At 37.6% G+C, this 115,343-nt stretch carries 94 protein-coding genes, 4 tRNA genes, 2 pseudogenes and 1 riboswitch (2 of these 101 running past the window's edge); of the genes and pseudogenes, 61 read left to right on the forward strand and 39 right to left on the reverse strand.

Annotation, left to right across the window (positions count from 1 at the left end):
• A protein-coding gene (locus HSM_RS03630; protein WP_012341537.1) for a YadA-like family protein crosses the window boundary here: on the reverse strand, positions 1-8,994 show its 5' portion. 2,031 nt of this gene lie to the left of the window's left edge; only the first 8,994 of its 11,025 coding nucleotides appear in the window; the start codon lies at positions 8,992-8,994; its stop codon lies off the left edge, out of view.
• A gap of 667 nt (positions 8,995-9,661) precedes the next feature.
• Between HSM_RS03630 and prfC the strand changes: the two genes are divergently transcribed.
• Entirely contained in the window at positions 9,662-11,242 is a 1,581-nt protein-coding gene (gene prfC / locus HSM_RS03635; RefSeq protein ID WP_012341538.1) for a peptide chain release factor 3, read from the forward strand.
• 116 nt (positions 11,243-11,358) lie between these two features.
• Here prfC and plsB read toward each other — a convergent pair whose 3' ends face one another.
• Complete coding sequence (gene plsB / locus HSM_RS03640; RefSeq protein WP_041605031.1) at positions 11,359-13,794, reverse strand: glycerol-3-phosphate 1-O-acyltransferase PlsB; 2,436 nt, start codon at positions 13,792-13,794, stop codon at positions 11,359-11,361.
• A gap of 161 nt (positions 13,795-13,955) precedes the next feature.
• On the opposite strand from plsB, the gene lexA reads away from it, so the two are divergent.
• Positions 13,956-14,588, forward strand: a complete 633-nt coding sequence (gene lexA / locus HSM_RS03645; RefSeq protein WP_011608542.1) for a transcriptional repressor LexA — start codon at positions 13,956-13,958, stop codon at positions 14,586-14,588.
• Positions 14,589-14,674: 86 nt separating this feature from the next.
• Here lexA and ndk read toward each other — a convergent pair whose 3' ends face one another.
• The 6 genes from ndk to leuA all read right to left on the reverse strand — a co-directional run bounded on the left by ndk (position 14,675) and on the right by leuA (position 21,294).
• Positions 14,675-15,100 carry a nucleoside-diphosphate kinase gene (gene ndk, locus HSM_RS03650; protein WP_012341541.1) on the reverse strand — a complete coding sequence of 142 codons (426 nt, stop codon included), beginning with the start codon at positions 15,098-15,100 and terminating at the stop codon, positions 14,675-14,677.
• A gap of 11 nt (positions 15,101-15,111) precedes the next feature.
• The gene (gene pepB, locus HSM_RS03655) at positions 15,112-16,410 is read right to left on the reverse strand and encodes an aminopeptidase PepB (protein WP_012341542.1); all 1,299 of its coding nucleotides are present in this window, start codon (positions 16,408-16,410) and stop codon (positions 15,112-15,114) included.
• Positions 16,411-16,519: 109 nt separating this feature from the next.
• Positions 16,520-17,122, reverse strand: coding sequence for a 3-isopropylmalate dehydratase small subunit (gene leuD / locus HSM_RS03660; protein WP_011608545.1), 603 nt, complete (start codon positions 17,120-17,122; stop codon positions 16,520-16,522).
• 9 nt (positions 17,123-17,131) lie between these two features.
• Positions 17,132-18,541, reverse strand: coding sequence for a 3-isopropylmalate dehydratase large subunit (gene leuC / locus HSM_RS03665; protein WP_011608546.1), 1,410 nt, complete (start codon positions 18,539-18,541; stop codon positions 17,132-17,134).
• A 99-nt stretch (positions 18,542-18,640) separates the two neighbouring features.
• Complete coding sequence (leuB, locus tag HSM_RS03670) at positions 18,641-19,717, reverse strand: 3-isopropylmalate dehydrogenase (protein ID WP_012341543.1); 1,077 nt, start codon at positions 19,715-19,717, stop codon at positions 18,641-18,643.
• A 23-nt stretch (positions 19,718-19,740) separates the two neighbouring features.
• Positions 19,741-21,294 (reverse strand): 2-isopropylmalate synthase, encoded by a 1,554-nt coding sequence (leuA, locus tag HSM_RS03675; protein WP_012341544.1) that lies wholly within the window; start codon positions 21,292-21,294, stop codon positions 19,741-19,743.
• A gap of 596 nt (positions 21,295-21,890) precedes the next feature.
• Between leuA and ccmA the strand changes: the two genes are divergently transcribed.
• The 15 genes from ccmA (at position 21,891) to HSM_RS03750 (ending at position 36,020) form a co-directional block, all read left to right on the forward strand.
• On the forward strand, positions 21,891-22,544 hold the full coding sequence (ccmA, locus tag HSM_RS03680; RefSeq protein ID WP_011608549.1) for a cytochrome c biogenesis heme-transporting ATPase CcmA: 654 nt from the start codon (positions 21,891-21,893) through the stop codon (positions 22,542-22,544).
• Entirely contained in the window at positions 22,541-23,206 is a 666-nt protein-coding gene (ccmB, locus tag HSM_RS03685; RefSeq protein WP_011608550.1) for a heme exporter protein CcmB, read from the forward strand. Before ccmA ends, ccmB begins: the two co-directional genes overlap by 4 nt.
• Before the next feature lie 49 nt (positions 23,207-23,255).
• Entirely contained in the window at positions 23,256-23,987 is a 732-nt protein-coding gene (locus tag HSM_RS03690) for a heme ABC transporter permease (RefSeq protein WP_041605032.1), read from the forward strand.
• A gap of 9 nt (positions 23,988-23,996) precedes the next feature.
• A complete protein-coding gene (ccmD, locus tag HSM_RS03695; protein WP_012341547.1) occupies positions 23,997-24,209 on the forward strand; it encodes a heme exporter protein CcmD in 213 nt (70 codons plus the stop codon).
• Positions 24,206-24,730, forward strand: a complete 525-nt coding sequence (gene ccmE / locus HSM_RS03700; protein WP_012341548.1) for a cytochrome c maturation protein CcmE — start codon at positions 24,206-24,208, stop codon at positions 24,728-24,730. The genes ccmD and ccmE overlap by 4 nt, the downstream gene beginning before the upstream one ends.
• Positions 24,727-26,676 (forward strand): heme lyase CcmF/NrfE family subunit, encoded by a 1,950-nt coding sequence (locus HSM_RS03705; protein ID WP_012341549.1) that lies wholly within the window; start codon positions 24,727-24,729, stop codon positions 26,674-26,676. The genes ccmE and HSM_RS03705 overlap by 4 nt, the downstream gene beginning before the upstream one ends.
• 3 nt (positions 26,677-26,679) lie before the next feature.
• A complete protein-coding gene (locus HSM_RS03710) occupies positions 26,680-27,225 on the forward strand; it encodes a DsbE family thiol:disulfide interchange protein (RefSeq protein WP_012341550.1) in 546 nt (181 codons plus the stop codon).
• Positions 27,225-27,692 carry a cytochrome c-type biogenesis protein gene (locus HSM_RS03715; RefSeq protein WP_178384339.1) on the forward strand — a complete coding sequence of 156 codons (468 nt, stop codon included), beginning with the start codon at positions 27,225-27,227 and terminating at the stop codon, positions 27,690-27,692. Before HSM_RS03710 ends, HSM_RS03715 begins: the two co-directional genes overlap by 1 nt.
• Before the next feature lie 3 nt (positions 27,693-27,695).
• Complete coding sequence (ccmI, locus tag HSM_RS03720) at positions 27,696-28,580, forward strand: c-type cytochrome biogenesis protein CcmI (RefSeq protein WP_012341552.1); 885 nt, start codon at positions 27,696-27,698, stop codon at positions 28,578-28,580.
• A 12-nt stretch (positions 28,581-28,592) separates the two neighbouring features.
• Positions 28,593-30,449, forward strand: a complete 1,857-nt coding sequence (locus tag HSM_RS03725) for an ATP-binding protein (protein ID WP_012341553.1) — start codon at positions 28,593-28,595, stop codon at positions 30,447-30,449.
• 86 nt (positions 30,450-30,535) lie between these two features.
• Complete coding sequence (locus HSM_RS03730; protein WP_012341554.1) at positions 30,536-31,492, forward strand: RodZ domain-containing protein; 957 nt, start codon at positions 30,536-30,538, stop codon at positions 31,490-31,492.
• Between the two features lie 6 nt (positions 31,493-31,498).
• Positions 31,499-32,605 carry a flavodoxin-dependent (E)-4-hydroxy-3-methylbut-2-enyl-diphosphate synthase gene (gene ispG / locus HSM_RS03735; protein ID WP_011608560.1) on the forward strand — a complete coding sequence of 369 codons (1,107 nt, stop codon included), beginning with the start codon at positions 31,499-31,501 and terminating at the stop codon, positions 32,603-32,605.
• A 12-nt stretch (positions 32,606-32,617) separates the two neighbouring features.
• Positions 32,618-33,895 carry a histidine--tRNA ligase gene (gene hisS, locus HSM_RS03740; RefSeq protein ID WP_012341556.1) on the forward strand — a complete coding sequence of 426 codons (1,278 nt, stop codon included), beginning with the start codon at positions 32,618-32,620 and terminating at the stop codon, positions 33,893-33,895.
• 10 nt (positions 33,896-33,905) lie between these two features.
• Positions 33,906-34,517, forward strand: a complete 612-nt coding sequence (locus HSM_RS03745; RefSeq protein ID WP_012341557.1) for a YfgM family protein — start codon at positions 33,906-33,908, stop codon at positions 34,515-34,517.
• Between the two features lie 57 nt (positions 34,518-34,574).
• Entirely contained in the window at positions 34,575-36,020 is a 1,446-nt protein-coding gene (locus tag HSM_RS03750) for an NAD-dependent succinate-semialdehyde dehydrogenase (protein ID WP_012341558.1), read from the forward strand.
• A gap of 155 nt (positions 36,021-36,175) precedes the next feature.
• Here the strand turns inward: HSM_RS03750 and proA are convergent, their stop codons facing one another.
• The 4 genes from proA to tsaD all read right to left on the reverse strand — a co-directional run bounded on the left by proA (position 36,176) and on the right by tsaD (position 39,951).
• Positions 36,176-37,432: a glutamate-5-semialdehyde dehydrogenase gene (gene proA, locus HSM_RS03755; RefSeq protein ID WP_012341559.1), complete on the reverse strand. Its 1,257-nt coding sequence runs from the start codon at positions 37,430-37,432 to the stop codon at positions 36,176-36,178.
• A 9-nt stretch (positions 37,433-37,441) separates the two neighbouring features.
• Positions 37,442-38,113, reverse strand: a complete 672-nt coding sequence (locus HSM_RS03760) for a trimeric intracellular cation channel family protein (RefSeq protein ID WP_012341560.1) — start codon at positions 38,111-38,113, stop codon at positions 37,442-37,444.
• A 160-nt stretch (positions 38,114-38,273) separates the two neighbouring features.
• Positions 38,274-38,861: a thymidine kinase gene (locus tag HSM_RS03765; RefSeq protein ID WP_012341561.1), complete on the reverse strand. Its 588-nt coding sequence runs from the start codon at positions 38,859-38,861 to the stop codon at positions 38,274-38,276.
• 61 nt (positions 38,862-38,922) lie between these two features.
• Positions 38,923-39,951 (reverse strand): tRNA (adenosine(37)-N6)-threonylcarbamoyltransferase complex transferase subunit TsaD, encoded by a 1,029-nt coding sequence (gene tsaD / locus HSM_RS03770; protein ID WP_012341562.1) that lies wholly within the window; start codon positions 39,949-39,951, stop codon positions 38,923-38,925.
• A gap of 234 nt (positions 39,952-40,185) precedes the next feature.
• Here tsaD and dprA point away from each other — a divergent pair, with 234 nt between their 5' ends.
• Positions 40,186-41,292, forward strand: a complete 1,107-nt coding sequence (dprA, locus tag HSM_RS03775) for a DNA-processing protein DprA (RefSeq protein WP_012341563.1) — start codon at positions 40,186-40,188, stop codon at positions 41,290-41,292.
• Here the strand turns inward: dprA and rsmD are convergent.
• Complete coding sequence (rsmD, locus tag HSM_RS03780; RefSeq protein ID WP_012341564.1) at positions 41,275-41,877, reverse strand: 16S rRNA (guanine(966)-N(2))-methyltransferase RsmD; 603 nt, start codon at positions 41,875-41,877, stop codon at positions 41,275-41,277. The genes dprA and rsmD overlap by 18 nt on opposite strands.
• A 63-nt stretch (positions 41,878-41,940) precedes the next feature.
• Here rsmD and ftsY point away from each other — a divergent pair, with 63 nt between their 5' ends.
• Positions 41,941-43,284 carry a signal recognition particle-docking protein FtsY gene (gene ftsY, locus HSM_RS03785; RefSeq protein ID WP_012341565.1) on the forward strand — a complete coding sequence of 448 codons (1,344 nt, stop codon included), beginning with the start codon at positions 41,941-41,943 and terminating at the stop codon, positions 43,282-43,284.
• 161 nt (positions 43,285-43,445) lie between these two features.
• Here the strand turns inward: ftsY and murJ are convergent, their stop codons facing one another.
• The gene (gene murJ, locus HSM_RS03790) at positions 43,446-45,017 is read right to left on the reverse strand and encodes a murein biosynthesis integral membrane protein MurJ (RefSeq protein ID WP_012341567.1); all 1,572 of its coding nucleotides are present in this window, start codon (positions 45,015-45,017) and stop codon (positions 43,446-43,448) included.
• Positions 45,018-45,294: 277 nt separating this feature from the next.
• Here murJ and rpsT point away from each other — a divergent pair, with 277 nt between their 5' ends.
• A complete protein-coding gene (gene rpsT / locus HSM_RS03795) occupies positions 45,295-45,558 on the forward strand; it encodes a 30S ribosomal protein S20 (RefSeq protein WP_011608572.1) in 264 nt (87 codons plus the stop codon).
• Positions 45,559-45,619: 61 nt separating this feature from the next.
• Here rpsT and typA read toward each other — a convergent pair whose 3' ends face one another.
• Positions 45,620-47,470 (reverse strand): translational GTPase TypA, encoded by a 1,851-nt coding sequence (typA, locus tag HSM_RS03800; protein WP_012341568.1) that lies wholly within the window; start codon positions 47,468-47,470, stop codon positions 45,620-45,622.
• Positions 47,471-47,712: 242 nt separating this feature from the next.
• Between typA and glnA the strand changes: the two genes are divergently transcribed.
• A complete protein-coding gene (gene glnA / locus HSM_RS03805; RefSeq protein ID WP_012341569.1) occupies positions 47,713-49,131 on the forward strand; it encodes a type I glutamate--ammonia ligase in 1,419 nt (472 codons plus the stop codon).
• 224 nt (positions 49,132-49,355) lie between these two features.
• Here the strand turns inward: glnA and birA are convergent, their stop codons facing one another.
• Entirely contained in the window at positions 49,356-50,288 is a 933-nt protein-coding gene (birA, locus tag HSM_RS03810) for a bifunctional biotin--[acetyl-CoA-carboxylase] ligase/biotin operon repressor BirA (protein WP_011608575.1), read from the reverse strand.
• Positions 50,289-50,456: 168 nt separating this feature from the next.
• Between birA and guaB the strand changes: the two genes are divergently transcribed.
• The 3 genes from guaB to guaA all read left to right on the forward strand — a co-directional run bounded on the left by guaB (position 50,457) and on the right by guaA (position 53,892).
• Positions 50,457-51,920: an IMP dehydrogenase gene (gene guaB, locus HSM_RS03815; protein ID WP_012341570.1), complete on the forward strand. Its 1,464-nt coding sequence runs from the start codon at positions 50,457-50,459 to the stop codon at positions 51,918-51,920.
• A gap of 70 nt (positions 51,921-51,990) precedes the next feature.
• Complete coding sequence (locus HSM_RS03820; RefSeq protein ID WP_041605033.1) at positions 51,991-52,299, forward strand: hypothetical protein; 309 nt, start codon at positions 51,991-51,993, stop codon at positions 52,297-52,299.
• 21 nt (positions 52,300-52,320) lie between these two features.
• The gene (gene guaA, locus HSM_RS03825; protein ID WP_012341571.1) at positions 52,321-53,892 is read left to right on the forward strand and encodes a glutamine-hydrolyzing GMP synthase; all 1,572 of its coding nucleotides are present in this window, start codon (positions 52,321-52,323) and stop codon (positions 53,890-53,892) included.
• 306 nt (positions 53,893-54,198) lie between these two features.
• Here the strand turns inward: guaA and HSM_RS11260 are convergent.
• A pseudogene (locus tag HSM_RS11260) lies at positions 54,199-54,399 on the reverse strand (IS1595 family transposase); the annotation flags it as partial.
• Between the two features lie 374 nt (positions 54,400-54,773).
• On the opposite strand from HSM_RS11260, the gene HSM_RS03830 reads away from it, so the two are divergent.
• From HSM_RS03830 to HSM_RS03855, 6 genes are all read left to right on the forward strand, one after another.
• Positions 54,774-55,928 carry an alpha-L-fucosidase gene (locus HSM_RS03830; protein ID WP_080514388.1) on the forward strand — a complete coding sequence of 385 codons (1,155 nt, stop codon included), beginning with the start codon at positions 54,774-54,776 and terminating at the stop codon, positions 55,926-55,928.
• 158 nt (positions 55,929-56,086) lie between these two features.
• Positions 56,087-58,075: a transferrin-binding protein-like solute binding protein gene (locus tag HSM_RS03835; RefSeq protein WP_012341574.1), complete on the forward strand. Its 1,989-nt coding sequence runs from the start codon at positions 56,087-56,089 to the stop codon at positions 58,073-58,075.
• A 194-nt stretch (positions 58,076-58,269) separates the two neighbouring features.
• Positions 58,270-61,176 carry a lactoferrin/transferrin family TonB-dependent receptor gene (locus HSM_RS03840; RefSeq protein ID WP_041605034.1) on the forward strand — a complete coding sequence of 969 codons (2,907 nt, stop codon included), beginning with the start codon at positions 58,270-58,272 and terminating at the stop codon, positions 61,174-61,176.
• A 309-nt stretch (positions 61,177-61,485) separates the two neighbouring features.
• A complete protein-coding gene (gene htpG, locus HSM_RS03845; protein WP_012341577.1) occupies positions 61,486-63,366 on the forward strand; it encodes a molecular chaperone HtpG in 1,881 nt (626 codons plus the stop codon).
• A 193-nt stretch (positions 63,367-63,559) separates the two neighbouring features.
• Positions 63,560-63,802 (forward strand): hypothetical protein, encoded by a 243-nt coding sequence (locus tag HSM_RS03850; RefSeq protein ID WP_011608610.1) that lies wholly within the window; start codon positions 63,560-63,562, stop codon positions 63,800-63,802.
• A 38-nt stretch (positions 63,803-63,840) separates the two neighbouring features.
• Positions 63,841-64,575, forward strand: a complete 735-nt coding sequence (locus tag HSM_RS03855) for a 4'-phosphopantetheinyl transferase family protein (RefSeq protein ID WP_012341579.1) — start codon at positions 63,841-63,843, stop codon at positions 64,573-64,575.
• A gap of 176 nt (positions 64,576-64,751) precedes the next feature.
• Here the strand turns inward: HSM_RS03855 and HSM_RS03860 are convergent.
• Both HSM_RS03860 and gltX read right to left on the reverse strand, forming a co-directional pair.
• Positions 64,752-64,827, reverse strand: a tRNA-Ala gene (locus tag HSM_RS03860).
• 86 nt (positions 64,828-64,913) lie between these two features.
• The gene (gene gltX, locus HSM_RS03865; RefSeq protein ID WP_012341580.1) at positions 64,914-66,356 is read right to left on the reverse strand and encodes a glutamate--tRNA ligase; all 1,443 of its coding nucleotides are present in this window, start codon (positions 66,354-66,356) and stop codon (positions 64,914-64,916) included.
• Positions 66,357-66,529: 173 nt separating this feature from the next.
• On the opposite strand from gltX, the gene HSM_RS03870 reads away from it, so the two are divergent.
• The 10 genes from HSM_RS03870 (at position 66,530) to hpt (ending at position 72,911) form a co-directional block, all read left to right on the forward strand.
• Positions 66,530-66,605, forward strand: a tRNA-Val gene (locus HSM_RS03870).
• 40 nt (positions 66,606-66,645) lie between these two features.
• A tRNA-Val gene (locus tag HSM_RS03875) sits at positions 66,646-66,721 on the forward strand.
• A 66-nt stretch (positions 66,722-66,787) separates the two neighbouring features.
• Positions 66,788-66,863: transfer RNA gene (locus HSM_RS03880), tRNA-Val, on the forward strand.
• A gap of 189 nt (positions 66,864-67,052) precedes the next feature.
• Positions 67,053-68,273, forward strand: coding sequence for a type II secretion system F family protein (locus HSM_RS03885; protein ID WP_012341581.1), 1,221 nt, complete (start codon positions 67,053-67,055; stop codon positions 68,271-68,273).
• Positions 68,270-68,977 carry a prepilin peptidase gene (locus tag HSM_RS03890; protein WP_011608614.1) on the forward strand — a complete coding sequence of 236 codons (708 nt, stop codon included), beginning with the start codon at positions 68,270-68,272 and terminating at the stop codon, positions 68,975-68,977. Before HSM_RS03885 ends, HSM_RS03890 begins: the two co-directional genes overlap by 4 nt.
• A gap of 19 nt (positions 68,978-68,996) precedes the next feature.
• Positions 68,997-69,644 carry a dephospho-CoA kinase gene (gene coaE / locus HSM_RS03895; RefSeq protein ID WP_012341582.1) on the forward strand — a complete coding sequence of 216 codons (648 nt, stop codon included), beginning with the start codon at positions 68,997-68,999 and terminating at the stop codon, positions 69,642-69,644.
• Complete coding sequence (gene yacG, locus HSM_RS03900; RefSeq protein WP_011608616.1) at positions 69,641-69,835, forward strand: DNA gyrase inhibitor YacG; 195 nt, start codon at positions 69,641-69,643, stop codon at positions 69,833-69,835. Before coaE ends, yacG begins: the two co-directional genes overlap by 4 nt.
• A 190-nt stretch (positions 69,836-70,025) precedes the next feature.
• Positions 70,026-70,141, forward strand: a riboswitch (glycine riboswitch).
• Positions 70,142-70,238: 97 nt separating this feature from the next.
• The gene (locus HSM_RS03905; protein WP_012341585.1) at positions 70,239-71,615 is read left to right on the forward strand and encodes an alanine/glycine:cation symporter family protein; all 1,377 of its coding nucleotides are present in this window, start codon (positions 70,239-70,241) and stop codon (positions 71,613-71,615) included.
• A 235-nt stretch (positions 71,616-71,850) separates the two neighbouring features.
• On the forward strand, positions 71,851-72,168 hold the full coding sequence (gene raiA, locus HSM_RS03910) for a ribosome-associated translation inhibitor RaiA (RefSeq protein ID WP_012341586.1): 318 nt from the start codon (positions 71,851-71,853) through the stop codon (positions 72,166-72,168).
• A 203-nt stretch (positions 72,169-72,371) separates the two neighbouring features.
• The gene (gene hpt, locus HSM_RS03915) at positions 72,372-72,911 is read left to right on the forward strand and encodes a hypoxanthine phosphoribosyltransferase (RefSeq protein ID WP_011608620.1); all 540 of its coding nucleotides are present in this window, start codon (positions 72,372-72,374) and stop codon (positions 72,909-72,911) included.
• 127 nt (positions 72,912-73,038) lie between these two features.
• Here the strand turns inward: hpt and sodA are convergent, their stop codons facing one another.
• The 3 genes from sodA to aspA all read right to left on the reverse strand — a co-directional run bounded on the left by sodA (position 73,039) and on the right by aspA (position 77,682).
• The gene (sodA, locus tag HSM_RS03920; protein ID WP_012341587.1) at positions 73,039-73,668 is read right to left on the reverse strand and encodes a superoxide dismutase [Mn]; all 630 of its coding nucleotides are present in this window, start codon (positions 73,666-73,668) and stop codon (positions 73,039-73,041) included.
• 136 nt (positions 73,669-73,804) lie between these two features.
• Positions 73,805-76,072, reverse strand: a complete 2,268-nt coding sequence (locus HSM_RS03925) for an NADP-dependent malic enzyme (RefSeq protein ID WP_012341588.1) — start codon at positions 76,070-76,072, stop codon at positions 73,805-73,807.
• A 194-nt stretch (positions 76,073-76,266) separates the two neighbouring features.
• The gene (aspA, locus tag HSM_RS03930; RefSeq protein ID WP_011608623.1) at positions 76,267-77,682 is read right to left on the reverse strand and encodes an aspartate ammonia-lyase; all 1,416 of its coding nucleotides are present in this window, start codon (positions 77,680-77,682) and stop codon (positions 76,267-76,269) included.
• Between the two features lie 237 nt (positions 77,683-77,919).
• Here aspA and HSM_RS03935 point away from each other — a divergent pair, with 237 nt between their 5' ends.
• The 6 genes from HSM_RS03935 to hemN all read left to right on the forward strand — a co-directional run bounded on the left by HSM_RS03935 (position 77,920) and on the right by hemN (position 82,873).
• Complete coding sequence (locus tag HSM_RS03935) at positions 77,920-78,210, forward strand: co-chaperone GroES (RefSeq protein WP_011608624.1); 291 nt, start codon at positions 77,920-77,922, stop codon at positions 78,208-78,210.
• Between the two features lie 30 nt (positions 78,211-78,240).
• The gene (gene groL, locus HSM_RS03940) at positions 78,241-79,884 is read left to right on the forward strand and encodes a chaperonin GroEL (protein WP_011608625.1); all 1,644 of its coding nucleotides are present in this window, start codon (positions 78,241-78,243) and stop codon (positions 79,882-79,884) included.
• Between the two features lie 170 nt (positions 79,885-80,054).
• Positions 80,055-80,372, forward strand: coding sequence for a met regulon transcriptional regulator MetJ (gene metJ, locus HSM_RS03945; RefSeq protein ID WP_011608626.1), 318 nt, complete (start codon positions 80,055-80,057; stop codon positions 80,370-80,372).
• Positions 80,373-80,497: 125 nt separating this feature from the next.
• A complete protein-coding gene (gene yihI, locus HSM_RS03950; RefSeq protein WP_041604064.1) occupies positions 80,498-81,058 on the forward strand; it encodes a Der GTPase-activating protein YihI in 561 nt (186 codons plus the stop codon).
• Positions 81,059-81,061: 3 nt separating this feature from the next.
• Positions 81,062-81,505, forward strand: a complete 444-nt coding sequence (locus tag HSM_RS03955) for a DUF2489 domain-containing protein (RefSeq protein WP_012341591.1) — start codon at positions 81,062-81,064, stop codon at positions 81,503-81,505.
• Positions 81,506-82,873: an oxygen-independent coproporphyrinogen III oxidase gene (hemN, locus tag HSM_RS03960; RefSeq protein WP_012341592.1), complete on the forward strand. Its 1,368-nt coding sequence runs from the start codon at positions 81,506-81,508 to the stop codon at positions 82,871-82,873.
• Positions 82,874-82,906: 33 nt separating this feature from the next.
• Here the strand turns inward: hemN and smpB are convergent, their stop codons facing one another.
• Positions 82,907-83,389: an SsrA-binding protein SmpB gene (gene smpB, locus HSM_RS03965; protein ID WP_011608630.1), complete on the reverse strand. Its 483-nt coding sequence runs from the start codon at positions 83,387-83,389 to the stop codon at positions 82,907-82,909.
• Positions 83,390-83,516: 127 nt separating this feature from the next.
• Between smpB and ubiD the strand changes: the two genes are divergently transcribed.
• Positions 83,517-84,992: a 4-hydroxy-3-polyprenylbenzoate decarboxylase gene (gene ubiD, locus HSM_RS03970; protein ID WP_012341593.1), complete on the forward strand. Its 1,476-nt coding sequence runs from the start codon at positions 83,517-83,519 to the stop codon at positions 84,990-84,992.
• 39 nt (positions 84,993-85,031) lie between these two features.
• Here ubiD and metC read toward each other — a convergent pair whose 3' ends face one another.
• Positions 85,032-86,222 carry a cystathionine beta-lyase gene (metC, locus tag HSM_RS03975; RefSeq protein ID WP_041605035.1) on the reverse strand — a complete coding sequence of 397 codons (1,191 nt, stop codon included), beginning with the start codon at positions 86,220-86,222 and terminating at the stop codon, positions 85,032-85,034.
• A 152-nt stretch (positions 86,223-86,374) separates the two neighbouring features.
• On the opposite strand from metC, the gene HSM_RS03980 reads away from it, so the two are divergent.
• Positions 86,375-86,977, forward strand: a complete 603-nt coding sequence (locus HSM_RS03980; RefSeq protein WP_012341595.1) for a peroxiredoxin C — start codon at positions 86,375-86,377, stop codon at positions 86,975-86,977.
• Between the two features lie 184 nt (positions 86,978-87,161).
• Here the strand turns inward: HSM_RS03980 and rpsO are convergent, their stop codons facing one another.
• Entirely contained in the window at positions 87,162-87,431 is a 270-nt protein-coding gene (gene rpsO, locus HSM_RS03985) for a 30S ribosomal protein S15 (protein WP_011608634.1), read from the reverse strand.
• Between the two features lie 365 nt (positions 87,432-87,796).
• Here rpsO and HSM_RS03990 point away from each other — a divergent pair, with 365 nt between their 5' ends.
• On the forward strand, positions 87,797-89,272 hold the full coding sequence (locus tag HSM_RS03990) for an MFS transporter (RefSeq protein ID WP_012341596.1): 1,476 nt from the start codon (positions 87,797-87,799) through the stop codon (positions 89,270-89,272).
• A gap of 308 nt (positions 89,273-89,580) precedes the next feature.
• On the forward strand, positions 89,581-90,390 hold the full coding sequence (locus HSM_RS03995; protein ID WP_012341597.1) for a hypothetical protein: 810 nt from the start codon (positions 89,581-89,583) through the stop codon (positions 90,388-90,390).
• 118 nt (positions 90,391-90,508) lie between these two features.
• Here the strand turns inward: HSM_RS03995 and frdD are convergent, their stop codons facing one another.
• Genes frdD through frdA form a run of 4 tightly spaced genes read right to left on the reverse strand, consistent with a single transcriptional unit; the run spans position 90,509 to position 93,844 of the window.
• Positions 90,509-90,856 carry a fumarate reductase subunit FrdD gene (frdD, locus tag HSM_RS04000; RefSeq protein WP_011609434.1) on the reverse strand — a complete coding sequence of 116 codons (348 nt, stop codon included), beginning with the start codon at positions 90,854-90,856 and terminating at the stop codon, positions 90,509-90,511.
• A 10-nt stretch (positions 90,857-90,866) separates the two neighbouring features.
• Positions 90,867-91,271 carry a fumarate reductase subunit FrdC gene (frdC, locus tag HSM_RS04005; protein WP_011609433.1) on the reverse strand — a complete coding sequence of 135 codons (405 nt, stop codon included), beginning with the start codon at positions 91,269-91,271 and terminating at the stop codon, positions 90,867-90,869.
• Positions 91,272-91,281: 10 nt separating this feature from the next.
• Positions 91,282-92,052, reverse strand: a complete 771-nt coding sequence (locus HSM_RS04010; protein ID WP_011609432.1) for a succinate dehydrogenase/fumarate reductase iron-sulfur subunit — start codon at positions 92,050-92,052, stop codon at positions 91,282-91,284.
• The gene (gene frdA, locus HSM_RS04015; RefSeq protein ID WP_012341599.1) at positions 92,045-93,844 is read right to left on the reverse strand and encodes a fumarate reductase (quinol) flavoprotein subunit; all 1,800 of its coding nucleotides are present in this window, start codon (positions 93,842-93,844) and stop codon (positions 92,045-92,047) included. The genes HSM_RS04010 and frdA overlap by 8 nt, the downstream gene beginning before the upstream one ends.
• Before the next feature lie 312 nt (positions 93,845-94,156).
• On the opposite strand from frdA, the gene epmA reads away from it, so the two are divergent.
• Entirely contained in the window at positions 94,157-95,128 is a 972-nt protein-coding gene (gene epmA / locus HSM_RS04020; RefSeq protein WP_011609430.1) for an elongation factor P--(R)-beta-lysine ligase, read from the forward strand.
• A 53-nt stretch (positions 95,129-95,181) separates the two neighbouring features.
• On the opposite strand, the gene HSM_RS04025 is transcribed toward epmA, so the two are convergent.
• The 10 genes from HSM_RS04025 to HSM_RS04070 form a co-directional block, all read right to left on the reverse strand.
• Entirely contained in the window at positions 95,182-96,768 is a 1,587-nt protein-coding gene (locus tag HSM_RS04025) for an FAD-binding protein (protein WP_012341600.1), read from the reverse strand.
• An 80-nt stretch (positions 96,769-96,848) separates the two neighbouring features.
• Positions 96,849-97,655, reverse strand: coding sequence for an ABC transporter ATP-binding protein (locus HSM_RS04030; protein WP_012341601.1), 807 nt, complete (start codon positions 97,653-97,655; stop codon positions 96,849-96,851).
• Between the two features lie 3 nt (positions 97,656-97,658).
• Positions 97,659-99,611 carry a dipeptide/oligopeptide/nickel ABC transporter permease/ATP-binding protein gene (locus HSM_RS04035; RefSeq protein ID WP_012341602.1) on the reverse strand — a complete coding sequence of 651 codons (1,953 nt, stop codon included), beginning with the start codon at positions 99,609-99,611 and terminating at the stop codon, positions 97,659-97,661.
• Positions 99,611-100,564 carry an ABC transporter permease gene (locus HSM_RS04040; RefSeq protein WP_012341603.1) on the reverse strand — a complete coding sequence of 318 codons (954 nt, stop codon included), beginning with the start codon at positions 100,562-100,564 and terminating at the stop codon, positions 99,611-99,613. The genes HSM_RS04035 and HSM_RS04040 overlap by 1 nt, the downstream gene beginning before the upstream one ends.
• 137 nt (positions 100,565-100,701) lie before the next feature.
• Positions 100,702-102,249, reverse strand: a complete 1,548-nt coding sequence (locus HSM_RS04045; protein ID WP_370483362.1) for an ABC transporter substrate-binding protein — start codon at positions 102,247-102,249, stop codon at positions 100,702-100,704.
• Between the two features lie 361 nt (positions 102,250-102,610).
• Positions 102,611-105,217, reverse strand: a complete 2,607-nt coding sequence (acnB, locus tag HSM_RS04050) for a bifunctional aconitate hydratase 2/2-methylisocitrate dehydratase (RefSeq protein WP_041605036.1) — start codon at positions 105,215-105,217, stop codon at positions 102,611-102,613.
• Positions 105,218-105,391: 174 nt separating this feature from the next.
• On the reverse strand, positions 105,392-105,688 hold the full coding sequence (locus tag HSM_RS04055) for a YciI family protein (protein WP_011609423.1): 297 nt from the start codon (positions 105,686-105,688) through the stop codon (positions 105,392-105,394).
• A 22-nt stretch (positions 105,689-105,710) separates the two neighbouring features.
• Positions 105,711-106,175, reverse strand: a complete 465-nt coding sequence (yciA, locus tag HSM_RS04060) for an acyl-CoA thioester hydrolase YciA (RefSeq protein WP_011609422.1) — start codon at positions 106,173-106,175, stop codon at positions 105,711-105,713.
• Positions 106,176-106,184: 9 nt separating this feature from the next.
• A complete protein-coding gene (locus HSM_RS04065) occupies positions 106,185-106,724 on the reverse strand; it encodes a septation protein A (protein ID WP_011609421.1) in 540 nt (179 codons plus the stop codon).
• Positions 106,724-107,464, reverse strand: coding sequence for a hypothetical protein (locus HSM_RS04070; RefSeq protein ID WP_012341608.1), 741 nt, complete (start codon positions 107,462-107,464; stop codon positions 106,724-106,726). Before HSM_RS04070 ends, HSM_RS04065 begins: the two co-directional genes overlap by 1 nt.
• 274 nt (positions 107,465-107,738) lie before the next feature.
• Between HSM_RS04070 and HSM_RS04075 the strand changes: the two are divergent.
• The 10 genes and pseudogenes from HSM_RS04075 to HSM_RS04120 form a co-directional block, all read left to right on the forward strand.
• Positions 107,739-108,379: pseudogene (locus HSM_RS04075) on the forward strand (OmpW family outer membrane protein).
• A gap of 169 nt (positions 108,380-108,548) precedes the next feature.
• Positions 108,549-108,992: a DNA polymerase III subunit chi gene (locus HSM_RS04080; protein WP_012341609.1), complete on the forward strand. Its 444-nt coding sequence runs from the start codon at positions 108,549-108,551 to the stop codon at positions 108,990-108,992.
• A gap of 21 nt (positions 108,993-109,013) precedes the next feature.
• Positions 109,014-109,469 (forward strand): hypothetical protein, encoded by a 456-nt coding sequence (locus tag HSM_RS04085; protein ID WP_012341610.1) that lies wholly within the window; start codon positions 109,014-109,016, stop codon positions 109,467-109,469.
• Between the two features lie 163 nt (positions 109,470-109,632).
• Entirely contained in the window at positions 109,633-110,382 is a 750-nt protein-coding gene (locus tag HSM_RS04090; RefSeq protein ID WP_041605251.1) for a Fic family protein, read from the forward strand.
• A gap of 1 nt (position 110,383) precedes the next feature.
• The gene (locus HSM_RS04095; protein WP_012341612.1) at positions 110,384-110,578 is read left to right on the forward strand and encodes a hypothetical protein; all 195 of its coding nucleotides are present in this window, start codon (positions 110,384-110,386) and stop codon (positions 110,576-110,578) included.
• 54 nt (positions 110,579-110,632) lie between these two features.
• Positions 110,633-110,815, forward strand: coding sequence for a hypothetical protein (locus HSM_RS04100; protein ID WP_041605037.1), 183 nt, complete (start codon positions 110,633-110,635; stop codon positions 110,813-110,815).
• On the forward strand, positions 110,781-111,227 hold the full coding sequence (locus HSM_RS04105; RefSeq protein WP_012341615.1) for a hypothetical protein: 447 nt from the start codon (positions 110,781-110,783) through the stop codon (positions 111,225-111,227). The genes HSM_RS04100 and HSM_RS04105 overlap by 35 nt, the downstream gene beginning before the upstream one ends.
• A 162-nt stretch (positions 111,228-111,389) precedes the next feature.
• Positions 111,390-112,361 (forward strand): DNA (cytosine-5-)-methyltransferase, encoded by a 972-nt coding sequence (gene dcm, locus HSM_RS04110; RefSeq protein WP_012341616.1) that lies wholly within the window; start codon positions 111,390-111,392, stop codon positions 112,359-112,361.
• Positions 112,362-112,371: 10 nt separating this feature from the next.
• Positions 112,372-113,115, forward strand: coding sequence for a PDDEXK family nuclease (locus HSM_RS04115; protein WP_012341617.1), 744 nt, complete (start codon positions 112,372-112,374; stop codon positions 113,113-113,115).
• A gap of 46 nt (positions 113,116-113,161) precedes the next feature.
• Positions 113,162-115,343, forward strand: the 5' portion of a protein-coding gene (locus HSM_RS04120; protein ID WP_012341618.1) for a valine--tRNA ligase. It continues 683 nt past the right edge of the window; only the first 2,182 of its 2,865 coding nucleotides appear in the window; its start codon is at positions 113,162-113,164; its stop codon lies beyond the right edge, outside the window.

The following is a 115,343-nucleotide window of genomic DNA, read 5'->3' on the forward strand; positions in this document are numbered from 1 at the left end:
GGTTTTGCTTGGTGTACTGCTTGCTGTGCCGGCTGTTGTCGTACTTGGAGCAGAACTTGTTGAAGATGTACTGCTTGTACCACTTCCTCCATCTGTACCTGCACCATTTGACGAAGTCGTACTTGAAGCGAACGTACTATCTGCCCCTACACTGCTATTTGATACAGTGTTTGTCGGTGCGGTTGTCGGAGTTGTACTGCTTCCGACAGTTGCACCTGCACCTTGTGCAGCCACTCCTGACGAACCAGACGTACCTACCGTAGCTGTACCATTTCCACCGCCAGCGGTACCTGCACCACTTGCAAGTGCAGAACTACCCGCACTTGGCTGTGTAGTACCATTTTGAGCTAACTCTACTTTAATATTCAAGCCAGCGTTAAATTTCAAGGTGTCGTTGCGACCAATTTGATAAGTTGTACCATCACTATTCGCCACATTGAATTTAAAGCTATCTAACGCTTGTTCAAGGTAGGACTTGGTGATTAAGTCGTTATCTTCCACCCCTTTATTACCATATGTTTGCGGTGCAGACAAAGTCACTTTGTTAAATGTCGGTGCGTCTTTAAAGCCGATTTCGATTTTGGCGTTGCCCTTATCATAAGTGTATTGCGTGATTAAGTTGCTACCGCTGTAACCATCGGTTGATGTTGGATCTACCGCACCTGTCCCTGTCGGCGTACCCAAACGCACAATATTAATGCTTGAGCCGAGATAATGGGTGCCGTTATTTTTACCTGTTGTAACATCACCACCGAACTTTAAGCCCTCGTTTAACTTCGCTCTTGTTTCGTCAATAGCCTCTTTCAATGTGGTTGGGTTCTTCTCTTTGAATGAGCCATCCACATTAGACAGATATTCAAAAATTAGCTCGTTAAATTTCGTTTTATCCTTATCAACCGCAACACCCAACTTACTCGCTAAATCCGCCAGTTGTTTACCTGTAACAGCTTCTTTTGAATCCTTATCAATTTCACCGTCTGCAAGGTTTGTGAGTTTTGAATCATTAAAGCTGATTTCTTTTTTAGCTTTGTCTAACGTGATTTTCGCCCCTTTTTCGTCTGTACCGCCCCAAATACTCGTTATATCTTTAAGGTTGTTCGCAAGGTTATGCTGGATTGAACCATTCTTATCTACAACGACTTCTATATTGTCATTTGTAGCTTTCTTAAAGTCCAAGCCGTCCGTTAGTTTGACGGTTTGCTTATTTGTGCTATTAGATTTATATGTCAATTTTAATTCATCAACATATTTTTTATTGACGGCATCATATTTATCAGTTGGATCTGCTACGAAAACTATTTTTCTTCTGTTTACTGCATTCCCTACCGATACAGCATTGGATACGCCTATTGATCTGTCTCCTAATACTATCGCATTTTTTATAGTATCATCTGTTTCTATGTGAGAACCTAATAATATGTTTTCATTTCCATCTACTTTGTTGCCCAGTCCTATAGAAATATTTTTATATCCTTTTATCTCATTATTTGAACCTATTACATAGCTTGATGTTGAATTTAAACCTATTTTATTTTCATCACCTAATACAAACGAGAAATTACCTTTGACATCATTTTCTTTACCTACAGCGACAGAACTTGTTCCTAATACGGTTGAACCCTGACCGATAGAGATTGCACCGCTATTAGACGCCTCAGAGTTATAACCCATGGCAATAGAACCCTCATTTCTTGACACGGCATTATGACCGATAGAAATAGAACCCTCGCCTATCGCTTGTGTTTTTGCGGAATCAGAAAGTTTAACGGATTTCTCCCCAGTGCCTTTTAGGTAGTCGACTAGGGCTTTGGCTTGTACTAATTCGCTTGTGCCTTCTGTTTCCTCTTTCTCAAGAGCAATTTCAGCAATACCGACATTTTCACCAAATGTAGCTTGATTTTTCCCTATATTCTCTCCTGTTACTTTTAAGAACTCTTTTCCTAAAGTTTCAGTCGTAGTATATTTTTTCAATTCATTAGCAACAGCACTTGATTTAATAGCTCTGTCATCGTTTTCATCAACGGAATTTGATTTGTTAAGTTTAAGTGTTATTGTTCCAGCATTTTTAGGATCTTTAGGATCTGTATCATTAGGTGTTACTTCTACCTTAATGTCTTTTTCTGTTTTATCTTTATTAGATTCTTTTCCTACTTTTGTATCTTCACCATTTATTGTTAAAGTTGCTCCTAATTGTAAGGTAGTTGTCTTACTACTATCTGTTCCCTTAAATGTTATACCTTTATTAACTGCTCCAATTAGACCTTCAATTGCACCTTTGAATGTTGTAATTTTGTCTGATTTATCAGAACCTTTTATTGCATCAAATGATAAATCTTTGAATTTAATATTTTTACTGTCAGTATTATCTACTTCAAGTCCTAATCTAGATACAGATAATTCGTGTAATTGTTTACCAGTTATAGCTTCTGTTGAACTACCATCAATTTTACCATCTGCCAATCCTGATAATTTTATACTGCTATTATCTTTAGTAAATGTTAATGAGTTTCCGCCAACTTTTAGAGTAGCTTTATCTGTTCCATTTTCTTTTTTATCAAACACTAAAGCATTGTCTGTATCTTTTCCAATAGTTGTTAGCCCTGTTGCTTGAACTCCATCATTTGTTGAATCTTTTTCAAGTGTTACTTTTTTATCATTTTCAGTAATTAACTCTATCTTATTATCTTCAAATTTCAATGAAGCCTTACCATCTTGTTTATTAATTTCAGTAAGTCCACTTAATTTAGATCCAGTTAATGTTACAACTGATGGTGTATCACCTGATGAGAATTTAATAGATTTATCACCTTTATTTAAAGTAATTTTTGTTTTGTCATCATTTTCAATTGACTCAATACCTTTTAATTGTTTATTTAATGATACAGTAAATGTTCCTTTATTTTTAGTATCATCAATACTTAAAGCAACATTAATATTATTTTCTCCTTTGATGATTACTTGTTTATCTGTATCACTATTTTTTCTTTCAAATACTTTACTAGGATTAGTACTTCCATCACTAAATTTAATACTTGCATCATTTAAAGTAGTTATTGAGCTATTAGTTGTAGTTATTGCACCATCAAGAGCTTTTAATGCATCACCTACTGTTGTATATGACTTTGTACCACTACCATTAGTTAATGTATAAGTAGGTCCTGTTGGTGTTCCGTCAGTACCTATCTTAGATCCTCCACCTAATGCTGTTACAAATTTATCTAATTGCGATTTATTAATAGCGTCATTGTCATCTATTCCGTTTGCTACATTTGAAATTTTAACTTTATCTAAAGTTTTATTTAAACTTAAAGAAACTCCACCAAGTTTTATAGTTGTAGTATTTTCACTAAATGTAATTCCATCGTTAGTATCTTTTCCTATTGATGTTATTCCTGTTAAAGTTTCTCCAAGCTCAATTTTTAAGCCTTCTCCATCTTTTGATACATAAATGTTTTTAGCTTGATTAGTAGTTGTTTCAGTTCCTTTAATTTCTATAACATTATTTACTTTTTTAGTAAAATCCGAAGAGTCATTTCCTTTTAATCCAAATGTAGTTTTGCTTATTTCTGTATTTATTTTTCCATCAGTTTCACCTTTTGAATATACATCTAATTTACTTCTCCATTTTGTTATATCACCATTAGATATATTTGAAGCATCTACTTTTGCATAAGTTGTTCCAGCTTCAGTTTTAGTTAAAATATCATCTATTTTCCCTTTAGATTCTCCATCAATTTTAACTGTTATTTTCTTATCTTTAATCTCAACATTAATACCATCTTGCCCTTCAACTTGTAATTTATCTGTTTTTAAATTAATAGTTGCATCGGCTGTACTTCCATCTTTTGATAGTATAAGGGAAGTTGAAAATCCTTGCATATATTCATAAACAGTTTTTCCTGTAACTGTTCCTTTATCATCTTTTTCAACTTTACCAGTTCCAATTAATGCGATTTTGTCTTTAGTTTCTTTATTTAAATCAATAGAAACTCCGCTTCCAATTACTGCTTTATCTCCACCTTCAACTTCTATTAATCCATTACTAACTAGATCACCTGTATTAAATTTATCAGCTTTTCCATCTAGCTTGTCAGTAACATATTTTTTAGTCGTTAATACATTGTCTTTACTTGTATCTTTTACTTCTTCACTTACTGTTACTTCTTTAAAGTTTGGATTTTCTTTTATACCTATTAATATATTTTTATTTCCTTTTTCATAATGTGTCCTAATATTATCACTTAAAAATTTATCTGTTTTCTTTGTTTGTTTATCTTCAACTGTTATAGTCCCAGCTTTTATTATCAAGCTATCTCCTAAATAGTGTGTTCCTTTTTCTTCATCACTATCTCCAGCTCCAAAAATAAAACCTTCATTAATTTTAGCAATATTATCATCTATCGCTTTTTTAAATGTTTTTGCTGTAGCTGGTGTTGAAGCAGTAATAGTTTTTCCTATTAATTGCTTAAATTCTGATTGTTTAAATCCTTTAGTTGTATCTACTTCTGCTCCTAATACAGTTACTCCTAAATGTCCAAATACATCTATTACACTATATAACTGACTTCCATTTATTGCGTGTGTTGAGCTTGCACTTATTGTTCCTGGTGCTACATGTGTAATAAGACGTTCTTTTCCAGTATCTCCTATACTTAAAACTGATTTATCATTTCCATGTCCACTAAAATTAATAAATTTAATACTATTTGTATCTGTTGTATATGTTGCTTCAGATTTTTCTTTTTTTGTCGCTTCTGACCCTTGCCCCAAGGCAATGGAGTTGCCGGCGTCGGTTTTTACTGTTGCACCTTGCCCTATCGCTACTGCACCGACGGCACTTGCTTCGGCTTTAGCACTATGACCAATAATCACCGCACTTTTTGCACCCTTGCCGGCGTTTGATTTTGCCCCAATAAGCACACTTTCTTTTGCAGTTTCAGCTATCGCACCATTACCAATCAGAATTAATTCTGTATTCGCACTTTTTGTTCCTTTAGTCTCCTCATTGGTAATATCCAATGCTTTAATATTGTTCCCTAACGCCACAATATCCGTACCGTTTTTGATTTTGTTTTTATTACCGATAGACGCTGTCCAAGCGGCGTTTTCAATTAAAGTGCCATCTGCTCCGTTTTTACCTTTCACAAAAACCGCACCGATAGCGATAGAACTTTTTGATTCTACTAATTTTGTTCCGCTACCGATCACAACAACCGCACCATTTGTATCCTTAAAGTTTTGCGTAACTGTATTATTAGACCCTAGCACAAATGAATTTTTTACATCAATGCTAACATCTCTACCTATCACAACCGCATTTTCTGCTGTTGCTTTCGTACCCATACCAATAGCGATAGCACCGTCAGCTGTTGCTCCATCGTTATTGTAATTGTTTTTTGACTCTGGGGTTGTCGGGGCTTTAACCGATAAAAAGTGTAATTTTGACGCTTCTAATTGCTTAAAGTTTACAACGTCATTTTCAGCTACTCCATCAGCAACGCCTGAAATTTTAACCTTATCGTCACTAGTTTTACTTAAACTTAACACAGCCCCGCCAGCTTTAATTTTTGTGCCACCATTGAATGTGATTTGATTATTTTCATCTTTACCAATAGAAGTTATACCTTTCAACGTACTATTTAGTGAGATTTCCAACTCTTTTTTCGTACCATTTTTAGCAGTTGTGGTAATGTTTTTGTGTGAATTTTCTTCTTTACCCTTAATATTTAATGCATCTTTTACAGCATATTCTCCACTATCAGCAGTTACCTTAAAACTAGTGGCTACATTTTTAAATTTATCATCCACATATTTTTTATTAACAGCCTCATTATCTGTTTTAGGAGCATTTGTAATAGTTACTTTTTTAAAGCTTGGACTATCCGTCATTCCAATCTTAAATATTGCTTTCTCATTACTTGACTTATCAAGTTGTACCTTTAAGTTTTGATCCTTATGAGTATTTCCAATATCTCCAGCTTTTATCTCCAATGTCGACCCTAAATAGTATTTACTAGTACCATTGTTATTAGTTGTTCCATCACTAAACTTATACCCTTGATTTATAGCCTTAATTGTTTCATCTAATGCGTCTTTAAAATTATCAGGAACACCTTTTTTACTTGTCGGAGTTGAGATATATTCTACAGCCGTAAATGATGATTTCTTAAACTGCTTATTATCAACTTCTACCCCTATCACATCCTTCGCCAAATCAGAAAACACCTTTGTTACAGCATATAATTGACTTCCGTTAATAGCGTCTGTTGAATTCTCACTCACATCTCCCGCTGCTACATTTTTAATAATACGTTCTTGGTTTGTATCTCCTACGCTGAAAATGGTTTTTTTACTTTCTTCTTTATTATCAGGACTTACTCCGCCTTTGAAAGTAAATTCAACACCATTTATTTCGGCTTTGTTTTTAGCCTCCTGTTTAGCTGTTACCTTAGATCCTTTTCCTATTGCTACCGAATCTTCTGCTACTTCTGCAACTGACGCTTTATATCCTATCGCAATTGAGTCTTTTCCTTTTGCCAGGCTTCCTTTGTAGTTAGATTCTTCTATTTCTTGCTCTGATAAATTAGCGACCTGATCTTTTTTTGCCATATCTGTCTCAACAGCTTGTGTAATTTCCTTTAATTTTGTTAATAATTTATTACCATCACCACCTTTTTCTTTTCCTAAGTCCTCAACAATTTTTTTAATAGTACTTGCTTTTGTTGCTATTTGGGAATTACTTTTTTCTAATGCTTCTAATTCCTTCTTAACTTTATCTAATGCTTCCTGTTTAAACGTTTCCTTGCCATTTACTTTTCTATTTAATAATTTTGCATATTCACCGGATAATTTAACATAACGTTCATAATTTTGTTTTGCTTCTTGACCTTGTGCTATTTTTGCACTATCGCCACTTTTCTGCTCCACACCAAAATAAGGCGTTAAATTATTTTGTTTATTATTTAAGTCTATTCTGGTTTCTAAGGCTTTTAATTGTGCAACGTTCACGGCGTCCGTATCTTGTGAACCGGCAGCGACATTTACCATTCTTCTCTCGTATCCGTTATATCCGACAGAAATAACCCCTACATTCGCTGAAGTTGGGATAATAATTGCTCCCTCGGGTGTATATGGATCGGACTTTGAATGTTCATAATCCGTTTTTGATTTATAACCCAGTGCCACTGAATTTTCTAAAGTAGCGGTTGCTTCATTCCCTAATGCTATTGAAGATTTTTCAAGGGCTCTCGTAAAACTTCCTAACGCAAATGCATTAGCCTCTTTTGCAAAGGCAAATCTTCCGATTGCAACGGTACTGTCTTCTTTGGCGTAAGCATATCTTCCGATTGATAATGCGTTGTCTCCAAGAGCAACAGTATACGACCCTATTGCGATTGCCCCTTGGTTATGTTTACCTTGATTGTCTTTTGATTGCTCAGCTTTTTCTTCTCCCGTTCCTCTTTGTTTTGTCGTTTTAGGTTTGATTGAAGTTCTGTTGTTTTGGATATCTTTTGTGTTTCCTAATTCATAAAATTTATCGAAAGAATATTTACCTCTATATTGGTCTCTATTTTTGTTATCAGTAAATGTTAATTTACTACTACCTTCATCTAATCCTTCTCCGGTAAAATTTTCATCCATCGCGATATTTGCCAATGCATAATTACCCATCGCCAATGAACCGCTACCCCCTGAGTATGAGTCCGATCCGTACACCATAGAACCCGAATTTACTGCCTGTACATTCGTTCCTACCCCTACAGATCTATCGGCATAGACATAAGAATTATTCCCGAAAACTAATGAATTTCTACCAAAAGCTATCGTATTTGTTCCTATCGCGGCTGAATAGTCTTGATAGGCAATCGCGTACGTTCCAAGTGCGGTCGAATAATCTCCATATGCAACACTTCTTCCCCCTATTGCTATTGAGTTATTACCCCTAGCCCATGTATGGGTTTTTTTGTTTTTATTAGTGTCGGCTAAATATTTTTTATATGCTTCTTCTAGATATCCATTATATTTTTCCATCCTTTTATAATCTTCCATCTGTTCAATGTTTGCCGGCTTTTCAATTGGATTTAAGTTTCCATTACTTAATTTTTCATAATATTGATCGCCAATTAAAACGTAATAATCACTATTATTATTTTTGGATTTTCTTATATAATATTTCCCTTTCCAACCAATAGTAAATCCATCTTCACTTTTTAAATTCCCATCATCATCAACATATTTATTTTTATTAGTTATTGCATCCATAACATCAGTATTTTTAAATAAACTACTATAATCAACAGCTGCATATTCACCTGTATAGTTAAAATTAGTCGCATTATTTAGAAATATATTAAATATTTCTTTAGGAAGTGGTTTAGCATTCTCACCGGAAATATTATCCGACCCTATAGCTATACTGTTAGAACCCCGAGCAACAGTATCATTCCCTAACGACACAGATTCATTACCATAAGAAAAGGCTCTATATCCCACTGCCGTTCCTTGGTGGCTGTCAGTTATATTCGTTGTAGTAAGGTTTTTACCTACAATAGCACGGTAACCTATAGCAGTTGCGTCATTACCTCCACCTACTGCACGCGATCCTATAACTACCGTTTTTTTGAAATCTTTATTCTTTAAAGATGTATTTGCACCCGTTTTGTTTTCACTATCGGCTAATAAAACAACTTCATTCGTGTTATTAACGTTACTTCTTTCATACCAAACAGACGAAGGCTTATTATCACCACTTCGTTCGTTACTAGGATTAACGTCAATCCACACATTCACCCCATACGCCACACTCGACAACAACTCACTCATCAATAATGCCAATGGCAGAATCTTAAACATGCCTAAAAACACACCGCACTTCGGCTGACGCCCCGACGCTCCCTCAACACGGCTCGCCACCTGACGGTTATTCGCTAATTCAGACACAACTTTCGTTTGACCCGTTGTTACATCGTATTTGGTTTTGAAGATTTTGTTCATATTCTTTACTCGCTTTAAAAATTATCTGTTAATTACTTATTAAGTGGTTATTGATCGAATCTATTATTGTTTATTTATTATCTCTTACTGATTATTTATTAAACTTTAGAGAGATAGGTTATAAACCTAAATAATAGGCGATGCCTTGCTTTTTAAGACAAAGCAGAAAAAGGCGAATAATACTTTCGCCAAAAGATTGAGGTTGAAATAGGTGATTTTTAAGATATTGTTTGAACATGTCCAACCTCTCAAAATTAACTTGAAAGGTTGATTTTAGGCAATATACTAGGCTGTAGGCTGTAGGCTGTAGGCTGTAGGCTGTAGGCTGTAGGCTGTAGGCTGTAGGCTGTAGGCTGTAGGCTGTAGGCTGTAGGCTGTAGGCTGTAGGCTGTAGGCTGTAGGCTGTAGGCTGTAGGCTGTAGGCTGTAGGCTGTAGGCTGTCATTTTTTCCGTTCTATTTTTTTGTTAAGTAAAAGTAAAATTTGTCGTATTTTATCTTGTATTTATTTGTAAGAAAAGCGTAAATTAATTATTTTAATGTCGGGGCGGATTATATCCGCTCTTTAATGTTTTGTTTAATGTGTTTGGTTTTCTGTTCGGGTTTTGACTTGCACCTCAAATAAAATTCGGAGAAAATATCGGCTTTTAGTCAGTATAACAAACGATCATGTCATATTCTCAACAAGTAAATAAACGTCGCACTTTTGCGATTATTTCTCACCCCGATGCGGGGAAAACAACGATTACGGAAAAAGTTTTACTCTATGGAAACGCTATTCAGAAAGCCGGTTCGGTAAAAGGCAAAGGTTCTCAGGCACATGCTAAATCCGACTGGATGGAAATGGAAAAACAGCGGGGAATTTCTATTACTACGTCGGTGATGCAATTTCCTTATCATGACTGCTTGGTCAACTTGCTTGATACACCGGGGCATGAGGATTTTTCGGAAGATACTTACCGCACTTTAACTGCAGTTGACAGTTGCTTGATGGTGATTGACAGTGCAAAAGGGGTTGAAGAACGTACGATTAAATTAATGGATGTTACTCGTTTGCGGGATACGCCGATTTTAACGTTTATGAATAAGTTGGATCGTGATATTCGAGATCCGATGGAATTGCTTGATGAAGTGGAAAGTGTGCTGAAAATCCGTTGTGCTCCTATTACTTGGCCTATTGGTTGCGGTAAATTGTTCAAAGGTGTTTATCATTTGTATAAAGACGAAACTTATTTATATCAAAGCGGTCAAGGACATACTATTCAGGATGTGCGTATTGTTAAAGGGTTAAATAATGCTGACTTGGATAGGGCAGTGGGCGAAGATCTTGCTCGGCAATTACGTGATGAATTGGAATTGGTCAAGGGGGCGTCGAATGAATTTGATCACGATTTATTTATTCGTGGGGAATTAACGCCTGTTTTTTTCGGGACGGCTTTAGGCAATTTCGGTGTGGATCATTTTCTTGATGGCTTGACTCAATGGGCCCCCGCTCCGCAAGCTCGTCAGGCGGATTGTCGTTTAGTTGAGAGTGCGGAAGAAAAATTAACAGGGTTTGTGTTTAAAATTCAAGCTAATATGGATCCGAAACATCGTGATCGGGTCGCTTTTATGCGAATTGTTTCGGGTAAATATGAAAAAGGTATGAAACTGAAACAGGTGCGTTTGGGGAAAGAGGTTGTGCTTTCCGATGCACTGACTTTTATGGCGGGTGATCGTTCTCATGCGGAAGAAGCCTATGCCGGCGATATTATCGGCTTACATAATCATGGCACTATTCAAATTGGTGATACCTTTACGCAAGGTGAAGATCTGAAATTTACTGGTATCCCTAATTTTGCACCGGAGTTATTTCGCCGTATTCGTTTGAAAGATCCGTTGAAACAAAAACAACTGCTCAAAGGCTTGGTGCAACTTTCAGAAGAAGGTGCGGTTCAGGTTTTCCGTCCGTTAACCAATAATGATTTAATTGTGGGGGCGGTTGGTGTACTCCAGTTTGATGTTGTCGTTTCTCGTTTAAAATCTGAGTATAACGTTGAGGCGGTTTATGAAACCGTTAATGTGGCAACAGCTCGCTGGGTAGAATGTTCAGAGGCGAAAAAACTTGAAGAGTTTAAACGTAAAAATGAACAGAATTTAGCGTTAGACGGGGGAGATAGTCTTACTTATATTGCTCCAACGATGGTAAATCTTAATCTTACTCAGGAACGTTATCCCGATATTCAGTTTTTTAAAACAAGGGAACATTAGTCTTTGATATGATAGACAAAAGAGCGGAGATATTTCCGCTCTTTTTTGTTGTTTAAATAGAGAAGGTTACTCGGTTTAAATGCGATTTAAAGCGTTGTGCCTATTTTCAACTCGCATTAATACTCTTGAACTTCTTCGTGTTTTCCTACCGCACTTTTGATGGTTAATTGCACTTCAGTAGAAATAATTCTATCGAGAATATCGCTAATGTCATTTAATTTCTCCGTTATAGCGACGCCATTTTTATCAAAATATCCGTTGGATCTTAAGCTACCGATAAAAGCGGAAAAGACGGCTTTATCGAAAAATTCCGGTGCATTAATGCCATGCAATACAGATAACCGCTGTGCAATAGATTGGCTTTCTTTCTCTAAAGTCGCTTTGGCAATATTCGGGGTATCTTGCAAGATACTGACGGTAATATAATAACGTTGTAAAATTTCTCGAACTCCCGCCATCCATAACTGTAAAACTCTTACACGTTCTTTATTGATTGAAAGAAGATTTTCTGCACACAGAATTAATTTTTGACGTGTAAATTCCTCAATAATTTTTTCAACATATTCATCTAATTCATCTTGTGAAAAGTGTAAAAATAATTCCTCTTTTAAGAAAGGGTAAATTTTTCGAGCTGCATTTGATACCAACTCTTTTTGTATTGCACCATGATGAAAAATGATGCTTGCAATTAAAGAAGGTAAAACAAAAACATGTTGGATATTATTACGATAATAGGTCATCAATACTGCTGCTGAACGTTCTAAACGCAACATTTCACCAAAATTATCTTTTTCTACGATAAGTCCGACTCGTTCTAAGTTTAATACATGAGTGAGCATTTCTTCCGGTGTATCAGTCGGTACAATAATATCGTTGGAATAAGGGGCGTGTTGTAAAAAGCGTTGATAACTTTTCAGTTGTTCCAACAGTTGTTCACGAGATAAAGCACGTTGGCGAGAAGACAAAAGTGCGGTGCCCGTTAAGTTCATTGCATTAATTGCCGCTGCTTTGTTGATATTGATCATGACTTGATTTGAAATGGCATTAACTGCAGGGTTAAACCATTGAGAATGATCTTCCAGCTGGCTATCTTTCCATTCAGGAAAATGTTGATTTAAGTAATTACTTAATGTGATAGGTTCGGCAAAATTTACATAACCTTGCCCTAAATTGCGTAATTTGCGGATAACACGCAAGACCAAACCGGCGTTTTCTTTCTCTTTTGCCGCCCCCCGCAATTCTTTTGCGTAAGTATCTACCTCTAATACATGCTCATAGCCTACATAAACCGGCACAACGGAAATTGGTCTGATTTGGTTTTGTTGTAAGGCTTGTACAGTCATAGACATCATACCTGTTTTCGGGGCAAGTAAACGTCCAGTTCTTGATCGACCGCCTTCAATAAAGAATTCCACAGAGTAGCCACGGTGAAATAATTCTGCTAAATATTCACGGAAAATGGTTGAATATAATCGATTTCCTTTAAAGGTTCGGCGAATAAAGAATGCACCTCCTCGACGGAACATCATTCCCACCGGCCAAAAATTGAGGTTAATACCTGCGGCAATATGTGGAGGCACTAACCCTTGATGATATAGCACATAGGACAATAACAAATAATCAATATGACTGCGATGACAAGGAATATATACAATTTCATGTCCTTCTAACGCTAATTTACGTACACGTTCCGCATTTTGGACATCAATTCCTTGATATAATTTATTCCATAACCAGCCTAAAAAACGATCTGCAACACGCAATCCCTCGTAGTTCACATTGGCGGCAATCTCATCCAATATCTTATATGCTTCTTTACGTGCTTTTTCTTTGCTGATTCTCTTACTTTTCGCTTCATCTGCAATGGCATTGAGAATTGTCGGTGATTGTAATAATTTATTAAACATTGCTTGGCGATTAGGTAAGCGAGGACCTGTAGCGGACATTCTTTGTTTGGCAAAATGGATTTTTGCCACTCGAGCGAGTTTTAAAGCAATACTTGCATCTGTTCCATATTCATCAGCCATATAGCGTAAAGAAACCGCTTGTGAAAAACGCACAAAAGTATCACGCCCAAACCAAATAGCCACAGCTGTTTTTTGGATACTATTTAATAAACGAAGTTTTGGTAAGCCAACCTGCTTTTCATGACCCGGAGAACGCCCCCAAAGTACGGAAACAGGCACTAACTGTACATTTAAATCAGGTAAAGAGCGGTGTAATTCAAGGTATTTTTCAACTATCTGAATAGTCGCTGACTTAGCACCTTTCGATTTAAAAAAACGTCTACCTTCGTCTAAAAATACATAACGAGGTAAACATTGCCCCCCCAATTCATTCTCTTCTAAGGGATCAGGCAATCCTACGCTTAAGCAATTTTTACGGATAATAATTAAATCTGTTTGTGAAGTGTAAGGTAATAAATAAATGATCGGTTGGCTAATATCTAATGATAATTCTTCGATAGGTTGTTGCGGTATAGGGTTATTTTTAACTAAAAAAGAGAGAGGGACGGACAAAAGATTACGATAAAAATTAAGAATACTTGACATAACAATTTCCATTAACTTATTAGGTTGATTGGCTAATGAATACTATTCTAACAAAAAAAATATTTTTTTATTAATAAATTAATTTATTGAAACTAAAGATTGATGTAATTTTATTTCTGTATATAATATCATATATTCTGTATATAAAAACAGGGGTTAGTATGAGTTCAATAAAATCATTAACGACACGACAACAGGAAGTTTTCGATCTAATAAAACGTCATATCGAAAGTACAGGAATGCCTCCAACTCGAGTGGAAATATCTAAAGAATTGGGATTTCGCTCTCCAAATGCGGCTGAAGAACATTTAAAGGCCTTGGCCCGTAAAGGTGTAATTGAAATTGTATCTGGTGTATCTCGTGGGATCAGGCTATTAACGGATATAGAAGAACCGGAAAATGAAGGACTTCCGCTGATTGGGCGAGTTGCCGCCGGTGAACCAATTTTGGCGGAACAACATATTGAAGCAACTTATCAAGTCGATGCTAATATGTTTAAACCGCAAGCCGACTTTTTATTGAAGGTTTATGGGCAGTCTATGAAAGATATTGGTATTTTAGATGGTGATTTGTTGGCTGTTCATAGTACAAAAGACATTAGAAATGGACAAATCGTTGTTGCTCGAATTGAAGATGAAGTAACAGTAAAACGCTTTGAGCGTAAAGGTTCGGTTGTTTATTTACATGCGGAAAATGAGGAATTTGAGCCAATTGTAGTAGATCTAACTCAGCAACCTTACTTTGAAATTGAAGGTATTGCCGTTGGCATTATTCGCAATAATGCTTGGATGTAAACATGACATCATGCAGTAAATTTGTTATTTAAAAACGAGTAGCGGAACAAAAATAAGCCAACAACTATTTGTTGGCTTATTTTTAACTATCTAGCATAAATCTCAGCTTCGGCAAAAAAATAGGCAATTTCACGTTGTGCATTCTCTAAACTATCCGAGCCATGAACGGAATTTTGGGTTTGATTAATAGCAAATTCATAACGTAATGTGCCATTTTCTGCTATTTCCGGATTAGTTGTTCCCATAAAAGTGCGGTAGTCTTTTACCGCATTTTCTTTTTGTAACACCAAAACAACTATAGGGGCAGATGTCATGTATTTAACCAATTCAGTAAAAAACGCTTTATTGCGATGTTCTGCATAAAAACCTTCCGCCTGTTCTTGATTTAAATGCAACATCTTCATAGCAATGATTTGAAATCCTTTGTCCTCTAAACGAGAAATGATGTTACCTATTAAATTTCGTTCAACTGCATCGGGCTTTATAATCGCTAAAGTTTGTTCTAATGTCATAGGTCTCTCCATTATTCAGCTTTATTTAATAAAAAATTCGCCAAAGTTTGTACACCGATTCCCGTTGCACCTGTTGCCCATAAGTCACTTGCTGATTTACGATAAGTTGCCGAACAATCAATATGTAACCAATTTTCTTGATAATTTTCTACAAAATAAGATAAGAATGCCATTGCCGTACTTGCACCGGCACCCATTGGAACAGTCCCAATATTGGCAATATCTGCAAAGGATGAACTAATTTGGTGACGATGTAATTCGTCAAAAGGCAATCGCCAAAACGGTTCTTTTGTACTCTTTGCACAATCGAAAAACTGTTGAGTGAGTTCGTTATCCATTGAAAGTATCGCATGATAATCATTACCAACCGCTACTTTTGCTGCACCGGTTAAGGTTGCACAATCAAGAATAAATTTAGGCTTCGCTAAATCCGCATCAATTAAGCCATCGGCAAGTACCAAACGCCCTTCGGCATCAGTATTAAGAATTTCCGCACTGATACCATTGCGGTAGTGAATAATATCACCTAATTTTAAAGCGTTGTGGCTCACCATATTTTCAGCACAACATAAAAATAGTTTAACTCGTTTGTTAAGCCCTCCGGCTATTGCCATACCTAATGCACCCGTTAATAGTGCGGCACCGCCCATATCTGTTCGCATTGTACTCATGCTATCACTTGGTTTAATGCTGTAACCACCACTGTCAAAAGTAATTCCTTTACCGACTAAACAAGCCAGTACCGGTGCATTTTCATTTCCGGTAGGATTAAAATCCAGCTGTAACATAGCCGGTAAATTTTCTGAGCCTTTACCCACTTGCCAAATCCCTTGATAGTTTTTTTCAGCAAGTTCTTGTCCGGAAATAATCTGAAAAGATACCGCACTTTCGTCAGCATAAAGACTTGCTTGTTCGGTGATAAATTGTGCCGCACGCTTTGCAAGTTCAATAGGGGTGATAATTGAAGAGGGGAGATTAATAATTTCACGCACAAAATCGCCACATTGAATTCTTGCCAGCAATTCAGCTTGTGGCTCGTCCTCTAAATGAGGAAATTCAATAGCATAATCTTGTTTAGCGGTATAAAAGCCTTGATAGAATGCCCAACAATTTTCTAAATCCCATTCTGATCCAATAAGTTCAACTTCTTTTATTCCTTGGGTGCGTAATTTTCGAGCGGCTTTTTGAATTAAAGAAATGTCTTGGTTACGTGTCGGATGATGAATGATGGCTTGATCGTGAGTAAAACTGATTAAAGCTTTTTTTCCCCATTGTTCTTTTGCTGGTGAAATTTCTATTTTAATTTGCATACTTTATCCTTAAATTTACTTGATAAAAAAACTGATATAGATGGCACTATACCAGTTTTTATTGAGGTAACAAGAATGAATAGGGAGAATAATCAGAAATAAAGTCTAATTAGCGTAAAAAAGCAGGAATGTTTTTTTCATACTCTGCGATTTTATCTTCATGTTGCAAAGTCAATCCTATATTGTCCAATCCATTTAATAAGCAATGACGACGAAATTCATCTAATTCAAAATGATAAATTTTATTTCCCGTTGTGACGGTTAAATTTTCTAAATTTACATGAATTTCACAACCTTTATTTTTCCATACCCATTGAAAAATTTCTTCCACTTCTTCTTCATTCAAACGAATGGGCAACATATGATTATTCAGGCTATTATTATAGAAAATATCAGCAAAACTAGGTGCGATCATGACCTTAAATCCATAATCCGCCAACGCCCAAGGTGCATGTTCTCTAGATGACCCGCACCCTAAATTTTTGCGTGCAAGTAAAATCGTTGCACCTTGATACTCGGGAAAGTTCAGCACAAATTTAGGATTAGGTACTGTACCTTCCTCATCAAGATAACGCCATTCGTGGAATAAGTGTTTTCCAAAACCCACTCTGGTAATAGCTTGTAAAAACTGTTTTGGGATAATCGCATCAGTATCCACATTTGCGGCATCAAGAGGAACCACTAAACCTGAATGTTGTTTAATACCAGCCATAAATCTTCCTTAATTTAATTCCATATAACGAATATCAACAAATTTACCGAAGACAGCCGCTGCCGCTGCCATTGCCGGACTTACAAGATGGGTTCGTCCGTTACGGCCTTGTCGCCCTTCAAAATTACGATTACTGGTCGAAGCACAACGCTCCCATTCACCAAGTCGATCATCATTCATACCCAAACACATAGAACAACCGGGATTACGCCATTCAGCACCTGCCGCAATAAAAATTTTATCTAGCCCTTCTTTTTCTGCTTGTTCTTTGACCAATCCTGAGCCGGGAACAACAAGTACTCGTTTTACGTTATCTGCTTTTTTGCGACCTTTCATTACTGTAGCTGCCGCACGCAAATCTTCAATGCGGGAATTGGTGCAAGATCCGATAAATACTTGATCAACGGAAATATCTTTTAAATCAGTTTCCGGAGATAAGCCAATATAAGCTAAGGCTTTTTCTGCGGAGGCTTTGGTGACGGGATCTTGCATTTCTGCCGGATTAGGTACTTTCTGATCAATACCGATAACCTGACCTGGATTGGTTCCCCATGTTACTTGTGGAGCAATGTCTTTTGCGTCTAATATCACCACAGTATCAAACTCTGCACCTTCATCGGTTTTTAAGGTTTTCCAATATTCTACCGCACTTTCCCAGTCTTTTCCTTTTGGTGCATAAGGACGATCTTTCAAATAAGCGAATGTGGTTTCATCAGGTGCAATCAGTCCGGCTTTCGCTCCCATTTCAATTGCCATATTGCAAACTGTCATTCGTCCTTCCATTGACAATGCACGAATAGCTTCACCACAAAATTCAACAACATGACCGGTTCCCCCTGCCATTGTGGTTTTACCGATAATGGCAAGAATAATATCTTTGGCAGTAATGCCTTTTGCGACTTCGCCACGTACTTCAATTTTCATACTTTTGGCTCTGGCTTGTTTTAGTGTTTGCGTTGCAAGAACATGTTCCACTTCCGATGTACCGATACCAAAAGCTAATGCACCGAAAGCCCCATGAGTTGCCGTATGGGAATCACCGCAAACAATCGTCATGCCCGGTAAGGTTAATCCTTGTTCCGGTCCCATAACATGTACAATTCCTTGCTGTTTACTGTTCATATCAAACAAAGAAATTCCTGTTGCTTTACAATTTTTATCTAGCTCTAAAACCTGAATTTTCGCTTGTCCTGTTAATTTGTTTACGTCACGCACTTGAGTAGAAATACTATGATCCATTGTGCCGAAAGTTTTATTCACTTGACGAACCTGACGACCTGCTACACGCAATCCATCAAAGGCTTGAGGTGAAGTGACTTCATGAATTAAATGACGATTAATGTACAAAATCGGCACTTCTCCCGGTGCTTCATGTACAATATGAGAATCAAATAATTTTTGGTAGAGTGTTTTTTTCATATTTATTCCGTTAAGTTTTTTTCACTAATCAGGTAAGTGCGGTAGAAAACGAGAAATTTTGGCTAAATTTACCGCACTTTATTTTTCATTCACTATTGCTTAAATTGCGTTTGCAATTAAGTTTCCCATTTCAGCTGTGGAAATTGGCGGATGTTCATCTGCTAAATCTGCGGTTCGATAACCTTGAGAAAGAACCTGTTTCACTGCGTTTTCTATTGAATCCGCCTCTTCATTTAAGTTAAAGCTATAACGTAGCATCATGGCAGCAGATAGAATTTGAGCGATTGGGTTGGCAATGCCTTTACCTGCAATATCCGGAGCAGAACCACCTGCCGGTTCGTAAAGCCCAAAACCATGTTCATTTAGACTGGCAGAGGGTAGCATACCCATTGAGCCGGTAATTATTGCCGCCTCATCAGAAATAATATCGCCAAAAATATTAGAGCAAAGTAAGACATCGAAAAATTCAGGTTGTTTGATCAATTGCATTGTCGCATTATCAATATAAATATGATCCAATGTTACGTCAGGATAGTTCTTGGCAACCTCATTGACCGTTTCACGCCATAATACCGAGCTGATTAATACATTGGCTTTATCAACAGATGTTACATGTTTACGCCGTTTCATCGCTGTTTCAAAAGCAACTTTAGCTATACGTTCAATTTCATATTTGTAATAAACTTCTGTATCAAAGGCACGAGTTTGCATTCCCTCTCCATCTCGTCCTTTAGGTTGACCGAAATAAATGCCGCCGGTTAATTCACGAACAGTCATCATATCAAATCCTTTGGCGGCAATATCCGCTCGCAATGGACAAAATTTTTCTAAACCTTGGTAAAGTATGGCAGGACGTAAATTACAAAACAATTTGAAATGTTTACGCAATGGTAGTAGTGCACCTCGTTCAGGCTGCTGATTAGGGGGTAAATGTTCCCATTTTGGTCCGCCTACCGAGCCGAATAAAATTGCATCACTTTCTTCACAGCCATTTAATGTAGAAGCGGGTAAAGGCGTACCATGATTATCGATGGCTATTCCTCCCACATCAAAAGTGCGGTAATTTAATTTGAAATTATATTTTTTTTGCACTGCATCCAATACTTTTATAGCTTCCGCCATAATTTCAGGACCGATACCATCCCCACTTAATACTGCAATAGTATAACTTTTCATGATTTTTCCTCTTTACATCAACTTTACTGTGAAATTTTATGCGATTTTAAATCTGCCACTTTATTGGCACGATAAATGGCATTGATTGCATGAATTAAGGCACGAGCCGAAGATTCTACAATATCCGTTGCCAATCCGACACCATGAAAACGTCGCCCTTTATGTTCGACAACAATATCCACTTGTCCTAAGGCTTCTGCTCCCTCACCTTTTGCAGTCAGGTTATAATGCAACATAGTTATATCCATATCTGTAATTGCTAAAATAGCGTTATAAACGGCATCAACGGGACCATTTCCCCCATTTGAAACTTGGCTAATTTTTTTACCGTCCAGTTCAACTTGCACAAAGGCAGAAGCCGGTAAATTACTGATTGTTTGAGAAGTAATAACATCCAAACTTAGCCGATCTTCATCACCCTGTTGCATATCAATAAATGCCAATGCTTCCAAATCATAATCAAATACTTGCCCTTTTTTATCGGCTAATTTTAAAAATGCGGCGTATAATTTATCCAAATCATAATCGTTTTGTTGATAACCCATTGCGTCCATATGGCTTTTTACTGCAGCACGTCCTGAACGAGCGGTTAAATTCAATTTTTCTTTTTTCAATCCGATGGTTTCCGGTGACATAATTTCGTAAGTATTTTTATTTTTAACCATACCGTCTTGATGAATACCTGAAGAATGTGCAAAAGCATTTGATCCGACAATAGCTTTATTCGGCTGAATTGGCATATTACACAACTGGCTAACCATCTGACTGACACGATGAATTTCTTGTGTATTAATTCGTGTATCTAAGCCCTTAAATATATCTTGACGTGTTTTAATTGCCATGACTACTTCTTCCAATGCAGTATTTCCTGCACGCTCCCCAATGCCATTAATGGTACATTCAATTTGTCTTGCACCGTTTTGTACTGCGGTCAAAGAATTTGCAGTCGCCATGCCTAAATCATTATGGCAATGCACCGAAATTACTGCTTTATCGATATTCGGCACTCTGTTCATCACTTGATCGATGATATTACCGTATTCGGTTGGTAAACAAAAACCTACCGTATCCGGAATATTGACTGTTGTTGCACCCGCTTTAATTGCTGCCTCAACGATACGACAAATGTTGTCAACACCTGTTCGACCGGCATCTTCGCAGGAAAATTCCACATCATCGGTATAACGTCTGGCACGTTTTACTGCTTGTATTGCCATTTCCACGACATCATCAAAAGTGCGGCGTAATTTAGCTTCGACATGCAAAGCGGAAGTGGCAATAAACGTATGAATACGGAACGCTTCAGCTACTTTTAATGCGTCAGCCGCAATATCAATGTCTTTATCCACTGCACGGGATAAGGCACAAACACGACTGTTTTTTATATGACGAGCAATGGTTTGAACGGATTCAAAATCCCCTGCTGATGATACTGGAAACCCCACTTCCATTACATCAACACCTAAACGTTCCAACGCCAATGCAATTTGTAATTTTTCTTTTACTGTTAAACTGGCTTTTAATGCCTGTTCACCATCACGCAATGTTGTATCAAAAATAATAATGTTGTTTTGCATAACTCTTTCCTTCTTATTTTGTATGTTGCCATCTGCAAAGTGCGGTGCTTTTTTATTGATTTTAGATACAAAAAAACCCGCATTTTACTTGTGCGGGTCAACTGACATGTTTAACTATATTTCTTTGTTCCACAATTTATCCGCACAAGAAATGTGATAGTCGTAAATTGAGTAACAGAGAAAGAATGTCAAACATAAAATATCCTAAAAATAAACCAAGATGGGTTTATATTACGAGTTTAAAATAATGTGTCAAATGATTTTTTAGAGTTTTATACCAAATAAAAGGTTATTCAAAACATAAGGTTAATACATAAAACTAACTTTTAATAATTTAATAGTGTTAAAATCCACGTCATTAAAAAATTTTAATTTTTTCTACCGCACTTTAGCTCTTTCATAGTAATGAACGTAAATTTGTGTTTTTTTGGGGGTTCTAAAAAATAACTTATCGGCGTTTTTTGAGTTGATTTTGTTTTAAATCAAATAATCCTATCATATACAACTAAAGAGTTATGCTTTTAACGTTTCATTTTTTACACCATGAGTATAGCTTATGATAGAATGCGTCTCCGAAAATGTTTAAATAACTTCTTATGCAAAATAATCATCTACAACTGGAACAACTTGCCTGTCAGCGTGGCGATAAGATTTTGTTTACTGACTTAAATTTAGATGCTAAGTCGGGAGATTTTGTGCAAATTGAAGGACATAATGGCATAGGAAAAACCAGTCTTTTACGAATTATTGTGGGACTTAGTTTCCCTGCTAAAGGTAAAGTGCGATGGAATAAGATCGAAATTAATAAAAATCGTGAAGAATACCAGCACAATTTACTCTATTTGGGGCATCTTGCTGGAATTAAGCCTGAATTAAGTGCTTGGGAAAATTTACAGTTCTATCAAAAAATTGGTAATTGTCGACAAAGCGAGGAGTTACTTTGGGATATTCTACAGAAAGTGGGGTTATTGGGTCGAGAAGATTTACCTGCAGGTCAACTTTCTGCAGGACAACAAAAACGTATTGCATTAGCAAGATTGTGGTTATCAAATGCGGCATTGTGGATTTTAGATGAGCCTTTTACAGCTATTGATAAACAAGGTGTCAACGTTTTAACTCAGTTGTTTGAACAACATGTGGAAAATGGCGGTATTGTGATTTTAACCAGTCATCAAGAGATTCCGAGCAATAAGTTGCAAAAAGTGCGGTTAGATCAATACAAGTTTTTTGATCAAGGGAATATGGCATGATTTTTGTACAAATTATCAAAAGAGAGTTAAAAATTGCTTGTCGAAAGCAAGCTGAGATCTTAAATCCTTTATGGTTTTTTTTGATTATTTTAACCTTGTTTCCTTTGGTTATTGGTCCGGATCCTAAGCTATTAGCTAAAATAGCCCCCGGAATAGCTTGGGTTGCCGCTTTGCTATCGGCATTACTTTCATTTGAGCGTTTATTTCGTGATGATTTTGTGGACGGTTCTCTTGAGCAATTGATGTTGACAGCACAACCTTTAGCGATGACCGCCTTGGCAAAAGTCATTGCACATTGGCTTTTAACCGGGTTACCGTTAATTTTACTTTCGCCCATTGCCGGACTATTACTTTCATTGGAGTTGCATATTTGGTGGGCATTAGTTTTAACATTGTTGTTAGGAACGCCAACCTTGAGTTGTTTGGGAGCCATTGGTGTGGCACTTACGGTAGGGTTGCGTAAGGGGGGCGTTTTGCTGAGTTTATTAGTCTTACCTCTATTTATACCGGTATTAATTTTTTCTGCCGCTGTTTTAGATGCTGCAACATTAAATTTATCTTATAACGGGCAACTCGCAATTCTGGGAGCTATTTTTGTTTCAGTGGCAACACTTTCACCTTTCGCCATTTCAATTGCGTTAAGAGTGAGCTTAGACCAGTAATTAACTTAGTGAAGATTTGTTTTTTAAATAACATAGTAAGGACAACATGATGTGGAAATGGTTACATCCTTATGCAAAATCGGAAACACAATATCACTTATGTGGTAAGTTTGTTCCTTTGTTTGCAACAGTATCTATACTTTTATTAATAACCGGCGTAATTTGGGGGCTTGCTTTTGCACCGGCTGATTATCAGCAAGGTAACAGTTTCCGTATTATTTATATTCATGTTCCGGCGGCAATTTTTTCTATGGGAATTTATGTGTCTATGGCAATTGCCGGAGTGATTGGTTTAGTTTGGCAAATTCGCCAAGCGTATTTGAGTATTCTCGCTATGGCACCCATCGGTATTGTGTTTACTTTTTTGACATTGGTCACTGGAGCAATTTGGGGTAAACCGACTTGGGGAACTTGGTGGGTGTGGGATGCTCGTTTAACTTCTTCCTTGATTTTATTCTTTTTATATTTAGGCGTTATCGCACTTTACTCTGCTTTTCAAGATCGTTTAATCGGTATGAAAGCAGCAGCAATTCTTTCTATTGTGGGGGTAGTCAATATTCCGGTTATTCATTTTTCTGTTCAGTGGTGGAATACCTTACATCAAGGGGCAAGCATTACAAAATTTGAAAAACCTTCCATTGCAACACCTATGTTAATTCCGCTTATTCTCTGTATTTTCGGTTTTATGGCATTAACAATGTGGTTTACTTTAATGAATTATCGAACCCAACTGTTAAAAGATGAGAGCAAACGCCCTTGGGTTAAAGCATTAGTAAAATAGGAGTTTATTATGTTTTTTCAAAGTTGGAGTGATTTTTTTTATATGGGCGGTTATGGGCTTTATGTCTGGCTATCTTATGGGATTTCTTTCCTTGCTATTATAGGATTAGGCTTGCAAAATATTTATCTTCGCAAAGCCCTATTTAAAGAAATTCAACGTGAACAATTGCGTTCAGTGCGTCAAAAAAATACGCAAGCTGAAAACAATGGAGAAAACCTATGAACCCAAGACGTAAATCAAGATTATCGGTAGTACTGTTTATTTTACTGGGCATATCCGTTGCCTCTGCTTTGGTGTTGTATGCGTTGCGTCAAAATATTGATTTGTTTTATACGCCAACAGAAGTTGTGAATGGAAAAAATAACGAAAGCCATACCAAGCCTAGTATTGGGCAACGCATTAGAATTGGCGGAATGGTTGTGGAAGGAACGGTAGAACGTGATCCTAAAAGTTTAAAAGTCAGATTTGACTTAAATGATATTGGACCTTCAGTAACGGTTATTTATGAAGGTATTTTGCCTGATTTATTTCGTGAAGGACAGGGCATTGTTGCTCAAGGTGTACTTATTGAGCCAACTGTACTGAATGCAACGGAAGTTTTGGCAAAGCATGATGAAAATTATGTTCCGCCGGAATTAGAAGCACAAATGCAGAAAATTCATAAGCCTATGGGCATATCGGATCTCAAGAATGAAAGTGATCGTGATCGTCAAGAAAAACAATTTAAAGAAGGTAACCAATGATCGCTGAATTAGGCAATTATGCTCTGGCTTTAAGTTTAGCTATTTCTGTTTTATTATCTATTTTTCCATTATGGGGAGCGGAAAAAGGCAATGTACAGATGATGGCTTTAGCTCGCCCAATGACCTATGGTTTATTTGTTAGCTTAACTGTTTCTTTTGTTGCACTTTTCTATTTATTTCTGACAAATGATTTTTCAGTACAATATGTGGTGAACAATTCAAATACCAACTTACCTTTGCAATATCGTCTATCCGCTGTTTGGGGCTCCCACGAAGGTTCTTTATTACTTTGGATTTGGCTATTGACTCTTTGGAGTGCGGCTGTGGCTTTTTTGAGTAAACAATTACCCCAAGAAGCTGTGGCTCGTGTCTTGGCAATTATGGGTATTATTACGATTGGTTTCTTACTATTTGTGATGTTTACTTCTAACCCTTTTGACCGCACTTTCCCTGATTTTCCTGTTGAGGGAAGAGAATTAAATCCATTATTACAAGATATTGGTCTGATTTTTCATCCGCCTTTACTTTACATGGGCTATGTGGGTTTTTCCGTTGCTTTTGCTTTTGCTATTGCATCATTGATGACGGGAAAACTGGATACCGCATGGGCAAGATGGTCCCGACCTTGGACAATGGCTGCTTGGGTATTTCTAACATTGGGGATTGTGCTGGGATCTTGGTGGGCATATTACGAACTTGGCTGGGGCGGTTGGTGGTTCTGGGATCCTGTAGAAAACGCCTCTTTAATGCCTTGGCTTGCCGGTACTGCATTGCTTCATTCTCTTGCGGTAACGGAAAAACGTGGTTCATTTAAAGCATGGACAGTATTGCTGGCAATCTTGGCTTTTTCACTGTGTTTATTAGGTACTTTTTTGGTTCGTTCTGGTATTTTGGTTTCGGTGCATGCTTTTGCCTCTGACCCAACTAGAGGTTTATATATTTTAGCTTATTTAATTGTAGTTATTGGCGGTTCGCTAGCGTTATACGCTTATAAAGGCAATCTTATTCGCACAAGAAACAATGCTGAACGTTATTCTCGAGAAACTATGTTGTTAATCAATAATATTTTATTAATGACCGCACTTAGTGTGGTGTTCTTGGGTACTCTCCTGCCTTTAGTACACAAACAATTAGGGTTGGGAACTATTTCTATCGGCTCTCCATTTTTTGATCAAATGTTTTTATTGATCATGATCCCTTTATCACTTTTATTGGGTGTCGGACCTTTAGTAAAGTGGCGTCGAGACCAATTCTGTGCTATTCGTCTTCCGGTTATCATCAGTTTAGTCATTATGCTTATTACCGGATTTGTTTTACCTTATTTTTTACAAGATCGTATTACAGTGAGTGCCGTTCTTGGTGTCATGATGGCAATGTTTATTCTTCTTCTAGCACTCTATGAATTGCAGCAAAGAGCAACGCATAAGCATAGCTTTTGGATTGGCATAACAAAATTGTCTCGTTCTCATTGGGGAATGGTTTTAGCACATTTAGGGGTTGCGATGACGATATGGGGAATTGCTTTTAGCCAAAATTACAGTATTGAAAGAGACGTTCGAATGAATGTGGGGGATACAGTAAAAATTGCAGATTATGAATTTACTTTCCAAGGTATATCCGATGTCAATGGTGTCAATTACTTAGGCGGAAAGGCACAAATTGACATCAGTCGAAACGGTAAGTTTGAAACCACGTTGTTTGCTGAAAAACGTTTCTATACAGTGAGTAAAATGACAATGACTGAAGCGGCTATTGATTGGGGGTTATCTCGAGATCTATATGTTGCACTGGGCGAAAGTTTAAATGATGGTTCATGGGCTTTACGCTTGTATTATAAACCTTTTATTCGTTGGATTTGGCTGGGAGGTATATTTATGGCATTCGGCGGATTACTCTGTATATTTGACCGACGTTATCGTTTTGGAAAACTTCTAAAACAAGGATAAGTTATGAATAAAAAACTTTATATACCATTAATTTTATTCCTCGGACTAGCCTTTGCTTTTTTTGTGCAACTGCAACGTAATGCACAAAGCGATAATCCAAAAGCATTGGAAAGTGCCTTAATAGGTAAGTCGGTGCCAAATAAACTGCTAACTGATTTACTGACAGATAAGCAATATGACAATCGTCTATTCAAACAGGGTAAACCTTTGCTCGTCAACGTTTGGGCAACTTGGTGTCCAACTTGTTATGCGGAACATCAATTTCTCAATGAACTTCATAAACAAGGTATTAACATTATTGGCATTAATTATAAAGATAAAACGGATAAAGCCATAAAATGGATCAAAAAGTTAGGTAACCCTTATCAAGTAATTGTAAAAGATGAAAAAGGATCTTTTGGGCTGGATCTCGGTGTTTATGGTACTCCGGAAACGTTTATCGTGGATGGAAACGGGATTATTCATTACCGCCATACCGGTGATATAAATGAACGTATCTGGAAAGAAAAAATACAGCCAATTTATCAACAAGTAAGTGAGAAAAAATGATGACAAAATTACGTTATTTTCTGACCGCACTTTTTCTCAGTTTTTCAGCACAAGCTGCGATTGATGCACTTAATTTTACCTCTATGCAACAAGAAAAAGATTATCACAGCTTGACTCAAGAACTGCGTTGTCCTCAATGTCAAAATAACAACATTGCTGATTCCAATGCTTCGATCGCTGTAGATATGCGGGCAAAAGTGTATGAACTTTTACAAAAAGGTCAAAATAAGCAACAAATTATCGATTATATGGTTGAACGATATGGAAATTTTGTGACTTATAATCCGCCGGTAACAGGTTCAACAATCATTTTATGGATTGCTCCTTTGGCTTTGATGATTCTTGGTGTTGTTATTGTGCTACGCCGTAAATCTGGTTCATCCAGCAAAAGTGCGGTAGAAGCTCAGCCAAATTTAACTCAAGAACAACAAAAGCGTTTAGAAGAATTATTAAAAGAACGGGAATAAAAAATGATTTTCTGGGTAATTTGCCTTTTATTAACATTAGCTATTGCATTTATTTGTTTTTATCCTCTGCTTAGAAACAAGACAGAAAAATCAACCAATTTAAAACGAGATGAATTAAATAAGGCCTTTTATTTCAATAGGTTGAAAGAAATTGAGGAAGACGAACAATACGGTTTATTAGAAAATAGTCAAGAGTTTAAAACAGAATTACAACAAACGTTGTTGGAAGATATTCCTGAAAAAATGGCTGTTGAGAAGAGCAATAAGCAATACGGACAAATTTGGTTTATTTCCGGTTTTTTGACTTTAGCGATTATTGCTCCTTTAACTTATATGAGTGTAGGTTCTTGGCAATCTGAGATAATGTTAGAAAAAACTTACGAAAAATTACCGCACTTTTATGCAAGAGTAAAAGAGGAAGCAAACAAACCGCTAAATGAAAATGAGCTACAACAATTTGCTGTTGCACTGCGGTTAAAATTACAAAAAGAACCCAATAATGCGGCTGATTGGTGGACGCTAGGACAAGTGGCAATGAATCTGGAAAAAGCACAACTTGCTTTTGATAGTTTTTCTCAAGCCAATAAATTAGCACCGCAGAATATTGAATATAAGCTATCACTTGCTCGAATTTTGATGTTTTCACAAGATCAAATTGATCGTCAAAGAGGGATGAATTTATTAAAAGAAGTGTTGCGTATTGATCATACTAATATGCAAGCCTTAAGTTTGCTTGCTTTCCAGTATTTTGAGTCGGAAGATTATCAAAGAGCCGCTGTAACTTGGACAATGATGCTTCGGTTCATGCCGAAAAATGATCCAAGAGTTCCTTTAATTGAAAAAAGTATTCGTACAGCACGTGATGCTATCAAAGAAGATAGCAAATAAAACCGGTTATATATGAAAAATTTAAAGTATTTTGCACAAAAATATGTGGATTGGGTTATTCGCTTGGGAAGAATTAGATTTTCCCTATTAGGTGTTTGTATTTTGGCAGTGGTTGCTTTGCTTACACAAATAGTGGTGAGTTTAATTTTTATGGGAACTATCTATTGGCAAGATGTAGCTCGTTCTATTATCTTTGGTTTGTTTTCAGCTCCTTTTGTTTTATATTTTTTTACGTTATTGGTAGAGAAATTGGAAAAATCACGCCTTGATTTAGCGAAGTTAGTGGATAATTTACGCAATGAGGTATCAGAGCGTATTCTTGCTGAAAGAAAGTTATCGGTTGCGTTGAGTGAGATTGAAAAAACCAGTCAAGATAAGACCGCACTTATGACAACAATCAGTCATGAATTGCGTACCCCTTTGAATGGCATTATTGGCTTAAGCCAGATTTTGCTTGATGACAAATTAACAGAGCAACAACGTAATTATCTTAAAACGATTAACGTGAGTGCTATTTCTTTGACGCATATTTTTAGTGATATTATTGATCTCGAAAAAATTGATGCCAATCGTATAGAATTACATTATCAACCGACTAATTTGTGCAGCTTTTTAAATGATATTACCAATTTTGCTACATTAATGGCGGCACAGCGTAAATTAAAGTTTGAATTGGTGTGCGATAAAGATTTACCTGATTGGCTGATGTTGGATAGCGCAAGATTAAGCCAGATATTATGGAATTTAATTAATAATGCAGTGAAATTTACACCTGCCGGAAAAATAAAACTGAAGGTTTCTCGCTTGACGGATGATACTTTTTCTTTTGCGTTATCTGATACCGGTGTTGGGATAGCAAAAGGGGAGTTGGATAAAATTTTTACTATGTATTATCAAGTACAAGAAACCGATCATAAACCTATCGGTAGTGGTATCGGTCTGGCTGTGTCTAAAGCAATAGCAGGTTTAATGGGCGGTGATTTAACCGTTGAAAGCCAATTGCATCAAGGGGCAACCTTTACGCTCACTTTACAGGCTAAAGCTGTAGAAAAACCGGCAGAAAGCGAATCTAATGTGCCTAATACATTGACGATCCTATTAGTTGAAGATATTGAGGTAAATATTATTGTAGCTAAATCCGTATTGGAGAAATTAGGTTACTGTGTGGACGTTGCCATGACCGGTAAAGAGGCTATTCAAAAATTTGAGCAAAATTATTATGATTTGGTGCTGTTGGATATTCAATTGCCTGATATGTCAGGATTTACTATTGCACAATATTTACGTGAAAAATATGAACAAGGTGTTTATGATTTTCTCCCTCCTTTAATTGCATTGACTGCTAATATTATGCAAAGTAAAACCGAATATCAAAAACAAGGCATGGATGATGTTTTACGTAAACCTTTATCTTTAGAGGCGTTAGTAAATTGTTTATCGGATTATTTCGGTGATGAGTTAAATACAAAGATTATTAAAAAATCCTCTTTCGTAGAGTTTTCTGCTTTATCCGATGTTCTTAATATGGAACTGTTGGTTGAGCTGAATGATATTTTAGGTAAAGAATTTATTGGTAAAAACCTATTATTATTTAAGCAAACTATGCCAAGCTATGTAAATGAATTATTAGACAGTTATGAACAATATAAACAGGATAGTGCAGTAAAAAAAGATTTACTTTCTAATGTACATAAAATCAAGGGAGCGGCGGCATCCGTCGGGTTACTTCGTTTACAGCAAGTTGCCTCTTTGGCTCAAGATGCTAATCACGAAAATTGGGAAACGCATATCGATGAGTGGATCAATACCTTGGCAAATGATTGGTTGGTTGATACGGCGGCATTAGAGGATTGGTTGAATGATCTGTAATTTATTAAGGAATAATAGTTGCAAAAAGGGGAGTACAACTTTAAACTTGAGCCTTTGCCATTGATATAGTTAACACTCGAATAATTATGACAAATTTAACTGAAAAACTGGAAGAAACTGCCAGCAATAATGAGCTTTTATTAGGTGAGCGTTTTCGCATGGCTCGTGAAAAATTACAGTTGTCTTTAGATGATGTATCTAAACAAATTAATTTAAGACCCGCTATTTTACAGCTTCTTGAAAATAATGAGTTTACACATAAGAGCATTCCTACAACTTTCATGAAGGGTTATGTGCGTAATTATGCGAAGTTTCTACGCATACCGGAAGAAATATGGACAAAAGCAATTTCCTCCGTGGAGGAAAATACACGCCATAATTTAGGTAAAAATACTTGCTTGATGAAAGCGGTAAATGGGCATTCTTCTCATGGGCGTTGGATTGGTTATGTAACGGTATTGGTGTTGTTGATTGTATCCGGTATGACGGCGTTATGGTGGTGGGGAAATTACCAAAAATCAAATCAAGAACGTGACACTTTTGTACAACATTATGTAGAAAATGCACCATCGGAGCGGATTGAAATTCAAGCGGATCAAGTGCTTGAAAAAAATTTAACGATCCCTGTGGAAAAGCCACAGGTTGTTTCTGTTAATGAAACTACTGTTGTAAATAAAGACAGTATGGCAGAAAATAAGTTGACCTCAGTTTCTACGCAAGAGCAAAGTGCGGTACAAAATCCACAAGAAATAGTGAGCAACAAAACATCAGAAACTGAAAAAACGGTTAAAAATACAGAAACCTTTGTCGGCGGTGATTTGCAAATAGAAATTATCGGGGCCAGTTGCTGGATTAGTGTTAAAGACGCTAAACATAAAGTATTAGCACAAAAAGAATATAAACAAGGCGAAGTTTTGGTCTTTACTGATGGATCACCTTATTCTTTAATTATCGGTGCCCCAAGCAATGTTAAAATTACTTACAAAGGTGAACATTATCCATTAAAAGTTGACGGACGTGTTGCTAAATTCAAATTACAGTAAATTATTATGTCATCGTTTAAACCAACTATTAATCGTCGTCAATCGACAAAAATTTATGTGGGAAATGTACCGATAGGTGGTGATGCACCTATTGCCGTACAATCTATGACCAATACAAGAACGACTGACATAGAAGCAACAGTGGCACAAATTAAAGCATTGGAGCGTGTCGGTGCTGATATTGTGCGTATTTCTGTGCCTACTATGGATGCGGCAGAGGCGTTCAAATCAATTAAACAGCAGGTTAATATCCCGTTAGTTGCAGACATCCACTTTGATTATCGTATTGCTCTTAAGGTGGCGGAATATGGGGTAGATTGTTTGCGAATTAATCCCGGTAATATTGGGCGTGAAGATCGTATTCGTGCCGTTGTTGATTGTGCGAAGGACAAAAATATCCCTATTCGTATAGGTGTTAATGCAGGATCTTTAGAAAAAGATCTACAGGAAAAATATGGCGAACCTACACCGGAGGCTTTGCTGGAAAGTGCGTTACGTCATGTGGAAATTTTAGATCGTTTGAACTTCGATCAGTTTAAGGTTAGTGTGAAAGCCTCGGATGTCTTTCTTGCGGTAGAAAGCTATCGCTTATTGGCAAAAGCAATTAAACAACCACTGCATTTAGGAATTACCGAAGCCGGTGGAGCACGTGCCGGTGCGGTAAAAAGTGCGGTCGGTTTGGGGATGCTTTTAGCGGAAGGCATTGGCGATACATTACGCGTTTCTTTAGCAGCCGATCCTGTCGAAGAAATCAAGGTCGGTTTTGATATTTTAAAATCTCTACGTATTCGTTCTCACGGCATTAATTTTATTGCCTGTCCGACTTGCTCTCGTCAGGAGTTTGATGTGATTGGCACCGTCAATGCACTTGAGCAACGTTTGGAAGATATTGTTACACCAATGGACGTATCCATTATCGGTTGTGTGGTGAACGGACCAGGCGAAGCGTTAATTTCAGATCTTGGAGTAACAGGCGGTAATAAAAAGAGCGGTTATTATTTAGATGGAAAACGTCAAAAAGAACGCTTTGATAATGAGGATTTAATTAATCAGTTAGAGGCAAAAATTCGTGCGAAAGTCGCACAGCAAGATCCAAAAAACAGAATTATCTAAAGGAAGAATATTGTGGCAAAAACAATTCAAGCAATTCGAGGCATGAACGATTGTTCACCTACTGAAAGTCTCTTGTGGCAGTGGGTAGAAGAAAAAGTGCGGTCGGTTTTACAAACTTATGGTTATTCTGAAGTTCGAATGCCTATCGTAGAAAGTACCCCTTTATTTGCTCGTGCTATTGGTGAAGTAACAGATGTTGTATCAAAGGAAATGTACACATTTTGGGATAACGATGAACAATTAACTTTACGGCCAGAAGGTACTGCCGGATGTGTGCGTGCGGCAATTGAGCATGGCTGGATTTACAATAATGAACAACGTCTTTGGTATATGGGACCTATGTTTCGTCATGAGCGTCCGCAAAAAGGACGTTATCGTCAATTCCATCAAGTCGGTGTAGAAGTGTTTGGTATAGCGAATCCGGAAATTGATGCTGAATTGATTTTATTAACTGCTCGTTTATGGAAACAGCTGGGTATTTTTGATCATGTAACGTTACAACTTAATTCTATCGGTTCTCTTGAGTCTCGACAAAATTACCGTTCTGCATTAGTGGAATTTTTACAGCAACATATGGATCTATTAAGTGAGGAAGAAAAAGAACGTTTAGTGAAAAATCCACTACGTATTTTAGATACGAAGAATCAGGTGCTACAAGAAGTATTAAATGATGCACCGAAATTATTGGATTATTTAGATCAAGAGAGTCGAGAACATTTTAGCCAACTATGCGATTTATTAGATGCCGTCGGTATTCAATATGAAATCAATCCTAAATTGGTTCGAGGTTTAGATTACTACAATAAAACGGTGTTTGAATGGGTAACTTCCGCTTTGGGGGCACAGGGTACAGTTTGTGGCGGCGGTCGTTATGACGGTTTAGTCGAACAACTTGGCGGTCATGCAACTTGTAGTGTGGGTTTTGCTATGGGATTGGAACGCTTGGTTTTACTGGTGCAAGAAGTGAATAAGCAAATCGTTTTACCAAGTGCGGTAGATATTTATGTGGTTTATTTTGGTGAAAAAACGACTTTACCTGCATTCCAGTTAGCTGAAAAAATTCGTACGGAATTACCGCATTTACGCACAATGACACATTGTGGTGGCGGTAACTTTAAGAAACAATTTAAACGTGCGGATAAAGTTGGTGCAAAATTTGCTCTAGTGATTGGCGAAACTGAGGTGAAAACACAGCAGGTTGTCGTAAAAGATTTACTGGGTGGTGCCGAGCAATTGAGCTTGGCATTAACAGATGTAGTTATTTACTTAAAACAAGCAATTACTCAATAAGGATACTAAAATGGCTTATACAATCGAAGAAGAACAAGAACTGAATGAATTAAAGACTTGGTGGAAAGAAAATTACAAATCTATTATTGTAATTGTGCTTCTTGCCTTTTCAGGCGTATTTGGTTGGCGTTATTGGCAAGATTACCAAACAACGAAAAAACAAACACTTTCTGCACAATATGATGAACTGATCAGCAGTGCCGAAAATCAAAGCATCTACAATGCTCAGCTGGATCGGTTTGTGCAAGAAAATGGAGAAACAACTTATGCTGTGTTTGCCTTGTTAGATAAAGCTAAACTTGAAGTCAGTCAACAAAATTTTGTGCAAGCAGAGGAAACATTAAAGCAGGCTATTGTGAATACGAGTGATGATATTTTAATGTCAATTACCGCAATTCGGCTAGCCACAGTTCAATATCAGTTACAAAAGTTTGATGAGGCTTTAGCAAGTCTTAATCAAGTTAAAGGTCAATCTTGGGATGTTAGCAAGTTGTTATTGTCCGGTGATATACAGTTGGCAAAAGGCAATAAAGAGATAGCAAAGGATAATTTTGAACAAGCACTAACAAAAGCCACATCTTGGGAAAAATCATTCATCCAAGTCAGATTAAATAGTCTGTAATTGTCTAATTATTGAAGCCTTGATACCTCAAGGCTTTTTTATAGGAAGTTATTTATCATGAATATTCAACACTTATTGAAAACACAAGCCTATATTAATGGAGAATTTATTTCTGCCAAAAATCACCGCACTTTTCCCGTGATAAACCCTGCTAATCAACAGGTTATTTGTGAAATTACCTGTTGTGGTAAAGAGGAAACAGAATTAGCGATTAAAAGTGCAAAACAAGCACAAGTACATTGGAAAAAATATACCGCAAAAGAGCGGTCGAAAATTTTAAAGAAATGGTTTGAACTGATTATGCAACATCAGGAAAGTCTTGCATATTTATTAAGTTTAGAACAAGGGAAACCGCTTAGTGAAAGTCGAGCTGAGATTGCTTACGGTGCAAGTTTTGTTGAATGGTTTTCCGAGGAGGCTAAACGTGCTTATGGTGAGATTATCCCCCAAGTGCGGGAAGAAAATCGCTTACTGGTGATTAAACAACCGGTAGGGGTAGTTGCTGCAATAACACCTTGGAATTTTCCAAATGCAATGATCACACGAAAAGCCGCTCCGGCACTGGCTGCAGGGTGTGCCATTATTATTAAACCTGCACCGGAAACGCCTTTATCCGCTTTAGCATTGGCAGCATTAGCCGAGCAAGCGGGTATACCGAAAGGTATATTTAACGTTTTACCGACAGTATATGCAGAAGAAGTCGGAAGTGTTTTAACTCGAAGTACTGATGTACGTAAATTAACGTTTACCGGTTCGACTAAAATTGGCAAAATTTTAATGCAGCAATGTGCCGATACGGTGAAAAAAATAAGTCTTGAATTAGGGGGAAATGCACCATCTTTGATTTTTAATGATGCAGATTTAGACAGAACCGTCGATTCTGTTATAGCCTCAAAATTCCGCAACTCAGGGCAAACCTGTATTTGTACTAATCGAATTTATGTGCAGTCGGAGATTTATCGTGCGTTTGCTGATAAATTAAAACAAAAAGTGCGATCATTTATCGTAGGCGATTTTCAGCAAGAGGCGGTAAATATTGGACCGTTAATTAATGAAAGTGCGGTACGAAAAATTGAACGACACATTGAGGATGCGTTAAGCAAAGGTGCAATTTTAACTTTAGGTGGGCAACGCCATTCTCTAGGAGGAACTTTTTTTGAACCAACTATTTTAGAAAATGTGTCGCAAGATATGTTAGTTTGCCATGAAGAAACTTTTTCCCCTCTGGCAGCGTTGATTCCTTTCGATACGGAAGAACAAGCAATTAGCATGGCAAATGATAGCGAGTTCGGTTTAGCTGCGTATGTGTATACACAAGATTTCAGTCGTATTTGGCGACTTTCGGAAGAATTGGAATGCGGATTAGTTGGAGTTAATGAAGGCATTATTTCCAATGAAGTCTCTCCGTTTGGTGGAGTTAAGCAATCGGGCTTGGGTAGAGAAGGCTCTCGTCACGGACTGGATGAGTTTTTAGAAATGAAGTATTTGTGTATGAAAGTTTAGTTTACAATGCAACAAGTCAATTGATTATCCCTGCTGAGGTGGAAAGTACGACAACACGTGTATTAGGATCGGCAATTACAAGTTTTGAAACTGCGAGATTAGACATCAGTAAATTCCTTTTAGTTAAGGAAAGGGGCTATTGCCCCTTATGATAATTATTGACGCACAGTATAGTCGCCTGAACAAACCCATTTGTAGGTGGTAAGTGCTTCCAATCCCATTGGGCCTCGAGCGTGTAATTTTTGTGTACTAACCGCCACTTCTGCCCCTAAACCGAATTGTCCACCATCAGTAAATCTTGTGCTAGCATTAACATAAACTGCGGCAGCATCCACAAGGGAAACAAATTGGTGAGCAAGTCTTGGTGATGACGTTAAAATTGCTTCTGAATGTTGTGTGCCGTACTCGGTAATATGTGCAATGGCTTGTTGAATATCTTTGACAATAACAACATTTAAATCCAATGAACCCCATTCTTGACGTAGCTGTTGTTCTTGTACAATAGATACTTCTGCATTTTGTTTTTCCAATATTGAAAGTGCGGTCGGATCTGCGTGATATTTTACATTTTTGTGTTTCAAATGAGCGACAAGCTTAGGTAAAAATTCTGTGGCGATACTTTCTTGCACTAGCAGAGTTTCTAAGGTGTTGCATGTACTCGGACGTTGAGTTTTAGCATTGTCGATTACAGCCAAGGCTTTATCTTGCTCCGCACTTTCCTCCACAAATACATGGCAAACCCCAACACCGCCAATAATGACCGGGATTGTAGAGTTTTGTTTGCAAAACTCATGTAAACCCGCACCGCCACGAGGAATAATCATATCCACATATTTATCCAATTTAAGTAATTCTAATACGAAGTTTCGATCCGGATCGGTAATAGCTTGTACCGCATTTTTAGGTAATCCGGTTTGCTCCAACGCATCTTGAATTACTTTTACCAAAATTTTATTGGAATAATTGGTTTCTTTTCCGCCTCGTAAGATAACGGCATTACTTGTTTTTAAACAAAGTGTTGCAACATCGACGGTTACATTTGGACGAGCTTCATAAATTACACCAATAACACCTAAAGGCACACGAACTCGTTCTAATTTTGTACCACTTTCTAAAATACCGCCATCAATGATTTGTCCGATAGGATCCGACAATGAAATAATATGACGAACATCTTTTGCGATACTATTTATGCGTTCCTTGGTGAGTAAGAGGCGATCGATAATTGCATCAGATAATCCATTTTCTTTTGCCAGCTGAATATCCTTAGCATTTTCTACAAGAATTTTATCGCTTTGTAATTCCAATTGTTCAGCGATAATTTGTAAGGCGGTATTTTTTTGTTGTTGAGAAAGTTGAGCCAAAATCGTAGCGGCTTGTTTAGCATTTTTTCCCATTTCTTTTAAACTCATACAATATCCTTATTTTGTTTTTTTAGGTAATTTATCATGCGTTTTGACTTTTTCTGCTCCTTGCTCTTGATAATCAAAAATAGGCAATCCCCATTCGAAATAAATGGCGAGCAAACGAATAATGAAGCCACTAATTAACGTAATAATAATGACCAAATTTTGATTAATCTGTAATTGTTGTAAGCCAACATAAATACCGGTAGCTAATAATGCAACACTGGCATAAAGCTCTTTTTGGAACACTAAAGGAATGCGGTTACAGAGCGAATCTCGTAATACACCACCAAAGGCTCCCGTAACGATAGCGGCTATACAGGTAACAGTAAAACCATGCCCCATGTCCAAAGCAATTTGAGCACCAATAATGGAAAATACGATCAATCCTAGTGCATCTAAGACCAAAAAAATGGTACGGAAGTAGCGTATAAAGTGTTTGATAAAAGGAGCTATAAAAACAGTGAGTATAGCCGCTCCGGTAACAATCAAGAAATAATGTGGGTTTTTAACCCAACCCAAGGGATAATGCCCGAGCAAGATATCCCGAATCGATCCTCCACCGATGGCTGTCATTGAAGCAATAATAATAACCCCAAAAATATCCATTTTTTCTCGTCCGGCAGCCAATGCTCCGGTTATCGCTTCTGCTGTAATGCCGATAATATAGAGAATACTCAGTAACATAAGTGTCCTTAAAGTGCGGTAAAAGGATTACTATTTTAGAGTGCATAGAACAAAGAAACAATGTTATTTTTGAGCTAACCCAAGAAGTTAGGCGGATTTATTGCAAGGAAAATTTAACCGGATAAAAAAGAAATTCTCATATCATCAAATTTAGCAAGGATTATTCATTAGAAGAATAAAGTATTTCTTTATAATGTTTACGGCATACCGACATATAACTATCATTTCCGCCAATTTGAATTTGCTCACCGTCTTTGACTGCTTTACCTTGTTCATTTAAGCGTAAAACAAAATTAGCTTTACGTCCGCAGTAACAAATAGTTTTCAATTCTTCAAGTTGATCTGCCCAAGCCAACAGATATTTGCTTCCTTCGAATAATTCTGCTTGGAAATCTGTACGCAGACCATAGCATAATACCGGAATATTGAGTTCATCTACCACATTGCTTAGTTGATAGACTTGTGCTTTCGTTAAAAACTGAGCTTCATCAATTAAAATACAATGTAATTTTTGTTGCTTAATATGCAGTGCTATTTCAGTAAAAAGATCAGTGTCTTTATGAAATAAATTCGCTTGTCTATGAATGCCAATACGTGAACTCACTTTACCTTTACCAAAACGATCGTCGATGGCAGTTGTATAAACTAACGTATTCATGTTACGTTCACGATAGTTATAATCCGATTGTAATAAGGTTGTAGATTTCCCCGCATTCATCGTGGAATAATAAAAATATAGTTTTGCCATTATGTTAATACCCAACCGCCGGAAATAATATATATTAAGTTTGATTTTTCCATTATTTATCTTAAATTGCTTTCAGTTCAGTCATTGCCCAGCGGGGTTTAACGTCAATTTCCAAAGGTGAATATTCACCTTGTTTTAGACGCAAAAAACCGACGTAAGCAATCATTGCACCGTTATCTGTACAAAATTGAGGTTGAGGGTAAAAGACCTCTCCTTTTAATTGTTTCATCATATCCGCTAAAGATTGACGTAATTGTTTATTTGCACTCACACCGCCTGCAATGACTAAGCGTTTAAAGCCTGTTTCTTTTAAAGCTCGACGACATTTAATTGCTAACGTATCTACTACTGCTTGTTGGAATGCGTAGGCGATATCTGCTTTAGTTTGTTCAGTGAGTTCACCTTCTTGTTTAATTGCTTGATTAATTGTATTGGCGGCAAAAGTTTTTAAACCTGAAAAACTAAAATCTAAGCCGGGGCGATCTGTCATAGGACGAGGAAAGAAAAAACGTTCGGGATTCCCCTGTTCTGCCAAACGTGAAAGTACACTCCCTCCAGGGTAATCCAATCCTAATAATTTTGCCGTTTTATCAAATGCTTCACCGGCAGCATCGTCAATACTTTCTCCCAGTAATTCATATTGCCCTACAGCATTAACACGAACAAGCTGTGTATGTCCGCCGGATACTAATAACGCTACGAAAGGAAATTTTGGGGGATTATTTTCTAACATAGGGGCAAGTAAATGCCCTTCCATATGATGTACACCAATAGCTTTAATGTTCCAAGCATAGGCAAGCGAGCGTGCAATTGTTGAACCTACTAAAAGTGCACCCACCAATCCCGGTCCACAAGTGTAAGCTATGCCATCAATGTCTTTTGCTTCTAATCCCGCTTGTTGTAAAGCCGCCTGAATTAATGGTGCGGTTTTACGGATATGATCACGAGACGCTAATTCAGGGACAACACCGCCATAATCAGCATGTAAAGCAATTTGAGTATACAGTTGATTGGCAATCAATCCTTTTTCTTCATCGTAAATGGCAACGCCTGTTTCATCACAAGATGTTTCTATGCCTAGAATACGCATTTTGTTTCTCTTCTTTATTGAATTTCGAAATAGAGTAGATTCTACCTTTTTTACTTAAATTAAACTAGCGTATTGATTTTTTTAAGAGAAAAAGTGCGGTATTTAAAAGTGCGGTATTTTTTAGAATTTTTTTATTTTTTCGACATATCTCGCAAAATTAGCTTGCTTATTTTCTAAATGAATTTTTTTGTATTAACCTCTTACCAGTTATGAGTACGGAACAATAGGAAAAATATGGATAACCGGAATGAGCTGTTACTGCGTTTGTTACAAGTGCCGAAGTTGGGAGCGTCCGGAATAACTCAACTTTTATCGCACATCGATTTAAAAACATTAGAGGATTATGATGATGTTGCGTTTCATTATTTAGGCTGGAAACCTGAACAGATAAATAGGTGGTTGTATCCGGATCTTAGATATATTGAACCTGCATTATTTTGGGCAAGCAAAAAGGGACATTATTTGATGAATTTTTATCAAGAGAATTACCCTTATTTATTAAAGCAAACCATAGGTGCTCCCCCTTTGTTATTTATCAAAGGCAATCCGGAAATACTTGCTCAACAACAAGTTGCTATTGTAGGAAGCCGTCATTGCTCACATTATGGCGAGTATTGGGCAAAGTATTTTGCAACGGAATTGTTCCTTGCTGGTTTTGTTATTACCAGTGGACTGGCTTTAGGGATAGACGGTTTTTGTCATCAGGCTGTTGTGGATATTCAAGGACAAACTATCGGGGTATTAGGGGGAGGTTTGGAAGAGTTGTATCCCAAACAACATAAAAAATTAGCACAACAAATGCTAGATTATGGCGGTGCGTTAGTGTCAGAATTTTTACCTCATCAGCCTCCCAAGCCACAACATTTTCCTCAACGTAATCGCATTATTAGCGGACTTTCTAAAGGTGTTTTAGTGGTTGAGGCAACAGAAAAAAGCGGTTCACTCATTACTGCACGTTATGCTTTAGAACAAAATAGAGAAGTTTTTGCACTTCCGGGGCAAATTCAAAATGAGTATAGTCAAGGGTGTCATAGATTAATAAAAGACGGTGCATTGTTAGTAGAGAATGTTGCAGATATTGTAGAAAATTTATCGCCTTTTATGCATTATGAACGTCAACTAACAGCAAAACAGATAGAAACGCAATTTCCGCCGGCTTATAAGTTACCTGCTTCACCGACTTATCCTGAACTCTATGCCCATATTGGATATACGCCGGTAGGGCTTGATGAATTATCAAATAAAAGCGGATTAAGTGTAGATACCTTATTGATACAGCTGTTAGAACTTGAATTGCAAGATCTCGTTATTGCTGAAAAAGGGTTATATCGACGGACTTAAATGTTGATATAAGCGATAACTGACTTGTTTTGTGTTTTTTTCTTTTAATAATTGCCAATTTGCAGGCGTTGTTAAGCTTTTTTCTCGTTCTGTTTCCACATAAATAAGTGCATTGGCATGTAACCAATTATGCTGTACTAGTAACTTAATGGCTTGTTCAGCAAGATTAAAGTAGAAAGGAGGATCAATAAAAACAATATCAAAGTGCGGTTCGGTTTGAGTTTTGTTTAAATAGTGCAAACTATTTTGATTAATAACGTTTGCATTGGTACATTTTAATATAGCGACATTTTTATTGAGTTGATTAGCTATTGTTTTGTCTAATTCAAGGAATGTAACATTTTTTGCTTGGCGTGAAAGTGCTTCAAAGCCGAGAGAACCGCTTCCGGCAAAGCAGTCTAAACAATTGGAATCAACGATATGAGGCATTAGCCAATTGAATAAAGTTTCCTTAACACGATCTCCTGTTGGTCTTAAACCTGTAGAATTCAAAACAGGTAATTTTCTGGCACGCCAAAGTCCGGCAATAATTCTGACTTCCCCTTTGTTTTTCTCTTGTATACGGTTTGGTTGATTTTTTTTCATTAAAAATTAATTATGATAAACTAAATGCAGTTTCGTGATTTTAACAGAAAAGTGAGCAATTTTATGTCAGAAGAAAAGAAAAAAGGTAGATTTTGGTCTTGGTTAGGATTGGGGCAGAAAACAGAAGATTCGATATCAGAACAGCAACCGGAGCAACAATCAGGACAACAGGAAAGTGTTGCAAGCGAGCAAGAATCTACTTCGAATATAGAGCAGGTTATAAAAGAACCAGAGCATATTGATGACACTTCATCAGACTTGGTTTTATCCGCTCATTTACAGGAGCAAGAGGTAAAAGAATACTCACTTCATGAACGGGAACTGTCTCAAAATACTGTAATAGAAATAGAAAGTGCGGTTGAAAAAACAGATATTTTTATTGAAGAGGATACAACATATCAGGCTATCAATAAGGAGCAGCGAGAGGAAACAACGATTACATCGGTAAAAGAAGTAATACCGCAAGAACAAGAAAAACCGGCTGAAAATGGTTTTTTTAGTCGTTTAGTCAAAGGATTATTAAAAACCAAGCAAAATATCGGTATCGGTTTCCGCAGTTTGTTTTTGGGCAAGAAAATTGATGACGAGTTATTTGAGGAGTTAGAAGAACAACTATTGATCGCTGATATCGGTGTGCCAACTACGACAAAAATCATCAATAATTTAATTCAGCATGCAAGCCGTAAACAATTGCAAGAGGCAGATTTACTTTATCAACAACTTAAAGTGGAATTAGCCGATATTTTAAAACCGGTCGAGCAACCTTTACAACTTGATAACAGTAAAAAACCTTATGTTATCTTGATGGTTGGTGTAAATGGTGTGGGTAAAACCACTACAATCGGCAAATTGGCTAATCAATTCCAAAGGCAAGGCAAATCCGTTATGTTGGCGGCAGGAGATACGTTCCGTGCTGCGGCTGTTGAGCAGCTTCAAGTTTGGGGAGAACGTAACCAGATTCCTGTTATTGCACAAAGTACAGGGTCAGATTCTGCTTCTGTCATTTTTGATGCTATGCAATCGGCAGCGGCACGTAATATTGATGTACTTATTGCGGATACGGCTGGGCGTTTGCAGAATAAAAATAACCTGATGGATGAGTTGAAAAAAATTGTTCGTGTGATAAAAAAATGTGATGAAACAGCACCGCATGAAATCATGCTAACTCTTGATAGTGGAACGGGACAAAATGCAATTAGTCAAGCGAAATTGTTCAATGAAGCGGTAGGATTAACGGGTATTAGTCTAACCAAGTTGGATGGAACAGCAAAAGGCGGTGTTATTTTTGCGATTGCAGATCAATTTAATTTACCTATTCGCTATATTGGTGTCGGTGAGAAAATCGATGATTTACGCCCATTCCAAGCAGATGAATTTATTGACGCACTTTTTGTACAAGAAGAGTAAATGTTGAAATACAAATCTTAGAATGATCATCTTAGATGGCAAGTTATTATTTAGCATAAAACGTAGGAAATTCTATACTATCGTTGACTATGCCTCTAATGATAGGAAGTGCGGTATTTTTTATATGAATTCAATCTAGTTTTAAATCATTTTACTTAACATTACTTAGAAATAAGATGATGTTTTCGGATGCCCAACAATATTAACATCACAAAATAAGTTATCACAGCGACGAAAATCAGCCAGCCCAGCCAATGTACACGAGTGAAAAAGGTCATTTGTTTCCAGAGACTGAGTGCTGGTGAATAATACCAAATAACCATTCCCATAATGATCGCAGAGATTAAAACTTTGACAAAAAAGACCGCACTTTGTCGAGTAAAATGGTAAATATCCGCTTTAGCTAATCCTCGATAAAGCAAGTAAGCATTCAGTGTTGCTGACATTGCTGAAGCGATAGCCAATCCAATATAACTGAACGGGATAGCGAGTAAATTAAATCCCATATTACTTACCATAGCAATAATTCCGATTTTTACCGGAGTTTGGGTATCTTGCCGAGCATAATAGCCATTGGCTAAAATTTTAATCAGCATAAAACTCAACAATCCGGCGTTAAATGCCCAAAGGGAATAAGAGGCGGCTTGCACATCAGAAAATGAAAATTTCCCACGCATGAACAGTACCAATAACATCGGTTGTGCCAAAACAGCAATGCCAATCATTGCCGGAATGCCAAATAATAAGATCATTCTGACGCCCCAATCCATTGTTTGACGAAAATCAACCGCACTTTTTTCAATGTTATCTGTACGATTAACATAATGTCGAGATAGAGTTGGAAGAATAACGGTTGAAATCGCAATACCAAATAAACCGAGAGGAAATTCTAATAAGCGATCTGAGTAATAAAGCCAGCTAATTGATCCAGTCATTAAAAAACTGGCAATAAAAGTATCCAATAGAAGATTTATTTGATTTACAGAAACACCGAATAGTGCCGGAATCATCAAGGTTCTTATTTTTTTTACGCCCTCATCATGCCAAGCCCATTGAGGTTTTGTTAAAAATCCGGCTTGTTTTAAAAAAGGAATTTGAAAGAGAAATTGTAGCAAGCCGCCAATAAAGATCCCGATAGCAAGAGCAAGATCGGGACTTTCTAATCGAGGAGCGAGAAAAAGAGCGGTGCAAATCATAGCTATATTGAGAAGAACGGGCGAAAAAGACATCACGCCAAATTTACCGATGGTATTTAAAATTGCACCAGATAACGCCACAAAAGTGATAAACCATAAATAAGGGAAAGTAATTTTGAGGAGTAAAGAGGCTTGTTCAAATTTTATTGCATTGGAGCTGTCATTTAGCCAATCAATAAACCAACCTGTGCCAAAGATCGCCGTAATTACAGGAGAAAAAAGCATTGCTAATAAGGTCACTACTGAAACCAATCCGCCCAAAGTACCTGATACTTTACCTATAAATTCTCTAGTTTTACTTAAATCGCCTGATTTTTGGTATTCTGCTAAAACTGGTACAAAGGCTTGTGAAAAAGCACCTTCGGCAAATAAACGTCTTAAAAAATTTGGAATGCGATTAGCAAATAAAAAAACATCCGCCACTACACCTGCACCTAATATTTGTGCAGTAATAACATCACGAATTAAACCTAAGATACGTGATAACAAAGTCATTGCACTGACGATAATGCCTGATTTCAATAATTTTTTGCTCAAAATAAGTTTCCTTTCATGAAAAATTGGCTTAATTGTATATAAATTTTGTTTTTAAGCTATATTCCAAACGAAAAAACTGTTAGAATTCCGCCTACATCGTAACTAGGCTCAACAACTAAAGGCAATTGAGGAAAGCTAACGATGGTTGTTTCGGTTGTGTCTCACCGAAATCCTCAACCCAAATTTTGCTAATTGTTTATTGACAATTGTATAGAAAAAAGGCATATTTTACGCCTTTATTTTTTCGTAAACTAACAGATATTTTAGGAGTTTGACCTTGGCTAATATCAAGTCAGCTAAAAAACGTGCGGTTCAATCTGAAAAACGCCGTCAACATAACGCAAGCCAACGCTCTATGATGCGTACTTTTATCAAAAAAACCTATGCAGCAGTAGCAACAGGTGATAAAGCAGTAGCTCAAGCTGCTTTTGTTGAAATGCAAAAAGTTGTAGACCGTATGGCATCTAAAGGCTTAATTCACGCTAACAAAGCAGCTAACCACAAATCTAAGTTAGCGGCACAAATCAAAAAATTAGCGTAATTTTTTAAAACCGATAAAAACAAAACCGCACTTTAAAGTGCGGTTTTTTATCAGCTGTTGATTAACGGGTACTGGTACTCGTTGTCGTACGGTTTGCACGTTTACGCTCTACCTCAGTTAAAAGTTTTTTACGAATACGTACAGAAATTGGCGTTACTTCAACTAACTCATCATCATCAATAAACTCTAATGCTTGTTCAAGTGTGAGTTTCAATGGTGTGGTTAAAGTCAAAGCATCATCTTTACCTGAAGCACGCATATTGGTGAGTTTTTTACCCTCCAGCGGGTTGACAGTTAAATCATTAGAGCGACTATGAATACCAATTATTTGTCCTTCATAAATTTCTGCACCATGATCAACCATTAGCTTGCCACGATCTTGTAGGGCATAAAGTGAATAAGCCAAGGCTTTACCTGTACCGTTTGAAATCAGTACGCCGTTAATACGCTGGCCAATTTCACCCGGTTTTACATCATCATAATGGCTGAAACTTGAGTAAAGTAAGCCTGTCCCTGAAGTCATTGTCATAAATTCATTACGGAAACCAATGAGACCACGACTTGGAATAATGTATTCTAAGCGAGTACGACCTTTACCGTCCGGTATCATATCACGTACTTCACCTTTGCGAATACCGAGTGCTTCCATGACAGAACCTTGATGTTGTTCTTCAATATCAATAGTCACTTGCTCGAAAGGCTCTTGCTTGCGACCATCAATTTCTTTAAAAATTACTTTAGGACGAGAAACCGCCAGCTCATAGCCTTCACGACGCATATTTTCAATTAATACGGATAAGTGCAATTCCCCACGGCCGGATACACTGAAAATATCCGAATCATCCGTTTCTTCTACACGCAATGCCACATTATGTACAAGCTCTTTTTTCAAACGCTCTAAAATTTGGCGGGAAGTGACAAATTTACCTTCTTTTCCACAGAATGGTGAAGTATTTACACAAAAGAACATAGTTACTGTCGGTTCATCAACGCTTAATGCAGGCAATGCTTCCACATTGTTAATATCACAAACAGTATCTGAAATATTTAACTCACCTAAACCGGTAATGGCTATAATATCACCTGCATAAGCTTCTTGAGCTTCGTAACGCTGTAAACCTAAGTGTCCTAAAACCTGACCGATACGACCGTTACGGGTTTTCCCTTCAGGATCAATTAATGTAACAGGTTGATTTGGTTTTACTGTACCACGTTTAATGCGTCCAATCCCAATGACACCTAAATATTTGCTGTAATCTAATTGGGAGATTTGCATTTGGAACGGTGCATCCAACTCAACATCCGGCGGTGAAACATGTTCAATAATTGCTTCAAAGAGCGGATCCATATTAGAAGCCAATTTTTCATGTTCAAGACCGGCTACACCGTTTAACGCAGAAGCATAAATAATAGGAAAATCAAGTTGTTCATCTGTGGCACCCAAATTTACAAAGAGATCAAATACTTGATCTACTACCCAGTCAGGACGTGCTCCGGGACGATCCACTTTATTGATTACAACAATCGGTTTTAAACCATGTGAGAAGGCTTTTTGGGTGACGAAGCGGGTTTGTGGCATTGGACCGTCAAAGGCATCGACAACCAACAATACGGAATCTACCATTGAAAGTACTCGCTCTACTTCTCCACCGAAGTCTGCGTGTCCTGGTGTATCCACGATATTAATACGATAGCCGTTCCAATTAATTGCGGTATTTTTCGCAAGAATAGTAATTCCACGTTCTTTTTCCAAGTCATTGGAATCCATTACACGTTCATCAGTATCACCACGAGAAGTGTCTAATGTGCCTGAAAGTTTAAGAAGCTTGTCAACGAGGGTTGTTTTACCATGGTCAACGTGTGCAATAATTGCAATATTGCGTAATTTTTGAATATCAATTTTATCTGTCATTTGAATAATCTAGAGTTATAAAAAATTAAAACTTTCTTCCGCACTTTACGTTTCAAAATAGTTCATTTTTACATCTATACCGTGCGGAAAGGTCGCCGATTATACAACTTTTTGTTATTAGGAGCTATAAAAAAACGACCTCCGACCTTTACCGATATAAAATTCCCTATCCTATTCCCCTCTAATTGATTATAATCTCCGTTCAAATTTATTTCCGTTCCCACTAAAGTAGAGAGAGTATTATGTCAAACACAACAGCTATTACGAATGTATTCAAGTTAATCGAAGAAAATGATATTAAGTTTGTTCTTCTTCGTTTTACCGACGTTAAGGGTAAAGAACATGGCGTTTCCCTGCCGGTCAGTTTAGTTGATGAGGACTTGTTTGAAGACGGTAAAATGTTTGATGGCTCCTCAGTTGAAGGTTGGAAAGCCATAAATAAGGCAGATATGTTATTGATGCCAATTGCTGAAACCGCCGTTGTTGATCCTTTTGCTCAAATTCCGACACTTTCAATCCGTTGCAGTATTTTTGAACCGACTACCATGCAAAGTTATGACAGAGATCCACGCTCAATTGCCATGCGTGCAGAAAATTATATGCGTTCAACAGGCGTTGCGGATGATGTATTTTTTGGCCCTGAACCAGAGTTTTTCTTATTTGATGATGTGCGTTTTGATGTCTCGATGAACGGTAACTCTTATACTGTCGACGATATTGAGGCAGCATGGAATACAAATAAACACTATGAAGGTGGAAATAAAGCCTATCGTCCTTTGAAGAAAGGGGGATATTGTGCAGTTGCACCGAATGATATCGCACATGATATTCGCTCGGAAATGTGTTTGTTAATGGAAGAAATGGGATTAGTGATTGAAGCCCATCACCACGAAGTTGCAACAGCGGGGCAAAATGAAATTGCCACTAAATTTAATACACTTACGTTAAAAGCAGACGAAACGCAAATTTATAAATATATTGTGCAAAATGTTGCGTATGAACATGGCAAGACAGCTTGCTTTATGCCAAAGCCGATTATAAACGACAACGGTTCAGGTATGCATTGCAACATGTCTTTGAGTAAGGACGGGAAAAATATTTTCCAAGGTGATAAATATGCAGGGCTTTCTGAGACCGCACTTTATTTCATTGGGGGGATTATTAAGCATGCCAAAGCCTTAAATGCGTTTACCAACCCATCAACCAACTCTTATAAACGCTTAGTTCCGGGGTTTGAAGCACCTGTTTTATTGGCTTATTCAGCAAGTAACCGCTCTGCATCAATTCGTATTCCGGCGGTTACTAATCCTAAGGCTATTCGTATTGAAGCACGTTTCCCCGATCCGTTGGCTAACCCATACTTAGCGTTTTCAGCATTATTAATGGCTGGTTTAGACGGTATTCAAAACAAACTTTATCCCGGTGATGCAATGGACAAAAACCTCTATGATTTACCGCCGGAAGAACTGAAAGACATTCCTGCCGTTGCAAGTTCATTGAGTGAAGCGTTAGATAATTTAGAAAAAGATTATGAATTCTTAACGCATGGTAAAGTGTTCAGCAAAGAATTTATTGATACGTTTATTGCAATGAAACGTAAAGAAGTGGAACGTTTAAATATGACACCACATCCAGTAGAATTTGAAATGTACTACGCTTAATACCGGTTAGATAAACAAAAAGCGACTAAATTTGTTTGATCTGACCTCACAGGCTAGACAGATTTAATGCAAGGACTGTGTTATATCATTTACAGGTCGCAGTCCTTTTAGTTTCACGTGAATATATTCAAATTGTTGTAATAAAGTATCTGAAATTTTTCCGACTTTACTCTGATAAGAGGATACTTTCTTCGCTGGCAATTCTTAATTTTATACCGCACTTTTTACTCTTTTTTTCTCAGCGAAACTTCTCCTCCGTTAAATTTTCTCAACACTCCATTATTCAACGCTACTAATAGATAACCCTCTTCATCAATACCTTGCTCAATTCCACAAACGATTTCTTTTTCGCTAATAATATTTACTTCTTGTCCAAAAAAATAATCCAACTTAATCCAACGCTGAAAAAAAGCATGCATTCCCTGTTGCTCAAAAATAGTCAAATATTGATACCATTTTTTTACTAATTGAATTGCAAGATCATTACGATCTATTTCCGGCAAAGTTTCCAATAATTCCGCCCAAGGTTGATCAATTTTGTTTTCTTGCGGTAAAGATAAATTTATCCCAATGCCAACGATAAAATTAAGTAATCCATTTTTAGCATTGACGATTTCAACTAAAATTCCTGCTAATTTCCGTCCGAACAATAGCAGATCATTCGGCCATTTTAACTTAACCTCCGCACCCATTTCATTTAGCACTTCAGCAGTTGCCAGCCCTAATACTGAACTTAAACCGTTTAACGAAACTGTCGGATTGAATGTCCAATAAAAACTCACCATTAGTTGACCGGCAAAAGGCGATTGCCATTCCCGTCCTCGTCTACCTCGCCCTGCAAATTGATATTCGGTAAAACACAAGTCTCCTTTGTTCAACTGTAAAATGTTTTCCATGAGATACTGATTAGTTGAATTGATAATAGGGTGATAATAAATCTTATAAGGACTTAATTCTGTTTCCAAATAAGATAGATTTAATAAAGGAAGTTGCGGTTTTAAAGAAATATTTTGCTCATTATCAACAATACAAATTCCTTGTTGTCTTAATTGTGCTATCTGCTTTTCCAGTTGTACTCTTGTCAGGTCTAAAAGTGCGGTTAAATTTTTGTAAGAATAGGGTTTGCATCTAGCTAAAATAGATAACAACTTAATCATTTTTCCCTCGCTATCACCATTATAAAATCTCAAGCAGCAGTACTTTTAACACAAATTTTTTCAAGAGAAAATATTATAAAAAAACATTTTCAAACAAGTAGGAGATCTGTATAATTTGGGCGCAATATTTTTTGTCCTTTTTAATTTTAATAGAGAGAATATTGCACTATGTTACGAGTAATTAAAGAAGCCTTAACTTTTGACGACGTTCTATTAGTTCCGGCTCATTCTACAGTACTTCCAAATACTGCCAACCTTTCAACTAACCTTACCAAAGAAATCCGTCTAAATATTCCCATGTTATCCGCCGCAATGGATACCGTTACCGAGGCTAAATTGGCTATTTCTTTAGCTCAAGAGGGCGGTATCGGATTTATTCATAAAAATATGACCATTGAACGTCAAGCGGATCGTGTGCGTAAAGTAAAAAAATTCGAAAGTGGAATTGTATCTGAACCGGTTACCGTTTCGCCAACAATGACGTTAACTGAATTAGCGGAATTGGCTAAGAAAAACGGGTTTGCAGGTTATCCTGTAGTTGATGAACAAAAAGGGTTGGTAGGGATCATTACAGGGCGTGATACACGTTTCGTTTCAGACTTGAATAAAACTGTTGCGGATTTTATGACCCCAAAAGATCGTTTAGTTACTGTGAAAGAAGGGGCTACTCGAGAAGAAATTTTCCATTTAATGCACGAACATCGTGTTGAAAAAGTGCTGGTAGTGGATAACAGCTTTAAACTAAAAGGCATGATCACCTTAAAAGACTACCAAAAAGCCGAAAGTAAGCCGAATGCGTGTAAAGATGAATTTGGTCGTTTACGTGTCGGTGCCGCAGTCGGTGCCGGTCCCGGTAATGAAGAACGGATTGATGCGTTAGTGAAAGCAGGAGTAGATGTTTTGTTAATCGACTCATCTCACGGACATTCCGAAGGCGTGTTGCAACGGGTACGTGAAACTCGTGCTAAATATCCAAATTTACCTATTATTGCAGGGAATATTGCAACAGCGGAAGGTGCGATTGCATTAGCTGATGCAGGGGCAAGTGCGGTTAAAGTTGGGATTGGACCGGGATCAATTTGTACGACTCGTATTGTAACAGGTGTGGGAGTGCCACAAATTACGGCGATTGCTGATGCTGCTGAAGCATTGCGTGAGCGTGGTATTCCAGTGATTGCCGATGGTGGTATCCGCTATTCGGGTGACATCGCTAAAGCGATTGCAGCAGGTGCATCTTGTGTTATGGTCGGATCAATGTTTGCAGGAACGGAAGAAGCACCGGGTGAAATCGAACTTTATCAAGGGCGAGCATTTAAATCTTACCGAGGTATGGGTTCCCTTGGTGCAATGTCAAAAGGATCTTCCGATCGTTATTTTCAATCCGATAATGCCGCGGATAAACTAGTGCCTGAAGGGATTGAAGGGCGTATTCCATACAAAGGATTTCTAAAAGAAATTATCCACCAACAAATGGGTGGATTACGTTCTTGCATGGGCTTAACCGGCTGTGCGACTATCGAAGAATTACGCACTAAAGCCCAATTTGTACGTATCAGCGGAGCAGGCATCAAAGAGAGTCACGTTCACGATGTGACCATTACCAAAGAAGCACCGAATTATCGAATGGGCTGATATAACAAACGGTTGGTTTTTGCAAAATTTGCAGAATTTGTGTCGCTTGTACTGAGATAAGGAGCATAAAATGAAAAAATTAGGTTTGATTTCTATACTGTTATTGTCCGGCTGTGGCATTTTTGGTCCATCATATTCAGGGCAAACAACAGCAGACTGGTTATTAAAATCAGATACAGAAAGCACTATTAGGCTATATTTTCGTGCTATAAATAATTGTGGAATAGAAAAAATCCATACGGAAATCAATTCAATACCGAGTGCAGGTAATGTAAATGAAACTTGGACTGTAACAGGCTGTAATATAACAAACGTTTTTAATGTGAAATATGTTAGTGACGGTCATGGCGGGACTTACTTTCGCGTATCTAAAAAATAAACTAAAACTTTAGGAAACAAAATGACAAATATCCATCACCATAAAATCCTCATTTTAGATTTCGGTTCACAATATACGCAACTTATCGCACGTCGTGTACGTGAAATCGGGGTGTATTGCGAGCTTTGGGCTTGGGACGTTACGGAAGAACAAATTCGTGAGTTTAACCCAACAGGAATTATTCTTTCAGGCGGACCGGAAAGTACGACTGAAGCGAATAGTCCACGTGCAACTGAATACGTTTTCAATGCAGGTGTACCTGTTTTAGGTATTTGCTACGGCATGCAAACCATGGCAATGCAGTTGGGCGGTTTAACAGAAACTTCTACGCATCGTGAGTTTGGCTATGCTGAAGTTTCTCTACAAAATCCGACCGCACTTTTTGCAGATTTAAACGATGATCTGACCGCTTGCGATCCAAAATTGGACGTTTGGATGAGCCACGGCGATAAAGTGACTCGCCTACCTGATAATTTCCAAATTACAGGCATGACCTCGACTTGCCCGATCGCGGCTATGTCAGATGAAAGCCGTCGTTTCTATTGCGTGCAATTCCACCCCGAAGTTACCCACACAAAGTGCGGTCAAAAATTACTGCAAAATTTTGTGGTAGATATTTGCGGTTGCGAAACCAATTGGACCGCAGAAAATATCATCGAAGATGCAGTGGCTCGCATTAAAGCACAAGTGGGCGATGATGAAGTAATTTTAGGCTTGTCAGGTGGCGTGGATTCATCTGTTACCGCACTTTTATTGCATCGTGCCATCGGTAAAAATTTACATTGTGTCTTTGTCGATAACGGCTTACTCCGTCTAAATGAAGGCGATCAGGTCATGGAAATGTTCGGTGATAAATTCGGCTTGAATATTATTCGAGTAGAAGCAGAAGATCGCTTTTTAGAAGCATTAAAAGGAATTGATGAACCGGAAGCAAAACGCAAAACTATCGGTAAAGTATTCGTTGATGTATTCGATGATGAAGCAAAAAAATTAACTGACGTAAAATGGTTAGCTCAAGGTACGATTTACCCTGATGTTATCGAATCGGCAGCAAGCAAAACCGGAAAAGCCCATGTTATCAAATCTCACCACAATGTAGGGGGATTACCCGATTATATGAAATTAGGTTTAGTTGAGCCGTTGCGTGAACTCTTCAAAGATGAAGTGCGTAAAATCGGCTTGGCACTCGGCTTGCCTGCGGAAATGCTTAACCGCCACCCATTCCCAGGCCCTGGATTAGGTGTACGTGTACTGGGTGAAATCAAAAAAGAATATTGCGATTTACTGCGTAAAGCCGATGCAATTTTTATCGAAGAACTGCATAAAGCAGATTGGTACTACAAAGTCAGCCAAGCGTTCGGTGTCTTCTTGCCGGTAAAATCTGTTGGGGTAATGGGCGACGGTCGTAAATATGATTGGGTTATTAGCCTAAGAGCGGTCGAAACCATTGACTTTATGACCGCACATTGGGCAAACCTACCTTATGATTTATTAGGCAAAATCTCAAATCGCATTATCAACGAAGTCAACGGCATCTCCCGTGTAGTTTATGACATCTCAGGAAAACCACCAGCAACGATTGAGTGGGAGTAGCTAAAAATCTAAAGCCTTATAAATAGACATTTTGTGAGTGTTGTGCTTGCAATAAATCACCTGAAGGATAATTCTTCGGGTGATTATACTATTAATTCAGGGACTGTATTAGATTAGCCCTAAATGACACACATTTTCGTAGTGTTTTTAACTGCTCTTTAGATATTCCAAAGACTTACATTCCTTCAAAAATAAAGGAGAGTTTATTCAGTCAATTCCATTGTATTTTCAGAGTATTCGTTTGGCTTAGCCCCCAAATTTTCTATGTCGTTGATGTAGTCTTGTTTGACTGCCCCCGAAATGATAAATTCTTTCGTGGTGAAATTCACTTACATCAAGGGCTAAATGATAACGGATTAGCTCATGGATGTTTCGATAAAACAAGGCACTTGAATTTGGATTGATACCTAAAATATTAGCTGCTGATCGAGCTGTCACTTCTAACACAAAAAAGTCAAGGAGCTTTTTCTGTATAGATTTCTTTAATTTACAATGAGTTATTTTCATTTTTATAGACTAGCATACTTACTAATCTAATACAGCCCCTTTTTTTATATTGATGAGTTTGATAGATAGACACTATCCTAAAAAATCACAAAGGCAGCTTGATTCTACAGGTGATAAGATTGGAAATCGGAAGCTTGGTAGAGAAGTAATTTAAAAGATATATCAATATCATAATTGCCCGAATTTTCGCTAAAAACGTAATATCGGGCAAATTATATGGCATTGTAAAGAGAATAAATGTGAAGCAGTTCACATTCTATACACAAATTATTGCTGTATGATGAAATAATTTGTTTTATTTTATATGAGAATTGAAAATATATTTCAAACTTGTTTCGTAATATATAAAGAGGAGTTTGTTATATGAATAGTAAATTTACCCCCCCCCTCTCCATTTCCACGCCTGTTGGGAATCTATTAAACAGCATCAAGTTCCTGAATGGTATGAAGATGCTAAATTCGGGATTTTTATTCACTGGGGAATTTATTCCGTCCCCGCGTTTGCACCACCGACTTGTCAATTAGGCGAGATCGATATTGACGAGCAATGGTTCTGTAACAATCCATATGCCGAGTGGTATTTCAATTCAATTAACGTCAAAAAAGGTCCGACTTACGAGCATCATATCAAAACCTATGGTGAAGATTTCAGCTATGAACAGTTTATTCCACAATGGAAAGCGGAGAAGTGGCAACCTGCCGAATGGGCGGAGCTGTTTGCCAAAGCAGGTGCAAAATATGTGGTTCTGACGACTAAACACCACGACGGTTTTTGCTTATATCCGAGTAAATATACCGATTTCAACTGCACTGAAGCTGGTCCACAACGTGATTTGATGGGCGAGCTGACTGATAATGTGCGTGAAAAAGGGCTGAAAATGGGAGCTTACTACTCTGGTATTATAGACTGGACCTACTCTTCTGCACCGATTTTCACCGAGAGTCAAAACTTTTCCAATGCTTGCCCAACCTATGAATACGCCGATTACGCTTATAAACAAGTGGTTGAGCTGATTGATAAATATAAACCTGATGTACTTTGGAATGACATCGGCTGGCCGAAAGCCGGTGAACATATGCTTCCGCACTTGTTTGCACACTACTACAACAGCGTGCCACACGGTGTGGTTGATGACCGTTGGAACAAGCTCTGGTGCGATTTCACCTCAAAAGAGTACAAACACGGCGTGGCTTCGCGTGATAAAAAATGGGAAATGTGCCGTGGTATGGGCTTATCATTTGGTTACAACAAAGTGGAAGATGAAAGCCACTTGATTTCAGTGAAAGATCTGATTTCGCTCTTAGTAGAAACCGTGGCAGACAACGGTAACCTGTTGCTCAACATCGGCCCAAAAGCAGACGGTACTATTCCACAAGAGCAAGTTGAACGCCTACTCGCTTTGGGTAAATGGTTGGAGCAAAACGGTGAAGGGATTTATCGCTCCCGTTGCAGTAAATATTCCCCCGAAACTGTAAACGGTGTAACAATGATTGCCCGCCCTCAGATCGACCAAAATCGCACGTCTTAATCGTTCCGAGTGCTGTATCGTTACAACAAACAGCGGCTGTTTAAGGAATCCATCAGCAGCGTGGGCGTGTTGAAAACTGTTTGCATTCCTTAAAAAAATACATATAATAATAATTTTTATTTGCATATTTTATATAATATAAGAAAGGATATAGGTAAATGACCTCTTTCAAATTATTAGGCTTTTCGGTCTTGAGTGTGGCTTTGCTCTCTGCCTGCTCTTCCGGCAAAGGTGGCTTTGATTTAGACGACGTCGAGCATACCCCCCCCTCCTCCTCGGGTAGTTCCCGCCCCACTTATCAAGATGTTCCGACTGGACAACGGCAGCAAGAAATAGTAGAAGAAATCAACTCACCTGCTCTAGGTTATGCGACAGAAATTCCGCGTAGGAATATTTCGCCAATGCCCACCACGGGCACAAAAGAAAGTAATGCTCGTGTTGCCATTACTGCCCAGCAAGTTGCCCCTCTTAGCATGCCTTTTAATTCAATAAAAGAAGATTTTATCAAAAGGCTAATAGCAGAAAACACCAAGAAAAATGCACGAGGTAGAGATGTAAAATATTTTGATGATACAGATGACGTGTTGTTTGCACATGATGGATCTAATTTAGCGCATAAACGTGATTTACAATATGTTCGAGTTGGGTATGTGTTGGGTACCCGAAAGATTGAACTTGTTTTTTCCCATGATAAAAAAACAAGAGATCAATTTCCTGCTGGTTGGGTAGGTTATGTTTTTTACCAAGGCACTAGCCCTGCGGTTACATTACCTACACAAACCGTAACATACAAAGGCTATTGGGATTTTGTTAGTGATGCCTTCAATGAACGAACTTTAGCTGAAGATTTTACACAGGAAAATAGTTCTGCTACTAGCAATATACCGGGCAATCAAATCGGTGCGACTTCAATGGATGCATTGGTTAATCGCAAAGTTTCAGGAGAAAAAATCAATATTGCTCACAGTGCTGAGTTTACTGCTGATTTTGGCAGTAAAAAACTTTCAGGTGAATTAAAAAGTAACGGTTATGTTTCTAGAATAGAAAATGAGCAACAAGATGTAAAAACACGCTACAAAATTGATGCTGATATCAAAGGCAACCGTTTTGTCGGTTCAGCAACAGCACAAGAAAAAAGTCACACCATCTTCGGCAAGGATGCGGACAAACGTCTCGAGGGCGGTTTCTTTGGTCCTAAAGCCGAGGAACTGGCAGGTAAATTTCTGACCGATGATAATTCCCTGTTTGTCGTCTTTGGTGCAAAACGTGAAAGTAAAGGCGATGAAAAACTAGAAACCCGCTTTGATGCCGTTAAAATCAGCACGGATAGTAATAAATTAGAAAAAGAAACGATGGATACGTTCGGCAATGCGGCGTATTTAGTGTTGGACGGCAGACAGTTTCCTTTGGTGCCGGAAAGTAATGCCGGTACGACGGGCGCTGGCAACACAGGCAAGAATGAGTTTATCAGCACCATAGACGGTAGCCATTTAAACAAAACAAATCATGAAAACCACAAAAAATACAAAGTTACCGTATGTTGCAGTAATTTGGTGTATGTGAAATTCGGCAGCTATGGGGAACAAACAACAGCAAACGATGCTTCAAACAGCACTGCCGGTGCAGCAACTACGCATAACAGCACATTAACAAACGGACACCTTTTCCTAACAGGTGAACGTACTTCGCTTACTGATATGGCGAAGCAAAGTGGTGCAGCAAAGTATATTGGCACATGGCAAGCCAACTTTTTAAGTAGCAAAGGACAGGTTGGCAGTGTTGACGCCGGTGATCCGCGTAACGATAGTGGTAAAAGCCGTGCTGAATTTGATGTTAATTTTGGTGGTAAGACAGTTACAGGCAAGTTTTTTGATGCCGACGGTATTCAACCCGCCCTCACAATGGATAGTACCAAGATTGAAGGTAACGGCTTCTCGGGTACAGCTAAGACAACTGGTAGTTTGCAATTAGATAAAGGCAGTACAGGTGCGGGTATAACAGTAACCTTCACCGATGCTAAAGTCGATGGCGCATTCTACGGTCCGAATGCAGAAGAAATCGGCGGTACCATCACATCGAATGGCACGGGCGATAAAGTCGGTGGGGTGTTCGGTGCGAAACGCCAAGAACTATCGCAACAGAAATGAAATCTTAACTCTAGCTACCTGAAACATATTTCAGGTAGCAGGATGGGTATCTGCTGATATGCTCAACCTGCTTGAAAAAGTTTGTCAAATCCGTCGCCTGTCGTTGTTGACGGTGTGATGTTGCAGTGGCAAATCGCTCGGCTCTGTTGAGAAAGCATGACCCATCCGTCTTTTACTTACACGGAATGAAAAAAATGTCTACAAAACCTTTGTTTAAACTTAAGCCAATAACATTGGCTATCAGCACGATTTTTTTACCTTTTACTGAGGCGGTTGCTGATACTGAATCACCGAGTAGCAATACAGAAGCAGTGCTGGAGTTAGAAGCTATCCAGGTGCAAGCCAAACACGAGATCAGCAGACATGACAATGAAGTCACCGGTTTGGGTAAGGTGGTCAAAAGCAGTGAAGACATTGATAAAGAACTGATTTTGAATATTCGCGATTTGACCCGTTATGATCCCGGTATTTCGGTGGTGGAGCAGGGACGTGGTGCAACGTCAGGCTATGCAATGCGTGGTGTTGACAGAAACCGCGTGGCTATGTTGGTGGACGGCTTGGGACAGGCGCAGTCGTATTCTACCTTGAAATCCGATGCCAACGGCGGGGCGATTAATGAAATTGAATATGAGAATATTAAGTCAATTGAATTGAGCAAGGGGTCCAGTTCGGCAGAATACGGTAGCGGTGCCTTGGGCGGTGCGGTAGGGTTTCGTACCAAAGAAGCTGATGATGTGATTAAAGAGGGGCAAAACTGGGGCTTGAACAGTAAAACGGCTTACAGCAGCAAAAACAGCCAGTTTACCCAATCCGTTGCCGGTGCGTTCCGTGTCGGCGGTTTTGACAGTTTGGCGATTTTTACCCATCGTAAAGGTAAGGAAACTCGCGTGCATCCTGCCGCCGAAGAAATACAACATACTTACCAACCATTGGAAGGGTATTTTAATCGGTATGATGTTGACCAAAGAAACGGAACGCCTGTTCGGGCGTATGCGTATTATATACTTGCCGATGAATGCTCTAATCTAAGTGATCCGAATTGTCGTCATGCCAAGGCCAAGACGAATAGGGTGGGTGCCCCGGAGAACAATCCTAAATGGACGCCCGAAGAGCAGGCACAGGCTGCTAAAATGCCGTATCCGACACGTACCGCCTCTGCCAAAGATTATACGGGTCCTGACCGCATCAGCCCTAATCCGATGGACTACCAAAGTCGCTCTTTCTTTTGGAAGGGTGGTTACCGCTTGTCGCCTAACCATTATGTCGGCGGGGTGTTGGAACATACGAAGCAGCGTTACGATATCCGTGATATGACGCAACGGGCGTATTACACGAAAGAGGATATCTGCCGCAGCGGATCCAGTTGCCAAACGTTGGATAAAAACGATACGGACAAAGGTAATTTCGGTATCACGTTGACTGATAATCCTTTGGACGGTTTGGTATATGATGCCGGCAATCAAGCTCGTGGCGTGCGGTACGGACGGGGTAAATTTTTTGATGAACGCCATACGAAAAATCGCTCGGGTATTTTTTACCGCTATGAGAATCCCGATAAAAATTCTTGGGCAGATAGCTTGACCTTGAGTATTGACCGCCAAGATCTCAAACTGTCGAGCCGTATCCATTGGACGTATTGCACCGATTATCCTCATGTGGCACGTTGCCGTGCCAGCTTGGACAAACCTTGGTCTAATTACCGTACCGAGAAAAACGATTATCAAGAACGACTCAATTTGGGACAATTCAATTGGGAAAAAACTTTTAATCTGGGCTTTACCACGCATAAGGTGAATATCGCCGCCGGCTTTGGTACACATCGCTCCACCTTACAACATGGCGACTTATATGCTGAATATGTCACCTTGCCGCCGTATGAGGAAATAAAAGCGTATGATGATAAAGGTGCCTTTAAAACAGATACGACCCCTGAGGATAAATTACAATTCGGCAATGGTTCTTATGACAAACCTCGCGTATATAGACGTAAAAACACGCCGGAATTAAAAACTGTCGATGGGTGTAATGCGACAGCAGGTGACAATCGCGACTGCTCGCCACGTGTGATTACGGGCAGACAGTATTACCTTGCCTTGCGTAACCATATTGCCTTTGGTGAATGGGCAGACTTGGGGTTGGGCGTGCGGTACGACAACCATACCTTCCGCTCGACTGACCCGTGGACCAAAGGTGGCAACTACCACAACTGGTCGTGGAATGCGGGCGTGAGCCTCAAACCGACCCGCCACTTTGTCGTGTCTTACCGTGTGTCCAGCGGTTTCCGTGTCCCCGCTTTTTATGAGCTGTACGGCGTGCGTACGGGGGCTTCTGGTAAAGACAATCCACTCACACAAAAAGAGTTCTTGAGCCGTAAACCGTTGAAAAGCGAAAAAGCCTTTAACCAAGAAATTGGTTTGGCCGTTCAGGGCGATTTTGGTGTGATAGAGACCAGTTTCTTCCAAAACAACTATAAAAACCTGCTTGCCCGTGCAGATAAACATGTCGAGGGATTGGGTTATGTAACCGATTTTTACAACACCCAAGATGTCAAACTCAACGGTATCAATATCTTGGGTAGAATCTACTGGGAAGGCATCAGCGATAGGCTGCCTGAAGGCTTGTATTCCACACTTGCTTACAACCGTATCAATATCAAAGCACGCAAATTGCACGACAATTTTACCAATGTGTCTGAACCGACATTGGAAGCCGTGCAACCGGGACGCATTATTGCAAGTATCGGCTATGATGACCCTGAGGGCAGATGGGGCCTTAATTTAAGCGGCACCTACTCTCAAGCCAAACAACGTGACGAGGTGGTCGGCGAAAAAGTGTTCGGCAAGGGTGGCAGCATTAAACGGACGATCAACAGCAAACGCACTCGTGCTTGGTATATTTATGATTTGACGGCATACTACACTTGGAAAGAAAAATTCACGTTGAGAGCCGGTATCTATAATTTAACCAATCGTAAATATAGCACATGGGAAAGTGTGCGTCAGTCCTCTGCCAATGCGGTCAATCAAGACCTAGGTACACGTTCGGCACGTTTTGCCGCACCCGGAAGAAACTTTACCGTGAGTATGGAAATGAAGTTTTAATTAAAAAACTGTCTGCAAGCTGTTTAAAAAACAGTTAAGATGATTTGTTCGTATAAATAGCTGCCTGAAGTCTTGTTATGCAGGTTCAGGCAGCTTGACATTCCAAAAAAAGGAAAAAAGTCTAATGGAAGACAATACGCTATTTGTCGGCAACGAAATTAGGCACCGAAAAATTGTTGCAATGGATTAGCAGTTCAAGTGGCTTCCGGTATTTTTTATCGCACTTTTTCTATCTATAAGCTTGAAATCTTTATTTCCGAACTTATATTTTCGCTGTTTGTTAATTTCACTATTGGAAAAGGAAATATTATGTCAACAAATCAAGAAACTCGTGGTTTTCAGTCTGAAGTTAAACAGCTTTTACAATTGATGATTCATTCTCTTTATTCAAATAAAGAGATTTTTTTGCGTGAGTTGATTTCCAATGCGTCTGATGCGGCGGATAAATTGCGTTTTAAAGCCTTGTCTGCACCTGAATTATATGAAGGAGATGGTGATTTAAAAGTGCGGATCAGTTTTGACGCAGAAAAAGGTACGTTAACCATTAGCGATAATGGTATTGGTATGACGAGAGAGCAGGTGATAGATCATTTAGGCACTATCGCTAAGTCCGGAACAAAAGAATTTTTGGCCGCACTTGGACAGGAACAGGCTAAAGATAGTCAGTTGATCGGACAATTCGGTGTCGGCTTTTATTCGGCATTTATTGTGGCGGATAAAGTAACAGTGAAAACGAGAGCAGCAGGTGAGCCGATAGATAGAGCGGTGTTGTGGGAATCAGCCGGTGAGGGTGAATATTCTGTTGCTGATATTGAGAAAAGAGAACGTGGTACGGAAATTACTTTGCACTTACGTGAAGAGGAAAAAGAGTTTGCTAATGAATGGCGTGTACGTGAAATTATCGGTAAATATTCTGATCATATTGGCTTGCCTGTTGAAATTTTAGCGAAAGAATATGATGAAGAAGGTAAAGAAACGGGAATTAAATGGGAAAAAATTAATAAAGCTCAAGCACTTTGGACAAGATCGAAAGGTGAGATTTCTGATGAGGAATATAAAGAGTTTTATAAACATTTAAGCCATGATTTTGCTGATCCTCTTTTATGGACACATAATAAAGTTGAAGGAAATCAAGAATATACCAGCTTGCTTTATGTGCCGTCTAAAGCCCCTTGGGATTTATTCAATCGTGAGCATAAACATGGTTTGAAACTTTATGTACAGCGTGTATTTATTATGGATGATGCTGAACAATTTATGCCGAATTATTTACGCTTTATGCGTGGCTTAATTGATAGCAATGATTTGCCGCTAAATGTATCTCGTGAGATTTTACAAGATAATAAAGTGACAGCTGCTTTACGTAAAGCATTGACCAAACGCTCATTGCAAATGCTGGAAAAATTAGCCAAAGATGACGAGGAGAAATATTTACAATTCTGGAAAGAATTTGGTTTGGTTTTGAAAGAAGGTCCATCAGAAGACTTTGCGAATAAAGAAAATATTGCCAAATTATTGCGTTTCGCTTCCAGTAAAAATGATAGCTCAGAACAAACCGTTTCTTTGGAAGATTATGTTGCTCGTATGAAAGAGGGGCAAAAGGCAATCTATTACATCACTGCAGATAGTTATATTGCTGCTAAAAACTCACCGCACTTAGAGCTGTTCAATAAGAAGGATATTGAGGTGTTGTTGTTATCTGATCGAATTGATGAATGGATGTTAAGTTATTTAACTGAATTTGACGGCAAGCAATTACAACCGATTACTAAAGCTGATCTGGATTTAGGTGATTTAGCGGACAAAGAACAGGAAGAGCAAAAAGAGCAGGATAAAACATTTAGTTCGTTTATTGAACGAGTAAAAACCTTGTTGGGAGAACGTGTAAAAGATGTGCGTTTAACGCATCGTTTAACGGATACCCCAGCAGTGGTTTCTACTGATAATGATCAAATGACCACGCAAATGGCAAAATTATTTGCTGCAGCTGGACAACCTGTTCCTGAAGTAAAATATACGTTTGAACTTAACCCTGAACATCATTTAGTGAAAAAAGTAGCAGATTTTGCTGATGAAGACGAATTTGCAAATTGGATTGAATTACTGCTTGAGCAAGCGATGCTTGCTGAACGTGGTTCATTAGAAAATCCTACCGCATTTATTAAGCGAGTAAACAATTTATTGGGGTAATGGTTGTTTCTTAGCTGATTGATGTAATAAAACTCTCTAATTTATTAGGGAGTTTTTTTATCTATGTTTGACACTTGTAGTAAAAAAGTGCGGTAGTAAAATAGCATTTGAATAGTTAAAAAAATGCTAACAATGGAATTTTCACGTATAATTCGAAGTCGGGTTTTATTGACTTTTTATTGAAGGATTGTTGATGAAAAAAATTATCTTCTTTGGAACTGTTATTTGGCTAACTGCTTGTACCACAACCAATTTATCATCAAGTTGCCAGCGTTATTTTAGTGTACTGGAAAAAAATATGGCACAATTTTCCCTATCAAGTTCTGAACTGACCAAGTTTAAACAAAATAAAAATAAATTAAGTCAATTGCCGGAAAAAGAACAAAATAAAATTTGCCTTTTAAGAATGGCAAATATTCAACAGTATAGAAATTGATTGTTTCTGATGTGTTCAAGTCTTTTTATGGAATAAATATGGCTACGTTCGTCGCTTGGGGCAATATTCAACAATATTATCCTTTTGAAACAATACCTTTGCGGTTGCTAAATAAACACCTAACGCATTCAGCAAGTAACTATAAACCTGTGCAGCAACGTTATCATTGTCGCCGTTTAGCACATTTTTTATTGTGGCAATTGTTACAAAAAGCTGGTGTTAATACCGCACTTTTAGGTGATATTAAGCGTTCTCCATCCAATCGTCCTTACTTTTTACAAGACAATATTGATTTTAATATCAGTCATTCTGATGATTGGGTAGCAGTTGTTTTACAAGTTGATGAAAATAATGATAAAAGTGCAGTAGGAATTGATATTGAGTTTGTCAAAAAAACAAGAAATTACACCGCACTTTTACAGCATTTTGCCAGCCAGCAAGAGGTGATTTGGTTTCAACAAAAGCCTTGCGAGGCACGTTTTTATCAAATTTGGTGCGGACGAGAGGCATTGTTAAAATCGCAGGGCGTAGGTATTGTCAAATTATCGGAAGTCAAGCATGAACCGGAGAAATTATTACTTCACTCCGATTATTGCCCAACGGGAAAGCTCATATTTACAGCTGAGTTGCCTTTTTATTTTGCACTTTTTTGTCATCAACATATTGAACAAACACAATATTTTATGTGGCAAGATAACCGGTTTGTTTCAAAAAAACTGACGCAGACAATTGAATATCAAGTGAATCCTTTAAAGCAGTTCATTCAAATTTAAAGTCGGTTTTCGTTGCATAATGAAAATGAGGTAGAGTATTGCTCAAATTGAATTTACGAAGATTAAATTATCAAAGGACAACAGAGTCATCGTGAAATTGCGGTAGAAATTCAGGACTTTTTAAGTGGTAACAAAAAGCCTCATCAATAAAAATGAATTGATAAGGCTAGAAAATTTGGTGGAGATAATCGGGATCGAACCGACGACCTCTTGAATGCCATTCAAGCGCTCTCCCAACTGAGCTATATCCCCGTAAATCGAATGTGGCGGCTATGATAAATTCCGCCACTTGTGCTGTCAATATAGAATATTAAATATTTTTTTTACTAGATTAAATATTAAACATTTTGTGTATGAATAAACGCAATTGCATTATTTATTCTGCTAATTGTGCGATCTTTACCGACCAATTTCGCTGTAATATCCATTGACGGTGATTGTCCCAAACCGGTTACTGCCAATCTAAATGGCATTCCTACTTTACCCATACCGATATCAAGCTCTTGGGCGGTTTGGCTCATTACTTCATGAATATTTTCAACTGTCCAGTCTGAAAGTGCGGTGAGTTTTTCTGCCAATTTAGCTAACGGTTTAATCGCTTCAGGCTTGAAGTTTTTAGCAACAGCTTTTTCATCATAGTTTTCAACATCTTGGTAGAAATAACGACTTGAGATGGCTAACTCTTTTAATGTTTTGCAACGTTCGCTTAAAACGGGAATAATTTCAGCTAAGTTCGGACCATTGCTATAATCTATGCCGTGTTTTTTCATATGCCATTCTAGATGGGTTGCGACCTGCTCTACCGGCAGAGAACGTATATAATGCTGGTTTAGCCATTGTAGTTTTTCAGTATTGAATGCACTTGCTGATTTGCTAACCGAATGAATATCGAAAAGTGCTATCATTTCTTCTCGACTAAAAATTTCTTGATCACCATGTCCCCATCCTAGACGAACAAGATAATTGATTAGTGCTTCGGGTAAATAACCCTCATCTCGATATTGCATAACACTTACCGCACCATGACGCTTAGATAATTTTTGACCATCATCACCGTTAATCATAGAGACATGAGCATAAGTTGGAATTGGTGCTCCCAATGCCTTAAGAATATTAATTTGGCGAGGTGTATTATTGATGTGATCTTCACCACGGACAACATGCGTAATTCCCATATCCCAATCATCGACAACGACACAGAAATTATAGGTTGGCGAACCGTCTGTGCGACGGATAATTAAATCATCTAATTCACGATTGCTAATTTCAATACGCCCACGAACGGCATCATCGAAAACAACTGTACCTTCCGTCGGATTTTTAAAACGGACAACGTGAGGTGCATCAACTGGGTATTCACTTTGATGTAAGCAGTAGCGATCATAGCGAGGTTTTTGTTTATTTTGCTCTTGACTATGACGTAGGTCTTCCAAACGTTCTTTAGTACAATAACAACGATAAGCCAATCCTTGCTCAATCATCTGATCGATTACTTGGTTATAGCGTTCAAAACGTTTTGTTTGAAAATACGGTCCATGTTCCCACGCTAAATTAAGCCATTCCATTCCCTCTAGAATTGCCGCTGTTGCTTCAGGGGTTGAACGTTCTAAATCCGTATCTTCAATGCGTAATACAAATTCTCCTTGATTATGCTTGGCATACAACCAAGAATAAAGTGCGGTTCTTGCACCGCCAACATGTAGATAGCCTGTTGGACTTGGTGCAAAACGTGTACGAACTTTAGTATTGGGATCTAAATTAAAAAGTGGTTCTAATTTCATTCATTTTGCCTTTATTTAATCAATCATAAAACGGTGCTTATTGTACAATGAGTTATTTAATTTCATAAGAAAAAATTAAAATTATGTTTATTTTTAAGACAGTTAAATAGAAATCCATAAAAAATCATTGACTGTTTTTTGATAATTCTTATAATGCACCTCGCACAATACAAGGGCGATTAGCTCAGTTGGGAGAGCACCTCCCTTACAAGGAGGGGGTCACTGGTTCGAGACCGGTATCGCCCACCACTATTCTATAGTGAACTTTGTATTGTAATATTGGCTTAAGGGGCGATTAGCTCAGTTGGGAGAGCACCTCCCTTACAAGGAGGGGGTCACTGGTTCGAGACCGGTATCGCCCACCACTTTAGCCGAAATTCCCATTTAACTTTAGGTCAAATCCGATAGCTGAAAAGCGATTTGATTCTATCGGGCGATTAGCTCAGTTGGGAGAGCACCTCCCTTACAAGGAGGGGGTCACTGGTTCGAGACCGGTATCGCCCACCACTTCAAAAAATCTACATTTTTCCGTGTCGTCAAAGTCATTGCAACTTTCGGGTTGTTGTCTTTTTTATTTATATTTTTAACTAATTATTGTTCACTTTTGCGATCTTGATCGTAAAACTACGATACTTGCAAAAAAGTTTTTTCCTGATTCCATTAAAATTATTTTTTATTTAACGAATAGGAAAACATATGCAGAATTTGAAGCTATTTTCTTGGAAAGCCACTAATTTTTTACAGCAAAAACAAGCTGGAATGCTTGTTATCGAAAATGTACAAGAGGCCAAACGCTATTTATTACAACAAGGGCTAAACAATATATATTTACAGCGTCATTGGCAACTGAATAAAAAGCCTAAAAAAATAGAATTTTGTGATCTATTAACTCAATTAGCAATGTTATTACAATCCTCAATTCCTTTAAAAGATAGCTTACAAATTTTATTGAGAAATTGTGTTAATATTTCTTTAAATCAATGGGTTAGATATATTTTAAAAAATCTTGAAGGAGGATTATCTTTTTCACAATCTGTGGCTCAATCAGGTCTATATTTTTCTTATCAAGAACGCCAACTCATTTCTGTTGGAGAAATGACGGGAGATTTAGCCTCTGTTTGCCAACAAATAGCAGAACATCGTCAGCAGGCATTAGCATTACAACGCAAAATTCAAAAAATTTTACTCTATCCAATGATAGTCTTAAGTATTTCTGTCATTCTCACCGCACTTCTATTAATTTTTATCGTGCCACAATTTGCCGAAATGTACGGTTCTAATCAATCCGAGCTTCCTTTTTTTACGCAGCTATTGTTAAACATATCCTCTTTTTTACAACAGTATTTTTTTCATATGATAGCGGTATCTATTTTATTTTTTTATCTAATAAAATTACGTTTACACAATTCATATAGTTTTCAACTCAAAAAAGATTGGTTTTTATCGCATGTGCCGTTGTTAAATAAAATTATTCGGCTTAATAGAACGATAAGTTTTTGCCGTAGTTTAGGATTAATGCTCAACTCAGGCATTCCTTTACAACAAAGTCTATATTCTTTCCTTCCCCAAAACTCTATCAACATACAGAAAAAGATTGAGGGAGATCTCACGTTAATTAATGAAGTAAAGCTAACATTACGTGGTATCGAACAAGGATATAAATTCTCTCAGTCTGTAAGCAGTAATTTGTTTTCTATACAAACACAACAAATGCTACAAGTTGGTGAAAAGAGTGGAAATCTAGGTTTAATTCTGCAACATATCGCAGAAAATCAGCAACAACAGTTAGATCATCAAATTGATTTACTTTCACAAATGTTAGAACCGTTTATGATGGTGATCATTGGCGGATTAATAGGCTTGATTATGTTAGGTATGTATTTACCAATCTTTAATATGGGAAGTTTAATTCAATGATTTATCTGGCTTATATGTTGTTTGGTGGACTTTGTGGCTTATGGGTTTACCTTTATGTCAGGCAATTTTCTGCTCAGATTAATAAACAAGTTTACTCGACTTTTTGCGAAATTTTCCCCGAAAATGCACCGCACTTGATGCCTATGTCTATCTTACGACGGAAAAAGTGCGGTCATTTTTCTATGTATTTTTTGTGTGGTGGCCTTTGGTGTAATATATGTTTAAATTTCCCACAAAATATTTATGTTGGTTTATGGTTAGCATGTTGCGGTTATTTAATTTTTTGCCTTGTTTTAGTGGATTGGCTATACCAACTCGTTTCACAAACCTTATGCCAAGCCCTATTTATTTTAGGGTTATTGGGTGCTTATCAAGGTATTAGCCCATTGACTTTGGAGCAGTCTTTAATTGGTAGCTTATCAGGCTTTTCGGTTTTTTATCTTATTTACATTGTTGCAAAATTATTCTATCGTTATGAAGCTTTAGGACGTGGCGATTACTGGTTAATGTTAGGGTTAGGGAGCTTTATATCTTGGACAAAATTACCGTTGCTCATTTTTCTTGCCTGCCTCACAGGATTAATATATGTCGTTTTTAATGCAAGAGACAAAAAAACAATATTTATTCCTTTTGCCCCATTCTTATGCCTCTCAACCATTATCGTATACTTGCTTAATTTTCTAAGGGAGGATATTCTTCCTTAAATTTTAGGGAAAGAAGAATATGGCTTATATTGTAGGGTTAACCGGTGGTATCGGTAGCGGTAAAAGTACCATTGCGAATCTTTTTTCAGAACTAGGCGTACCTATTGTGGATGCCGATGTTGTCGCTCGAGATGTCGTAGCAAAAGATTCCTTAATCTTAGAGAAAATTATTGCTCATTTTGGTGAAGAAGTGCGGTTGGAAAATGGTGAGTTAAACCGATCTGAATTGCGTAAATTGGTATTTCAAAATGAAAAAGAAAAATTATGGCTAAATAATTTGTTGCATCCGGTAATTAGAGAAAAAATGTTGCAACAATTATGCTCTGTTAATTATCCTTATGTGCTTTGGGTCGTTCCTTTACTCATTGAGAATAAGCTAATGAAATTATGCGATAGAGTACTGGTAATTGATGTAGAGCCTGAACTCCAGATTTTACGAGCAAGCCGGCGGGATAGTAATTCGGTTGAATTGATTAAACAAATGATACAGTCGCAAGTAAATCGTGAGTTGCGTTTAAGTTTTGCTGATGATGTCATTGAAAATAATCTACCCCTTGAAAAAAACGTGGCTAATTTAAAACAAAGCGTAGCAAAATTGCACCGCACTTATTTGCATTATGCGAAGATAATTTCTAGAAATAGTGAAGAATTTGAGGATATAAAATGATTGATGAAAAATTTACTGTAGCCTGTCCCAATTGCAAAAAAGAAGTACTTTGGTCAGAGGAAAATCGATTTCGTCCATTCTGTAGCAAACGTTGTCAATTAATCGACTTAGGTGAATGGGCTACAGAAGAAAAGATTATTCCCGGTTCAGAAATAACCTTGTTACCGAACGATGAATTTAAAGAAAATTGAGAGTTATGAATGGATAGATAAATAAATAGATAAAAAGAATATTGAGATTTTAATTTGGGCTTGTTAGAATCAGCCCACTTTTATTTTGATAAATAAAAATATAGTTCGAATGAAGGTAGCTGGAGAATGGGGAATTGACCCCAAACCGACGAGGTAAAATCTTTCAGGTGCGATGGCGAGGACTGTTACTGGACGAACCCTTGGAGAGATCCAATGTGCAATGCACAAAATGGACGCCGAAGGCGCAAAAGAGCGGTGTTTTTTACTGCTTTTCAAACGCTCAGGCAAAAGGACAGGGGCAAAAGATTCTTTTCGGATAGAAACGTTGCATAGCGTTTTTTCTTTATTATCCCAAAAACTTTTCGCCTCCTTGTAAACACACGTTATTTTACGAGGAATACTTATGTCATTAGAGATAATTTTATCGTCTATCAATACTTTTGTTTGGGGACCTCCCTTACTTCTTCTTTTATTTGGTACAGGTCTTTACTTGACCTTACGCTTAGGATTTATTCAAATTCGTTACTTACCTCGTGCATTATATTATTTATTTGATAAAGAACGTCATGTAAGTAAAAAAGGGGATATTTCTGCTTTCGCAGCCCTTTGTACGGCTTTAGCGGCAACAATAGGTACGGGAAATATTGTTGGTGTTGCAACTGCTTTGCAAGCCGGTGGGCCAGGGGCTATTTTTTGGATGTGGTTAGTTGCTTTACTTGGAATGGCAACTAAATATGCTGAGTGTTTATTAGCGGTGAAATATCGGGTGCGAGATAAACAAGGTTTTATGAGTGGCGGACCAATGTATTATATTGAGAAAGGCTTAGGAATAAAATGGCTTGCCAAATTTTTTGCCGTCTGTGGTGTATTAGTTGCATTTTTGGGCATTGGCACTTTTCCTCAAATTAATGCAATCACGCATGCTATGCAAGATACCTTTAACGTATCTATTGAAATTACAGCAACCATTATTACCGCACTTATTGCACTTATTATCTTAGGCGGTGTTAAACGCATTTCAACAGTTGCATCTATTATCGTTCCTTTTATGGCTGTTTTATATGTACTTACGTCTTTGTTAATTCTTATACTAAATTGGCAACAAGTACCAACCGCTATTGGACTAATTATTTACAGTGCATTTGATCCTCAAGCAGCATTAGGCGGTGTATTTGGATATACTGTTCTGAAAGCTATTCAATCAGGATTTGCAAGGGGTATTTTCTCTAATGAATCCGGATTAGGTAGTGCACCAATTGCGGCGGCAGCAGCTCAAACTAAAGAACCTGTTCGTCAAGGATTAATTTCGATGATAGGTACTTTTTTAGATACTATCGTTGTATGTACTATGACAGGTATCGTGCTTGTTTTAACAGGTGCTTGGCAATCACAAGAATTGGCTGGTGCCGCTTTAACTAACTATGCATTTTCACAAGGGTTAGGAAATAATATCGGTGCAACAATTGTAACTGTAGGGTTACTGTTTTTTGCTTTTACCACTATTTTAGGTTGGTGTTATTACGGAGAACGTTGTTTTGTTTATCTGGCAGGTGTCAAAGGTATCAAAGTTTATCGTTCAATTTTTATACTTTTAGTTGCCTGTGGTGCTTTTATTAAACTGGAATTAATTTGGATTTTGGCTGATATTGTGAATGGTTTAATGGCATTTCCAAATTTAATTGCTTTAGTTGGATTGCGACATATTGTGATCAATGAAACTAAAGATTATTTTATTCGCAGGAAACAAATATTTGTTGAGCCAAATAATGTTGCTAATTGAGCAAAAATTAAAGGGGCTGACGGCCCCTTTAAATTTCTCTACATCAGACCATCATATCAACCTCAAATAAAAATAAAAGTGATTTTTTATAAATATGATAAGTAGATCATACTTTTTCATTTTTATTCCTAAAAAGTGAAAAAACACCTTGAAAACTCCTGCTAAGAGGACTATTTTGTAACTAAGAATTTTTCTGAGTGGAAACGCTCATCAATAAGCAAAAGAGGTAAAAGCTATGACTCTAAATATCACAAGTAAACAAATGGAAATCACCCCTGCAATCCGTTCACATATAGAGGAAAGACTTGCTAAATTAGGAAAATGGCAAACTCAATTGATTAATCCGCATTTTATTTTAAATAAAGTACCGCAGGGTTTTGCTGTTGAAGTTGCCATAGGTACGCCTTATGGCGATTTATTTGCAAGTAGCGAGTCTGATGATATGTACAAAGCAATTAACGAAGTTGAAGAAAAATTAGAAAGACAATTGAATAAATTACAACATAAAGGAGAAGCTCGCCGAGCTAGTGAAAGACTAAAAGACTTGTTTTGATAAATGAGTTTGTCTAAAAGTAGAGTGAAAATAAAACGCTCTATTTATTGCGTAATGAATTTTACTTATTGTATGTTACCTATTTGAACCTACCAAATAAGTAGTGTAAATCGTGGCTTCTCGTAAGTCCTAAAAAAGCTGATGTTTAAACTTCAGCTTTTTTGTTAGAATATATCGGCGATAAATTTTATTAAGGAATGAAGATGAAAAAACATCATGTTGACGTTTTAATTACTGAGGAAGATGTACGTTCACGTATTCAAGAATTAGGTAGAGAAATTACACAATTCTATCAGCATAAACACGTAAATAAATTGGTAGTTGTTGGATTATTACGTGGTTCATTTATGTTTATGGCTGATTTAGTAAGAGAAATTAAATTACCGATTGAAATTGAATTTATGACTACTTCCAGTTATGGGAATGAAATGACAACCAATCATGATGTACGAATAGCTAAAGATTTAGATGGCGATATTAAAAATGAAGATGTATTGATTGTTGAGGATATTATTGATACAGGATATACCTTAGAAAAAGTGCGGGAGATTTTATTGCTACGTTCGCCTAATTCATTAGCAATTTGTACTCTATTAGATAAGCCGTCTCGCCGAGAGGTAGACGTTCCTGTTGAATGGGTTGGATTTACTATTCCTGATGAATTTGTTGTCGGCTATGGTATTGATTATGCTCAATGTTATCGTAATTTAGGCTATATCGGTAAAGTTACTTTGGAAGAATAAGTTACCGAAAAGGAAATGTTTCTATCAAAAATTAAACAAAAAAAGAGATTAAAAAATCTCTTTTTTTACACATTCTTTAAGAAAGAATAACTATATAGATAAAATTGAAAATAATTAGAAATTATCTTCAAGCATTGTTAATTTTTTTCTCAAAGCGTTCAGCAGCAGCATCCCAATTCACCACATTCCAAAATGCCTTGATATAATCTGGACGACGATTTTGGAATTTTAAGTAGTAAGCATGTTCCCAAACATCCAATACCAAAATAGGGAAACCTTCGCAACCGGCAATTTCTTTTCCCATTAATGGACTATCTTGGTTTGCGGTAGAAACAACTTCTAATTTGCCTTGATTTAATACTAGCCAAGCCCAACCGGAACCAAAGCGAGTTGCAGCGGCTTTCTCAAACTCAGCTTGGAAACTCTCTACTGAACCAAAATCACGCTCAATAGCGTCTTTTAATGGGCCTTGTAAAGTTGTACCTGTTTTTAAACCTTTCCAAAATAAACTGTGATTTACATGCCCACCAACATTATTGCGAATAGCAGTACGTTTATCAGCAGGAACTTCGACTAATTTGGTAATTAATTGACCCGGACAAAGATCTGTAAACTCAGGTAAAGTTTCTAGTGCTGCATTTGCATTATTAACGTAAGTTTGATGGTGTTTACTATGATGGAGTTCCATAGTTTGTGCATCAAAGTGCGGTTCTAAAGCATCATAAGCATAACCTAATTCAGGTAAAGTATAAGCCATAACAATTTCCTTCTATAAAAAATTCTGAATAATAAACTCGGCGAATTCTAGCAAAAAATTTGATCAAGATCATTAAAAGTTTAATTTTTTTAAAAAGCCCTACCGTAAGATAGGGCTATAATAGATTAAAAAACATTCAACGATTCTGTGCTTTTACCGCTGCAACGGCTACCATATTAATAATACGGCGTACTGATGAAGCAGAAGTAAGAATATGTGCCGGTTTTTCCACACCCATTAAAATTGGTCCAATTGTAATTGGTGTTGCTGTACCTTGTAATAAATTCAAGCTAATACGGGCAGTTTCCATGTTGGGCATAATCAATAAGTTTGCCGCCCCTTTAATAGGACTGTCAGGCATCACTTCCTTACGTAAATTCTCCGATAAAGCAATATCACAGTGCATTTCACCATCAATAATCAAGTCCGGTGCTTTTTCACGCACAAGTTCTAAAACCTGCCGCATTTTAACCGCACTTGGGTCATTAATTGAACCGTAATTTGAATGTGAAACAAGTGCAACCTGTGGCTCTATACCAAAACGACGAACTTCTTTGGCTGACATAATCGTGATTTCTGCAAGTTCCTCGGCTGTTGGGCTTGAGTTCACAAAAGTATCTGCAATAAATAAATTACCGGTAGGCAAAACCAGTCCGTTTACCGTAGCTGGAATTTCATGTTCTTTTTCACCAACAACCTCTTTAACAGTAGCCAAGTGTGCCGCAAATGGTCCAACTAATCCGCAAATCATCGCATCGACTTTACCAAGTTCCAATAAAACTGCACCAAGTGCGGTCGGATTATGGAGCATTTTTCGTTTGGCTCCGGTAGGCGTCATACCTTGGCGTTTTAATTTGTTGTAATAAGTATCACAGCATTCCTCGTAGTATGGGTTATTTTCAATGTCAATAATCTCAAAATCACGTCCAACCTGTAATTGCAGCCCTAATTTTTTGATGCTTTCTTCAATAATATGAGTACGCCCTAACAGAACAGGATACGCTATGCCTAAGGTTGCAATTTCTTGGATTGCATGTAATACACGTTTTTCTTCGCCATCAGTTAAAATAACTCGCTTTTTATCTTCTTTGGCCTGTGCAAAAACAGGTTTCATGAATAAGTTGGTTTTATAAACAAACTGGGTTAATTTCTCAATATATGCCTCAAAATCTTCAATCGGACGAGTAGCAACACCGCTATCCATTGCCGCTTTAGCTACGGCGGGTGCTATTTTTACAATTAATCGAGGATCAAACGGTTTTGGAATAATATAATCCGGTCCGAAAGAAACGCCGCTCTCACCATAGGCGGAACTGACAACCTCGCTTTGTTCTGCTAAGGCTAAATCAGCAATTGCATAAACTGCCGCAAGTTTCATTTCTTCATTGATAGTCGTTGCACTGACATCTAATGCACCACGGAAAATGAACGGGAAGCATAATACATTATTTACTTGGTTCGGATAGTCGGAACGACCGGTACAAACAATCGCATCAGGTCGAACAGCTTTGGCTAACGGTGGTAAAATTTCAGGCTCAGGATTTGCTAAGGCTAAAATTAAAGGATTAGGCCCCATTGTTTTTACCATTTCTTGAGTAAGTGCTCCAGCGGCAGAACAACCTAAGAAAATATCTGAATCTGGAATGGCATCAGCTAAAGAGCGTTGACCGTTATCATCAATAGCATATAACTTTTTGGTGTCATCCATTTTTTCGTCACGACCTTTATAAATGACCCCTTTAGAGTCACAAACCGTGATATTTTCACGTTTCATGCCTAATGAAACCAGTAAATTTAAGCATGCAATAGAAGCCGCACCTGCACCGGAAGTAACTAAACGAACATCTTCAATTTTTTTATTAACAATACGCAATCCGTTAATTATTGCAGCGGCTGAAATAATGGCTGTACCATGCTGATCATCGTGAAAAACAGGAATTTTCAGACGCTCACGTAATTTTTGTTCAATATAAAAGCATTCTGGTGCTTTAATATCTTCAAGATTTATACCGCCGAAAGTCGGTTCTAAAGCAGCGATAATTTCTACTAATTTATCAGGATCTTGTTCATCTACTTCAATATCAAAGACATCAACACCAGCAAACTTCTTAAATAAAACCCCTTTACCCTCCATAACAGGCTTACCGGCTAACGCTCCAATATTTCCTAAACCTAATACTGCGGTTCCATTTGATATCACTGCGACTAAATTGCCTTTGGAAGTATATCTATAAGCAGAGGCAGGATCTGCTTGGATTTCTAAACAAGGTACAGCCACACCTGGAGAATAGGCTAAGGCTAAATCTCGTTGTGTTCCCAATGATTTTGTTGGTGTAACTTCAATTTTTCCCGGTTTTGGAAACTCATGAAAATCTAAAGCGGCTTGACGTAATTGTGCATCCATAATTTTTCCTTATATTAACTATTTACTTCATTTCAACTTTGCTAAAAACCAATTGCATTATAGACAAAAAAATAGGCAAAAAAGTAACACAAAAATTTTATTTACATAATTTACCAAATTGTATGATATACAGAATTAAACACAAAAACAGGCATATATTTTTACTATATGCCCATTGAAACTAAAGAGCCATTTTACTTATGTAATGTAGCTTTGTAGGTTGGGTTCATTAAATTCTCCACAGAAAGAATATTATCTAACTGCTCTTCTGTTAATAAGCCCATTTCCAGTACAACTTCACGCACTCCACGTCCTGTTTTAGCACATGTTTTACCTACTATATCGCCATTATGATGACCAATAAACGGATTCAAATAAGTTACGATTCCGATGGAATTAAAGACATAATTTTCACAAATTTCTTTATTTGCAGTAATTCCATCAATACATTTATCACGTAAATTCACGCAAGCATTCGTTAAAATTTCAATACTTTCAAACATGGCTTGACCAATTACCGGTTCCATCACATTTAACTGCAATTGCCCCGCTTCAGCTGCAAAAGTTACGGTAGTATCATTACCAATCACTTTGAAACAAACTTGGTTGACTACCTCAGGTACAACCGGGTTGACTTTTGCCGGCATAATTGAAGATCCAGCCTGTAACTCAGGTAAATTAATTTCATTTAAACCTGCACGTGGACCTGATGAAAGTAAACGTAAATCATTGCATACTTTAGATAATTTTACCGCAGTACGTTTTAACGCACCGTGTACCATAACATAAGCACCACAGTCTGAAGTGGCTTCAATTAAGTTTGGTGCAACTGTACAAGGTAAACCTGAAACCTCAGATAAACGCTTAACAACTAATTCTGAATAACCTTGAGGAGTATTTAAGCCGGTACCGATAGCTGTTGCACCCAAATTTACTTCTAACAGTAATTCAGCCGTGCGGGTTAAATTACGCACTTCTTCATCTAATAATACAGAAAATGCTTTAAATTCTTGCCCCACAGTCATAGGAACTGCATCTTGTAATTGAGTACGTCCCATTTTTAAGATATTCGAAAACTCTTTTGCTTTATTTTCAAAACCTTGTTGTAAATAAAGTACTTTAGTTACCAGTTTCATAATACTGTTATAAACAGCAATGCGGAAACCTGTCGGATAAGCATCATTTGTAGATTGGCTGGCATTAACATGATCCATCGGATCTAAAATATCATATTCCCCTTTCTTATGACCTAAAATTTCTAATGCTAAATTAGCGACCACTTCGTTGGTATTCATATTTACGGAAGTACCAGCACCACCTTGATATACATCTGAAGGAAATTGATCCATACATTTACCATCAATTAAAATCGCATCACAAGCTTTCACAATCGCCTGAGCAATTTTATCCGGAATTGCACCCAATTCTCCATTTGCAAGTGCGGTTGCTTTTTTTACCATGACCATACCACGTACAAATTCAGGTACATCAGAAATCGTTACATTAGAAATGTTAAAATTTTCTACCGCTCTTAATGTATGAATGCCCCAATACGCATCAGCTGGAACGTCACGTTCACCAAGCAAATCAATTTCTTTTCTCGTTATCATATTTCTTTCCTTTTTAATTTTTCAGACTAAAGAATGTAAGTCATTATAGGATAGATAGTCGTTTAAAAATGTGATCCCGATCACTTTTCAGCACTCCTCTCACCAATATATTTTTTATAAAATTCATTAGTTTTTTTTATGGAAAATTAAATAAAAAATACCCTTGAAAGAACCAAAATATCCCCCATATAGGGTGAGCTTTAATTTTTTATTAATTATTAATAAGGAACCCAAACAATGAATATTCGTCCATTACATGATCGTGTCATCATTAAACGTGAAGAAGTAGAAACTCGCTCTGCGGGTGGTATTGTCTTAACCGGCTCAGCTGCAACAAAATCCACTCGAGCAAAAGTATTAGCTGTGGGTAAAGGTCGTATTTTGGAAAATGGTACAGTTCAACCTCTTGATGTAAAAATTGGTGATACTGTGATTTTCAATGATGGATACGGCGTAAAAGCAGAAAAAATTGATGGTGAAGAAGTGTTAATCATTTCTGAAAATGATATTTTGGCAATCGTAGAATAAAAACAAATTAAATTAATAGGAATACAGAAAATGACAGCAAAAGACGTAAAATTTGGTAATGATGCTCGTGTAAAAATGCTAGCAGGTGTGAATGTTTTAGCAGATGCAGTAAAAGTTACTTTAGGACCTAAAGGTCGCAACGTAATTTTAGACAAGGCTTTTGGTGCACCTACTATTACTAAAGACGGTGTGTCTGTGGCTCGTGAAATCGAATTGGAAGATAAATTTGAAAATATGGGTGCACAAATGGTGAAAGAGGTTGCCTCTAAAGCAAATGATGCTGCAGGCGATGGTACAACCACAGCAACAGTTTTGGCTCAAGCGATTGTCAGCGAAGGTCTAAAAGCAGTAGCTGCCGGAATGAATCCGATGGATTTAAAACGTGGAATTGATAAAGCAGTTAATGCAGTGGTTGAAGAGCTAAAAATTCTTTCTAAACCTTGTGAAACGTCAAAAGAAATTGAACAGGTTGGTACAATTTCCGCAAACGCCGATGAAACTGTCGGTAAACTTATTGCTCAAGCAATGGAAAAAGTCGGTAAAGAGGGGGTTATTACCGTTGAGGACGGTTCCGGTCTTTCAGATGAATTGGATGTTGTTGAGGGTATGCAATTTGACCGCGGTTATTTATCACCATACTTCATTAATAAACCGGAAGCCGCAACTGTTGAATTAGATAATCCGTTTATTCTTCTTGTTGATAAAAAGATCTCTAATATTCGTGAATTATTACCGGTCCTAGAAGGTGTAGCGAAAGCTGGTAAACCATTGTTAATTATCGCAGAAGATGTGGAAGGCGAAGCACTTGCAACGTTGGTTGTTAACACGATGCGTGGTATTGTTAAAGTTGCTGCGGTTAAAGCCCCGGGATTTGGAGATCGTCGTAAAGCGATGTTACAGGATATTGCTATCTTAACTGCAGGTACTGTCATTTCAGAAGAAATCGGAATGGAGCTTGAAAAAGCAACTCTTGAAGATTTAGGTCAAGCAAAACGTGTGGTGATCAACAAAGATAACACGACTATTATTGACGGTATTGGTGATGAAGCTCAAATCAAAGGTCGAGTTGCTCAAATTCGTCAACAAATTGAAGAAGCAACCTCCGATTATGATAAAGAAAAACTACAAGAGCGTGTTGCAAAATTAGCCGGCGGTGTTGCTGTAATTAAGGTTGGTGCGGCAACTGAAGTTGAAATGAAAGAGAAAAAAGATCGTGTTGATGATGCGTTACATGCAACGCGTGCAGCTGTTGAAGAAGGGATTGTTGCCGGTGGTGGTGTTGCATTAATCCGTGCTGCAACAAAAGTTGCAACAACATTAAAAGGCGATAACGAAGATCAAGATGTAGGTATCAAACTTGCTTTACGTGCAATGGAAGCACCACTTCGTCAAATCGTAACCAATGCGGGAGAAGAAGCTTCTGTAGTTGCAAGTGCGGTTAAAAATGGTGAAGGAAACTTCGGTTATAATGCTGGTACGGAGCAGTATGGTGATATGATCGCAATGGGAATTTTAGATCCGACTAAAGTAACTCGTTCCGCACTACAATTTGCTGCATCTATCGCAGGATTAATGGTTACAACTGAATGTATGGTAGCCGATCTGCCGAAAGAGGAGAAAGCTGATCTGACAGGCGGAATGGGTGGTATGGGCGGAATGGGCGGTATGATGTAATTCTCCCCATATTCCATATCTAATCATTATGTTAAGAAGGGTCGTCAGACCCTTTTTATTTTTCAAAAAACGTAGACCTTAATTATTAGCTATCTAGAAGTCTAGATTGTTATTTTGCCTATTTTTTATTAGAATACTCAATATTACTAAGGTTATTAAGGATCAACAAAATGGCAGATTGGGACGGAAAATATATTAGCCCTTATGCAGAACATGGTAAAAAGAGTGAACAAGTTAAGAAAATTACCGTTTCTATTCCAATTAAAGTATTAGAAATTTTAACTAATGAACGCACTCGTCGCCAACTCCGTAATTTACGTCATGCAACAAATAGTGAATTATTGTGTGAGGCGTTCCTGCATGCTTTTACCGGTCAACCTTTGCCCACAGACGAAGATCTATTAAAAGAACGTCATGATGAGATTCCTGAAAGTGCAAAACAAATTATGAGAGAATTAGGAATAAATCCCGATGACTGGGAATATTAATAGATTAAGTTTGGTAAGTTATTTCAGCAAGTGCGGTCGTTTTGACCGCTTTTTCGCTTTTTATTAGTGAATTTCACTCGGGAATGTTACAATCCGCTACCGTTATAACAATAGAGATAAATACAATGGCTCGTACAAAAAAAACTCGTCGAATAACAGATATTATGCCTATGCGTAAAACAGATAAACGTCCGGAAAATCTGTCACGTCCCGGTAAAAAACTTACTCGTTATGAACTTGATGCTAAATCTCGTGAAGAAAAAAAGAAAAAAAAACGTAAAGGACTAACCGCTGGTTCACGTCATAGTGCAGTAGATACAAGTAAAACAATCGTACTTAATGAAAAAAAAGATCCTCGTGTTGGGAGTCGTAAAAAAGTTCCTCTTATTGTTGAATTTGTGAATAAACCTGAAAAAGGTATGTTTATTCCTTCAGGTGCTTTAGAGGAAAAAGCGAAAACTATTGATCCGATGCTGGAACTGACACAACTCGAAAATAATGAAAGTTTAAATCAATTATTAGATGAGCTTGATGCAGGTAAAACCTTAAGTAAAAAAGATCAAATCTTTGTCAATCAATGCCTAGACCGTATTGCTCAACTTATGGCTGAACTTGGAATTGAAGAAGAAAGTGAAGATGATTTGTACCGCACTTTTGAGACTATTGATATTAACCAATTTAAATAAGCTATGTGGATCACAATTTTAATCATTCTCGGCGGATTAATTATTAGCGTTATGCTTGGTTACGCAATATATTTATTGCTCGTTTTACAAAAGCAGAAGAAAGTTTTGTTGCAAGCAAAACAGGCTAGACTAAAGCGTTTAAAAGAAAGTTGTGAAATTATCGCTAATGCAATGCAAAGTGGAGAATGCAATTTATCTGAAGGTGTTATCCGTCTAAAAATGTTGCTTGAACCGTTAGGGCATTCATTGAAAAATTACACTTCAATGTACCAACTCTATGAAGCAGTAATGGATATGCCGACCCATGATGCTCGGCGAACATTAAAGAAAAATGAACGTATGCGTTTAGATTTACAACGTGAACGTGCTGAAGCTGATTTAGAACAAAATATCAAACTTGAAATTCAGCGACTATTAAATTACCTAAAAGAATCTAAGGAAAAATAAATGTCAGAAATTATCTGGGATTTAGCATTAATCCAAAAGTATAACCATTCAGGTCCAAGATATACCTCCTATCCAACCGCACTTGAATTCAATGAAAGCTATACTGATAAAGATTTTCAGCAAGCTGCTACTCGTTATCCTACACGTCCGCTTTCTTTATATGTACATATTCCATTTTGTCATAAACTTTGTTATTTCTGTGCTTGTAACAAAACTATTACTCGTCATCAACATAAAGTAGAGATTTATCTTGATTATTTAGAAAAAGAAATTCAAACAAGGGCTCCGTTATTTCGTCATCGCATCGCAACTCAAATTCACTGGGGAGGCGGTACACCGACTTATCTTTCAGAACAACAATCTGCACGTTTAATGCAAATGCTGAAAGAGAATTTTACTATTTCAGATAAGGCGGAAATCAGTATAGAAATGGATCCTAGAGAAATTGAGCTTTCTATGCTGGATCATTTATACAAAATTGGTTTTAATCGTATTAGTATGGGGGTGCAAGATTTTAATAAAGATGTGCAAAAAGCAGTGAATCGTGAACAAGATGAAGAATTTGTGCGTGAATTGTTGATTCGTGCTCGTGAGTTAGGTTTTCGCTCAACCAATCTCGATCTTATTTATGGGTTACCGTTTCAAACCGTAGAAAGTTTTATGTTTACCCTACATAAAGTTATCGAACTCAATCCGGATCGTTTGAGTGTATTTAACTATGCTCACTTACCAAGCCGTTTCGCCGGGCAAGCGAAAATTAAGGATAAAGACTTACCAACACCTGAAACAAAACTAACAATCTTGCAAAAAACTATCGAAACGTTAGGACAAGCAAACTATCGTTTTATCGGCATGGATCATTTTGCTAAACCGGATGATGAATTGGCAATTGCACAACAAAAAGGAATTCTACACCGCAATTTCCAAGGTTATACCACGCAAGAAGAATGTGATTTATTAGGTTTAGGTGTTTCTGCCATTAGTTTATTGGGCGATACCTATGCTCAAAACCAAAAAGATCTCAAACAATACTATACCCACGTAGAAGAAACTGGTTTAGCATTACACAAAGGTTTGGTGATGACGCAAGAAGACTGCCTACGCCGTGATGTGATCAAACAATTAATTTGCAATTTTAAATTAGATTTTCAACCGATAGAACAACAATACCAAATTGATTTTAAAACCCATTTTGCTGAAGATTTAGCTTTGCTCCAACCCTTAGCAACTGACGGCTTAGTTGATATTAATGACAATGCGTTACAAGTATCTGCTAAAGGTCGTTTGCTCATTAGAAACATTTGCTTGTGTTTTGATACATACTCTAGACAACAAGCAAAAAGACAACAATTTTCTCGAATTATTTAACGAAAAAGTGCGGTCAAAATTAACCGCACTTTTTTAACCTCGCTGTGCATTTTTCATAATGCGATCTTTCGTTACTTTCCATTCACGATCTTTAATATCTTCACGCTTATCATGTAATTTTTTCCCTTTTGCTAAACCTATTTTCACCTTTGCCCAAGGACCTTTCCAATATAATGAAAGTGCAACAATAGTGAAACCATCTCGATTTGCTTTACCAAATAATGAAGCCAACTCTTTCTGGTTTAATAAAAGTTTACGTGTTCTTGTGGGATCGCAAACAATATGCGTTGAAGCAACACTTAACGGCTGAATGGTTGCACCAAATAAATATGCCTCGCCATGCTTAAAAATAATATAACTATCGCCAATACTCGCTTTACCTGCACGCATCGATTTAACTTCCCAGCCTTGCAAAGAAAGACCGGCTTCGATTTCATCTTCAATAAAATAATCGTGTCTTGCTCGTTTATTTAAGGCAATCGTATTAGATGCTACCTTTGCTTTTTTCTTTGTCATATAAATTCATATCTCATTAAAAGTTTTTCGCATTTTACCCAATCTAAGCAAAGATCGCAAAAAGGCTTGCATTACATCGCATTCTCTATAACAATGCGGATATTCTTGATAACCCGTTACGCAAAATATGAAATATAAAAATCTACGAGATTTTCTTGAATTATTAGAGAAACAAGGTGAGCTCAAAAGAATTACACAGGAAATCGACCCTTATTTAGAAATGACAGAAATTGCTGACCGCACTTTGCGTGCCGGTGGTCCCGCATTACTTTTTGAAAATCCAAAAGGCTATGAAATTCCTGTGCTTTGTAATTTATTTGGTACTCCCAAACGTGTTGCTCTTGGAATGGGGCAGGAAGATGTTACCGCACTGCGTGATGTAGGGAGATTACTGGCTTTTCTAAAAGAACCTGAACAACCAAAAAGTTTTAAAGATTTATGGTCAAGTCTTCCTCAATTTAAACAAGTGCTAAATATGCCAACGAAAGTTTTGAGTAAAGCAGAGTGTCAGCAAATTGTATTCTCTGATGCTGAAGTTGATTTATATAAATTACCTATTATGCACTGTTGGAAAGATGATGTTGCACCTTTAGTTACATGGGGATTAACCATCACTAAAGGACCAAGTAAAAAAAGACAAAATTTAGGTATTTATCGCCAACAATTAATAGGAAAAAATAAACTCATTATGCGTTGGCTATCTCACCGTGGCGGTGCGTTGGATTTTCAAGAATGGAAAGAAGCACGCCCTAATCAACCCTTTCCTATTTCGGTTGCTTTAGGGGCAGATCCTGCCACTATTCTAGGTGCGGTCACACCAGTTCCGGATACTTTATCGGAATATGCTTTTGCCGGATTATTACGTGGTAATAAAACGGAAGTGGTAAAATCAATCAGTAATGATCTTGAAATACCTGCAAGTGCGGAGATTATTTTGGAAGGTTATATTGATCCAACGGAGACCGCACTTGAAGGTCCATACGGAGATCATACGGGTTATTACAATGAACAAGAATATTTTCCTGTATTTACCGTGACACATCTTACCATGCGTAAAGATCCTATTTATCATTCAACTTACACAGGTCGTCCACCGGATGAGCCTGCAGTTTTGGGTGAAGCACTGAACGAGGTTTTTATTCCTATTTTGCAAAAGCAGTTTCCGGAAATTGTCGATTTCTATCTTCCTCCGGAAGGATGCTCTTACCGTCTTGCAGTTGTTACAATAAAAAAACAATATGCAGGCCACGCTAAGAGAGTTATGATGGGAGTATGGTCATTTTTACGCCAGTTTATGTACACAAAATTTGTGATTGTCTGTGATGACGATATAAACGCACGAGATTGGAAAGATGTGATTTGGGCAATTACAACACGTAGCGATCCCGCCCGAGATTGTACAATTATAGAAAATACGCCTATTGATTATCTTGATTTTGCCTCACCGATTGCCGGTCTCGGCTCAAAAATGGGAATAGATGCGACAAACAAATGGATTGGAGAAACGCAACGTGAATGGGGAACCCCAATTAAAAAAGCCCCCAATGTAGTTAAACGCATTGATGATATTTGGGAGAGTCTAAATATTTTTGCTCCCAAATAAACAGCAAAAGGTAAATAAGTGCGGTGCTTATTTACCTGTTTATTTCAAACGCTCAAATCCGGCTTTAAGATCGGCAATAAGGTCATCAACGTCCTCTAAACCAATATGTAGGCGAATTAATGTACCGGTTAATTTGCGTTCAATATTAGGTCTAATCCTAGCGATTTCTTCCGGTTGATTGCATAAAATCAGCGATTCAAATCCCCCCCACGAATATGCCATAGTAAAAATCTTAAAATGATCCATAAAATTTTCTAACGCCTGTTGAGAAAGTTTTTTATTTAGTTCAAAAGAAAATAATCCACTGGAACCTGTAAAATATCGCTTAAAATATTGATGTCCCGGACAACTTGGCAATGCCGGATGATAAACAGTTTTTACTTCAGGCTGTTCCAGTAACCATTTAGCTACTTTAATTCCATTTTCTTGATGCTGTTTTAAGCGAACTAGTAGAGTACGAATACCACGGGCTGTCATGTAAGCGGTATCAGCATCAACCATCTGCCCCATTAAATAAGAATTTTCACGTAATTGTTCCCAACAACGTGCATTAGCCACCGCTGTACCAATCATCGCATCAGAATGCCCAATGAGATATTTTGTCCCTGCTTGAATTGAAATATCAATACCGAAATCCAAAGCCTTAAAAAATACACCTGCACTCCAAGTATTATCGATCATAACTACTATTTTAGGATTGATTTGGCGAGCAGCTTGCACAATCGATACAATGTCCGGCATCTCCATAGTAAGTGAACTTGGTGCTTCCAAAAACAAGACTGTCGTATTTGGTTGAACTAAATCCGCAATTTTTTCACCAATTAAAGGATCATAAAATGTGGTTGTAATTGACATTTTCTTTAAAATTATATGACAAAATTCTTGCGTTGGTTCATAAGCAGCACCGCTCATTAACACGTGATCACCGGTTTTTACAAAAGCTAAAATAGCATTACTTACCGCCGCCGCACCGCAAGGATAGAGATAGCAACCCTCACCACCTTCCAATTCACACATTAATTCTTGCAAAGCAAAATGTGTCAACGTTCCTCGACGTCCATAAAATAATCCACCTTTTGCTCGATTGATAGTTGCTTGTTTTTTATCTGCTAAAGTATCAAAAACCAATGAAGATGCACGCTGAATAACAGGGTTTACCGCATTTTTACATACTCGTTTATTACGCCCTGCATGAATTGTTGATGTGGTAAAAGAAGTTGTATTACTCATAGAAATATCCATTTTAAACAAAAATCAAGATTATAATAATTGATTTAATAGTCAAAAACTAATACAAAAGTGCGGTCTTTTTTCATAAAATAATTGTGCGAATTTGCTTTAGAATGCAAAATTCTTAATAACTTTTATAGGAGATTTTTACTATGGTATTAGTTACTCGTCAAGCCCCAGATTTTACCGCAGCGGCAGTTTTAGGCAATGGTGAAATTGTTGAAAAATTTAATCTAAAACAGCATATTGCTGGGAAAGCGGCAGTTGTTTTTTTCTATCCAATGGATTTTACTTTTGTATGCCCATCTGAATTAATTGCATTTGATCATCGTTATAAAGAATTCCAAGATCGTAATGTGGAAATTATTGGTGTTTCAATTGATTCTGAATTTACACACAATGCATGGCGTAACACACCGGTAGATAACGGCGGTATCGGTCAAGTACAATATGCTTTAGTGGCAGATATTAAGCACGACATCGCAAAAGCTTATGGCATTGAACATCCTGAGGCAGGTGTTGCATTACGTGCATCATTCTTAATTGATAAAGAAGGTGTTGTTCGTCACCAAGTCGTAAATGATCTTCCATTAGGTCGTAATATTGATGAAATGTTACGTATGGTTGATGCCTTACAATTCCATGAAGAGCATGGTGAAGTATGTCCGGCACAATGGGAAAAAGGCAAAGAAGGTATGACCGGTAGCCCAGAAGGTGTTGCAAAATACTTAAAACAAAATGCAGATAAACTTTGATCTCATCAATTTTAACTAAAACTAGCCCCGCACTTATGTGGGGCTATTTCATTATAAATCTAGTCATTCTTATAAGATCCTCTGAAAAATAGGAATAACATTATTAGCAATAATTTTCCATGAGGATATACAAAAAAGCTCCCAAAATAAATTTTAGGAGCTTCAATTTTTATTTCATAAATAATTAGCGACGTAAGCCTAAACGTGCAATTATTTCTGAGTATTTAGCAAGATCTGTACGTTTTAGATAGTCTAAAAGTTTACGACGACGAGAGACCATGCGTAATAAACCACGACGACCGTGATGATCTTTTTTATGTGTAGAAAAATGAGCTTGCAAATGGTTAATTTGTGCAGTCAATAATGCAATTTGTACTTCTGAAGAACCGGTATCTTTCGCATCACGACCAAATTCAGCAACAATAGCTGCTTTTTTTTCTGTACTTAGAGACATAAACATTCCTTATACTAAAAGGGTTGATAATACATCATTCGCCGATCTCTAACTCAGCGATGACAGGAACTGCAGATTTTATCTCTCGATTATAAAAAAAGCAATAAATAATTACTCAACATACAAACTAGACCTACTTACAATGTTACCGCATTATTTATGCGTATTATGCGTAAAAACTAAAAATGAAGGATATATTTTTCTTGATTTTATAGCAAGAAAGATAAAGAATATTAACTAATAGGATTATAATTAAGTAAGATATTTAATTTTAGATAAGTGGCATAAGTGGCTAAAAATGTTCCACATAAAGTAGGATAAAAATTTTCTCAATCTATTCAATCAAATTTTTGGAGATTTATATTATGACAATACAACCAGATCCAACTTCTGTAAAAACGCACTTTCAAGGCAATGACAAACTATTGTTTGGTATGATTATGGGAGTGATTGCCTTTTGGCTTTTTGCACAAACCACGTTAAATATTGCACCCGATATGGAGCAAGATTTAGGTGTTAACACCAGTATTATGAATATTGCTGTATCAATTACAGCTTTATTTTCGGGGATGTTTATTGTCGTTATGGGCGGTCTTGCAGATCGTATCGGCTGTTTAAAAATTTTAAATTTAGGTTTTTTATTGAGTATTATTGGGGCATTGTTAATTGCACTGGCTCCATCTGGTGATTTAGCTGTCCCACTATTAATGTTAGGGCGTATTATTCAAGGGATATCTGCTGCTTGCATTATGCCATCTAGTTTAGCTTTAGTAAAAGCCTATTGGGAGGGCGAAGCTCGTCAGCGTGCTATTAGTATGTGGTCTATCGGCTCTTGGGGTGGTTCTGGTTTATGTGCACTCTTCGGTGGGTTAGTATCTCAAAATCTAGGTTGGCGTTATATTTTCTTTGCTTGTGCCACTTTATCTTTATTAGGTTATGTTATGTGTCGTGGTACCCCAGAATTCAAAATGGAAGATGATGGAAAAAAACATAAATTTGACTGGGGAGGTGTTGTTACCTTTATGATTGCCATGATCGCTTTACAAGTATTGGTGACTCAAGGTGGTGATTTCGGCTGGACAAGCATGACCACTATCGGTTTATTGCTAGTGACTTTTGTGTCAATCGTATTATTTTTATGGATTGAGGAGCGTGCTGATAAAGCGTTTGTGGACTTTTCACTTTTTAAAAATGCGACTTACACCGGAGCGACTATTTCTAACTTCTTGCTCAACGGTGTAGCCGGCATGTTAATTGTATCGTTACAATTAGTACAATTGGGCGGTAATATGACTGCACAATCTGCCGGATTGCTTACTATTGGCTATGCGATTGCGATTATTGCTTTTATTCGTGTGGGGGAGAAATTATTACAACGTTTTGGTGCCCGTACACCTATGATTTGGGGCTGCCTAATTACAGGCTTTTCTATTGCTTTGTTATTACCAACGAATATGATGTTGGAGCAATATAAGATTATCGTTGTTATTTCTTATATCTTGTTTGGTATAGGTTTAGCATTTTATGCAACCCCATCCACTGATGCCGCATTATCAAATCTTCCGCCTGAACAAGCGGGGGCGGGTTCCGGTCTCTATAAAATGGCTTCTTCACTGGGTGCGGCATTTGGTGTTGCTATTTCAGCGGCAATCTTCACCGCACTCCGTGCAGAGAATGCCAGTGTATCTTGGTTAAATAACATCGTCCCTTTTGTTGGTCGCCAAGATAATATTGCTATTCGTGAAGCTGCTACTATTGCATTAATGTTTAACTTATTGATGATTTTTGGGGCTATTGTGTCTATTATGTTGACTGTGCCAACGGGCAAAAAATCATCCTAACCACAGTATTTACTTGATATTCAGGCTACCTAAATCATTCCGGTAGTCTGAAACCCTAAAAAACAGGGTTCAGTAAAGAAAAAATCATGACTATATTATTTACAAACTATCACCCCAAGCAAATCGGAAAAATCAACGTATATTTTCGTTATATCTACCAGCCACTATATATTTAGTCAAAAAAATCTACGTCTAAATTTATTGGCGGTTTAGTCCAATTTTTGGGTATAGATCATTTTGACCGTTCTTTTTATTTTTTGCATAATAGCCACTTTATTTTTATCCGTCTCTTACGTATGGAGCATTCTATGCTGACAGAACAATCTAAAAAACATATCGCACTTTTGTCTTTTTTACCTGTATTACTCTTAATTGCTATTGATTTCTTTACCATGAGTTTACAAGCTCAAGCAAAAGCAATTTCCCACTTGAGTTTAGCTGTATTAGTTACACAATTATTATGTATTTTAGTGTTTGCCAAAGGTGAAATTTGCAATGGTCAACGTTTCAGATTAGTAAAGGTAAACTTATATTTTTTGATTTATTGGGGGTTATGGCTGTTTATCAGTGTATTTTCCAATTATCACTATGTATTAACTGATATTGTATGTTTGTGTGGCATTGCTTTAACTTTGGCTATTTGGCAACAACCTCAAGATTTGCAAATGCGTAAGTCATTGTTGGTTTTAGGAACACTTGTGGGAGTTTTAGGTATAGTAACTTATTGTTTAATGTTTATTGATTTACCTTTACTTTATTTTTCTCAATATAATCCAGTAGCTCAAGCATTGCTAGGCATCATATTAGCGAATTTATTGCTAGTCATCGCTAAAAACCGTTTACAAGGCTTTATTATCTTATTGCCTTTTTTGATGCTGATTACTTTATTACTGAATGCAATTATTGTGTTAGGTATTTTGTTTTTTGCTATATCACAACAAGTTGTATTTTCTAATGAGTTTTCTTGGGGACTTTATTTTATTTTACATTTAGTTATTACCTGCATTATTGCTATACATTTATTTTATAAATGGAAGTTTGAATATTACGTTCTGTTAATAATGAGTTTTATTGTGATGAGTTTTCCTTTATGGGTAAGTTTTGCCTATGTGTTTTAACTAAAATAACTGCCTACTTTTTGGAAATGATTGATCATTGATGAGTATGTATGTTATCAGATAAGAGAAAAGCGGACAAAATGTTTTATTTTGTCCGCTTTGTGTAATATTGAGAGGACTAAATGTTAAGTACAGCAATTAAAGCTAAAATAGAGTAAAGTACTGATAATCCGTAGAAAATAATCCCACCTGCTGGAATATGAAGTTTAAAATCATGTGTGCCATGGTGAATTCGATGCATTGCCCCCCAAGTTGGAAAAACTAATACAACTAATAGAATCAGTTTACCTAACCAAGAACCGGCAAAAGCAATAATATTGTCTGCACCGTTTTCGATTAATCCAAAAGGTAGTAATAGACCTAGGATAAAAATCAATATAGGGAAGACAATTGCACTTACTGTAGTACCTGCACCGAACAATAACCATACAACAGGTTCATTAGAGCGTTTTGGAGTTTCTTTCATCTTGGTCTCCCTATTTCAAGTAAATTAGCACTAAAGCAAGAATACTTACTACGGCTGTAACAGCCCACATACCGATAGTAATAACATTCGGATTTAGTTTTTCATTTTTGTACACGATATTTAGCACTTTTGGCGTCATGAAGAAATACGTAACTGTATTCAAAATGGCTGCTGCCAAGGCGATAATATTCAGAATAATAACAATTGGATTTTGTAAGAAAGGAATAAAATCCGATTGTAATCCATCTTTTTGACCTAGGCAGATCACGCCATAAAGTAATACCAAGCTAAACCATAATGATGGAATTGCTGTTGCTTCACGCATAATGTAAAGTTTGTAAAAATCTAGCTTTTTCCACCAAGTTGCTTTTACTTCCCGCACATATCTTCTGCGTTTACTTGTTACTGTTGTCATTTTACACTCCTTACTTTTGCGGTTTTAACATTGCAATGACGAAATCTTTTGCACTTTCGACTTTACCTTGGTTGACACCAGAAGCAGGATCTACATGTTTAGGGCAAACTTCGGAACAATAACCCACAAAAGTACAACTCCATACGCCATTTTTACCGTTAATAATTTTCATCCGTTCTGCTTTTCCGTGATCACGATTATCAAGATTATAACGGTGAGCAAGAGTTAAGACTGCCGGACCGACAAATTCGGGATTTAAGCCAAATTGCGGACAAGCGGCGTAACATAATCCACAGTTAATACACATAGAGAATTGACGATATTTCTCTAATTGAGCCGGCGTTTGTTTAGTACGACTTTCCGCCAATTCCGCTGACGTATGTGGTTTACCATCTAATTCAGGTGCTTTATTGCCTATAATATATGGTTTGATACTCTCCAAACTTTCAATGAAGTGACTAAGGTCGACCACTAAATCCCGTTCAATCGGGAAGTTTGCTAATGGTTCAATACGCATATGACCACTATAATCACGTAAAAAAGTTTTGCAGGCAAGTTTAGGTTTACCGTTCACCATCATTCCGCAAGAACCGCAGATTGCCATACGGCAAGACCATCGATAAGAAAGTTCCGGTTCTAATTTATCCTTAATATAACCTAAAGCATCTAGTAAAGATGTTTGGCTGTCATAAGGAACTTGGTAAGTACGTAAGTATGGCTCTTTATCCGCCTCAGGATTATAACGCAATACTTCAATATTCATTATTGCTTGATTAGCCATTTGCTTGCTCCTTAGCTTTTGCAGCCGCTTCTTGTGCTTCAGCTTCCGCACCGTAAACACGTTTTGCTGGTTGAGATTTGGTGATTTTCACATCGCTGTATTCAATCCGTGGGGCACCATCAGCATTATAATATGCTAAAGTGTGTTTTAGATAATTCACATCATCACGCTCAGTATAGTCTAAACGTTGGTGAGCTCCACGAGATTCTTTACGTTCAATCGCAGAATTAGCAATAGATTGAGCAACATCGAGAATATAACCTAATTCAACGGTATAGAGAACGTTGGTGTTAAATACGCTTGAACGGTCTGCAATACGGATATGTTTATAACGCTCTTTTAATTCTGCGATTTTATCCACGGGTTGTTGCATACTTTCTTGTGTACGATAAATGCCGCAACCTTCTTCCATCGAATCGCCCATTTCATCACGAATTTGCGACCAAGATTCTGTTCCTTCTTGATTGTATAACTCTTCTAAACGATGGATAACATCTTGAGCTTGAGCATCGACCGCACTTCGGTTAGCAGGTTGTGCTTCAATTGCACGCTGTGCTGCATATTCACCTGCAACACGTCCTAGCACCACTAATTCTGCTAATGAATTTGAACCTAAACGGTTTGCACCATGTAAACCAGAAGACGCACATTCCCCAACGGCAAATAAACCTTTAATACGGGTTTCGCTATTGAAGTCCACTTCAATACCACCCATGGTGTAGTGTACGACAGGACGAACGGGAATTGGTGCTTTAGCAGGATCAACACCTTCGTAAGCATTGGCTAATTCACAGATAAACGGTAGTCGTTCATGTAAATATTTTTCCCCTAAATGGCGAAGATCAAGGTGAACAACATCGACACCTTTTGCTGTTTTTAACGTATTGCCTTTACGCCATTCTTGCCAGAAGGCTTGGGAAACTTTATCACGAGGACCCAATTCCATGTATTTATTTTCCGGTTTTCCGATAGGTGTTTCCGGTCCGAGACCATAATCTTGTAAATAGCGATAGCCATCTTTATTCACCAAAATACCGCCTTCCCCACGGCAACCTTCAGTCATTAAGATACCTGTATTCGGTAAGCCTGTCGGATGATATTGAACAAATTCCATATCACGTAACGGCACACCATGACGATATGCCATCGATAAGCCATCTCCCGTAACAATCCCCCCGTTTGTGTTGAAACGGAATGCACGACAACCGCCCCCCGTTGCAATAATGACCGCATTAGCATTGATTTGTACTAGAGTACCTTCCATCATATTCATCGCAACCATACCACGAGCATGACCGTCATCAACTAAAATATCTAATACGAAATGTTCATCAAAACGCTGAATTTGTGGGTACTGAATGGAAGTTTGGAAGAGAGTGTGTAACAAATGGAAACCGGTTTTATCAGCAGCAAACCAAGTACGTTCAATTTTCATACCGCCGAAACGACGAACGTTTACATCACCATCAACTTTTCTGCTCCAAGGACAGCCCCAACGTTCTAATTGAGTCATTTCTACCGGAGAGTGTTGAACAAAATATTCCACCACATCCTGTTCACACAACCAGTCACCACCGGCAACAGTGTCATGGAAGTGTTTATCGTAAGAGTCCTCATCCTTAATTACTGCAGCTGCCCCACCTTCTGCAGCAACAGTATGGCTACGCATCGGATATACTTTTGAAACTAAAGCGATCTTTAAATTAGGATTTGCTTCCGCTGCTGCAATTGCCGAACGTAAACCACCACCACCGGCACCAACAATTGCGATATCGACATTAACTGTTTGCACGATATTCCTCCAATAATAGATAAGAGTAAAAATTAATCCCTAACGGGAAATTACAAAAGCAATACTATTCTGCCACTATTTTAAAAGAGATATAACTCTTTTTTGTTAATTTAAGCTAGAAAATTTTAATTTCGTGATCTAACTCAAAACTATATTTGAAATAGATAAGAAATATTCTCATTAGTTTAAAATTAGATGATAAGCAATATCATTTATTAACAAAAACATAGCGTTACTATTATAAAAATTGATTTGTCGCATTATTATTTTTTTCAGGTAGAATATTTCAAAAAATTTATAAAGGATTTTATTATGTCTTTGAATGAACAATGGCAACCTAGTGCCTCGATCCAAAATTTATTGGCAAGAGCAAAAATTATTGCGGATATTCGTCGTTTTTTTACAGAGCGGGGATTGTTGGAAGTGGAAACTCCCGTATTGAGTGAATTTGGCGTAACAGATGTTCATCTTTCGACTTTCAGCACAGCCTTTACATCTCCGTTTATGGAAAAGTCAAAAACTTTGTGGCTAACGACAAGCCCTGAATATCATATGAAACGTTTATTGGCAGCTGGAAGCGGTGCAATTTTCCAATTGTGTAAAGTATTTCGCAATGAAGAAAGCGGCAAAAAGCATAATCCAGAATTTACAATGCTTGAGTGGTATCGACCGCACTTTGATATGCATCGTTTAATTAATGAGGTTGATGATTTGTTACAACAAACTCTTGATTGTGAACCGGCTGAGATGGCGAGTTATCAATTTGTATTTCAGGAACATGTAGGTATAGATCCGTTGTCTGCACCGATTAATGAATTGATTGAAAAAGCAAGAGAATGCCATTTGGACGGTGCTGAAAATGAGGATCGCGATACGTTGTTACAATTTTTATTTAGCACGCTTGTCGAACCTAATATTGGCCAAAATAAACCTATTGCAGTTTATCATTTTCCGGCAACTCAGGCGGCCCTTGCGCAAATTAGTTCAGAAGACCATCGTGTTGCGGAACGGTTTGAGTTTTATTATAAGGGAATTGAATTGGCTAACGGTTTTAATGAATTGACTGATGCACAAGAGCAAGAACATCGCTTTAATCAAGATAATCGCTTAAGAGAACAATTGGGGTTACCACAACATGAGATTGATCATCGTTTTTTAGGTGCATTACAAGCGGGGTTGCCAAATACAGCAGGGGTGGCATTGGGAGTTGATAGACTCATTATGCTTGCTTTAGGTGCTGAAAATATCAGCGAGGTGATTTCGTTTAATATAGATTGTGCTTAGAATAAAGTTTTTGTATTACATTGCGAAAAAGAATTTTTACAAATAACGGTAAATTATTCTTTCAAACTAATTTGATGTGAACCCAAAGATTGTTTACGATTAATCATTGCATGAACTACTAATTGTGCAGTTTTAATAGCATGATAAATTTCAATACTGTGAATCTTTTTGAGATCAATAGGACAATTTTTTTCCAAATGTTGTAGTTGTGTAATTAAACATTGCAAATTTTTTTTAGTTCTATACACATTGGCAAATTGATTCATTAATGATCTTACTTGTCGCAATATTTCACTTGATGAGTGAGCGGATTTTTTCTCTTGATTGGCTAAATGTTGTAAATAGCGTATTCCCTTTAACACATAATGTTCTTTATTTTGTGTAGAAAAGTGCGGTACATTTTCCACAACTTTTTGTATCGCTCTTTTGGCAAACACGAGGCTACCGCCTACAGAGTTCCCTCCTAGACGATTTGCTCCTTCAATACATGCAGAAACTTCCCCTACCGCAAATAACCCCTGTACTGCTGTTTGGGCGTATTCATTGATTTCAATTCCACCGTTGCAACTATGAGCAAAAGGTCGAATTATTACCTGATCTCGTAATAAATGAATATCCATTTCTTTTTCCAGCCAAGTTAAATAGACTTGATAAAATTCCGTTTTATCATGGTAAAGTTCGGGAGAATAATGTAGATACACTCCTTTCTCAGTAGGATTTTCAATCAAATATTTCATTATTACGAGATCAAATTCAACACTTTGAAAATCCACACTAAAAGGTGCATAGCTACTACGTTGTTGTATCATTTGCTGAAATTGTTGCGGTGATAAATGAGAAAATAAATTCTTACCTTTGCTATCAGTAACTTTTATCAGATATTTTAAAGTATGCTCACCGAACAATACTTTATACTTAGGTTTAACAAAAGCAGGAATGAATTGAATAAATTCAAGATTGGTTAATTTTGCACCTGCTTGATAAGCTACATAGTGGGTCGAACCTATTATATCTGCAGGATAGAGATTGTCTTGATACAACCCCGCAATACCGCCTGTGGCTAATATGATATTATTCGTGTAGCAAAAAATATAGCGAATCTCACCGCCCTTTTGTTGAGCAAAAATAGCACCTTTAATTTGATTTTGTTCAGTAACAATATGTAATAAAACAGAGTTTTCATAAAATTCTATTTGGTGCTGAATTAAAATTTGTTTAGCCCGTTTAGCACTTTGTTTCCAGTTATTAATTAAATAGATCGGGCGAGTATAGTATGCAAAGCAAGCAGGGCGGTTATCTTGTCGTAGCCAAGGAGTAAATCCAATTTTACTCAATAGCTCAATAGCTTGTGGTGATTCTTCCACATAAGCCCTAACAATCTTAGGATTATTTACTCCACAAGCGACTCTCTCAATTTCTTGTTGAAAGAGAATTTTGTCATCGGAATCCCCTGTTATTTGAATACCAAGTGTCGCTTTTAGCGGAAAAAAACTTGCACCTCCACCTATTATTGATTTGCTAATTAAAATCGGATTAAGTCCTTTTGCTTTTGCCTCAACACAGCATGCTAACCCTGCAATACCAGCTCCAACAATCAATAATTCCGTTTCAATTTGGTGGTGAAATTTAATATTTGTCATAATCTATAAATCTTTTATTAAAGATAAATTCAATGCCCACATCACAAAAATATCAGCAATATCTTCTGCTTAATTAACTACTACAATAATGATGGTGCTGCATTGAGCAAAATTTTGGTATATTCCTGTTGTGGATTATCAAAAACGTCCATTGCATCACCTTGTTCTACAATCAAGCCTCCATTCATCACCACAATACGATCAGATACTTGACGAACAGTTTGTAAATCATGAGAGATAAACACCATTGCGAGATTTAACTCTTTTTTAAGATCGGCAAGTAAATTTAACACTTGAGCCCGTACAGACACATCAAGGGCAGAAGTAGGTTCATCCGCTACGATTAACTTTGGGTTTAATGCCAATGCACGAGCAATAGCAACTCGTTGTTTTTGTCCACCCGACAGTCGTGTAGGTTCAACCAATGCTGCAGAGCGAGGTAATCCCACTCGGAAAAGAAGTTCATACACCCGTTTTTCACGTTCATGGGGGTGCAGTACATTATGGATATTCATTGGATCTTTTAATATATCTATTACTCGCATTCTTGGATTAAGTGCGGTGGCAGGATCTTGAAAAATCACTGAAACTTGTCGTCCGAATTGTTTGCGAGCCTCTGCACTTCCGTATTTCATCTTTAAACCGTTAAATTTTACTGTGCCGGAAGAGGGTTTTTGTAAACCAATCATAACATTGGCAAGCGTTGATTTACCACAACCTGATTGTCCCACTAAACCCAAAGTTTCTCCTGCCTGAATATTTAGGCTAATACCATCTATAGCAGTAAATTTTTTCGGATTAAATATTGAACCATCACGGGAAGGAAATTGCACCACAATATCTTGTAATTCAATGATTGGTTGTTTTTTTAACACTTTCATACTCATGTTTTAATTCTCCAAATGCGATGCCCATAAATGTTTCGGATTATCTTCTGCTTGTACTAATTTCAAATGTTGATTTGGATTTGCATTAGGACGAAGAGAACGACTGGCAAATCGATCTCCTTCAGCAAAATCAAAAGGCGATGGTACACTGCCAGGAATTTGATACAAGCGTTCCGCTCTACACTCAGTAGAAAGTACTGAACCCAGCAACCCTCTAGTGTATTCATGCATCGGATTCATTAATAATGAACTTGTTGGAGCGACTTCTACTACCTGTCCTGCATACATTACTGTAATATGATGAGCGATTTGTGCTACTAAGGCTAAATCATGGCTAACAAAAACCATAGCAAAGCCCAATTTTTCTCGTAATTCATTAAGTAATTTAATTACTTCTGCCTGCACTGTTACATCAAGTGCGGTAGTAGGTTCATCAGCAATCAATAATTTCGGTTCTCTAGCCAATGCCATTGCAATTAATACTCGTTGACGTTGTCCGCCCGATAATTCGTGGGGATAGCGATTTAACGTTTTTTCAGGCTCTAATTTAACCCATCGTAAAAGTGTTTCCGCACTTTGTTTTCCGCCACGCTGAATCAGTTGTGCCATTTGATCTTTAATTCGCATTGATGGGTTTAACGCACTTAAAGCATCTTGATAAATCATAGAAATTTCGTGACCACGTAAATCATTTAATTTATCTGTTTTCAATAAATCATGTTGATTTCCTGCACGATCTGTAAAAAGTATTTCTCCTGTAATCTTGGCTGTTTTAGGCAATAATCCCATAATGGAAAATGCAGAAATTGATTTACCACAGCCTGACTCGCCTACCAGCCCCATAGTTTCACCTTCATGAACAGTAAAACTAATATTATCCACTAGTGGAATATCACCATAACGATTTGGAAAACGAATAGATAAATTCTTTACTTGCAAAATTGGCTTCATTGCTGAATTAAGTTGCATTCTATCAGTACGTTCCGATTCTTTTTGATTTAATTTTAATAAATAACGTTTAAGTGCTAAACTTTCCGCCATAGCTTCTTGTACATCGGTAGCAAGAGGCTTTGATACATCACCTTTGTTATTTGGATTACGTTTAAGTTTTGGATTCACGAGAGCATCAGTTAGTCCTTCTGACAAAATATTAAGTGATAAAACGGTCAACAAAATCATTAATCCGGCAAAGGTAGTGGCCCACCAAAAGCCACTTAATACTAAATTTCGACCTTCGGATAAAACATTTCCCCAAGATGGATAAGGGGGTTGTACTCCGGCTCCTAAGAAGGAAAGAGAAGCTTCCAATACAATTGCATCTGCTACCATCACTGTAGCAAAAACCAAAACAGGGGCGGCAGTATTGCGAACTACATGCTTTAATAAAATATAGCTTCTACTGCCACCAATTACTCGCTCCGCTCTAATATAATCTTCTTCCCACTGAGAAACTACATTAGCTCGTACAACCCTTGCTAACTGTGGCGTATAAACTACTGCGATAGTTAAAATAATAATCGGAACAGAGTTACCAAAAGTAGCCAGTAATACCGCAGCTAATGCAATTCCCGGAAATGCCATTAAAATATCCATTAGACGCATGATGACTTCATTACCAAATTTACTCGCTGTAGCAGCGGTTGCACCTAGTATGCTACCAAAAATTATTGCAAAACCTACCGCACCTAAGCCAATAAACAATGATGTTCTTGCACCAAACACTAAACGAGAGAAAATATCTCGTCCTAGACGATCTGTGCCAAACCAATAGTCACTACTTGGTGCTTGCACCGGTCGTAAGGTTTGTAATGGATCATAAGGAGAAACCCAAGGTGCAAAAATAGCAATTAATGCAATCAACATGATAAACATTAAAGCAATTTTAGAGGCCATTGATAACGCTTTGAATCTTGCTCCGCCTTGAGCAAGTCTTTCGGCTAATCCTTGACGAAACATCATAAACTCCGAATTTTTGGATTGATCACAAGGTACAATACATCAACGATAATATTGACCAGTACAAAACTAAAGGCGATTGTTAGTACAACACCTTGTACTAAATGCAAATCATGATTGACGATACCGTTAAAAATTAATTTTCCCATACCTGGCAGGTCAAAAATTTGCTCAATAACTACCGCACCTCCCAGCAAATAACCAATTCTTAACCCCAATACAGTAACGGGGGTAATCAACGCATTTCGTAATACATTATGACGAATAACGGTTGCATAAGGAACGCCATTACCAATGGCTGTTCGCACATAATCTTTATCCATTTCTTCCACCATCGTAGTTCGTACAACCCGAATTAGAGATGCACACACAGGTACAGCTAAAGCGAGTGAAGGCAAAATCATCGAATAAAAATAACCGCTCGGATCTTCACTAAAAGAGGTAAATCCGCCGGAGGGTAGCCAATCCAGTTCCAGTGCAAAATATTGGATTAATAAAATTCCAAGCCAAAAAGATGGCGTTGCTACTGCGGCTACCGATAATAAACGAATAACCTGATCAATCCACGTATCACGGTAAAGTGCGGCAATAACGCCTAAGGTAAAAGAAACTATTGCAGCGAGGAATACACCAATAAAAGTTAGCTGTAAAGTTAGTGGAAAGGCTTTCGCAATCAAAGAAGTAATCGGTTGTTCAGGTGGTGTGGTCATACCGAAATTTAAGTGAATTAAATTTCCGATAAAACGAAAATATTGCACAATTACGGGATCATTTAAACCGTGCTGTTCTCGATAAAGTTGCTTTGCAGCCTCACTTGCACCTTCCCCTAATGCGACAGTGGCAGGATCACCCGGTGTAAATTGCAAGATAATAAAAACCAAAGCACTCACACCTAATATCATTATGGGTAATGCCGCTAAACGACGAAGTAATAAGCGAAAGACAATTTCCATTATTTTTCTCCAACTATACAAACCAAGTCAGTAGAATGAATCTGCTGTCAATAAAGATAGGGGCTGTTAATCATAACCACATATAAATGACCGCACTTTCTGCTCATTAAAAACAAGCAGAAAGTGAGAAAAGTTAATTATTTGCGACCTACACCAATAAATGAAAGTCCGGTAGTTGGAATTGGTTGGAAACCATCCAGTGATTTGTTATTCCAAGCGGTTGGTAATTTACGGTGCAAAATTGGATAAAGCGGTACTTGTTCAGCAATAAGATTAATAGCCTGAGTCCAAGCCGCTTTTGCATCTGATGGCTGTTTTGCTTTAATTGCATCATCAAGTAATAATTGCAATTTCGCATATTCAGGGGTATCTGACCAACCGAAGCGTTTTTTCGGCCAAACATCACCACGATACCACCAGCTCAATAAGAGATCCAAATCGTTGCTAAATACTGATGGATCCCCCGGTGCCATTACGACTTCATAATTTCCTTTGTCTACGTAACCACCATACAATGCTCCAGATTGTAGATGCTGTAAAGTTACTTTCACACCCGGAATTTTATTCCAAGATTCTAAAACTAAAGGGGCACATTCTTTTATCCAAGAATGATCTGTAGAAAGCAATTGAAATTCTAATTTATTCAGACCTGCTTCTTTTAAAAGTGCGGTGGCTTTTTCAGGATTATAATCATACTGGGTTGAAGCCTTGACATAATCAGGATGCGTATCTTGAGTGTAAGAAGTGGCGGCTTTTGCATTACCTAAGAATACAATATCAATTAATTTTTGTGTATCCAGTGCATAGTGTAAAGCTTGACGTACTTTTGGATTGTTAAATGGGGCTTTCTTACAGTTAAACATTAAGAATAACAACCCGAAAGATTGCACGGATTCAACCGCACTTTTACGTTTTAAGCGAGATGCGTCTAAATAAGGAACACTTTCCATTGCTTGAGTACGTCCGGACTCTTGTGCCGCTGTACGAGCGGCATCATCGGATAGTAAAAACCATGTCATTTTTTCTACACGAGCAGGATATGGACCGTTGTAAGCATTGTGTGCGGCAAATACAATGCGATCGTCTTTTACGGCTGAAACAAATTTATATGGTCCGGATCCTACCGGATTTGCATCAAATGCCGTTTGTCCTACAGCCTCAATCACATGTTTAGGTACAATTTTTACAATACCTAATCGCAATTTAAAAAGAGAAAACGGGTACTTCAACTTAAATTCTACCACTTTATCATCTAAAGCGTTGACTGAATCAATAAACGGAATGAATTGTATAAATAGTGAAGCATTTTTTGGATCTAAAATACGCTGATAAGAATATACTATATCCTCTGTGGTAACAGGTGTACCATCGTGGAAAGTCGCACCGTCACGTAATGTAACACGCCATGTTATATCATCAACTTGTTCAGGTTCTTTTGCAGCTAAGGCGAGATAAGGTTCACGGGTGGCAGGGTGTAAATCCACTAATCCTTCAAAAAAGTGCATGTTGGCGGCAAAGGAAGAGGCTCCACTGGAAGTGGACGGATCAAAACCGGTTGATAGGGGATAAGCTATTCCTGCTTCAATGCTACTACCTGTTGTTGAAGTGGCCTTCGCCTTAGAAACAAAACTACCTAATGTACCGCTAAAGGCAATTCCTGCACCGACACCAGCCAATACTTTCATGAAATTACGGCGAGATTCATTTTCAATGTAATTTGTCATACATGCTCCTTAAAAGTCTATTTTGCACACACTTATTGAGATTAATACAACGTTCCTTACACTTACACAGAATATCATTCCCTAAAATGAAGTAAATTAATCACAATATAAATTAAAATGAATTGGATTAATCATAATCGTTTAGAGCAAACAGTCAAGAACATATGTAAAGTAAAATCTATGTTTGTGAACTAGGTCACGAAATAACGGAAATCTCAATTTGATTAAAGAGCTAACTACTATCTAAAAGCCCCTGTCAGTTATAGGGAAACTTGATGAATATAAAGTGGCTAATTAGCCACTTTATATTTGCATCTGATATTTAAACAGATGTTTTAAAGATGACATTATTCGCTTTCTGAATATAGCTATTCATTTGATCAAAATTCATATAGCGATAGGTATCGTCTTTATCTTGTTGCAAATTTTGAACAAAATCTAAATATTCAGATGGAGTAGGTAATTTACCTAACAATGCAGAAACGGCTGATAATTCTGCCGAGGCGAGATACACATTTGCTCCTTGTCCTAAACGATTTGGGAAGTTTCTAGTTGATGTTGAAACTACCGTCGCACCATCGGCAACACGAGCTTGGTTTCCCATACAAAGAGAACAACCCGGTACTTCAATTCTTACCCCACTTTTACCATAAATGCTGTAATAACCTTCGTCACTAAGCAACTTAGCATCCATTTTAGTAGGGGGAGCAAGCCATAGCCTTGTTGGAATTGTACCGTTAAAGCGAGCTAATAATTTACCTGCTGCACGGAAATGACCAATATTCGTCATGCAAGAACCGATGAATACTTCATCAATTTTGTCGCCCTGAACTTCAGAAAGTAAACGAGCATCATCAGGATCATTCGGGGCACATAAAATAGGCTCCTTGATTTCATTGAGATCAATTTCAATAACAGCCGCATATTCGGCATCTTTATCCGCCTCTAATAGTTGAGGATTCATTAACCAATTTTCCATTGCTCGAATACGGCGTTCAAGGGTACGGACGTCACCATAGCCTTCGGCAATCATATATTTAAGTAGAACAATATTAGATTGTAAATATTCGATAATAGGTTCTTTAGCAAGTTTAATCGTACAAGCGGCTGCGGAGCGTTCAGCGGAGGCATCGGACAGTTCAAATGCCTGCTCTACCTTTAATTGCTCCAAGCCTTCGATTTCTAAAATACGACCTGAAAAAATATTCTTCTTACCTTTTTTTTCTACGGTAAGCAATCCTTGTTTAATCGCATAATAAGGAATGGCATGAACCAAGTCTCGTAATGTAATCCCTGCTTGCATTTCACCTTTAAAACGCACTAAAACACTTTCAGGCATATCTAAAGGCATTACCCCTGTGGCTGCTGCAAAAGCGACCAGTCCGGAACCTGCCGGGAAAGAGATACCGATTGGAAAACGGGTATGAGAATCTCCGCCGGTTCCTACTGTGTCAGGTAATAACATACGATTTAACCATGAATGGATAACGCCATCACCTGGACGTAAAGATACGCCTCCTCGATTCATAATAAAATCGGGTAAGGTATGATGAGTAACCACATCAACAGGTTTTGGATAGGCGGCAGTATGACAGAAAGATTGCATCACTAAATCAGCTGAAAAACCTAAGCAAGCTAGATCCTTAAGTTCATCTCTGGTCATTGGACCTGTAGTATCCTGTGAGCCAACGGAAGTCATTCGAGGTTCACAATATTGTCCGGGACGAATACCCTCTACACCGCAAGCTCGCCCCACCATTTTTTGTGCCAAAGTGAAACCTTTTTGATTTTGCACCGCACTTTGTGGTTTGGCAAAAACATCGCTTTCAGGCAATCCTAATGCAACTCTTGCTTTGTGAGTTAAGCCTCGCCCGATAATCAATGGAATACGTCCACCGGCACGAACTTCGTCTAATAACACATTAGTTTTTAAGCTAAATTCAGCTAAAATATCATTACTGTCATGACGACAAATTTTGCCTTCATAAGGATAAACATCGATGACATCGCCCATATTTAAACGGCTGACATCTACTTCAATTGGCAATGATCCGGCATCTTCTAGCGTATTAAAGAAAATAGGTGCAATTTTTCCCCCTAACACCACACCGCCGGCACGTTTATTCGGAATATAAGGAATATCTTCCCCCATAAACCATAAAACTGAGTTAGTCGCAGATTTACGTGAAGACCCAGTTCCCACAACATCGCCTACATAAACCAACGGAAAGCCTTTTTGTTTCAGTGTTTCTAATTGTTTGATTGGACCAATATTACCATTATCATCCGGTTTAATGCCTTCTCGGGCATTTTTTAACATAGCAAGAGCATGTAATGGAATATCAGGACGAGACCAAGCGTCTTGTGCTGGCGAAAGATCATCAGTATTAGTTTCACCGCTCACCTTAAATACGGTTAAGGTTAATTTTTCTGCAAGTTGAGGGCGAGATAAAAACCATTCAGCATTAGCCCAAGATTGCAAAATCTGTTGTGCAAAAACGTTACCGTTTTCTGCTCGTTGTGCGACATCATGAAAATTATCAAACATCAGCAAAGTAGAAGACAACGCTTTCACTGCTATAGGTGCTAATTCAGGATTATCAAGTGCGGTCAATAATGGCTCAATATTGTAACCACCTTGCATAGTTCCCAAAATTTCTACTGCTTTGCTTGGTGAAATTAGTTTACAAGTTACCGCACTTTGTGCCAGTGCGGCTAAAAAACCGGCTTTAACATAAGCAGCTTCATCAACACCGGCAGGAATACGATTCTCAAATAAATCAAGTAGGAAATCTTCTTTTCCTATCGGGGGATTTTTCAATAATTCAATTAATTGAGCTGTTTGCTCTGCATCTAAAGGTTTAGGGACGACGCCTTGTTTAGCTCGTTCATCGACATGTTTTTGGTAAGTTTGTAGAAAATCGCACATTATTCACTCCATTAAGATTGTTGAGTAGAGAAAAGAGAAAGTGCGGTCATTTTTGTTAAAAAATTGTAATACAAATAGACCGAATTCATCATAATACGGAATTTATAGATGAACAATAGAAAAAAGACGATTATTAAAAAATAACCGCCTTTTTTAAAGTAGAACACAAAATGTTTAAAAGACTTTTTTAAATGGTTTAATGATGACTTTATCATATACACCGGCTGCAACATAAGGATCTGTATTTGCCCATTGCTCCGCTTCTTCTAAGCTATTGAATTTTGCAATAACAGTTGAACCGGTAAAACCTGCTTCTCCAGGATTTTCATCATCTATAGCAGGATTAGGTCCCGCAGTTAATAACCTATCTTCAGCTTGTAATTGTTTTAAACGTTCAAGGTGTTGTTCTCTGACGGATAAGCGTAATGCTAATGTATCAGGTTTATCTTGAGCAAAAATAACATAGTACATCATGGTTTATTTCTCCTATTTATTATGAGTTATTTGCTGAAATTTGTGCCAATGCTTTTTCTACTTCCGGATTATTGTCTCTTGGTATGGCTCGAGGTTTACCTTGTGCATCTACGGCAACAAAAGTGAAAACAGCTTCCGTTACACAATAGCGTTCACCAATAGGTTCGCTGGCAACCTTTTTGACCCATACTTCAATTTTGATTTGAACGGAAGAGCGGCCAATTTTTACACATTCCCCATAACAGCAAACCACATCGCCGACAGCAATAGGTTTGATAAATGTCATACTGTTTACAGCTACTGTTACAACACGTCCATGAGCAATTTCTTTAGCTAAAATGGCACCGCCTATATCCATTTTTGACATAATCCAACCGCCGAAAATATCGCCATTCGCATTCGTATTTGAAGGCATAGCTAAGGTACGTAATAAGAGAACTCCCTTCGATTGACGACCTGTATTAGTTTCAATAAATACTGACATAGATTTTCCTTATTCTTGTTCTGATTTAGGTAAATAACGATAAATATAAACACCGGTTACTAATGTTGCAATCAGTGTCATGCCGAGAATGCCGAAGGTTTTAAAATCAACCCAGATGTCATCAGAAAGATACTGGCTTATGTAAAGATTAATCAGCATACAAAGTAAGAAAAAGACTGCCCAACCTAAATTGAGGTTATGCCAAACATAAGTGGGAAGCTGAATTTCTTTGCCTAATAATTGTTGGATTAAAGGTTTTTTAAAACCATATTGGCTGACAAGCAAAATCAAGGAAAAAAGGGCATAAACAACGGTAACTTTCCATTTTAAAAATTCCAATTCATTAAAATAGGCACTTAGAGAACCGAAAAAAACTACCGCACTTCCCATAATAAGTTGCTGTTTCTCAATTTTTCCATATTTAAGTTTTAAAATCATGAGTTGAATTAACGTTGCAATAATCAGCGTAATGGCAGCGGCTTGAATACCTTGTAATTTGTAAACAGCAAAGAATAAGATCAATGGGATAAATTCTAATAGTTGTTTCATTATTGTCCCCTTTGTTGCATAAAGAGAGTGTAAAAACGGTAAGTGAAAATTAATAGAAATACCTCTGCAAGGGAAATTATTGCAGTGATTAAGATTTCCATAAACAGATTATGACTGAGAAATAGCGAAAGCTGTCTTAATAAAAAAGGCAATAGGCAATTGATTAAAGTATATAAGAATAACAGGTGTGTGCGTTTTACTCCGCTTTTCCACATTGTTTTTAAACTTTGACTAATGGAGTGATTATGTATGAGGTAATGGACATTGAGTAAATTAAGACGCACAAACACAAATATACCTAATGCGAGTGCAAATAAAGAAAAGATAGAAGGTGATTTGTGCATGATAGCTGAAACTAGAATTTCACTTGTACCGATACCCAAAGGAATAGCTATTAATATATTGAGTAACAAAAGCCCTCCGAAACGTTTAGCTGTCGATATAACGCTTTGAGACAGTTGCGGTTCGATATGTTGACTGAGTTGGTGAATGGTTAATATTCCCCAAGCAGAAATAAACATTCTCAATAAACCCGATATGAACAGGTAATGACTGAGTTGCAAAGTTTCCGTATTTGATATTGTTTCTGATAGCTCAAGCGTGTCTGTTTGTATTGACTGTTTAAAAAATAAAGCAAATACAGAAACAATAAATAAAAGAGCGGTAAATTGTAGCGTGATTTTTTGTTGATTGCGTACAAAGTTCCAACAATCTTGAAATATATGAGTAAAATTAATCATTCAAAAATCCATAAATAAAAGCAAACGTTACGCATTATACTGTGTTTACAGCCGAAAGTATAAAAATCCTTATTACAGACCTTAAGCATACTAAAGAGGAGATTTAAACTTTTAGTAAGCTGATTGTAACGATTTTAAAAAATTTTTTAACAAAATTTTATAAATTTGATCTAGTTCACGGAAATAATACCTCTTAAGTGGTATTGTACCCGCCGATTGCATAAATCGGCAATTTTTATTGTGAGCAAATATTCTAATAGATGAGGAATTTTCTATGAAAAAAACAGCATTAGTACTTAGCGTGGCGGCTGCATTGGTGGCAGGAAGTGCAACAGCACATGAAGCAGGCAGTTTTATTGTTCGGGGTGGTCCTATTTTAGTTGTGCCGAAAACATCGACAAATGATTCTGGCTTTCCGTTTGATGTAAACAAAAATGCCCAATTGGGGTTGACCGGAACCTATATGATGACAGATAACTTCGGGGTTGAGTTATTAGCCGCAACACCGTTTCATCATAAAATTACATTAGAATTACATTAGGTAGTGCCTTAGTAGGTAAAACAAAACATTTACCGCCAAGCCTATATTTACAATATTATTTCTTAAACAAAGATTCTAAAGCACGTCCTTATATTGGTGCCGGTGTGAACTATACTAAATTCTTTGGTGAAAAAGCGATAATGGCTGGTGTTTCTGATCTTAAATTAAAAGATTCTTGGGGAGCTGCATTTAACGCAGGGGTAGATATTCAATTGTCCGATAATCTTTATTTAAATACCGCTGTTTGGTATGCGAAAATTAAAACAAAAGCAAGTTTTAAAATGAATGGTGGTGTTCAACAACCTCAACAACATAAAGTCGATGTAACCCTTGACCCAATGGTATTTTTCATCGGTTTAGGTTGGAAATTCTAAGCAGAGAAAAATATTGTTGAAGGCATGACCAAAAGGTGATGCCTTTATTTTTTTCTCAAAATGACCGCACTTTTATGGAAATAGCGTATAAAGTAAAAATTAATGTTTTCTCTTTACATGATTTTCGTTAAAATTCGGCATTCGTCCATTTTTAGTTATTACAACAATAATGATCAAGCAAGCTCAATTTTATATTCTTTCTCAACAACAAGGAAAAAACGGACTTTTTGCGGAAGAAAGTCTTACTTGTGATCTTGCCGCCTCCGCTTGGCGGTTGGGGAAAAAAGTATTAATCACTTGTGAAACGGAAGAGCAGGCATTAAAACTTGATGAAGCTTTATGGCAAAGAGATCCTGATGAATTTGTACCGCATAATTTATCCGGTGAAATGACTTCATACGTAACGCCGATAGAGATTTCTTGGCAAGGGAAACGTAATACGCAACGACGGGATATACTGATTAATCTGCAATCTCAATTACCTGATTTTATTATGAGTTTTAATCAGCTAATTGATTTTGTGCCAGTTGATGAGCAGTTAAAAATTCTTGCGAGAGAACGCTATAAATCGCTTCGTTCGCAAGGTTGGCAATTACAAACAGAAAATATGTAAATTTTTATAAGGAGTTTTTTTATGAAATCTAAAATTTTGGCTACCACACTCGTTGGATTGCTATTCGGATTGGTTGCTTGTGAAAAATCACAAGAAAGTGTATCAACCGAAAAAATGGATAACAAGCAGACGGAGCAAGTTGAACAAAAACAACTGGAAAGTGCGGTGGAAAACAGCACTGAAACACCTGTGCAACATGTTCAAACTGATAAGATGTCAGAAGGAATGAAATCAACAACCGAAGAAGCTAGCACTGATTCAGCAATAAACCAAGAAAAATTAGCTGAAAATAAAGTTAAACAGGTTGAAGCTAAAAAAGTAGCGGAAAAAAATGAAACCAAAAAAGTTATTGCGATTTTAGAAAAACAATACCAAAGCCTTCATTGCACCGATGGAAATAAAAGCGAATTTTGTGTAGAAGAAGCACAACGCTTAAAAAGTGAAATTGAACGACTAAAATCTCAATTGCGTAAATAGAAAGATGAGTAGTCGTTAGATTTAAGACATTTATGCTAGATAATCTCTTCTCTCTAGGCGGTAAGTTAGAAAAATAACAAGTCGTAGAATGGCTAATTTATGCCCAGCTTCACACGGTTTCTATGGGGAAAGAGCGGTTAGATTTAAGAAAAATTTTGCAAAAATGAATCATAAATTAGTCCAAATCGATCAGCTAAAAAATCAGCTTACACAATATCGTCCGCTTTTTGAATCAGAAGTACAACGCTTACGAGAAGAGTTTATTATTGAAAGCTCATATAATTCCAATGCGATTGAAGGCAATACGATTACCTTACGTGAAACCGTGCTGATTTTAAAAGAGGGAATGACGATTGCGGAAAAGCCACTGCGAGAACATTTGGATATTATCGGTTTCAAAGATGCCTTTAACTATATTTATGAATTAGTTGCCAATAATGAACCGTTAAGCGAGCGAACCATTAAAGATATTCATTCGCTTGTTTTAATGAATAATGCTGAAGGTCGAGGGGTTTATCGTAAAATTCCGGTGCGAATTTTAGGGGCGGAAAATGAACCGACAGCCCCTTATTTAATTGCCGAAGAAATGCAGTTGTTGATTGAAAAATATCAACAAAAACTGACCGCACTTCACCCGATAGAAGCAATTAGTTGGTTGCATTTAGCCTTTGAAAGTATTCACCCGTTTATTGACGGCAACGGACGAACAGGGCGATTACTGATTAATTTTGAATTATTGAAACACGGTTATTTACCTGTTGATATTAAATTTACTCATCGAGCAAACTATTACCAATGTTTTGATGATTTCCATAAAAATCAGCAAGATATAAGTCGTTTGGTTGAATTGATTAGTCAGTATGAAGTGGCTGAGTTGAACAGGTATTTGGCGATTTTGGAACAGAGGACATAAAATGACAAGCCGTGAAGAATTACTCAAAAAACAACGTGAGCTAGATATTCTCTTTACTGCGTGGTTTGAAGAAAAGAAAAAGCACGAAGTGCTGACTTATCGTCGTGAAAATGGAGATTTAATTCAGCATTATCCGGACGGTACAGAGAAAGTGATCAAATATGCTGAAAAAACTAGCACTGCTCGTATGGCGTAACAAGCGGTTGGATTTAGGCAAAATTTTGCAATGCTTTAATCGGAGGGAATTGTGATGACTAAACCGGTAAATGCGGAATATATCAAAGAAATTATTGATAAAACGAATAATCTTGGCTATTTGGACATCCAAGGAAAAACCTTGCAAGAAAAACAAGAGAGTTTTAAATCTTTAATTCAGGAAAAATTAAAGGGATATCACAATGACAGTCGAAAAGATCATTATCACCGAAGCTAAGGTTCACGAGCTTTTTGTTGAAATCAGTCAAGAATTGGGGTTTAGTGATGAAGATATTTTACATCATTCTCAAAACATTCTTGAATTGATTGAAATGTGGTCAGAGCAAAAATTTGTCGAAATTTATCAAGAAAATACGGATAGAGTTTTTGGTCGGGCAAAAGATAGTAGTCTTGCACCAGGTGCGGTTCCCTATTATTTAGGTATTTATCACGCCAGAGTAGATAAACAAGGTGAAAATGATCCGTTAATCGTTTTAACATTTAGATCAGAAAGAGAAGATAACATCGCTGAAATTCGCTTTATGGCAACACACGATATTTTATTTGGCACTGTTTCCGATAAATTATTTATGCAACGAATGAAAGCTATTCGTCAAAGAATTGATCTTTTAGTCCAAAAAGGGAATTAATTTATAAGGGCTACACGGCTACGCATCAGCCCACACGGCTCGTGTGGGGTGACAAGCGGTTAGGTTTAAGAAAAATTTTGCAAAAAACTTCTCAAAACAGACCGCTTGTAAAATAACAAGGCATTTGTCTAGAGAGGAGTACCATCTGGAAAATAATCAAATATGCAGATAAAAAATAACTTAAAGTTTATGGACTTCTGCTCAGGTATTGGCGGAGGTCGTTTAGGGCTAGAACTAAACGGAATGGAATGTATTGCTCACAGTGAACTTGATCCTAACCCTGATTTAACTTATCAGCTCTTTTTTAATGATAAAAATAATTATGGGGATTTAACCAAAATAAATATCAACGATTTACCTGAATTTGATGTAATGCTTGCAGGTTTCCCTTGCCAAACTTTTTCAATTGTAGGAAAACGCAAGGGTTTTGAAGATGAGCGTGGGCAGATTATTTATAGCTTGGTCGATATTTTAGCTCTTAAACAAATTCCTTATTTTATTTTGGAAAATGTAAAAGGGTTGGTTAATCATAATAAAGGAGAAACCATAAACTCTATTGTTAAGCTGCTAGAAGAAACGGGCTATGATGTTTATTATCAGGTATTAGATAGTCAATTTTATGGTGTACCACAAATGCGTGAGAGGGTTTATTTTGTGGGTATTAGAAAAGATATTAAACACAAACCTTATCAATTTCCTGAAATGGAAGATGCCAAACCTATTTCTTATTATTTAAGTGATGACCGTGATTATACCTTTGATGAGAACAATGAAACTTTCCAGAAGTATTTGAATAATAAATATAATCAAGGGCAAAATAACCTTACTGAAATTTTGCAAACGGATTATAACGTGATTGATTGGCGGCAATCTGATTTCCGACTTTATCCTGAAAAAAGCCCGACATTGAGAACCGGACGACACGGTATTTTATATACCAAAAATGGTAAATTGAGAAAATTAAGTGGTTATGAAGCATTACTATTACAGGGATTTCCAAAAGAAATTGCACAAAAAGTTATCGAGCATAAATTACCTGACAGTAAAGTTTTATCCCAAGCTGGAAATGCAATGACGGTGACGGTTATTCAGAAATTAGCGGCTCAATTATTAAAATCGATAGAAAGCATATAGAGAGGTGAAGATGGATTTAGCCAACCTAGGCTCACAAACTGCAAAAAATGGCTTTAAGAATGAAAAAGATATTGCTGATCGTTTTAATCATTGGCAATCACATTCTGAAGCTCAAGACTGGTTAAGAATAATGGGTTATGAATTAGATAAAATTGAAAAGGTTAAAGCTGTTGTATTAAGTGGTTATAAAGCAGATATTAATGTTCAAGTATTTATCTTTTTTAAAGAAGCTGTTGATGTTCGTAACATTCAAGTAAAATTAGTTAGTAATAAACGAGGCTTTAATCAAATAGATAAACGCTGGTTAAAAAATTATCATGAGATGTGGCAATTCCCAGCAGAAATTTACCGCTTGTTACAGCATTTTTGTGGAGAACTACCCCCGGTTATTGAGAACCCAAAAGATAAGCGAAGAATGTTTATCACAGAATTTAGTGAACAAGAACAACGTTTAATTTTAGATTGGTTCAAGCAGAGTAAAATTTTAGTTTTAACCGATATTATTCGTGGTCGAGGAGATTTTTCAGCAGAATGGGTATTAGTTGCCCAAAAAATTAACGATAACGCTCGTTGGATTTTGAAAAATATTAATGAGGTTCTACAACATTATGGTAGTGGCGAAATTAAGATTTCTCGACAAGGTTCAATTAAATTTGGTCGGGTTACTATTCAACGTAAAGGTGGAGATCGTGGCAGACAAACAGCCAATATGTTGCAATTTAAAATAGATCCAACCGAATTATTTGAGATTTGATTTCAAGCTGCCCCCAAATGCAAAAATTAACATAAGAGAAAAACCAATGACAAAACAATTCACAATGGAAGATCGTTTCAACCCTTCCGCCGTAGAGCAAGCACTCTACCAACACTGGGAATCGCGAGGCTATTTTAAACCGAGCGAAGATATTAATGCACCGAGCTACTGTATTGCGATTCCGCCGCCGAATGTGACCGGTTCGCTACATATGGGGCACGCTTTCCAGCAAACCTTGATGGATACTTTAATCCGCTTCAACCGTATGGAGGGCAACAACACCCTTTGGCAAACGGGAACAGATCATGCAGGTATTGCGACTCAAATGGTGGTGGAGCGTAAAATCGCAGCGGAAGAGGGCAAAACCCGTCACGATTATGGGCGTGAAGCCTTTATCAACAAAATCTGGGATTGGAAAGCCTATTCGGGCGGTACGATCAGCCAGCAAATGCGTCGCTTAGGCAACTCGATTGACTGGGATCGTGAGCGTTTTACGATGGACGAAGGTTTGTCTAATGCGGTGAAAGAAGTATTTGTTCGCTTACACGAAGAAGGCTTGATTTACCGTGGTAAACGCTTGGTGAATTGGGATCCGAAACTGCACACTGCCATTTCCGATCTTGAAGTCGAAAACAAAGAGAGCAAAGGCTCGCTTTGGCACTTCCGCTATCCGCTTGCTAACGGTGCGAAAACCGCTGAGGGCTTAGATTATTTAGTGGTGGCGACCACTCGTCCTGAAACAATGTTGGGCGATACAGCGGTTGCGGTTCACCCCGAAGATGAGCGTTATCAATCGCTGATTGGCAAAACGGTCGTGCTACCGCTTGCCAACCGTGAAATTCCGATTATCGCTGATGAATATGTGGATCGCGAATTCGGTACAGGTGTGGTAAAAATTACCCCTGCCCACGATTTCAACGACTATGAAGTGGGCAAACGTCACGGATTGCCGATGGTAAATGTGATGACGCTCAATGCCGATATTCGTGCGGAAGCAGAAATTATCGGCACAGACGGCAAACCGCTTGCCGGCTACGATGCCCCAATTCCAGCCGACTATCAAGGCTTAGAGCGTTTTGTGGCTCGTAAGAAAATCGTGGCTGATTTTGAAGCGTTGGGCTTGCTTGATCAAATCAAACCGCACGACTTAAAAGTCCCCTACGGTGACCGTGGCGGTGTGCCGATTGAGCCAATGCTGACCGATCAATGGTATGTGAGCGTGAAACCGCTTGCCGAAGTCGCCACCAAAGCGGTGGAAAACGGCGAAATCCAATTCGTACCTAAACAGTATGAAAATCTTTACTTCTCTTGGATGCGTGATATTCAAGATTGGTGTATTTCTCGCCAATTATGGTGGGGACATCGCATTCCGGCTTGGTATGATGAACAAGGCAACGTTTATGTTGCTCGAGATGAGGCGGAAGTGCGGTCAAAATACGGCTTAACTTCAGACGTAGCGTTAAAACAGGATGAAGACGTATTAGACACTTGGTTCTCGTCCGGATTATGGACATTCTCAACACTTGGCTGGCCTGAGCAAACCAAAGAACTGAAAATGTTTCACCCGACCGATGTATTAATCACCGGTTTTGACATCATCTTCTTTTGGGTAGCAAGAATGATTATGTTCACGATGCACTTCATCAAAGATGAAAACGGCAAACCGCAAGTGCCGTTCAAAACTGTGTATGTAACGGGCTTAATCCGTGATGAACAAGGGCAAAAAATGTCGAAATCAAAAGGGAACGTGTTAGACCCGATTGATATGATTGATGGTATCAGTCTTGAGGATTTGCTTGAAAAACGCACCGGCAATATGATGCAACCACAATTGGCGGAAAAAATTGCTAAAGCAACTCGTAAAGAATTTGAACACGGCATTTCTGCACATGGAACGGATGCGTTACGCTTTACCCTGGCGGCGTTAGCGAGCAATGGACGTGATATCAATTGGGATATGAAACGTTTGGAGGGCTACCGCAATTTCTGTAATAAATTATGGAATGCTAGTCGTTATGTATTAACCCACGAAAAATTGGATCTAAGTGAGGGCGAAGCGGAATATTCGTTGGCGGATCGTTGGATTGAGAGTCAATTCAACCGCACTATAGACGCATTTCGCACCGCACTTAAGCAATACCGTTTCGATTTAGTGGCAAATACGATTTACGATTTTACTTGGAATCAGTTCTGCGATTGGTATTTAGAGCTAACCAAGCCTGTATTTG

This window comes from Histophilus somni 2336 (assembly GCF_000019405.1).
Classification (GTDB): Bacteria; Pseudomonadota; Gammaproteobacteria; order Enterobacterales; family Pasteurellaceae; genus Histophilus; species Histophilus somni.

What these genes read in the sequence shown, in the direction of transcription:
- prfC (WP_012341538.1), top strand. Translation starts at nt 9,662, where the DNA reads ATGTCATATTCTCAACAAGTAAATAAACGTCGCACTTTTGCGATTATT.
- plsB (WP_041605031.1), bottom strand. Translation starts at nt 13,794, where the DNA reads ATGTCAAGTATTCTTAATTTTTATCGTAATCTTTTGTCCGTCCCTCTC.
- lexA (WP_011608542.1), top strand. Translation starts at nt 13,956, where the DNA reads ATGAGTTCAATAAAATCATTAACGACACGACAACAGGAAGTTTTCGAT.
- ndk (WP_012341541.1), bottom strand. Translation starts at nt 15,100, where the DNA reads ATGACATTAGAACAAACTTTAGCGATTATAAAGCCCGATGCAGTTGAA.
- pepB (WP_012341542.1), bottom strand. Translation starts at nt 16,410, where the DNA reads ATGCAAATTAAAATAGAAATTTCACCAGCAAAAGAACAATGGGGAAAA.
- leuD (WP_011608545.1), bottom strand. Translation starts at nt 17,122, where the DNA reads ATGGCTGGTATTAAACAACATTCAGGTTTAGTGGTTCCTCTTGATGCC.
- leuC (WP_011608546.1), bottom strand. Translation starts at nt 18,541, where the DNA reads ATGAAAAAAACACTCTACCAAAAATTATTTGATTCTCATATTGTACAT.
- leuB (WP_012341543.1), bottom strand. Translation starts at nt 19,717, where the DNA reads ATGAAAAGTTATACTATTGCAGTATTAAGTGGGGATGGTATCGGTCCT.
- leuA (WP_012341544.1), bottom strand. Translation starts at nt 21,294, where the DNA reads ATGCAAAACAACATTATTATTTTTGATACAACATTGCGTGATGGTGAA.
- ccmA (WP_011608549.1), top strand. Translation starts at nt 21,891, where the DNA reads ATGCAAAATAATCATCTACAACTGGAACAACTTGCCTGTCAGCGTGGC.
- ccmB (WP_011608550.1), top strand. Translation starts at nt 22,541, where the DNA reads ATGATTTTTGTACAAATTATCAAAAGAGAGTTAAAAATTGCTTGTCGA.
- HSM_RS03690 (WP_041605032.1), top strand. Translation starts at nt 23,256, where the DNA reads ATGTGGAAATGGTTACATCCTTATGCAAAATCGGAAACACAATATCAC.
- ccmD (WP_012341547.1), top strand. Translation starts at nt 23,997, where the DNA reads ATGTTTTTTCAAAGTTGGAGTGATTTTTTTTATATGGGCGGTTATGGG.
- ccmE (WP_012341548.1), top strand. Translation starts at nt 24,206, where the DNA reads ATGAACCCAAGACGTAAATCAAGATTATCGGTAGTACTGTTTATTTTA.
- HSM_RS03705 (WP_012341549.1), top strand. Translation starts at nt 24,727, where the DNA reads ATGATCGCTGAATTAGGCAATTATGCTCTGGCTTTAAGTTTAGCTATT.
- HSM_RS03710 (WP_012341550.1), top strand. Translation starts at nt 26,680, where the DNA reads ATGAATAAAAAACTTTATATACCATTAATTTTATTCCTCGGACTAGCC.
- HSM_RS03715 (WP_178384339.1), top strand. Translation starts at nt 27,225, where the DNA reads ATGACAAAATTACGTTATTTTCTGACCGCACTTTTTCTCAGTTTTTCA.
- ccmI (WP_012341552.1), top strand. Translation starts at nt 27,696, where the DNA reads ATGATTTTCTGGGTAATTTGCCTTTTATTAACATTAGCTATTGCATTT.
- HSM_RS03725 (WP_012341553.1), top strand. Translation starts at nt 28,593, where the DNA reads ATGAAAAATTTAAAGTATTTTGCACAAAAATATGTGGATTGGGTTATT.
- HSM_RS03730 (WP_012341554.1), top strand. Translation starts at nt 30,536, where the DNA reads ATGACAAATTTAACTGAAAAACTGGAAGAAACTGCCAGCAATAATGAG.
- ispG (WP_011608560.1), top strand. Translation starts at nt 31,499, where the DNA reads ATGTCATCGTTTAAACCAACTATTAATCGTCGTCAATCGACAAAAATT.
- HSM_RS03745 (WP_012341557.1), top strand. Translation starts at nt 33,906, where the DNA reads ATGGCTTATACAATCGAAGAAGAACAAGAACTGAATGAATTAAAGACT.
- HSM_RS03750 (WP_012341558.1), top strand. Translation starts at nt 34,575, where the DNA reads ATGAATATTCAACACTTATTGAAAACACAAGCCTATATTAATGGAGAA.
- proA (WP_012341559.1), bottom strand. Translation starts at nt 37,432, where the DNA reads ATGAGTTTAAAAGAAATGGGAAAAAATGCTAAACAAGCCGCTACGATT.
- HSM_RS03760 (WP_012341560.1), bottom strand. Translation starts at nt 38,113, where the DNA reads ATGTTACTGAGTATTCTCTATATTATCGGCATTACAGCAGAAGCGATA.
- HSM_RS03765 (WP_012341561.1), bottom strand. Translation starts at nt 38,861, where the DNA reads ATGGCAAAACTATATTTTTATTATTCCACGATGAATGCGGGGAAATCT.
- tsaD (WP_012341562.1), bottom strand. Translation starts at nt 39,951, where the DNA reads ATGCGTATTCTAGGCATAGAAACATCTTGTGATGAAACAGGCGTTGCC.
- dprA (WP_012341563.1), top strand. Translation starts at nt 40,186, where the DNA reads ATGGATAACCGGAATGAGCTGTTACTGCGTTTGTTACAAGTGCCGAAG.
- rsmD (WP_012341564.1), bottom strand. Translation starts at nt 41,877, where the DNA reads ATGAAAAAAAATCAACCAAACCGTATACAAGAGAAAAACAAAGGGGAA.
- ftsY (WP_012341565.1), top strand. Translation starts at nt 41,941, where the DNA reads ATGTCAGAAGAAAAGAAAAAAGGTAGATTTTGGTCTTGGTTAGGATTG.
- typA (WP_012341568.1), bottom strand. Translation starts at nt 47,470, where the DNA reads ATGACAGATAAAATTGATATTCAAAAATTACGCAATATTGCAATTATT.
- glnA (WP_012341569.1), top strand. Translation starts at nt 47,713, where the DNA reads ATGTCAAACACAACAGCTATTACGAATGTATTCAAGTTAATCGAAGAA.
- birA (WP_011608575.1), bottom strand. Translation starts at nt 50,288, where the DNA reads ATGATTAAGTTGTTATCTATTTTAGCTAGATGCAAACCCTATTCTTAC.
- guaB (WP_012341570.1), top strand. Translation starts at nt 50,457, where the DNA reads ATGTTACGAGTAATTAAAGAAGCCTTAACTTTTGACGACGTTCTATTA.
- HSM_RS03820 (WP_041605033.1), top strand. Translation starts at nt 51,991, where the DNA reads ATGAAAAAATTAGGTTTGATTTCTATACTGTTATTGTCCGGCTGTGGC.
- guaA (WP_012341571.1), top strand. Translation starts at nt 52,321, where the DNA reads ATGACAAATATCCATCACCATAAAATCCTCATTTTAGATTTCGGTTCA.
- HSM_RS03835 (WP_012341574.1), top strand. Translation starts at nt 56,087, where the DNA reads ATGACCTCTTTCAAATTATTAGGCTTTTCGGTCTTGAGTGTGGCTTTG.
- HSM_RS03840 (WP_041605034.1), top strand. Translation starts at nt 58,270, where the DNA reads ATGTCTACAAAACCTTTGTTTAAACTTAAGCCAATAACATTGGCTATC.
- htpG (WP_012341577.1), top strand. Translation starts at nt 61,486, where the DNA reads ATGTCAACAAATCAAGAAACTCGTGGTTTTCAGTCTGAAGTTAAACAG.
- HSM_RS03850 (WP_011608610.1), top strand. Translation starts at nt 63,560, where the DNA reads ATGAAAAAAATTATCTTCTTTGGAACTGTTATTTGGCTAACTGCTTGT.
- HSM_RS03855 (WP_012341579.1), top strand. Translation starts at nt 63,841, where the DNA reads ATGGCTACGTTCGTCGCTTGGGGCAATATTCAACAATATTATCCTTTT.
- gltX (WP_012341580.1), bottom strand. Translation starts at nt 66,356, where the DNA reads ATGAAATTAGAACCACTTTTTAATTTAGATCCCAATACTAAAGTTCGT.
- HSM_RS03885 (WP_012341581.1), top strand. Translation starts at nt 67,053, where the DNA reads ATGCAGAATTTGAAGCTATTTTCTTGGAAAGCCACTAATTTTTTACAG.
- HSM_RS03890 (WP_011608614.1), top strand. Translation starts at nt 68,270, where the DNA reads ATGATTTATCTGGCTTATATGTTGTTTGGTGGACTTTGTGGCTTATGG.
- coaE (WP_012341582.1), top strand. Translation starts at nt 68,997, where the DNA reads ATGGCTTATATTGTAGGGTTAACCGGTGGTATCGGTAGCGGTAAAAGT.
- yacG (WP_011608616.1), top strand. Translation starts at nt 69,641, where the DNA reads ATGATTGATGAAAAATTTACTGTAGCCTGTCCCAATTGCAAAAAAGAA.
- HSM_RS03905 (WP_012341585.1), top strand. Translation starts at nt 70,239, where the DNA reads ATGTCATTAGAGATAATTTTATCGTCTATCAATACTTTTGTTTGGGGA.
- raiA (WP_012341586.1), top strand. Translation starts at nt 71,851, where the DNA reads ATGACTCTAAATATCACAAGTAAACAAATGGAAATCACCCCTGCAATC.
- hpt (WP_011608620.1), top strand. Translation starts at nt 72,372, where the DNA reads ATGAAAAAACATCATGTTGACGTTTTAATTACTGAGGAAGATGTACGT.
- sodA (WP_012341587.1), bottom strand. Translation starts at nt 73,668, where the DNA reads ATGGCTTATACTTTACCTGAATTAGGTTATGCTTATGATGCTTTAGAA.
- HSM_RS03925 (WP_012341588.1), bottom strand. Translation starts at nt 76,072, where the DNA reads ATGGATGCACAATTACGTCAAGCCGCTTTAGATTTTCATGAGTTTCCA.
- aspA (WP_011608623.1), bottom strand. Translation starts at nt 77,682, where the DNA reads ATGATAACGAGAAAAGAAATTGATTTGCTTGGTGAACGTGACGTTCCA.
- HSM_RS03935 (WP_011608624.1), top strand. Translation starts at nt 77,920, where the DNA reads ATGAATATTCGTCCATTACATGATCGTGTCATCATTAAACGTGAAGAA.
- groL (WP_011608625.1), top strand. Translation starts at nt 78,241, where the DNA reads ATGACAGCAAAAGACGTAAAATTTGGTAATGATGCTCGTGTAAAAATG.
- metJ (WP_011608626.1), top strand. Translation starts at nt 80,055, where the DNA reads ATGGCAGATTGGGACGGAAAATATATTAGCCCTTATGCAGAACATGGT.
- yihI (WP_041604064.1), top strand. Translation starts at nt 80,498, where the DNA reads ATGGCTCGTACAAAAAAAACTCGTCGAATAACAGATATTATGCCTATG.
- HSM_RS03955 (WP_012341591.1), top strand. Translation starts at nt 81,062, where the DNA reads ATGTGGATCACAATTTTAATCATTCTCGGCGGATTAATTATTAGCGTT.
- hemN (WP_012341592.1), top strand. Translation starts at nt 81,506, where the DNA reads ATGTCAGAAATTATCTGGGATTTAGCATTAATCCAAAAGTATAACCAT.
- smpB (WP_011608630.1), bottom strand. Translation starts at nt 83,389, where the DNA reads ATGACAAAGAAAAAAGCAAAGGTAGCATCTAATACGATTGCCTTAAAT.
- ubiD (WP_012341593.1), top strand. Translation starts at nt 83,517, where the DNA reads ATGAAATATAAAAATCTACGAGATTTTCTTGAATTATTAGAGAAACAA.
- metC (WP_041605035.1), bottom strand. Translation starts at nt 86,222, where the DNA reads ATGAGTAATACAACTTCTTTTACCACATCAACAATTCATGCAGGGCGT.
- HSM_RS03980 (WP_012341595.1), top strand. Translation starts at nt 86,375, where the DNA reads ATGGTATTAGTTACTCGTCAAGCCCCAGATTTTACCGCAGCGGCAGTT.
- rpsO (WP_011608634.1), bottom strand. Translation starts at nt 87,431, where the DNA reads ATGTCTCTAAGTACAGAAAAAAAAGCAGCTATTGTTGCTGAATTTGGT.
- HSM_RS03990 (WP_012341596.1), top strand. Translation starts at nt 87,797, where the DNA reads ATGACAATACAACCAGATCCAACTTCTGTAAAAACGCACTTTCAAGGC.
- HSM_RS03995 (WP_012341597.1), top strand. Translation starts at nt 89,581, where the DNA reads ATGCTGACAGAACAATCTAAAAAACATATCGCACTTTTGTCTTTTTTA.
- frdD (WP_011609434.1), bottom strand. Translation starts at nt 90,856, where the DNA reads ATGAAAGAAACTCCAAAACGCTCTAATGAACCTGTTGTATGGTTATTG.
- frdC (WP_011609433.1), bottom strand. Translation starts at nt 91,271, where the DNA reads ATGACAACAGTAACAAGTAAACGCAGAAGATATGTGCGGGAAGTAAAA.
- HSM_RS04010 (WP_011609432.1), bottom strand. Translation starts at nt 92,052, where the DNA reads ATGGCTAATCAAGCAATAATGAATATTGAAGTATTGCGTTATAATCCT.
- epmA (WP_011609430.1), top strand. Translation starts at nt 94,157, where the DNA reads ATGTCTTTGAATGAACAATGGCAACCTAGTGCCTCGATCCAAAATTTA.
- HSM_RS04025 (WP_012341600.1), bottom strand. Translation starts at nt 96,768, where the DNA reads ATGACAAATATTAAATTTCACCACCAAATTGAAACGGAATTATTGATT.
- HSM_RS04030 (WP_012341601.1), bottom strand. Translation starts at nt 97,655, where the DNA reads ATGAGTATGAAAGTGTTAAAAAAACAACCAATCATTGAATTACAAGAT.
- HSM_RS04035 (WP_012341602.1), bottom strand. Translation starts at nt 99,611, where the DNA reads ATGTTTCGTCAAGGATTAGCCGAAAGACTTGCTCAAGGCGGAGCAAGA.
- HSM_RS04040 (WP_012341603.1), bottom strand. Translation starts at nt 100,564, where the DNA reads ATGGAAATTGTCTTTCGCTTATTACTTCGTCGTTTAGCGGCATTACCC.
- HSM_RS04045 (WP_370483362.1), bottom strand. Translation starts at nt 102,249, where the DNA reads ATGAAAGTATTGGCTGGTGTCGGTGCAGGAATTGCCTTTAGCGGTACA.
- acnB (WP_041605036.1), bottom strand. Translation starts at nt 105,217, where the DNA reads ATGTGCGATTTTCTACAAACTTACCAAAAACATGTCGATGAACGAGCT.
- HSM_RS04055 (WP_011609423.1), bottom strand. Translation starts at nt 105,688, where the DNA reads ATGTACTATGTTATTTTTGCTCAAGATAAACCTGATACATTAGCATTA.
- yciA (WP_011609422.1), bottom strand. Translation starts at nt 106,175, where the DNA reads ATGTCAGTATTTATTGAAACTAATACAGGTCGTCAATCGAAGGGAGTT.
- HSM_RS04065 (WP_011609421.1), bottom strand. Translation starts at nt 106,724, where the DNA reads ATGAAACAACTATTAGAATTTATCCCATTGATCTTATTCTTTGCTGTT.
- HSM_RS04070 (WP_012341608.1), bottom strand. Translation starts at nt 107,464, where the DNA reads ATGATTAATTTTACTCATATATTTCAAGATTGTTGGAACTTTGTACGC.
- HSM_RS04080 (WP_012341609.1), top strand. Translation starts at nt 108,549, where the DNA reads ATGATCAAGCAAGCTCAATTTTATATTCTTTCTCAACAACAAGGAAAA.
- HSM_RS04085 (WP_012341610.1), top strand. Translation starts at nt 109,014, where the DNA reads ATGAAATCTAAAATTTTGGCTACCACACTCGTTGGATTGCTATTCGGA.
- HSM_RS04090 (WP_041605251.1), top strand. Translation starts at nt 109,633, where the DNA reads ATGAATCATAAATTAGTCCAAATCGATCAGCTAAAAAATCAGCTTACA.
- HSM_RS04095 (WP_012341612.1), top strand. Translation starts at nt 110,384, where the DNA reads ATGACAAGCCGTGAAGAATTACTCAAAAAACAACGTGAGCTAGATATT.
- HSM_RS04100 (WP_041605037.1), top strand. Translation starts at nt 110,633, where the DNA reads ATGACTAAACCGGTAAATGCGGAATATATCAAAGAAATTATTGATAAA.
- HSM_RS04105 (WP_012341615.1), top strand. Translation starts at nt 110,781, where the DNA reads ATGACAGTCGAAAAGATCATTATCACCGAAGCTAAGGTTCACGAGCTT.
- dcm (WP_012341616.1), top strand. Translation starts at nt 111,390, where the DNA reads ATGCAGATAAAAAATAACTTAAAGTTTATGGACTTCTGCTCAGGTATT.
- HSM_RS04115 (WP_012341617.1), top strand. Translation starts at nt 112,372, where the DNA reads ATGGATTTAGCCAACCTAGGCTCACAAACTGCAAAAAATGGCTTTAAG.